122 protein-coding genes, 2 tRNA genes and 2 pseudogenes (1 of these 126 only partly in view) are annotated in these 114977 nt (G+C 38.3%); 58 read left to right on the forward strand and 68 right to left on the reverse strand.

The genetic code is table 11. From position 1 onward, the window contains the following. Positions 1–946: the 5' portion of a dihydrolipoyl dehydrogenase family protein gene (locus tag D1868_RS10055; RefSeq protein WP_156007750.1), read on the reverse strand. Its footprint begins 287 nt before the window's first position; the window shows 946 of its 1233 coding nt (coding positions 1–946); its start codon is at positions 944–946; its stop codon lies beyond the left edge, outside the window. A gap of 40 nt (positions 947–986) precedes the next feature. Between D1868_RS10055 and D1868_RS10060 the strand changes: the two genes are divergently transcribed. The 3 genes from D1868_RS10060 to D1868_RS10070 are packed head-to-tail and all read left to right on the forward strand — an operon-like array spanning position 987 to position 3454. Beyond that, positions 987–1709, forward strand: coding sequence for a lipoate--protein ligase family protein (locus D1868_RS10060; protein ID WP_156007751.1), 723 nt, complete (start codon positions 987–989; stop codon positions 1707–1709). 4 nt (positions 1710–1713) lie between these two features. Beyond that, complete coding sequence (locus tag D1868_RS10065) at positions 1714–1938, forward strand: hypothetical protein (protein WP_156007752.1); 225 nt, start codon at positions 1714–1716, stop codon at positions 1936–1938. 58 nt (positions 1939–1996) lie between these two features. Then, positions 1997–3454, forward strand: a complete 1458-nt coding sequence (locus D1868_RS10070) for an MFS transporter (RefSeq protein WP_156007753.1) — start codon at positions 1997–1999, stop codon at positions 3452–3454. A 28-nt stretch (positions 3455–3482) separates the two neighbouring features. Here the strand turns inward: D1868_RS10070 and thiC are convergent, their stop codons facing one another. From thiC to D1868_RS10125, 11 genes are all read right to left on the reverse strand, one after another. Next, entirely contained in the window at positions 3483–4772 is a 1290-nt protein-coding gene (thiC, locus tag D1868_RS10075; RefSeq protein WP_156007754.1) for a phosphomethylpyrimidine synthase ThiC, read from the reverse strand. Positions 4773–4893: 121 nt separating this feature from the next. Next, positions 4894–5655, reverse strand: coding sequence for a hypothetical protein (locus D1868_RS10080; RefSeq protein WP_156007755.1), 762 nt, complete (start codon positions 5653–5655; stop codon positions 4894–4896). 64 nt (positions 5656–5719) lie between these two features. Then, the gene (locus D1868_RS10085; RefSeq protein ID WP_156007756.1) at positions 5720–8209 is read right to left on the reverse strand and encodes an ABC transporter transmembrane domain-containing protein; all 2490 of its coding nucleotides are present in this window, start codon (positions 8207–8209) and stop codon (positions 5720–5722) included. Positions 8210–8258: 49 nt separating this feature from the next. Then, positions 8259–8882 (reverse strand): CHAD domain-containing protein, encoded by a 624-nt coding sequence (locus tag D1868_RS10090; protein ID WP_156007757.1) that lies wholly within the window; start codon positions 8880–8882, stop codon positions 8259–8261. After that, complete coding sequence (locus tag D1868_RS10095) at positions 8879–9514, reverse strand: dTMP kinase (RefSeq protein WP_156007758.1); 636 nt, start codon at positions 9512–9514, stop codon at positions 8879–8881. The genes D1868_RS10090 and D1868_RS10095 overlap by 4 nt, the downstream gene beginning before the upstream one ends. After that, positions 9496–10140 (reverse strand): dTMP kinase, encoded by a 645-nt coding sequence (gene tmk, locus D1868_RS10100; RefSeq protein WP_156007759.1) that lies wholly within the window; start codon positions 10138–10140, stop codon positions 9496–9498. Before tmk ends, D1868_RS10095 begins: the two co-directional genes overlap by 19 nt. Next, a complete protein-coding gene (locus D1868_RS10105; RefSeq protein WP_156007760.1) occupies positions 10134–11390 on the reverse strand; it encodes a Ppx/GppA phosphatase family protein in 1257 nt (418 codons plus the stop codon). Before D1868_RS10105 ends, tmk begins: the two co-directional genes overlap by 7 nt. Beyond that, positions 11387–11872 carry a phosphohistidine phosphatase SixA gene (sixA, locus tag D1868_RS10110; protein WP_156007761.1) on the reverse strand — a complete coding sequence of 162 codons (486 nt, stop codon included), beginning with the start codon at positions 11870–11872 and terminating at the stop codon, positions 11387–11389. Before sixA ends, D1868_RS10105 begins: the two co-directional genes overlap by 4 nt. Before the next feature lie 170 nt (positions 11873–12042). Beyond that, positions 12043–12204 carry a hypothetical protein gene (locus D1868_RS10115; RefSeq protein WP_156007762.1) on the reverse strand — a complete coding sequence of 54 codons (162 nt, stop codon included), beginning with the start codon at positions 12202–12204 and terminating at the stop codon, positions 12043–12045. Positions 12205–12388: 184 nt separating this feature from the next. Beyond that, the gene (locus tag D1868_RS10120) at positions 12389–12574 is read right to left on the reverse strand and encodes a hypothetical protein (RefSeq protein ID WP_156007763.1); all 186 of its coding nucleotides are present in this window, start codon (positions 12572–12574) and stop codon (positions 12389–12391) included. 56 nt (positions 12575–12630) lie between these two features. Beyond that, on the reverse strand, positions 12631–12831 hold the full coding sequence (locus D1868_RS10125; protein WP_156007764.1) for a sulfurtransferase TusA family protein: 201 nt from the start codon (positions 12829–12831) through the stop codon (positions 12631–12633). Between the two features lie 82 nt (positions 12832–12913). Between D1868_RS10125 and D1868_RS11265 the strand changes: the two genes are divergently transcribed. The 4 genes from D1868_RS11265 (at position 12914) to D1868_RS10140 (ending at position 16785) form a co-directional block, all read left to right on the forward strand. Next, positions 12914–13039: a hypothetical protein gene (locus D1868_RS11265; RefSeq protein ID WP_269194906.1), complete on the forward strand. Its 126-nt coding sequence runs from the start codon at positions 12914–12916 to the stop codon at positions 13037–13039. Positions 13040–13107: 68 nt separating this feature from the next. Beyond that, on the forward strand, positions 13108–13377 hold the full coding sequence (locus tag D1868_RS10130) for a hypothetical protein (protein WP_156007765.1): 270 nt from the start codon (positions 13108–13110) through the stop codon (positions 13375–13377). Next, entirely contained in the window at positions 13370–13723 is a 354-nt protein-coding gene (locus tag D1868_RS10135; RefSeq protein ID WP_156007766.1) for a DsrE family protein, read from the forward strand. Before D1868_RS10130 ends, D1868_RS10135 begins: the two co-directional genes overlap by 8 nt. 74 nt (positions 13724–13797) lie before the next feature. Beyond that, positions 13798–16785 (forward strand): hypothetical protein, encoded by a 2988-nt coding sequence (locus D1868_RS10140; RefSeq protein WP_156007767.1) that lies wholly within the window; start codon positions 13798–13800, stop codon positions 16783–16785. Position 16786: 1 nt separating this feature from the next. Here D1868_RS10140 and D1868_RS10145 read toward each other — a convergent pair whose 3' ends face one another. Continuing rightward, a complete protein-coding gene (locus tag D1868_RS10145) occupies positions 16787–18517 on the reverse strand; it encodes a hypothetical protein (protein WP_156007768.1) in 1731 nt (576 codons plus the stop codon). A gap of 367 nt (positions 18518–18884) precedes the next feature. On the opposite strand from D1868_RS10145, the gene D1868_RS10150 reads away from it, so the two are divergent. The 3 genes from D1868_RS10150 (at position 18885) to D1868_RS10165 (ending at position 21429) form a co-directional block, all read left to right on the forward strand. After that, entirely contained in the window at positions 18885–19064 is a 180-nt protein-coding gene (locus tag D1868_RS10150) for a hypothetical protein (RefSeq protein ID WP_156007769.1), read from the forward strand. A gap of 236 nt (positions 19065–19300) precedes the next feature. Continuing rightward, positions 19301–19498 (forward strand): hypothetical protein, encoded by a 198-nt coding sequence (locus D1868_RS10155; protein WP_156007770.1) that lies wholly within the window; start codon positions 19301–19303, stop codon positions 19496–19498. A 1043-nt stretch (positions 19499–20541) separates the two neighbouring features. Then, a complete protein-coding gene (locus tag D1868_RS10165) occupies positions 20542–21429 on the forward strand; it encodes a spermine/spermidine synthase domain-containing protein (protein WP_156007771.1) in 888 nt (295 codons plus the stop codon). Position 21430: 1 nt separating this feature from the next. On the opposite strand, the gene D1868_RS10170 is transcribed toward D1868_RS10165, so the two are convergent. Further along, positions 21431–21871, reverse strand: a complete 441-nt coding sequence (locus D1868_RS10170; protein WP_156007772.1) for a GNAT family N-acetyltransferase — start codon at positions 21869–21871, stop codon at positions 21431–21433. 149 nt (positions 21872–22020) lie between these two features. Between D1868_RS10170 and D1868_RS10175 the strand changes: the two are divergent. Continuing rightward, a pseudogene (locus D1868_RS10175) lies at positions 22021–23423 on the forward strand (MFS transporter). 2 nt (positions 23424–23425) lie between these two features. Here D1868_RS10175 and D1868_RS10180 read toward each other — a convergent pair. Together D1868_RS10180 and D1868_RS10185 are read right to left on the reverse strand one after the other, a co-directional pair. After that, positions 23426–25111 carry a thermopsin family protease gene (locus D1868_RS10180; protein WP_156007773.1) on the reverse strand — a complete coding sequence of 562 codons (1686 nt, stop codon included), beginning with the start codon at positions 25109–25111 and terminating at the stop codon, positions 23426–23428. Positions 25112–25216: 105 nt separating this feature from the next. Next, on the reverse strand, positions 25217–25411 hold the full coding sequence (locus tag D1868_RS10185; protein ID WP_156007774.1) for a hypothetical protein: 195 nt from the start codon (positions 25409–25411) through the stop codon (positions 25217–25219). A gap of 138 nt (positions 25412–25549) precedes the next feature. Here D1868_RS10185 and D1868_RS10190 point away from each other — a divergent pair, with 138 nt between their 5' ends. After that, positions 25550–26110: a hypothetical protein gene (locus D1868_RS10190; protein WP_156007775.1), complete on the forward strand. Its 561-nt coding sequence runs from the start codon at positions 25550–25552 to the stop codon at positions 26108–26110. On the opposite strand, the gene D1868_RS10195 is transcribed toward D1868_RS10190, so the two are convergent. Together D1868_RS10195 and D1868_RS10200 are read right to left on the reverse strand one after the other, a co-directional pair. After that, complete coding sequence (locus tag D1868_RS10195) at positions 26103–26564, reverse strand: CoA-binding protein (protein WP_156008017.1); 462 nt, start codon at positions 26562–26564, stop codon at positions 26103–26105. The two genes, D1868_RS10190 and D1868_RS10195, sit on opposite strands and share 8 nt — an antisense overlap. A 67-nt stretch (positions 26565–26631) precedes the next feature. After that, complete coding sequence (locus D1868_RS10200) at positions 26632–27090, reverse strand: hypothetical protein (protein WP_156007776.1); 459 nt, start codon at positions 27088–27090, stop codon at positions 26632–26634. A gap of 36 nt (positions 27091–27126) precedes the next feature. On the opposite strand from D1868_RS10200, the gene D1868_RS10205 reads away from it, so the two are divergent. From D1868_RS10205 to D1868_RS10225, 5 genes are all read left to right on the forward strand, one after another. Beyond that, positions 27127–27834, forward strand: a complete 708-nt coding sequence (locus D1868_RS10205) for a MoaD family protein (protein ID WP_156007777.1) — start codon at positions 27127–27129, stop codon at positions 27832–27834. Continuing rightward, complete coding sequence (gene thiD / locus D1868_RS10210; RefSeq protein WP_156007778.1) at positions 27812–29161, forward strand: bifunctional hydroxymethylpyrimidine kinase/phosphomethylpyrimidine kinase; 1350 nt, start codon at positions 27812–27814, stop codon at positions 29159–29161. The genes D1868_RS10205 and thiD overlap by 23 nt, the downstream gene beginning before the upstream one ends. 5 nt (positions 29162–29166) lie before the next feature. Next, positions 29167–29703 carry an HD domain-containing protein gene (locus tag D1868_RS10215; protein ID WP_156008018.1) on the forward strand — a complete coding sequence of 179 codons (537 nt, stop codon included), beginning with the start codon at positions 29167–29169 and terminating at the stop codon, positions 29701–29703. A 26-nt stretch (positions 29704–29729) separates the two neighbouring features. Beyond that, on the forward strand, positions 29730–30248 hold the full coding sequence (gene ppa, locus D1868_RS10220) for an inorganic diphosphatase (RefSeq protein ID WP_156007779.1): 519 nt from the start codon (positions 29730–29732) through the stop codon (positions 30246–30248). 102 nt (positions 30249–30350) lie between these two features. Then, complete coding sequence (locus tag D1868_RS10225) at positions 30351–31532, forward strand: glycosyltransferase family 2 protein (RefSeq protein WP_231112511.1); 1182 nt, start codon at positions 30351–30353, stop codon at positions 31530–31532. Here the strand turns inward: D1868_RS10225 and D1868_RS10230 are convergent. The 7 genes from D1868_RS10230 to D1868_RS10260 all read right to left on the reverse strand — a co-directional run bounded on the left by D1868_RS10230 (position 31513) and on the right by D1868_RS10260 (position 38388). Continuing rightward, the gene (locus tag D1868_RS10230) at positions 31513–33249 is read right to left on the reverse strand and encodes a type II/IV secretion system ATPase subunit (protein WP_156007780.1); all 1737 of its coding nucleotides are present in this window, start codon (positions 33247–33249) and stop codon (positions 31513–31515) included. The genes D1868_RS10225 and D1868_RS10230 overlap by 20 nt on opposite strands. A 34-nt stretch (positions 33250–33283) precedes the next feature. Further along, the gene (locus D1868_RS10235; protein WP_156007781.1) at positions 33284–35179 is read right to left on the reverse strand and encodes a type II secretion system F family protein; all 1896 of its coding nucleotides are present in this window, start codon (positions 35177–35179) and stop codon (positions 33284–33286) included. A 152-nt stretch (positions 35180–35331) separates the two neighbouring features. After that, positions 35332–36408 carry a TGS domain-containing protein gene (locus D1868_RS10240; protein WP_156007782.1) on the reverse strand — a complete coding sequence of 359 codons (1077 nt, stop codon included), beginning with the start codon at positions 36406–36408 and terminating at the stop codon, positions 35332–35334. Next, positions 36398–37030 carry a ribonuclease HII gene (rnhB, locus tag D1868_RS10245; RefSeq protein ID WP_156007783.1) on the reverse strand — a complete coding sequence of 211 codons (633 nt, stop codon included), beginning with the start codon at positions 37028–37030 and terminating at the stop codon, positions 36398–36400. Before rnhB ends, D1868_RS10240 begins: the two co-directional genes overlap by 11 nt. Next, the gene (locus D1868_RS10250; RefSeq protein WP_156007784.1) at positions 37027–37737 is read right to left on the reverse strand and encodes a 60S ribosomal export protein NMD3; all 711 of its coding nucleotides are present in this window, start codon (positions 37735–37737) and stop codon (positions 37027–37029) included. The genes rnhB and D1868_RS10250 overlap by 4 nt, the downstream gene beginning before the upstream one ends. A gap of 1 nt (position 37738) precedes the next feature. Then, positions 37739–38038: a DUF424 domain-containing protein gene (locus D1868_RS10255; protein ID WP_156007785.1), complete on the reverse strand. Its 300-nt coding sequence runs from the start codon at positions 38036–38038 to the stop codon at positions 37739–37741. Further along, on the reverse strand, positions 38035–38388 hold the full coding sequence (locus tag D1868_RS10260) for a translation initiation factor IF-2 subunit beta (RefSeq protein ID WP_231112512.1): 354 nt from the start codon (positions 38386–38388) through the stop codon (positions 38035–38037). Before D1868_RS10260 ends, D1868_RS10255 begins: the two co-directional genes overlap by 4 nt. A 177-nt stretch (positions 38389–38565) precedes the next feature. Between D1868_RS10260 and D1868_RS10265 the strand changes: the two genes are divergently transcribed. The 5 genes from D1868_RS10265 (at position 38566) to D1868_RS10285 (ending at position 42744) form a co-directional block, all read left to right on the forward strand. Beyond that, on the forward strand, positions 38566–39789 hold the full coding sequence (locus D1868_RS10265) for a tRNA (N(6)-L-threonylcarbamoyladenosine(37)-C(2))-methylthiotransferase (RefSeq protein WP_231112513.1): 1224 nt from the start codon (positions 38566–38568) through the stop codon (positions 39787–39789). An 81-nt stretch (positions 39790–39870) separates the two neighbouring features. Beyond that, positions 39871–41058, forward strand: a complete 1188-nt coding sequence (locus tag D1868_RS10270; RefSeq protein ID WP_156007788.1) for a thiolase family protein — start codon at positions 39871–39873, stop codon at positions 41056–41058. Positions 41059–41101: 43 nt separating this feature from the next. Continuing rightward, positions 41102–41428: a translation initiation factor aIF-1A gene (locus D1868_RS10275; protein WP_156007789.1), complete on the forward strand. Its 327-nt coding sequence runs from the start codon at positions 41102–41104 to the stop codon at positions 41426–41428. A gap of 4 nt (positions 41429–41432) precedes the next feature. Beyond that, positions 41433–42224, forward strand: coding sequence for a serine protein kinase RIO (locus D1868_RS10280; protein WP_156007790.1), 792 nt, complete (start codon positions 41433–41435; stop codon positions 42222–42224). Beyond that, positions 42199–42744 (forward strand): RNA-processing protein, encoded by a 546-nt coding sequence (locus D1868_RS10285; RefSeq protein WP_231112382.1) that lies wholly within the window; start codon positions 42199–42201, stop codon positions 42742–42744. Before D1868_RS10280 ends, D1868_RS10285 begins: the two co-directional genes overlap by 26 nt. On the opposite strand, the gene D1868_RS10290 is transcribed toward D1868_RS10285, so the two are convergent. Next, positions 42718–43254, reverse strand: a complete 537-nt coding sequence (locus D1868_RS10290) for a hypothetical protein (protein ID WP_156008021.1) — start codon at positions 43252–43254, stop codon at positions 42718–42720. The two genes, D1868_RS10285 and D1868_RS10290, sit on opposite strands and share 27 nt — an antisense overlap. Before the next feature lie 64 nt (positions 43255–43318). Further along, entirely contained in the window at positions 43319–44311 is a 993-nt protein-coding gene (locus D1868_RS10295; RefSeq protein ID WP_156007791.1) for a DUF1152 domain-containing protein, read from the reverse strand. A gap of 143 nt (positions 44312–44454) precedes the next feature. Here D1868_RS10295 and D1868_RS10300 point away from each other — a divergent pair, with 143 nt between their 5' ends. Beyond that, complete coding sequence (locus D1868_RS10300) at positions 44455–45000, forward strand: hypothetical protein (RefSeq protein WP_156007792.1); 546 nt, start codon at positions 44455–44457, stop codon at positions 44998–45000. Beyond that, entirely contained in the window at positions 44979–45293 is a 315-nt protein-coding gene (locus tag D1868_RS10305) for a hypothetical protein (RefSeq protein ID WP_156007793.1), read from the forward strand. Before D1868_RS10300 ends, D1868_RS10305 begins: the two co-directional genes overlap by 22 nt. Here the strand turns inward: D1868_RS10305 and D1868_RS10310 are convergent. The 5 genes from D1868_RS10310 to D1868_RS10330 are packed head-to-tail and all read right to left on the reverse strand — an operon-like array spanning position 45286 to position 49780. Beyond that, positions 45286–46407 (reverse strand): aminotransferase class I/II-fold pyridoxal phosphate-dependent enzyme, encoded by a 1122-nt coding sequence (locus D1868_RS10310; protein ID WP_156007794.1) that lies wholly within the window; start codon positions 46405–46407, stop codon positions 45286–45288. The two genes, D1868_RS10305 and D1868_RS10310, sit on opposite strands and share 8 nt — an antisense overlap. Continuing rightward, positions 46391–47326, reverse strand: coding sequence for a homoserine kinase (locus tag D1868_RS10315; protein WP_156007795.1), 936 nt, complete (start codon positions 47324–47326; stop codon positions 46391–46393). The genes D1868_RS10310 and D1868_RS10315 overlap by 17 nt, the downstream gene beginning before the upstream one ends. Before the next feature lie 32 nt (positions 47327–47358). Further along, positions 47359–48996, reverse strand: coding sequence for a molybdopterin-binding protein (locus tag D1868_RS10320; RefSeq protein ID WP_156007796.1), 1638 nt, complete (start codon positions 48994–48996; stop codon positions 47359–47361). Positions 48997–49028: 32 nt separating this feature from the next. Next, complete coding sequence (locus tag D1868_RS10325; protein ID WP_156007797.1) at positions 49029–49343, reverse strand: PqqD family protein; 315 nt, start codon at positions 49341–49343, stop codon at positions 49029–49031. After that, the gene (locus tag D1868_RS10330; RefSeq protein ID WP_156007798.1) at positions 49340–49780 is read right to left on the reverse strand and encodes a single stranded DNA-binding domain-containing protein; all 441 of its coding nucleotides are present in this window, start codon (positions 49778–49780) and stop codon (positions 49340–49342) included. Before D1868_RS10330 ends, D1868_RS10325 begins: the two co-directional genes overlap by 4 nt. A 202-nt stretch (positions 49781–49982) precedes the next feature. Here D1868_RS10330 and D1868_RS10335 point away from each other — a divergent pair, with 202 nt between their 5' ends. Then, positions 49983–51137 carry an AAA family ATPase gene (locus D1868_RS10335; protein ID WP_156007799.1) on the forward strand — a complete coding sequence of 385 codons (1155 nt, stop codon included), beginning with the start codon at positions 49983–49985 and terminating at the stop codon, positions 51135–51137. Then, complete coding sequence (locus D1868_RS10340; protein WP_156007800.1) at positions 51128–52489, forward strand: vWA domain-containing protein; 1362 nt, start codon at positions 51128–51130, stop codon at positions 52487–52489. Before D1868_RS10335 ends, D1868_RS10340 begins: the two co-directional genes overlap by 10 nt. A gap of 111 nt (positions 52490–52600) precedes the next feature. Here D1868_RS10340 and D1868_RS10345 read toward each other — a convergent pair whose 3' ends face one another. The 6 genes from D1868_RS10345 to D1868_RS10370 are packed head-to-tail and all read right to left on the reverse strand — an operon-like array spanning position 52601 to position 57614. After that, positions 52601–52963, reverse strand: a complete 363-nt coding sequence (locus D1868_RS10345) for a succinate dehydrogenase (protein ID WP_156007801.1) — start codon at positions 52961–52963, stop codon at positions 52601–52603. Further along, positions 52960–53832, reverse strand: coding sequence for a CoB--CoM heterodisulfide reductase iron-sulfur subunit B family protein (locus D1868_RS10350; RefSeq protein ID WP_156007802.1), 873 nt, complete (start codon positions 53830–53832; stop codon positions 52960–52962). The genes D1868_RS10345 and D1868_RS10350 overlap by 4 nt, the downstream gene beginning before the upstream one ends. Before the next feature lies 1 nt (position 53833). Next, entirely contained in the window at positions 53834–54790 is a 957-nt protein-coding gene (locus D1868_RS10355) for a succinate dehydrogenase/fumarate reductase iron-sulfur subunit (RefSeq protein WP_156007803.1), read from the reverse strand. 16 nt (positions 54791–54806) lie between these two features. Next, positions 54807–56507, reverse strand: a complete 1701-nt coding sequence (locus tag D1868_RS10360; protein WP_156007804.1) for a succinate dehydrogenase flavoprotein subunit — start codon at positions 56505–56507, stop codon at positions 54807–54809. Positions 56508–56542: 35 nt separating this feature from the next. Further along, entirely contained in the window at positions 56543–57337 is a 795-nt protein-coding gene (locus D1868_RS10365; RefSeq protein WP_156007805.1) for an HAD-IIA family hydrolase, read from the reverse strand. Then, complete coding sequence (locus D1868_RS10370; RefSeq protein WP_156007806.1) at positions 57324–57614, reverse strand: hypothetical protein; 291 nt, start codon at positions 57612–57614, stop codon at positions 57324–57326. The genes D1868_RS10365 and D1868_RS10370 overlap by 14 nt, the downstream gene beginning before the upstream one ends. Positions 57615–57641: 27 nt before the next feature. On the opposite strand from D1868_RS10370, the gene D1868_RS10375 reads away from it, so the two are divergent. After that, a complete protein-coding gene (locus D1868_RS10375; protein WP_196770243.1) occupies positions 57642–59249 on the forward strand; it encodes a DUF2070 family protein in 1608 nt (535 codons plus the stop codon). On the opposite strand, the gene D1868_RS10380 is transcribed toward D1868_RS10375, so the two are convergent. Both D1868_RS10380 and D1868_RS10385 read right to left on the reverse strand, forming a co-directional pair. Next, the gene (locus D1868_RS10380) at positions 59220–60581 is read right to left on the reverse strand and encodes a digeranylgeranylglycerophospholipid reductase (RefSeq protein ID WP_156007808.1); all 1362 of its coding nucleotides are present in this window, start codon (positions 60579–60581) and stop codon (positions 59220–59222) included. The genes D1868_RS10375 and D1868_RS10380 overlap by 30 nt on opposite strands. Before the next feature lie 59 nt (positions 60582–60640). Then, positions 60641–61018: a DUF5751 family protein gene (locus D1868_RS10385; protein WP_156007809.1), complete on the reverse strand. Its 378-nt coding sequence runs from the start codon at positions 61016–61018 to the stop codon at positions 60641–60643. Positions 61019–61122: 104 nt separating this feature from the next. Between D1868_RS10385 and D1868_RS10390 the strand changes: the two genes are divergently transcribed. Beyond that, the gene (locus D1868_RS10390; RefSeq protein ID WP_156007810.1) at positions 61123–61353 is read left to right on the forward strand and encodes a hypothetical protein; all 231 of its coding nucleotides are present in this window, start codon (positions 61123–61125) and stop codon (positions 61351–61353) included. Here the strand turns inward: D1868_RS10390 and D1868_RS10395 are convergent. Beyond that, complete coding sequence (locus D1868_RS10395) at positions 61343–61882, reverse strand: phosphoesterase (RefSeq protein ID WP_156007811.1); 540 nt, start codon at positions 61880–61882, stop codon at positions 61343–61345. The two genes, D1868_RS10390 and D1868_RS10395, sit on opposite strands and share 11 nt — an antisense overlap. 107 nt (positions 61883–61989) lie before the next feature. Here D1868_RS10395 and D1868_RS10400 point away from each other — a divergent pair, with 107 nt between their 5' ends. The 3 genes from D1868_RS10400 to D1868_RS10410 are packed head-to-tail and all read left to right on the forward strand — an operon-like array spanning position 61990 to position 63960. Then, on the forward strand, positions 61990–62496 hold the full coding sequence (locus D1868_RS10400; RefSeq protein WP_156007812.1) for a hypothetical protein: 507 nt from the start codon (positions 61990–61992) through the stop codon (positions 62494–62496). A gap of 1 nt (position 62497) precedes the next feature. Beyond that, entirely contained in the window at positions 62498–63508 is a 1011-nt protein-coding gene (locus D1868_RS10405) for an NAD(P)/FAD-dependent oxidoreductase (protein WP_156007813.1), read from the forward strand. Continuing rightward, positions 63505–63960: an Lrp/AsnC family transcriptional regulator gene (locus D1868_RS10410; RefSeq protein WP_156007814.1), complete on the forward strand. Its 456-nt coding sequence runs from the start codon at positions 63505–63507 to the stop codon at positions 63958–63960. The genes D1868_RS10405 and D1868_RS10410 overlap by 4 nt, the downstream gene beginning before the upstream one ends. 46 nt (positions 63961–64006) lie before the next feature. Here D1868_RS10410 and D1868_RS10415 read toward each other — a convergent pair whose 3' ends face one another. The 4 genes from D1868_RS10415 to D1868_RS10430 are packed head-to-tail and all read right to left on the reverse strand — an operon-like array spanning position 64007 to position 67363. Next, positions 64007–64879 carry a RimK family alpha-L-glutamate ligase gene (locus tag D1868_RS10415; protein WP_231112383.1) on the reverse strand — a complete coding sequence of 291 codons (873 nt, stop codon included), beginning with the start codon at positions 64877–64879 and terminating at the stop codon, positions 64007–64009. Positions 64880–64927: 48 nt separating this feature from the next. Then, entirely contained in the window at positions 64928–65779 is an 852-nt protein-coding gene (gene gdS-2 / locus D1868_RS10420; RefSeq protein WP_156007815.1) for a hexaprenyl pyrophosphate synthase, read from the reverse strand. A gap of 1 nt (position 65780) precedes the next feature. Beyond that, positions 65781–66581 carry a hypothetical protein gene (locus tag D1868_RS10425; RefSeq protein ID WP_156007816.1) on the reverse strand — a complete coding sequence of 267 codons (801 nt, stop codon included), beginning with the start codon at positions 66579–66581 and terminating at the stop codon, positions 65781–65783. Next, positions 66551–67363 (reverse strand): S-methyl-5'-thioadenosine phosphorylase, encoded by an 813-nt coding sequence (locus D1868_RS10430; protein ID WP_156007817.1) that lies wholly within the window; start codon positions 67361–67363, stop codon positions 66551–66553. The genes D1868_RS10425 and D1868_RS10430 overlap by 31 nt, the downstream gene beginning before the upstream one ends. Before the next feature lie 85 nt (positions 67364–67448). Here D1868_RS10430 and D1868_RS10435 point away from each other — a divergent pair, with 85 nt between their 5' ends. After that, a complete protein-coding gene (locus tag D1868_RS10435; RefSeq protein WP_156007818.1) occupies positions 67449–68069 on the forward strand; it encodes a phosphoribosyltransferase in 621 nt (206 codons plus the stop codon). Positions 68070–68114: 45 nt separating this feature from the next. Here D1868_RS10435 and prf1 read toward each other — a convergent pair whose 3' ends face one another. From prf1 to D1868_RS10455, 4 genes are all read right to left on the reverse strand, one after another. Beyond that, complete coding sequence (gene prf1, locus D1868_RS10440; RefSeq protein WP_156007819.1) at positions 68115–69185, reverse strand: peptide chain release factor aRF-1; 1071 nt, start codon at positions 69183–69185, stop codon at positions 68115–68117. A gap of 101 nt (positions 69186–69286) precedes the next feature. Continuing rightward, positions 69287–70045 carry a DUF1614 domain-containing protein gene (locus tag D1868_RS10445; RefSeq protein WP_156007820.1) on the reverse strand — a complete coding sequence of 253 codons (759 nt, stop codon included), beginning with the start codon at positions 70043–70045 and terminating at the stop codon, positions 69287–69289. A gap of 6 nt (positions 70046–70051) precedes the next feature. Then, positions 70052–70540, reverse strand: a complete 489-nt coding sequence (locus tag D1868_RS10450) for an NTP transferase domain-containing protein (protein ID WP_156007821.1) — start codon at positions 70538–70540, stop codon at positions 70052–70054. After that, positions 70512–71456: an AIR synthase family protein gene (locus tag D1868_RS10455; RefSeq protein ID WP_156007822.1), complete on the reverse strand. Its 945-nt coding sequence runs from the start codon at positions 71454–71456 to the stop codon at positions 70512–70514. The genes D1868_RS10450 and D1868_RS10455 overlap by 29 nt, the downstream gene beginning before the upstream one ends. Positions 71457–71484: 28 nt before the next feature. Here D1868_RS10455 and D1868_RS10460 point away from each other — a divergent pair, with 28 nt between their 5' ends. After that, positions 71485–72210 carry an ABC transporter ATP-binding protein gene (locus tag D1868_RS10460; RefSeq protein ID WP_156007823.1) on the forward strand — a complete coding sequence of 242 codons (726 nt, stop codon included), beginning with the start codon at positions 71485–71487 and terminating at the stop codon, positions 72208–72210. Next, a complete protein-coding gene (locus tag D1868_RS10465) occupies positions 72207–73196 on the forward strand; it encodes an ABC transporter permease (protein WP_156007824.1) in 990 nt (329 codons plus the stop codon). Before D1868_RS10460 ends, D1868_RS10465 begins: the two co-directional genes overlap by 4 nt. 37 nt (positions 73197–73233) lie before the next feature. Here D1868_RS10465 and D1868_RS10470 read toward each other — a convergent pair whose 3' ends face one another. Then, positions 73234–73992 (reverse strand): enoyl-CoA hydratase/isomerase family protein, encoded by a 759-nt coding sequence (locus D1868_RS10470; RefSeq protein WP_156007825.1) that lies wholly within the window; start codon positions 73990–73992, stop codon positions 73234–73236. A 188-nt stretch (positions 73993–74180) separates the two neighbouring features. Here D1868_RS10470 and D1868_RS10475 point away from each other — a divergent pair, with 188 nt between their 5' ends. Then, the gene (locus D1868_RS10475; protein WP_231112384.1) at positions 74181–75893 is read left to right on the forward strand and encodes a cbb3-type cytochrome c oxidase subunit I; all 1713 of its coding nucleotides are present in this window, start codon (positions 74181–74183) and stop codon (positions 75891–75893) included. A 58-nt stretch (positions 75894–75951) separates the two neighbouring features. Here D1868_RS10475 and D1868_RS10480 read toward each other — a convergent pair whose 3' ends face one another. After that, positions 75952–76200, reverse strand: coding sequence for an Rdx family protein (locus D1868_RS10480; protein ID WP_156007826.1), 249 nt, complete (start codon positions 76198–76200; stop codon positions 75952–75954). Between the two features lie 101 nt (positions 76201–76301). On the opposite strand from D1868_RS10480, the gene D1868_RS10485 reads away from it, so the two are divergent. Next, on the forward strand, positions 76302–76667 hold the full coding sequence (locus D1868_RS10485; protein ID WP_156007827.1) for a hypothetical protein: 366 nt from the start codon (positions 76302–76304) through the stop codon (positions 76665–76667). A 440-nt stretch (positions 76668–77107) separates the two neighbouring features. Here D1868_RS10485 and D1868_RS11270 read toward each other — a convergent pair whose 3' ends face one another. From D1868_RS11270 to D1868_RS10500, 4 genes are read right to left on the reverse strand one after another with little or no spacing between them, the layout of a single operon-like run. Continuing rightward, a complete protein-coding gene (locus D1868_RS11270; RefSeq protein WP_269194907.1) occupies positions 77108–77242 on the reverse strand; it encodes a hypothetical protein in 135 nt (44 codons plus the stop codon). An 8-nt stretch (positions 77243–77250) separates the two neighbouring features. Then, entirely contained in the window at positions 77251–78897 is a 1647-nt protein-coding gene (locus tag D1868_RS10490) for an ABC transporter permease (protein ID WP_156007828.1), read from the reverse strand. Then, positions 78894–79847: an ABC transporter ATP-binding protein gene (locus tag D1868_RS10495; RefSeq protein ID WP_156007829.1), complete on the reverse strand. Its 954-nt coding sequence runs from the start codon at positions 79845–79847 to the stop codon at positions 78894–78896. Before D1868_RS10495 ends, D1868_RS10490 begins: the two co-directional genes overlap by 4 nt. A 3-nt stretch (positions 79848–79850) precedes the next feature. Then, complete coding sequence (locus D1868_RS10500; RefSeq protein WP_156007830.1) at positions 79851–81284, reverse strand: ABC transporter substrate-binding protein; 1434 nt, start codon at positions 81282–81284, stop codon at positions 79851–79853. A 277-nt stretch (positions 81285–81561) separates the two neighbouring features. Between D1868_RS10500 and D1868_RS10505 the strand changes: the two genes are divergently transcribed. Beyond that, positions 81562–81852: a hypothetical protein gene (locus tag D1868_RS10505; protein ID WP_156007831.1), complete on the forward strand. Its 291-nt coding sequence runs from the start codon at positions 81562–81564 to the stop codon at positions 81850–81852. A gap of 133 nt (positions 81853–81985) precedes the next feature. Here the strand turns inward: D1868_RS10505 and D1868_RS10510 are convergent, their stop codons facing one another. Further along, positions 81986–82579: a hypothetical protein gene (locus D1868_RS10510; protein ID WP_156007832.1), complete on the reverse strand. Its 594-nt coding sequence runs from the start codon at positions 82577–82579 to the stop codon at positions 81986–81988. 135 nt (positions 82580–82714) lie between these two features. Here D1868_RS10510 and D1868_RS10515 point away from each other — a divergent pair, with 135 nt between their 5' ends. The 3 genes from D1868_RS10515 (at position 82715) to D1868_RS10525 (ending at position 84880) form a co-directional block, all read left to right on the forward strand. Further along, positions 82715–82915 carry a hypothetical protein gene (locus tag D1868_RS10515; protein ID WP_156007833.1) on the forward strand — a complete coding sequence of 67 codons (201 nt, stop codon included), beginning with the start codon at positions 82715–82717 and terminating at the stop codon, positions 82913–82915. A 10-nt stretch (positions 82916–82925) separates the two neighbouring features. Next, complete coding sequence (locus D1868_RS10520) at positions 82926–84554, forward strand: sodium:solute symporter family protein (RefSeq protein ID WP_156007834.1); 1629 nt, start codon at positions 82926–82928, stop codon at positions 84552–84554. A gap of 235 nt (positions 84555–84789) precedes the next feature. Further along, positions 84790–84880 (forward strand) — tRNA-Tyr (locus D1868_RS10525). Between the two features lie 9 nt (positions 84881–84889). Here the strand turns inward: D1868_RS10525 and D1868_RS10530 are convergent. Continuing rightward, positions 84890–85195 carry an MBL fold metallo-hydrolase gene (locus D1868_RS10530; RefSeq protein ID WP_269194908.1) on the reverse strand — a complete coding sequence of 102 codons (306 nt, stop codon included), beginning with the start codon at positions 85193–85195 and terminating at the stop codon, positions 84890–84892. 37 nt (positions 85196–85232) lie between these two features. Beyond that, positions 85233–85388 (reverse strand): MBL fold metallo-hydrolase, encoded by a 156-nt coding sequence (locus tag D1868_RS11275; RefSeq protein ID WP_338055782.1) that lies wholly within the window; start codon positions 85386–85388, stop codon positions 85233–85235. A gap of 266 nt (positions 85389–85654) precedes the next feature. Here D1868_RS11275 and D1868_RS10535 point away from each other — a divergent pair, with 266 nt between their 5' ends. The 7 genes from D1868_RS10535 (at position 85655) to D1868_RS10560 (ending at position 91526) form a co-directional block, all read left to right on the forward strand. Then, on the forward strand, positions 85655–87298 hold the full coding sequence (locus tag D1868_RS10535) for an alpha/beta hydrolase family protein (RefSeq protein ID WP_156007835.1): 1644 nt from the start codon (positions 85655–85657) through the stop codon (positions 87296–87298). 98 nt (positions 87299–87396) lie between these two features. Next, a complete protein-coding gene (locus D1868_RS10955) occupies positions 87397–87774 on the forward strand; it encodes a hypothetical protein (RefSeq protein ID WP_196770244.1) in 378 nt (125 codons plus the stop codon). Then, positions 87774–88145: a hypothetical protein gene (locus tag D1868_RS10960; protein ID WP_196770245.1), complete on the forward strand. Its 372-nt coding sequence runs from the start codon at positions 87774–87776 to the stop codon at positions 88143–88145. Before D1868_RS10955 ends, D1868_RS10960 begins: the two co-directional genes overlap by 1 nt. A 196-nt stretch (positions 88146–88341) precedes the next feature. Next, a complete protein-coding gene (locus tag D1868_RS10545; protein ID WP_156007836.1) occupies positions 88342–88701 on the forward strand; it encodes a hypothetical protein in 360 nt (119 codons plus the stop codon). A gap of 65 nt (positions 88702–88766) precedes the next feature. Then, positions 88767–88867: transfer RNA gene (locus D1868_RS10550), tRNA-Leu, on the forward strand. 274 nt (positions 88868–89141) lie between these two features. Next, complete coding sequence (locus D1868_RS10555; RefSeq protein ID WP_156007837.1) at positions 89142–90308, forward strand: MFS transporter; 1167 nt, start codon at positions 89142–89144, stop codon at positions 90306–90308. Between the two features lie 42 nt (positions 90309–90350). Beyond that, positions 90351–91526 (forward strand): MFS transporter, encoded by a 1176-nt coding sequence (locus tag D1868_RS10560; protein ID WP_156007838.1) that lies wholly within the window; start codon positions 90351–90353, stop codon positions 91524–91526. Between the two features lie 50 nt (positions 91527–91576). On the opposite strand, the gene D1868_RS10565 is transcribed toward D1868_RS10560, so the two are convergent. The 3 genes and pseudogenes from D1868_RS10565 to D1868_RS10575 form a co-directional block, all read right to left on the reverse strand. Continuing rightward, on the reverse strand, positions 91577–91939 hold the full coding sequence (locus tag D1868_RS10565) for a NifB/NifX family molybdenum-iron cluster-binding protein (RefSeq protein ID WP_156007839.1): 363 nt from the start codon (positions 91937–91939) through the stop codon (positions 91577–91579). 1174 nt (positions 91940–93113) lie between these two features. Next, positions 93114–93892: pseudogene (locus D1868_RS11375) on the reverse strand (FAD-dependent oxidoreductase); the annotation flags it as partial. Between the two features lie 132 nt (positions 93893–94024). Then, complete coding sequence (locus tag D1868_RS10575) at positions 94025–95026, reverse strand: pyridoxal-phosphate dependent enzyme (RefSeq protein WP_156007840.1); 1002 nt, start codon at positions 95024–95026, stop codon at positions 94025–94027. Positions 95027–95372: 346 nt separating this feature from the next. On the opposite strand from D1868_RS10575, the gene D1868_RS10580 reads away from it, so the two are divergent. Then, complete coding sequence (locus tag D1868_RS10580; protein WP_156007841.1) at positions 95373–96221, forward strand: KaiC domain-containing protein; 849 nt, start codon at positions 95373–95375, stop codon at positions 96219–96221. A gap of 379 nt (positions 96222–96600) precedes the next feature. Next, on the forward strand, positions 96601–98562 hold the full coding sequence (locus D1868_RS10585; protein ID WP_231112386.1) for a 4Fe-4S binding protein: 1962 nt from the start codon (positions 96601–96603) through the stop codon (positions 98560–98562). 229 nt (positions 98563–98791) lie between these two features. On the opposite strand, the gene D1868_RS10590 is transcribed toward D1868_RS10585, so the two are convergent. Further along, entirely contained in the window at positions 98792–99460 is a 669-nt protein-coding gene (locus D1868_RS10590) for a DUF72 domain-containing protein (RefSeq protein ID WP_156007842.1), read from the reverse strand. 255 nt (positions 99461–99715) lie between these two features. On the opposite strand from D1868_RS10590, the gene D1868_RS10595 reads away from it, so the two are divergent. Beyond that, positions 99716–100612, forward strand: coding sequence for a hypothetical protein (locus D1868_RS10595; RefSeq protein WP_156007843.1), 897 nt, complete (start codon positions 99716–99718; stop codon positions 100610–100612). A gap of 361 nt (positions 100613–100973) precedes the next feature. Here the strand turns inward: D1868_RS10595 and D1868_RS10600 are convergent, their stop codons facing one another. Further along, the gene (locus tag D1868_RS10600) at positions 100974–101624 is read right to left on the reverse strand and encodes a DUF3834 domain-containing protein (RefSeq protein WP_156007844.1); all 651 of its coding nucleotides are present in this window, start codon (positions 101622–101624) and stop codon (positions 100974–100976) included. A 90-nt stretch (positions 101625–101714) separates the two neighbouring features. Between D1868_RS10600 and D1868_RS10605 the strand changes: the two genes are divergently transcribed. The 5 genes from D1868_RS10605 to D1868_RS10625 all read left to right on the forward strand — a co-directional run bounded on the left by D1868_RS10605 (position 101715) and on the right by D1868_RS10625 (position 106632). Next, positions 101715–102893, forward strand: coding sequence for an MFS transporter (locus D1868_RS10605; protein ID WP_156007845.1), 1179 nt, complete (start codon positions 101715–101717; stop codon positions 102891–102893). A 241-nt stretch (positions 102894–103134) separates the two neighbouring features. Further along, positions 103135–103578 (forward strand): IS200/IS605 family transposase, encoded by a 444-nt coding sequence (gene tnpA / locus D1868_RS10610; RefSeq protein WP_156007846.1) that lies wholly within the window; start codon positions 103135–103137, stop codon positions 103576–103578. Further along, positions 103559–104953, forward strand: a complete 1395-nt coding sequence (locus D1868_RS10615) for an RNA-guided endonuclease InsQ/TnpB family protein (RefSeq protein WP_156007847.1) — start codon at positions 103559–103561, stop codon at positions 104951–104953. Before tnpA ends, D1868_RS10615 begins: the two co-directional genes overlap by 20 nt. A 637-nt stretch (positions 104954–105590) precedes the next feature. Further along, positions 105591–105758, forward strand: a complete 168-nt coding sequence (locus tag D1868_RS10620; protein ID WP_156007848.1) for a hypothetical protein — start codon at positions 105591–105593, stop codon at positions 105756–105758. 325 nt (positions 105759–106083) lie between these two features. After that, positions 106084–106632 (forward strand): hypothetical protein, encoded by a 549-nt coding sequence (locus tag D1868_RS10625; protein ID WP_156007849.1) that lies wholly within the window; start codon positions 106084–106086, stop codon positions 106630–106632. Between the two features lie 194 nt (positions 106633–106826). Here D1868_RS10625 and D1868_RS10630 read toward each other — a convergent pair whose 3' ends face one another. From D1868_RS10630 to D1868_RS10640, 3 genes are all read right to left on the reverse strand, one after another. Next, positions 106827–107246 carry a type II toxin-antitoxin system VapC family toxin gene (locus tag D1868_RS10630; RefSeq protein WP_156007850.1) on the reverse strand — a complete coding sequence of 140 codons (420 nt, stop codon included), beginning with the start codon at positions 107244–107246 and terminating at the stop codon, positions 106827–106829. After that, positions 107215–107466, reverse strand: a complete 252-nt coding sequence (locus D1868_RS10635) for a VapB-type antitoxin (RefSeq protein WP_156007851.1) — start codon at positions 107464–107466, stop codon at positions 107215–107217. Before D1868_RS10635 ends, D1868_RS10630 begins: the two co-directional genes overlap by 32 nt. A gap of 632 nt (positions 107467–108098) precedes the next feature. Further along, entirely contained in the window at positions 108099–108374 is a 276-nt protein-coding gene (locus tag D1868_RS10640; protein WP_156007852.1) for a hypothetical protein, read from the reverse strand. 198 nt (positions 108375–108572) lie between these two features. Between D1868_RS10640 and D1868_RS10645 the strand changes: the two genes are divergently transcribed. From D1868_RS10645 to D1868_RS10655, 3 genes are all read left to right on the forward strand, one after another. Further along, positions 108573–109175 (forward strand): molybdopterin-dependent oxidoreductase, encoded by a 603-nt coding sequence (locus D1868_RS10645; RefSeq protein WP_156008025.1) that lies wholly within the window; start codon positions 108573–108575, stop codon positions 109173–109175. Beyond that, positions 109159–109632, forward strand: coding sequence for a hypothetical protein (locus D1868_RS10650; protein WP_231112388.1), 474 nt, complete (start codon positions 109159–109161; stop codon positions 109630–109632). Before D1868_RS10645 ends, D1868_RS10650 begins: the two co-directional genes overlap by 17 nt. An 83-nt stretch (positions 109633–109715) precedes the next feature. Further along, entirely contained in the window at positions 109716–110351 is a 636-nt protein-coding gene (locus tag D1868_RS10655; RefSeq protein ID WP_156007853.1) for a hypothetical protein, read from the forward strand. 417 nt (positions 110352–110768) lie between these two features. Here the strand turns inward: D1868_RS10655 and D1868_RS10660 are convergent, their stop codons facing one another. Further along, positions 110769–111725 (reverse strand): DNA methyltransferase, encoded by a 957-nt coding sequence (locus D1868_RS10660; RefSeq protein ID WP_156007854.1) that lies wholly within the window; start codon positions 111723–111725, stop codon positions 110769–110771. 94 nt (positions 111726–111819) lie between these two features. Further along, positions 111820–114750, reverse strand: coding sequence for a thermopsin (locus D1868_RS10665; protein WP_156007855.1), 2931 nt, complete (start codon positions 114748–114750; stop codon positions 111820–111822). Between the last annotated feature and the right edge of the window lie 227 nt (positions 114751–114977).

Genomic DNA, 114977 nt, shown 5'->3' on the forward strand with positions numbered 1-114977 from the left:
CTATTTGAGGCATTGTGTATATTACTTTAGGTACAACTGATCCGTCATATGCTTTCCTTTTGCCTAATGCGTTCAGTGCAGCCGTGATCCCCTCGTGAATCGCTTCATGTGCAGTAAACGATCCGGTTACATCTCCAGCAGCGTAAACATTTTTTAGAGAGGTCTCCATGTATTCGTTTACCAAAAGCCATTTATCTCTCCTCAATTCTTCAAATCCCTCTAAATTGGGTTTTCTGCCAAAACTAAGAAGAACGAAGTCTCCTTCTATCTTTTCTCCCTTAGATGTGATCACCGCGTTTCCATCAATTTTAGCCTCTACTCCCATGTGGAGTTTAATCCCCAGCTTCGAGAAGTAATTAGTTACACTTTTCCTTAAGTTTGGGTCATGTTTAGGGAGAAGTAAATCCTCTTTTTCTACTATGTGGACCTCCTTTCCTATCATTCTAAGGAGCCATCCATATTCTACTCCTCCTACTCCTCCTCCTACTATTACAACTTTGTTGAAATCTTTATCGAGATATGGAAGGTCGTCTGCAGCTAACGCCCCAGAGGGCTTTATAGTCCCGGTAGCTATTATTACCTTTTCTGAGTTAAGAGTTTGTCCATTAACTTCGATTTTCCCACCTTTTAGAGACGCCTTTCCATGTATAACGTTAATATCGTGGCTTTCTAATATGTATTCTAAGCCTTTTGAGAGTTGGTTTATTGCGTCCTTAGCAAGTTTAGTGAGTTCTAAGTAGCTGAAGTTCAAAGTTTTCCCTATTCTATCTAGAGAATAAGCTAGAGCCAAAGGATGGAGCATCGCTTTAGACGGAATACAGCCAAATAATACACAAGTCCCACCTAACTTTTCCCTCTCTTCAACCACTGTCACTTTCTCCCCTAAAGAAGCAGCTGTTAATGCTGCGTAGACTCCAGCCGCTCCTGAGCCTACTATCGTTATCATAGATTAATATACTACTTATACCTTAAAAAAAATAACTTGTATGAGATTGGTCATAGAGGGTGGGAATCGTGGAGACAGACAAATGGCTTTGGACGAGACGATGTTAATACTTCTAGATAGAGATATTATTCCAGAGACCCTTAGGCTTTGGAATTTTTCTCCTACAATACTATCCATAGGGAGGTTTTTAGCGGTGAGAGATTGGGTTAACGAAGACCTCCTCAGAAAGTATTCGATACCTTTGGTGAGACGGTTCACCGGAGGAGGTCCTGCACTACATGACGAAAAGGGGGAGATAACGTGGACGGTCGTACTCAAAATGAACGATATAATGAAAGCTTATAAAATAGTTGCTGAGGGTCTCATCTCAGCTATTAAAGAGTTCGGTGTGAAAGGAGAGTTTACGCCGATAAACGACGTGGTGATAGAGGGAAAGAAGGTTGTAGGTATGGCTGGTGCCATGAAGAAGAGGGCTGTAGTTGTTCACGGGACTTTTATGTTTGACACTAACCTCGAGTTAATGGATGTGATAAAAGTCCCTAGAGTGAAAGAAGTTGATAGGGGAAAGCCTAAAACTAGGGTGACTACTATATCTGCTATTTTAGGCGAAAAGATAAGTAGGGAAAAAGCTTTGAACGCCTTGATTAAAGGATTCTCCGAGGTGTTTAAACTAGAGGAAGGGGAACTAACTGAGATTGAATATGAAATATCAAATCAGTTGAAGTGGAAGTATACTAATCCCAACTGGACTTATATTAGGTGAGAAGATGTGTGAGGTCTCTTTTAGGTCTAGGCAAGGTAAAACTGTAATTGTGAGAGTTTACGGTGATAAGGTGGAGATAACTGGGGATTTCTTCGCTTCAGAGGAGGAGTTAGAAAATCTGGAGATATGTTTATCGAGAGGAGAGAAAGGCTGTAAGGCAGTTATCTTAGGCGTTGAAATAAGTGAGTTATATAATGCCGTTGAGGAGTGTAGGAGAACTTCATCTTAATTAGAAGAGCCAGTGTTACATAACTTTTTATAACTCATGGATTTAGATATATCTAAGTATGTCAACGTACGATCTTAAATATGCTTATAGGGCTTTAGTAATTCTGGCACCGCTAGCTGTAGCCGTTATGTATACTGAGGGAATGTTAATTCCAGCATTGCCTTCAATTGCAAGTGAGTTTGGGGTTTCATCAGCTACTGTTAGTTGGGTATTGTCGATATATCTGTTGACTGGTACGGTGATGAATCCTATAGCGGGTAAACTAGGAGATATATTTGGTAAGAAGAGGATATTGGAGATAGTAATATGGATTTACGCGCTTGGAGTGACGCTAACGGGCTTTTCGCCTAATTTTACGGCTCTCTTAATTTTCAGGGCAATTCAAGGTTTAGGTTTAGCTATGTTCCCTTTGGCATTCAGCCTCATCAGGGAGGAATTTCCTCCTAATCTCGTTCCTAGAGCGCAAGGCTTGGTAAGCGCTATGTTCGGCGTAGGAAGTGCCATAGCCCTACCGTTAGGAGGTTACATAGCACAGAACTTTGGTTGGCAGTATACATATCATACGGTTATCCCAGTAGTAATAACATTGGCTCTCTTAATTCATTTCTTCATTAGGGAATCTAAAGTGAGGCTAGAAACTAAGATAGACTATCTAGGAGTAATTCTATTAGGATCAGCTTTGGGAACGTTGATATTTGGACTAACCGAAGGTCCGACTTACGGATGGGCTTCACTAGAGACAATAGGTTCAATAATAACATCTCTACTTCTATTTGTAGTATTCTTTTATGAAGAAAAGATTTCATCATCTCCGTTAATGCCATTAAGTCTAATGAACAGGAGAAACGTTTTAGTTGCTAATATAGCTGCTATAGTAGCTGGTTTTGCATTATTTATGGCTTATCAGACACTCACATATTTACTAGAAGAACCTAAGCCTGTTGGTTTTGACTTAGATATTCTGTCTACTGGATTATGGCTAGTTCCTTTAGCTTTAATTCAGATGGTAGGTAGCGTAGCTGGTGGTCGGTTTATATCTAAGAAAGGCCCGAGACCGATCTTGATATTTGGTTCCTTCTTACTTATTCCTTCTTACTTAATCCTTTCGTTAATTGTAGGGAAGGGTGGATTAGGGACTATAATACTATTTGCTTCAATCTCCAACTTGGCTGCTGCCCTCCTGAACGTGTCCCTGATTAACATTCTTGTCTTCTCAGTTGAAAGGCAATACATGGGTATAGCGACCTCTTTAAACACGGTATTCAGGCTTTTAGGCGGGACTTTAGGACCTGCTGTAGCTGGAGCTATAATGGGGACTTTTGAAACCAGTATAGTTTATCCAGTCGTGATAAATGGTCAGATAAGCTACATACCGGTAATGATTCCGTCTGATTTCAGCTTCTCCCTAAATTATTTAATAGCAATGGGCATAGCTATAGTGATGAGTGCCCTATCTTTAGCATCTAGGAATATACAATTAGGGCAAAGAGTTGCAAAAGAAGTAATAAAAGAGTAAAAAGCTAAAATGGTTTTTTGAAAAATTCTCACTCTTTAACCTTTTTAACTTGTTCCATCGCCCACATCATCGGACAATATCCACCGCACATAGTACAAGCTTTTACCTTAGGTTTTCCAAACTGTGTATATACTCTATAAGCGTTATCTGGATCTATAAGCTGAGATATCATTTTGTCCCATTCTAACCTACCTCTGTACGTACTTACTTTGTCGTCCCACTTTCTAGCTTTTTTACCGAGTTTTACGATATCACCCACATGAGCTGCTATTCTATAGGCTATTGCACCCTCTTCGACTTGTTTGACCGTAGGTAGGCTTAAATGTTCTGCAGGAGTTAAGTAACATAATAGATCAGCGCCAGCAGAGGCGGCAAGACCAGCACCTATAGCTGATGCAATATGATCATAAGGAGCTGCTACATCCGTAGGTAAGGGTCCCAATACATAATACGGTACTCCGCCTGTCAGCTTCTTCATTAGCTTTACGTCCCATATGACTTCGTTAAGGGGCATGTGTCCGGGTCCTTCTACCATGACTTGGACACCTTTACTTATTGCGTCCTTCACTAGTCTGCTAGTTTCTAGCAACTCACTTACTTGAAACTCGTCATGTGCATCTGCTGTAGCTCCAGGTCTTAACGCATCTCCTAACGAAATTGTAGCGTCGTATTCCTTAAACATCTCAAGTATATAATCCCAATTTTTTCTATAAGGATTCTCAGAATCATTATGTATCATCCAACCGGCTATCATATCGCCTCCTCTTGAGACTACCGGTATTATTCTCCTGCTCTTCAGGGCTCTAATAGCGAGATCTTTTGTAATGCCAGCATGTATGGTCATAAATGCTACTCCATCTCTCAGTTGTTTTTCGACGGTATTCAATAGGTCATCTTCAGTGAAATAAGCTCCTCCAGACCTCTTTTTGAACGACTCTATGAATACTTGGTAAATCGGGACGGTTCCTACGGGAATTTCGCTGTTTTGGATAATTTTCCTTCTGATCTCGTCTAAATCTCCGCCAGTCGATAAGTCCATAAGTGTATCCCCTAATTTGTTAGCTACTTTCACCTTTTCTAACTCCATTTCTACGTCAACTACTTCGCTTGAAGTACCTATGTTTATGTTGATCTTTGTCGTAACACCCTTACCTACAGCTACTAACCTTTTGCTCGGTTTTTTCACGTTTCTTATCAATATTATCTTTCCATCTGCGATTCTACTTCTTACCTTTTCTGGAGAGATTAGCTCTAACTTTGATATAGCTTTCATCTCGTCCGTAATATTACCTCTCTTCGCTTCTTCGATTATCGACATAAGTTTGAATTGGAATAAGTAACTTATAAACATTATTATATTCTAAAGTGGACAACTATATAGATTAAATAGACAGTAAATCCATTAGGAAGCCTAAAAATTTTATTAATAGTTATTTTTTCTAACCTAATTCCCATTCTTTCTTATTAAAAATCTCGGTTAGAAATTCTTTAATTTTATCAAATACTAGAGGCATAAGGATTACCAATTTATCGGAGAATAGAGTGTATCTCTTCACCTTTAGTATGACGATATAACCGATTCTCCCCTTCCTCAAGGCAAATACTGAAATATATGCCCTTACTTTCAACTTTCCTATTATGAGTAAGGATTCTAGGTCTGCCCTATAAGGAGAGATTCTTGATATTCCTTTTCTGAGTCTTATAATTGTCGAATCACTGTTGTAATATTCGATATCACTCCAACTGGCCATTAAGTTAGAGGCGTAGGATGACCAACTAAGATAAATCTTCTCATTTAGATTTGCAAAATACCCCCAAGAAAGCAATATTATAGATGCTAGCAAAGTGTATTTTATGATACTATGCCCCATCAGTAAAGAGAGCAATACGTAAACAATTGTGAAGATTATGTACTTTCTCTCATTCAATAGGTACGTCAACAAGACGCCGAGGAAGTAGTTCATAGGGATCAATAATAGAATTGAGTACTCAAATAGCTTCTCGGTTACCACTAAAATGGTAACAAATGGCATAATTAAGAACGTTAATTGATAGAAAATTTTTCCTCTTAGTTTCTTATATTTTTCTACTATTTCTTTAGCGTCTTCATATATTGGTTTTAAGTTCTTTATCGATTCAGTGAATTCACTTTTACTTAAAGATATGTCCTTATCTGAGATTACATTCCACGGGATTTCCATGAATTCAATTTATTTTTTGTTAACACTTATATAAAACATTAAGGCAAATAGGTTATTTGTCTCTTTATAATATCGAAGATATTATTTGTGAACTCTTCCTATCCAATGCACTAAGATCAATCTCGAATGCATCATCGGTAGTATCTATAATGAAAATCTTTCCGTCGACCCTTATCAGGCTCCCCCTTCCTCTCGTCCTAATTTCAGTGTCTCCCCGGTCTGTACTCACTGTCCAAACAAATTCATCTCCAGTAGTGGTTATTTTTTTGATTCTCATAATCTTAGGTATAAAGTATTTCTTTTCTAGATAAGTTCTCACTTTCTCATACCCTTTGCCTCCTACTGTAGTAAATAGTTTCCCTTCTTTCGTCTTAATTAAGAGAAAATCAGGATTTGAAAGCGGAAAAGGCTTATACATTTCGACTTCGTATAAGACCCCGTTTACCCTTACTCTTCTCTCGTCTAGGATCTCTATATCCTTTACAGGCTCTAACGCGTTTACGTAATCTGAAAATGATGGGGAAGAACTTTTTGCCTTTTGAACTCCATGGAAATACTTAAGTTGATTTTCGAATATAGAGTAGAATTCAGCTCTCTTATTTATGAGTGTGTTTAAGTCGCCTTCTTCTACTATCTTGCCGTTCTTCAAAACTATAATTCTATCAGCATATAATAGCGTGGAGGCTCTATGGGCTATAATTATGACTGTGTTGTCTTTAAATTCCCCCATTATCTTCTCCATTATCATTGCTTCTGTTAAGCTGTCAACTGAGGCAGTTGCTTCGTCTAGAATTATTACCTTAGGATGCTTAAGAAAAAGTCTCGCCATTTCGATCATTTGTTTTTGTCCACTAGATATCTTGTTTCCCCTTTCTCCTAAGTGGGTGTCGTAGGCGAAAGGTAACTCCATAACGAAATCATGAGCTCCGCTAGCCATGGCTGCAGCTATAATTTCCCAAGGTTTTGCATCAGTTTTACCGTACTTTATGTTATATGCTACAGTACCGTAAAATATCGTAGGTTCAGCCCTTATAAGTCCTATTTGACGTCTGTAGTTTTTTAACTCCAAGTGTTCTAATGGGACTCCGTCTACTAGGATCTCACCCTCTGTCGGATCATAGAGCCTAAGGAGGAGTTTAATAATCGTTGATTTCCCAGAGCCACTTCTCCCTACTATAGCCACTTTTTCTCCTTTATTTATTGAGAAGGATAAATTTTCTATTACTTTTTTAGTACCCTCGTAGGAGAAGCTAACGTTCCTGAATTCAAAATTTCCTTTTATATCTAAGTTTACGGGGTTTTTAGGCTCCTTAATTTCGCTTTTAGTGTTAAGAACTTCTACTATTCTCTCCATGGAAGTTAGTGATTGTTGTGTAAACGGTATCACAGCCGTTATAAGGTTTTGTACAGGTTGATAGAACATCGAAGTGTAAGTGACAAAGGCTACTAACGTACCTAACTCTAAAGTGTGGTTTAGGACGGACAGACCTCCTAAGTACCATATCATTACCGTTACAAGGGATATTGTAATTGAAATTATAGGGAACCACCTTAAATTTGTCTTTATAACTCTTAACTGAGCGTCTATCACTTCTCTGCTAAGTTTTGATAGTCTCGATATCTCGAATTCCTCTGATGTGTAAGATTTTATTGTGTCTATGTTAGGTATTGTGTCTGTTAATTGAGACGATATATCGGCTGTCCTCCTCCAAAGTTTGTGGTACGCAATTTTAGACGCTTTTCTATAGCCGATAGTCCCGAATATTATTACAGGCAAAGGTATTAAGGCATAAATTCCTAAGGACGGTAATACAAGGAATAGTGCAACTCCAACTCCGATAATAGTGCCTATGTTCGTTACTATAGAAGGAATTCCCCAAGTTACGAACCATAGAGTGTTATTTATATCTGTTGTAAGTCTTGACAGTATTCTTCCTGAATTATACTTGTCTATAAAGCTTGAGGACATTCCTAAAACGTGTTTATAAAGTCTTAATCTCAAGTCGTTTATTATCCTCTGTCCGTTCATATTTAACAAAAGGCTTTGTAATGCAGAAAGGAGAATATTAGCTAAGTTTACTAATGTGAGGAATAAAATAAGTAGAGGGAAAAGCTTCGGGTTGTTCTCCTCAAATACGTTATTTATAAGGAGTTTCAGTAGGTAGGGCGGGATCAAAGTTATTACAACTAGAAATGAAGAAACAGTTACACCTCCTAATATACGCCATTTATAAGGGGCTAACAAGGATCTCAAAAAGTCCCTTACTTTAACGTCTTTATCCCTCTCTGAATTTAGTTTTACTTCCTTACTTTTCAGTATTTCATACAACTTTAGCATCTCATCCTTCTTTCTATTAGTGAACTCGCAGAGTGTTATCCTCTCCCCAGCGTAGTCTATCTCTATATAATTATAACCGAAACCCTCAACTAATTTTACGTCCCTTATCTTATCGAGGCTATAAGTTATGCCGTCTACGGCCACATTTTCCTCATCTATTAATATTTTTACGTTAGAGAACTTTCTATCCTTTAGATCAGCGGTGAACTCTATCAAGTCTAATAGACATAATATTTTTAGCTTATACTATTTTCTTTTTTCTTACTCATTCGAATTTCTTCAAGTGTTGAAATTCATTCCTCATTATTATTTCACGCACTATAGCTCTAGTCTCTTCGACCAGTATTGGGTCAAAACTCAATTTTTTATTAACGGTAGACACGCATACCTCCTTTAAGTATTGGTCTCTTATATCCCCCAATTCCCTACTTATGTCCTTTAGAGGTTTAGGATCTTCCCCAACACTTTCCGTAAGGTAGTATAGAATTCTAACTTTCTTCCTGAACTCGTGGAAGTCTTCTGTTAGGATGTGGTTATATATTTCACGTATCTTTTCAAAAACTACTAGCCTACTACCGTATATTTTAGGCAGGTAACAACTAGAAATTTTAGGTAGTATTTTTGTCACTTTTAATGCTAGTAGTTCTCTGTTTATCGGAATACAACCTGATATATCGGCATCTCTGATTTTTCCTAGAATTCTTACGGCTTCTTTAGAGTAATATATGCACTCCAAGTTACGGTAAAGTCTGCTTAACGTTAAGGATAAGGTCAGGTATTTTCTCAAGTAAACTCTCGTATCGTGAACTGATTCAGGCGAAGGGTCAAATCTCAGTGCTTTTCTCAAATTATCATTAGCGTAAAACTCTGGTCTCTTTTCAGATTTCATTTCAGTACTTCCCTCACGTATTCGATGATTTCTTTATGGGCTTCCTCGTAGTTTCTGTTAGTTTTAACCACTTTCAGTCCGTAAGTTTTTGAGATCTCAAGAAGATATTTTTGGAAAGTCCTAACGTGGATCCGAAAGGATGTGTATAAGTCCTTATTAATGCATAGGTCTATGGAGGAAGCCAAGGGGTCTATCTTACCGTTTTTCATTATAACTCTCCTACTGATAATACTTACCGGGGCCACAAGAGAAATAGCTAGGTCGGGTTTTATTGCAAACGACAATACGTCACTGATCCAATTCCTATCAAGCCCTCTTGTCAAACCCCATGCCATGAGGGTATAAACGTAACCGTCAGCCAGTACAACAAATCCAGAATTAAGGGCTTCCTTAACGGTGTATTCTATCTGGTCTGCAAGGTCAGTAGCATAAGCAAGGAATAAAGTTATCCTCTGAAAAACGAGGTCTCTCTTAACCGTGTTTAACTTATTCCCTAAAAGCTGGCTGGACTGTAGTCCTATAGTGGTTACTCCGTAACCTTCTTCCTCGAGGTACTTTTTAATACCTTGTAGATGTGAACTCCTACCTGAGCCTTCTACACCCTCTACGGCTATTAAGATTCCTCTTTCCATAAGATCTCACTCACTTTTTCTCTTATTTTTATCTGAATAGATTTAGGATCTCTTTCACCGTCGATTACATAGAAATTCTCTATGGTGGCTAATTTATCGTACACTGAGAGAACAGCACCTTGATATTTAAGAAATCCCTCCTCAGGTTTCAAGTCTGGGAAAACATCTGCTCCTGCCTCGTTCGGTTTTATTTTTCTTCTATTCTCTTTTAACCTTCTCAAAGCCTCTTCAGCTGTAACTCTTACGAAAAAGACTATATCTGGTTTGATCGCGAATGAGTAAAGTTTAGCTACCCAATCTATGCTTAGCCCTCTTACGGAGTCCCTAGCATAAGCGGTGTAAATATATCTGTCAGAAATTACTACGTAACCAGCTTTATACATAGGCAAAATGTATTTCTCGTATCTATCCGCGAAGTCTGTAGCGTGTATTAAGCTGTAAGTCAAAGGAGTAAGTAAGTTCTTCTTTTTAGCTTCCTTTATAATCTCGTGCAACCACTCTGAAGAGTTCCATTCTGTGAGGTAGACTGGAACTCCCTTAGCTTCTAGCCAGTCTCTAAGTAGTTTGGCTTGGCTCGACTTACCTGAGCCGTCTATTCCCTCAAATGCTATTATATGCCCTACCATTTTCTCACTCCTAACTCATAAGCTTCATGAAGCTCTTTCACTTTCTTTGCCTTTACGAGTATTGTGTCCTTATCTATTAACTTCTTCACCTTGTTATAGTACTTTTTCTTGAACTTCTTTGCTAAAGCACATAAGGTAGTAATAACGTTAATTTCGTCCGCAGTGTACCCTGGGATAGTGATCTCCCTAAAAACCTTATAACATCCCATGTAGGGATCCAAGAAGTTAGAGGCCTTCATGAGTTGTAAGAGGTAAAAAGCTGTACTCACAGCTACGTCTTTTGTTTCCTTAAGTGCTTCTCTGTATGAGTCTACGAACGGCTCTACGTTGAAGTTGTAAGATACTCCTTCCATCCAAAATTCCCTTAGCTTGTCGACATTTTCTATTTCCGACTCAATTAGAATCCCCTCACGTAGTCCGAAGGCTGAAGTCATCACTTTATCTTTCCCCATTATTTCCATGAGCTCTTTAACGACGATCGCAGCTGAGTGAATAGTTAAAGCTCTTTCTTTATCAATTCCCGGTAGTTGTGATCTCTCGCTTATACTCATTGATGGAAGGATCTTAGCGTATTTCGCAATTCTTTCATAGCTAACAGAGTAACCGTGAATTTGATCCAGTTTTTCGCCTTCAAGTTTTAAATCCATTTTAGCAATAGCCCTCAGATTTCCACCACTACCAACAAGTATCCCCTTTGATGAGGGCAGGGAAGCTAAGGCAATCCTCACTTCTTTTTTTATTTCCTCGGGGTTTTTGTCCATCATTCTCAGTCCTCCCAAGGGGAACTGGTATACGTCCCTTATCTTTCTCTGAGATACATAGGCTATTTCTAAGGATCCGCCCCCTAAATCGAAGATTATTCCATCCTCTATTGGTAAAGTGTTGATTACGGCTAAAGCTGAATACCTACCTTCTTCCTCTCCTGACAGTACAGTTATTGGAAATCCGATAATACTAGATAGTCTGTCTGAGACCTCCGTTCCGTTACTGGCGTAACGAAAGGCACTAGTCCCCAAGATTTCAGCTTCTTTTATACCTTTTCTATCTAGGAATTCCTTGAATTTACGCAAGGTAATTTCAGCTCTCTTTACGTTCTCCTCGGGTATGGGTTTTCCTTCGCTTACACCTAATCCTAACCTTACGTAATCCTTCAGCGAGGCTGTGAGCCTAAAGGAAAGGTTAGGGAATATAGAATAAAGAGAAAGCCTAAAGGAGTTATACCCAGCGTCTATCACTGCCTTATAATTCATAGTCTCTTCATTACTTTCTGTGTTAGGAGTATAGTAAGTTTTCCTTTGAAGCTGGCCGGATCTATCTCTACAACTGCTACTCCACCTTTCTTCAGTTCAACTTCACCGCCCGTAACACTCTTTATAAATGTAGACAAGTGGGGCTCGTGCCCTACTAACATAATTACTTGTTCTGCTTGAGAGGAGTTTGTTTCCTTCAACTTTTCAATGAGTGTGCTTACATCTTGATCTGGTTCTAATTCTTTAATCGTCTCTATTTTTAAGTCCTCGTCAAGTTCCTCAAGAATAACTTCTGCTGATTGATAAGCCCTTATATACGGGCTTGAAAACACTTTATCTATTTTATAACCCATAATATCTATGAAATTAGCGACTCTTCTCATCTGTTTTATTCCCTTTTTAATCAACTTTCTATCCTTATCTGGTAAGTTTTCTATCTTCGGTTCGGCTTCTCCGTGTCTTACAATTATTAGATGTAACATATGCGGTTTACTCCACATGGGTTAATAAGTATTTAGACATCATAAATACACTATATAGGCTATACAGTGATGCATAGATCTAAGAAACGAGAAAATTTAGACTTAACGATATTTACTTAATTCTCCACCTATAAAAATCTTGAAAAACGAGATGATGTGGGTCAAAAAATTCAGTAGAAGTAGGGATACGCTACATCGTACTTTCTTCTTAAGCTATTGTAGACCTCTGGGAACTCGTTTCTCAAGTATTCCTCAGGCAGTTTACTCAGGTCGTATAAAGGTATGTTTACCTGCTCTTCTTTTCTTTTTTGACTCTTTGATATTCCTAACATTTCTAATCAACTTATACTTAGTTTAAAACATTTAAAAAGTAATCCGCAAAGTTCAAGCTGATATTAACACAACATCTAATGTTTAATATTATTCAATTAATTGTAGAAAAGCCGAAAAGTTATTGTAAATAGTAAAAAAGTTATTACAAATAATAAGTGTGAACAATTAGACAAGCAGTTTTAGTCAGATAAAATGGGCTATTTTCTTAAGGCCAAGATAGAAACCTAACCACAGTAATAAGGTAATAACCACACCTATGAGTATCAATTCTCTATTAATCCTGAGGTAACCTTGCTCGTTAAACATTTCACCAACTAAAAGTGAGGAAATAGAGAATGATAAACCCAGTGATAATAGAGATGTCCTCATACAAGTTAGGAATATTACTAGACGGTTTAAAAACAGAGCTATACATTTGTATACTATTACATCAGAGTCAATGTTACCCTAAAAACGTCGTTTTCCTTAACGACATTAATCACAAATTTAAACTCTTTTGCTAACGGTATTATATCCCTTTGAACAACAGTTATATCATCTGTTATTACGGTCAATTCATCCCCTCTATTCATCTTCCTAAGCTTATTATACACTATCAAATGTGGAACTGAACAGCGCAGTCCTATTAAGTTTCACTTCTGATTTCATCTTTATCAGTTGTTTCGAAATATGAAATTAAAAGTTAATTAACCTTAATAATTATAGTTCATGGAGCTGCAGTTTAATCATGCTGACAAATTGCTAGATGTAGAGAAGTTTTCGAGGCTTTATATGCTTAAGAATATCAGGAAATTAGACTGGGGATATGAAGGAGACCAGGTTATGACTGCATAATCTTCATGTTCGGAATGTTGGGAGGAGTTTACTTAGCAGTGAAAGTGCAAGAGAGGTTATGATTCACGTTGGAGTCAAAATATATTAGAAGATTAGTAGCTCCCCTTGTACTTTCTCTCTTTGCAATAGGTTGGTATAAGTTCAGTGAAGCCACTTTAGCCAATGCAAACCAGATAGCTCTGAACACGGCTAACTTTGCAGTATACGTTCAACAAACACAGTTTGATGGGTACTTGACAGCCACAAGATATATATGCTACGTGATTGTATATGTTGGTCTTGCTCTATTCTGGTATAATCTTGTAAAAGTAGTGGAGATGAAGGAGAGAAATGGTTGACGTAGCTAATATGATGGTATCGGGAGACCATGAGAAGATTTACATGGGTATAGTGACGGCGATAGGCTATGCTGCGAGTGGAAATAAGATCTACATGTTCTTCACTATGGACGCATTAAAGGCGCTCACCGAAGAGAACGAGAAAATAACTCTACCTAACGCTAAACCGTTAAAATACTATGTGGAGAATTTAATGGATATGGCTGGAAAAGACTTGGAAATCGCTGCTTGTGAGCTTGGAATGAAGGTTAAGGGAATTGAGAAACTCGCTTATCCTGTGAAAATAAGTGGTGTATCGGAGTTCGCTTTAAAAAGTAGTGAAGCGAAAATTGTCCTCGTTTTTTAAGTCTTTCTCTTTTCCGTATCACGTATTGTTTTTGGCTAACTATTATATACCAACGTCACTTTGTTTATATTGATATGAAAAAAATTACGTCTATCTCGAATTTGGAAAGATTCCTTTCGAAGAGGCTAATATTTATCTCAATGCCCCCGCTTATAGAATCCTTGTTTAAGAAAGTAACTAATGACAGAATAGTAATAGTACCAACCAAATTTAGCAGTAGGGACGAGCTTGAAAATTATTCCAAAGAAATAAGGAGTAAAAAGGAAGGCATAATACTAGGTAGAGGTTACGTAATAGACCTAATAAGAGGTAAAGTTAAACTTGGTGAAGGTTCGACAACTTTAAGCGGTAACGTACTAGTATTTGGTTATAAAAAAGCGTTAAATATCCTAGAAAAACATAAGATTTCTGATAAGGTAAAAGTCTTAGAATATTCATCTCTCCCTTTCGATAATTGTGTAACTTATGTTCCTCCCTTAATCGCAGAGGCAATAAGACTTCAGGAGAGGGGTAAACTTAATGACCAAATTAAAGTGTTAAACAAGTTTAAGCTATTGCTCTACAAAAAACCGACATCAAAGGATCCGATCGATGCTTTAAAGGAGTCTTATAGGGGAACCAACTTAAAAGAGGACTGGGAAAAGTTAACCCCTAAGTGGAAGGAGGTTATACACTATTACTTAGACTCCTCTCTCGGTCTTTTGCCCGGGGAAAGTGAGAAAGCTTTAGAGAATTTATCAGATTATTCTTCTGGCTACGACATAGAGCTTTCAAGTCCTCAATATCCAGAGTTTGTGGATTTGTTAGATCTAAGTTTAAGGAATCTACTGAACGGGAAAAACGTTTATATCTTGGGTAATTTAAGGTCGGGTAAGTCAACGTTCGCATCTCTACTAACAAAAAGGTTAGAGGAACTCGGGTTCAAGGCTAAGGTAGTGGATTATCATGGTATTTCCCAAGGTTACAAGTACATTGGGAAGCTAGCAGAAGAATTAAACGATAAAGAACCGTTGATCGGAGTTTTAACCTATGATCTATACCGTGTAATTCGCCCTAAAAAGGGTTTAATAATAAAGCCTGGCAGTAGAGTGATATTCTCTCTTACTGAAAGAAAAGATCTAGCAGTAAAGATAGATAAGGGAGTATACGATGTTCCTCTTAGTTTCCTATTAACTTCTGAGAACTTAGACTTTGGCGATTACTTTTTCGATTATATGTTTAACGTGATATTTGATGCTGACCCTAACAAAGTCTTGTGGTATTTACCACTACTGAAACTTGCTAAAGACTATGGTCTGCCGATACCTAGGATGTTAGGTAAAATTTCGTTAGAGATTAGTGGAAGGAAACTTGATAATGAAAAAGATCTAGTATTGAAGTGGTTTTCTGTAATAAACAGAGATATAAAGATAAAGATCTCAGAAGAATATGGAACAGATCTAATAGACGTGATAGATGTAAATAAAATAAAAAAAGCCCTCGAAGAAGAAATAACTAAAAGATTAACACCTAAAAACTCTCTGTCTCTGATTGAGTTATATTATTACTCTCTTATGGATTTTGACTTTCTACAAGTACCGAATACTGGAGAACTTAGTGACTATCTCATCTCAGGGAAAAAAGTAAATAGGCTGATCAAGGAAATTCTTGGAGAATTACTACCTACTTTAATAGAAAATTCTTCACAAAAAATAGAAGAAATCTGTATGTCCCTTAGAACTAGAATCTCAACTTTCAAGAGTACCTTACAAATAGAAAAGGAGAAAATAAATAAGATCATAGAAGATACATTGCTAGCTCCTTATAAGCTCGTCTCTGAAATAAAGCTGGTTTTGAGTAGTGAACAATCACCACCGGATTGTGTTGAGACTGCACTACAAATAACGGTTTCAGCGGTAAAAGGCGGTAGAACCGAGTGGGTTAAGAGTGTAATACCCGACCTAATAAAAAGGGCAAAAGAGAACACGCTTTTTGCAAGACTTTTCTCTATCATAGCATACTACTACCTTATGAATGAAGAAGATGAAAGACTGGAAGAAGAAATAGAAAGGTTACAAGATGCATATTCAATATTTCCTAAATCTTTAATTAAATATAAGAGAGGAGAACTAGCACATTTGGAAGTTCAAGATCCCTTGTGGGCCACGATCTTATTTGGAAGTCTAGCGGATTACGCCTTGTCAAGCAAGGATCTAATAAAGTTTGCTTTTCTATATGAAAAATTTAGGCGGTCAATTGCAAAGGTGAAAGAGATATCGCTGAATAAGGATGAAGCTTTACTTCTCTCGGACTTTTTAATGGCTATACCAACAACTAACTCATCGTTAATCTACAAAGAGCTTACTTTATTGAAGAAGAGATTAGATGCAGGAATTGGATATACATTACTACTTACACATCCTAGTACTGAGTCTGTGAGGACTACGATCGAACTAGCGGAAAAACTGAGTAACGACTGGTTTTCTGAAGTCTGGAAAAGAGTAAAGGAAGGTGATTATACGGATGAGGACTGTATGGATATGATTAAAATGTACCAGCTTAAGTTAATGAAAAGTCTGGCTAATGGAGAGAAGTACGAGTATAAGACTATATTACAAGATGTTATGGATTTAAAGAATATGTGTAATCAAGTAAAAAGCACGGATATAAAGGGTGCAATAGATATGATTACCAATCTTTCTGGTGTTATACTTAACAACCGTCAGGAGGAGTTAATCATTTCTGGGACTTCCTTAGATCTCGCGATATATATTGGTAGTCTAATACTTTTAGGCCGTAAGGATAAACAATATTTCTTTAGCATTATAGCAAAGCAAATAGAAGAAAGACATCCTCCAGACTCACTGGAAGTTCTTCTGGTGCAACTAATCGATGCCTTAATTAATGAAGATAAAAAGCGGCTGGAACAGAAAATAGAGAAAATGAAGGATAACTACTACTCTGCCATGTTGGAAGTCCTTGTTAAAGTATTAACAGACAAGAGAAGGGCTGTACTGGGGCTGATCCCGTATATAGGTATGTGGCACATTACGGGTAATAGGCCAAGAGGCTTACTCTATTAATTTACTTTTTTCTCGATGCAAGTAAAACTATAGCTGTCGTGGTAATCACTACTATAATTATTTCGACAGGATACATAGACGGTATTGAAAGTTGATTAGAAGATTTCGCAGATTTGGTGGGTATACTAGTTGATGTATTGGGCGTCGTACTTTCTACGTTCGTCTGAGAATAAGTTGTCGAAGACGTCGTGGAAGAAGTGGTTGTGGGAATAGTAGTAGTTATATTTGATGGAATTACAGTAGTAGTACTGGTGATTGAAGTAGTTGTTTCCTTATATACTAAGACGTGGATTATAATACTCTCGTTAATAGATCCTAGAAAATTTTGAGCCTCCACTGTAATATAAACAGTTTCATTCTTCGTATAGTTAAGGTAATAAATGTTATCCGTAGTAGAGCCCAAAAGCGTACCGTTTACGTAAACTAAATACGTTGAGGGAACGCTTTCCGACCAATATAATGTCACTATAGTGTACCCGTTATAATACTCTTGGTTTGAATGAATTGAGAAAGGCTGAGGTATTCCCCCAACATATACCAAGGACGGGCTAGAGGTTAACTGGTAAGTAGGTGGGAATAACGAGGCCAAGTAACCTTCGACTTTTACCGTGAATAGGTATATAGTGGTGTTTCCTTCTAATGCTTCACCTATGCTGAGAGAAATACTGGGGGCTGTTGTGGAACCACTGTTGAAATAGACTGTGGACCAGTCGGATAGTTTAAAAACATAGTTATAATAAGTATACTGAGTCTGACTATTTCTATACACTGAGCTAACTGAGACCAGACCTTTATAATAACTTATTACTGTTACAGTACCGGGTACTTGCTTTACGTTATAAATACTGTCGTTTAATACGTTATACTCAGCTATGTAAGAATAACTGTTAGAAGAGAAGGCAATTAGGAGTGTGTGGTTGTTAACTCTTTGGAAGGATGTTGGCTCTATATCTTTGTAATTTGGCTCTATATCTTTGTATTTAGGAACGTGAGTTAAAGTCTTAGAAGATAAGTTATATATAAAGAGTTGTTCAGGAGGTAATGATGCTGAGGATATCGAACCACTACTTAGTTGCAGGATGGATAGCTTACTAGTTGAATTAGCAATAACTATTATGTCACTTGAGAGAACGCATATTGAGATTATGTTATTCACAGGGACAGTGTTATTGTAAATTATTTGGTGCGAGGGTGAAATCACGATCAAGTAAGGCGTTGAGGAGGAGATGTTGGGGTACCATATAACGTACAAATACCCTTTGTACATCGAGAAAGCTTCGGTGAAACCGTAACCTATGAACAGATCGAGATTTCCCCAAATCCCATTGTTGTAATCCACTGAGGCTAAATACGCGCATTTAATATCTGGTGACGATGGGCTAATTGAGGTTATATTAGGAGCGAAAATAAAGTACACGGTGTCGTTTAAGACATAGGGTTTAGATACAACCATTCCTTTAGGAGGGGAATATGAAGGGATACCGTAACCACTCAGGTTGGTTGAGATGGAGTTAATAGAATACGAACCTGATAAACTAGCACTTCCGCTTACGTCTACAACTAAGTAAAATATACTATTTCCGCTAACGCTTTGTTGAGACGCGTCTATATAATTGGCTGTAAATGTAGCTGATATCTGGGCTTCTGACTTAATACTCATAGATATTAAGAGCAGTATCAGCAAAACGACAGTAGAAAACACTATTCTATTATTACATAAGTGTGTTCCCATCGGATCCTATAAACCGTTTTTATTTAAAAAAGGTTTATTGAATAATCTGGCTGAAATATTTTTAAGATTAGTAATATCGAGAGTTTAGGATGTTGAAGATAATTTACTTATATTCCGTAATTATATGAAAAATATATAATAAAAAACCTGGTACTAAACCTATTGTCTCTTAATATAATACCTCTCAATGCGATATTATCGAACCTAAAAATAATAAATATTTTATCTTAGTTACAAAGTTAATATCGTAATATCTTTTTATTGTTCAAATATGTATGTAAAGAAGTAAATTTTAGGTAAAAATGTCAATTCATATGTAAAAGTCTTTTTGCATAATCTTTTAATTCAAAAATTAAATTAACTAATCATGATAACTTCAGCAAGTATAAGTGGAATACTCAACAGAAGGTTCGTCAATGAAGACGTGGCAAACCTTATAAATGCCGGGCTTGTAGATAAAGACTTAGTTAACTTGCTTTTGAACTTTCTAGCAACAAAAACACGATTTCAGGATCTATTGATCTTTAATAATATAAAAGGGAAATAATGTTTCATTACTGAATCGAGGTAAAATCAGCTTCCTTTCCGTATCTTTCAAACCTCCGATAAGCGACGAGATTATAGTAGAAATTTATAATGAATTTAAAGATAAATACTTAAAGTTATTTGAGAAGGAAATAATTGGCTATGAGTTCTCTTTTAAAGCAGTTGAGGAGGGAAAAATAAAGCTTCTGGAGCCCTCCCCAAGAAGTTAAAACTGACATATTAAGCTCTCCTAAATTAATGGGAGTCAGACTGATTGACAGTAAATCTGATATCTCTAGTGAGAGCACAAATTATAAGGAAATTGTTATCGAACCTTTAATAGGAGAAAACAAGGTATTGATTAGTTTAACTTATAGAGATAAAACGATTGACGAGAACACTATTAGATGGTTAGTTATAAGCTCGATGGAGTTAACGAAAAAACTTACAGCTTAACTAACAAATGTTTTTAACTCAGATTATACAGAAATTACCTTCTATACTCTATCATTTATTATTCTTTTAAAGGTCCTGATAACCTTATAAAGTTGACTATAATTCTATATCGAAGACTACTTTTGAATACTTTGTCCTCATCTAGCAGATGAGGGTATATAAAACTCTACGAGATTATCAGTTCTAATAATGTCCATGTAATCCTATAATCTCCAATGCAAGTAATGCTTTTTTCTAGAAAAACCTTCCCTTAGTCAAGGCTATTAATGCATCTAAGAACAAACCGTAATTTAAGGCTTTTATATTATAAATAGAGATTGCCTCAGAAACTGTAGCGTAATTGATAGGATTCAATATGTAAAAATAGTCAGAGATATAGCTCCTTTTTTAAATTCTCTAACTGGACCTACTATTATAAAGATATATTATTCTACCCAGAAAACGTTGTGTTTAATTGAAGATTATATTTGAAGGTAAATAATATTCTGATAAAGCTTCCTACTTGAAACTTATTTAAACTCAAAGGTCATAAATCTTAAAAATCTAAAGAACTTTATCAAAAATATTTATAGACTATTAAGAGAGTTTCACGATAGGTTATGCTCGATATAATACCGTATTTTATAGTATTGGTATTGTTTGGCAGGCAACGAAATGTGGAATAATCGTGGAGTTTGTTAATCCTAAAATACCCTTCAGTCTCATGTCCAAAACGCGGTAGAAAGATGGAGGATGTTGGTTATAGGTACTTTCATTGTCCATCGTGTTGTAATGAGAATGTTCGTGACGTAATTACTGTTATTAATCTGAAGGGGTCTCTGACCCTCTTGACTGCCCTTCAGATGAGAGATGTTAGAATTAATCGATGAGGGGAAAACCCTCGCTGGTGGGGGAAAGTCAGAACTAAATCTAATCTAAGTTTATAATAAATATTTTCTTCTATGTAAATCATCTATTGCTTACAGCTTTATATTTTATTATATAGGTTATGTGGTGTATATAGATAGTAGGATATTAAAATTAAAAATTAGGTGATACTAAGTATGAGGTTATTTTGGTACTTTGATGAACAATCTAATTATTCTTATCATGCCCACGCTATAAAGAACTTAATAACTGATGTTGAAGGTCTTCAAAACGTGATTGTAGCGGAATCATATAGTTTTGGTAAAATGCTAATAATAGACCAACTGATACAATCAGCGGAATATGATGAATACATTTACCATGAATCTTTAATTCATCCAGCAATGATATCTTCAGATAATCCTGAGAGAGTACTAATAATGGGGGCTGGGGAAGGTGCCACAATTAGAGAAGTTCTGAAATATAACGTGAAAGAAGTTGTAGCTGTTGATGTGGATAGAAAGGCTGTCGAGATTGCTGAAAAGTATTTAGAGACATGGCATAAGGGCTCATTTAGGGATCCAAGAGTTAGGTTGGTCTTTCAAGATGGTTTCGATTTTGTCAGACAATATAAGGGAGAGCCTTTTGATGTAGTAGTATTAGACCTTACAGATCCTACTGAAACTTCTCGTTCCAAGAACTTATACACTATAGAGTTTTATAAAGAGGTGAAAAAGTTAGTAAAGGACGTTATGGTAACTCAGGGTACTTCTCCGTATCAATCCCCTCATTCGTTTTCAAGGCTTGTAAAGACTTTGAGGGAAATATATAACTACGTGTCTGTGGGTTTATCTTTTGTCCCTTCCTTTGATACTGTGTGGGCTTTTATCTTCTGTTCAGACAAGGTCAATGTCAGTAAGTTAAACGTAAAGAGCAGACTTAACAGAGTAAAGGGTGAATTGAGGTATTACGACGAAATAACTCACAAGAACATGTTTCATTTACCTAAGGACGTTAGAAAACTCATAGATAGTGAAAAAACTATAGCGACTTTATCAAATCCTATTAACATTATGGAAGAGTGACTTATTTTTTCTTTATTTCGTCACAACTGGAATGCCCTAATTCTTTACATAATATCAGGTCATCTTCCGTAGCGTCTAGTAATTCTATAATAAATTTCTGTACCCTTTCTTTCTTTATTATTTTGTAGTTCAGAGAAGAAAACATTTTGACAGCTGCTATATTCCAACTCCTCGTAGAAGCTACAACTAGTGAAAGCCCTTTAGCCTTGAAATATTCCTCAGCTTTTCTTACCAGGTCTTTTCCGATTCCTTTGCCTCTATATTCCGGCAGAACTCCCAAATAAAATATAGCACCTATGTTCTTTCTTCTCTTTAATTCTGCAAACCCTACTTCTTTTCCATTTACTTTAGCAATGAGGACTTTAGAGCAATTTACGTTCTTTAATGCATAGTATTTATCGAAAGTAGAAAGAGACTTACTTATTAATTCCTCTATATCCATATTCCCGAAGCCTTATCTTCAGTTGATAATGTGTGATAATCAGCTAATAAGAATTACCTTTGTAATCTATTCATAAGGCTCAATTATAAGGTCTAACAAAGAAGACACTTTCAAAAATTTTTATATTCGTTCGGCTATGAACTAATCTTATGCGTCAAAATCTCGTTCTTACAATTATAGTTCTAGGTACATTAATGGCTTCTGTAGATAGTACTATAGTTCTTTTAGCCTTGCCTACTATTACGGTCGACTTAAAAACGAACCTTTACACTTCTATATGGGTCTTTTGTCTTATTTGCTAGTCCAAGCGGTCATCTCGACGCAAGCAGGAAGAATAAGAGACATAATCGGAAGGTCGAAAATATATAATTTGGGTTTCGCCCTTTTCACCGTAGCTTCGGCGCTCTGCGGTCTATCCACTAGTATAGACCTTCTTATAGTTTTTAGAGTAATTCAAGCCTTGGGAGGAAGTTTAATAGCATCTAACGGAACTGCCTTGATTGCAGATCTTTTTTCGCCTAGCAGCAGGGGTAGAGCTTATGGTTTAACTGCTTTGGGTTGGAATATTGGTGCTTTGATCGGTATATTGCTCGGAGGGATCTTAACCACAATTTTCGGTTGGCCATATATTTTATATTAATGTTCCCATAGGTATTTTCGCTGTATTTGTAGGGCTTAGTGAGATTAAGGATGTGAATCCGACAAGGAGTAAGCTTGACGTGACCGGTAGCGGTATTCTAGCTCTAATCCTTTTCTTATATCTTACGGACTGGTCACTATAGCAGGCGTAGGTGTAAATCCTACCGATCTGCTCTATGTGATCCTAGGCTTAGCTCTTCTACCTTTATTTATATTTAATGAAATGAGGGTGGAAAAACCAATAATAAACTTAAAGCTACTAAAGATCAGGTTATTAAGCCTCTCATTATATTCCTTGTTCTTCCAAGGGATAGGAGGTCTCTCTCTAACTTTCCTACTCATCATGTACCTTCAAGGGGTTAAGGGTCTTTCACCTTTATACGCCTCTCTTGTTTTAGTCCCGGGGTACATAGTAGCCAGTGTTCTTTCACCTATTGTAGGTAAGAGAACTGAGAGGACTAAACCTGGGTTATTAGCCTCCTTAGGATTACTGGGTACATTAGCCTCGCTTATTTTATACTTTGCATTACTCACTCCTTATTCCTCACCTTACCTAGTATCAGCTATATCTATACTTACGGGGATAGGTTCTTCCCTATTTTGGCCTTCAAATAACACTGCAATTATGTTTAGTGTGCCTAAAGAATATTATGGAGGTGTATCAGGGTTATCAAGGACTTTTTCCAGTATAGGCACTGTACTGAGTTATGTAATAAGTATAACCGTAGCCTCGCTGTCCATCCCCAGATATGTAGCGTTTGAAATATTCCTCGGTACTAGTTCGTTAGAAGATAAAAAAGCTATGGTAGTTTTCACAGATGGCCTTCACTTTGCATTTCTAGTATCATCTCTTTTCATCATTGTATCCCTAGTACTTTCAGCTCTCACAATATTCATTAAAATAAAGAACTAACTTCATAGAATTTTTCTAATTCTATGCAAGAAGAGTAGTATTAACGCTACGAAGGCTAATATCAAAGCCAGTAAGGTGATAAGCGGTATATTTTGGCTTAAGACTAGTCTTTCAATGATGTATTGGTTTACAACTATAGTGCCTCCTACTGGGACATTATAGGTTCCTTCCCATTCTCCTTTGTAGAACAGAGGAATATATGCGTTAAGAGTAACCAGTTGACCGTTCTTTGCCCAATAGGTAATATTAAAGTCTCCATAGTCTAAGGACACTTCATACTCCAGCTGATAAGGAGGCATTATGTTTAATGGAGAGGTTACATTAATGGTGTTTTTTCCTACTAGTTCAAATCTCTCATGAGGGTTTTCGTATATATACAGTGGTAACTGTAAGACAGTACCTCTTTGATACCAATTCGTAACTGTCGTGCCGTTAGGGTAAGTTATCCTGACTAAATATTCAGGGACGTAATAAGTTGAGACATTTATTATTGGCGGTGTTGAGTTAGTCACTAAAATTTGGACGTTTTTTTGTAAAACTAGAATTTCGTTATTGGTGATGTTTATTATCCTCGGTAACGTTATACTAGTATTCACGGGTAGGTTGTAGGTAATTGCTGAATAGTTAGGGTAGACGATCGTAACCATTACTTTCTCATCATAGTACAATAATATATCGAAAATTTGGAATGTAGTGTTGTTAGGGATTATGAGAGTTCGTCCTTTAACTTTTTCCAAATACAAGTACACGTTACTGCCAATTCTCAGAACGTTAGGTATAGTTATATTATAAGGCATGTCGATATAGAAATCTTTACTTTGATATATACCCAGTCTGTTTATTATAAGACTCTCGTTCACAAAAGTTAAGGGTGGTATAGGAGGATTGTAGTTACTGGTTATTAGACCGTAACTCGGACTACCTATAGTTACTTCTACGTTTCCGTCTGGCTCAAGGATTGTAATTAAGTCTTCAGCCGAACCCGTGGCATTCATTCCGAAGTTAAAGACTGAAGGAAAGGGCTTAAGTCCGCTCTGGTTATAAAATAACCCAAGTTCAGCGTTCAAGGAAGCGAAGTTTGTAACACTGTTAAATCCCCCGAAGACGAGTTCAACGTTTTCCTTTGTTGGATAATTTACAGTGAAAAATGCCTTACCGGGTATAGTTGAGACAATAGCAGTTCTAACTTCAGGTGGTAAAAACCTACTTCCGTTTTGTATTATTACGTACTGATATTTAACTATAGTAAAGGTTTGGTTGTAAACCAACGATATGATTAGATACCCTGCTAAGGGTAACGAGAAGTGAAACACACTCGTGTTAAATTTTTGATTACCGTTATAATAACAGCCTATGAAAAAGGTATGATTAAGTGTATTAAATACGAGTTCTTCTTGTAACCAATTTACACTCAGTGAATTATTAACTGTCCCTCCTAGTTGTAACGTAGCGTAATAAGGTTCAGGGGAGTTTGGATTGAAAGAATTAATAGAATATATTTTGAAGTAACCTATTATTTGGTTTGTAGTTATTGTATATGTAGAATTAGTACCTTTAGAGTAGATTCCATAAGAGGCTAAACCTATAGGTTTAGGAGAAATTTGTGCTTGTGGAGTTATTGCAGTTACTGGAACAGCAGTTATAATGGTTAAAACAAGTAACAATAAAAATAAGATAAATCTTCGCATCGCTATATTTTTATAATACCTTTAAATAAAACTTCTCCTAATTTTAGGTTAACTTGAATTAAAAAATTGTTTTGTACTAAAACCATAAACTGAAACTGATTATTTCTATTCATACCCATTCTGGTCAGGGGCTAAGGTCAAAGAACTACTTAGAACACCAAGAATCATTAAGAGCATTCCAAGATAGAGCGGGAATTCAGGTGACGCGATTTTTACTATTCCCATGAGTCCTCCCGCGAATAGGAAAGCACCTATACCTACTATTGCGCTACAACTACAGAACTTTATGCCTTTTCTCATTTTTCCTCATATATTAATTAAGTTTAACTAGTTTATAAATTTATGCTTTTAGTTAAATCAATAAATAAAAGGAAAATTACCAAAGTTTATAATAAAATGCAAGTCAAGTTTAAATCGATAATTAGTCTATATAGCAATGTGAAAATCATAGTTTTTAAATCTCTAACCTCGATAAATGGGGAGTGTAATGTAATACCCAGAGTAAAGGTCTTTGAAAAAGATGCGGAGTTGTTAGCTTATCCTTTGAACGTTCAAGGAGAAATCTACTATATTTTTCCTTTAGTATCCTTAAAACTTCTAAAAGAGAGGTCTGAAAGATTAGGGCTTGATGAATTGGCAATGAGAATTAACGTGCTAACTAGGGATACGATTGAAAGGGGTACATGTATATGTGATAATGAGGTCAATATCACTGTCATGGGTGTAAAGTTACATGAACATATACCTCTCACAGACTCCGAGATATTCTTCTACGGTCCTGAAAGTGCTTTAGAAAAGAAAAAAGAAGAAGTACTGTCTTCGATAAAATACCTAAAAAAGATATTGAAACTTGAGGAATGGGAACACGTGACGATTGTAGGAAATGAGATTTTCTCAGATTGTAAGGAATTGGAACTACCTCCTTTAACTTTATTCCAATTATACGTTAACGATGAGTTCAACTTAGACGACAAGTCCTTTAAGGTTTTACTTAGCTAACAACTTGACTTACAGGTGGAGGATGAGGATTTCCCTCAATCTTTTTCATATACTCCTTGTACATGCATCTATCCTGAATTACTATGAGTCCCGCTTTTCTTGCTTTTTCCGCAGCATCATCGTTCCTTATCCCCTCTTGTAACCATATTACCTTCACGTCACCTTTCCTCTTAACTCTCTCCAAGACTTCATCTACAATTTTGGGCACGTCTTGAGAGGGTCTGAAAACCTCAACTACTTCTATTTTATCTGGGATATCTAGTAGGCTCTTATAACTCTTCTTACCTAAAATTTCATCTACTGTGGGATTAACAGGGATCACGTTATAGCCCTTTGAAATTAAAAACTTTGGTACTTGATGTGAAGGTTTAGAAGGGTCTTTGGAAAAGCCCACTGTGGCAATGTTCTTGTAATTTCTCAACACGCTTTCAATTACCTGCTCCTCTGAACTTATAACAATCACCCTAAGATTATTTGGTTTTAGGTTATTAAACAAGATCATGTAATCTACTTTATTTAATCTATTTTACTAATTCATACCTTCGTGATACGTGATTATAATAAATCAAACCAGACCTACGTAAGAAAGAGAATAAAGGTAAAAGCCTTTTCGGAATATTAGTTTCAACGTTTTCCTCGAACTTTTCAAATAATGCAATAAGCAAGTCTATGGTATCCTTAAAAGTCACTAATACCCTTCCTTCATCTAAGGGCAGAACAAACAACGACGGGTGGAGGTTTTTGTTAATTTCATGTCCCTCAAGGATCACGAATCCCTTTTCGAGGATTCGCTCACATAAAGAGTTTTCCGTTAGTTTTCTGTCATTAGATCCAACGCTTTTAATAACTTGTCTTAACATGATCTCGATATCGTTCAGCCTTCTCAGTATTTCAACGTCACTCTTTGAGTATTTCTCTTCTATAATTTTTCTCCTATTGCTTTCATTACCAAGTAGATAATTTAAAAACTCGTCATCCACAATTAACCTTAAAGATTAAAAAGAGGAAGGAGAGAGATGAAAGTTACGGTTAGATATTTCGCTTTTCTATTAGATTTCACCGGTAAAGAGTACGAAATAGTGGAAACAGATTGCAAGACCGTGGAATGTCTCATATCAGAGTTAGAGGCGAAATACGGTAAGGAATTCGGAAAAATAGTCAGAGAAGGACTAGGAAATATAAAAATCTCAATCTTAGTCAACGGTAAGAAACAAGAAGAAATCAATAACGGTGATGAAGTGGCAATTTTTCCCCCGCCTGCTGGAGGTGAACTGAGGATAGGCGGGAGGTTGGATATACTAGAGGAAATAAGGAAGTTCAGAGAGGAGGCGGGAGAAGAAGTAGGTTCAATGGTAATCTATTTGGGTATTGTTAAAGGGGTTGTAGAAGGGCATAAGGTATACAAGTTAAAGTATCAAGCTTATGAGGATTACACGAAAAAAAGGTTCGAGGAAATAATCACCTCTCTCAAGGAGAAATATAAGGATCTTGTGAAGATTAAGATAATTCACGTAATTGATGAATTAAAGCCTGGTGAGGACGTGTTCTTAGTCATGGCCTTAGGGAGAGGAAGGAAAGAAGCAATTAGAGCTGTAGAGGATGCAGTTGAAATGGTAAAGCACTCGACTGGCATATGGAAACTTGAGGTAAGAGACGACGGAGAGTTCTGGGTAGTTGCTGGTAATACAAGGGTGAAGAGGAATGAGAAAGCCGGTAGCGCTTAGCATTGCTGGATTTGACAGCGGGAACGGTGCTGGAGTAGAGACTGATATTAAGGTTTATGAAATCATGGGTGTTCACGGAGTAGGGGTAACCACAGCGATTACGTCCCAAAACACCCTCGGTATTTCTCACATTTTTCCCATACCTTCTGAAATTGTCAAGAGACAATTAGAGGCATTGATTTCTGACTTCGAAATTAAATCTGCGAAATTAGGGATGATTTACACTAAAGAACAATTTTACGCGGTAGTTGAGTCGTTATCGGATAAAATTCCGTTAGTAACAGATCCCGTAATATACGCAAAAGAGGGTACTCCCTTAATAAAAGACATCGAGGATTATAAAAAGGTCATATTACCGAGAACAACAGTCTTAACTCCTAATGCTCTTGAGGCTTCGATTCTGTCTGGAATTAAGGTTATGGGAATTAATGATGCTGAAAAAGCTTGTAAAGAGCTCTCGAAGCAGTATAACATCCCTTATGTCATAGTGAAGGGTGGCCACATGGAAGGAGAGTATAGTATAGACGTCCTTTACGATGGCGAGAAAGATCAGTACTTCAAAATAGGTTATAAGAGGATAGTTAATAACAAGAACACTCATGGGACAGGTAGTGTTTTCGCTACTGCAATTTCAGCCGGGTTAGCAAAGGGAAAAGACATTGTTTCCTCTTTCAGAACTGCTAGAGAGTTACTCCAAAAGGCTATATATTACGGGCTTGATATCGGAAAGGGTATAGGCCCCGTTGATCCGATTACTCCAACACTTGTAAAGTATATGAAGTTCGAGGTAATTGAAGAGATGCATAAGTTTGCCTATGAAGTTGAACAATGGAAGAACTTTTATAAGTTAATCCCCGAAGTGCAATCTAACTTAGCCCATTCAATAGATCCTGATTTCGTAACTGGTTTAGAGGATATAGCAGTGTTCAGGGATAGGATAGTTAGAAACTGGGACAATAAAGTAAAAGTTGGCTTACCTGTAGTGTTCGGTAAACCTACCCATACGGCAAGGCTTTTATTATCGATCATGAAGTTCAACAAGGACGCCAGAGTTTTAATTAACATCAGGTTCACAGACGAGGCAGTAAGACTTCTCAAGGAAATAGGATATGAGGTTGTTGAAGTGAACAGAGAGTTAGAGCCCAACCCCCAAATAGAGGGTAAAAGCATGGAATGGATGGTTAATTATGTTTACATGACTTACGGAGATGTTCCTAATGTGATATTCGATCGAGGTGTTAAGGGTAAAGAGGCGATGATAAGGCTTTGGACTAGTTCAGTAGAAGAAATATTAAGTGCACTAAAATATTTAAGTGATAGGATATGACGGATATAGATCTAGAAAGAATACTTTCAGGAGGAAAAAATTTAGTGAGGACTGGATGGATGCAGAGGGGAGTTCCACCATCAGTGGGTGAGACCGTAGCACAACACAGTTGGGAGGCAGGAATATTGGCTTACTACATATCTAAAAAGCTGAAAGAGAAAGGAGTCAATGTATTACCAGAGAAAGCAGTAACAATAGCAGTGTTTCACGACATAGGGGAGACGCTTTTAGGCGATTTACCTAAATGGGCTACTGATAGACTTCCTCAAAAGGAGGAAATGGAGAAGGAAGCAATTAAACAGTTAGGTCTTGGAGAAGAGCTTTTCGAGGAGTATAAAAACAAGTCTTTGGAGGGGCAAATAGCTAAGTTCAGCGAGATGTTGGCTACTTATCTTCAAGCTAAGAGGTACTTGAGACAAGGTTATGATGTTAAGGAAATTATGGAGACCTATTTCATTGTATTACAAGAGATGAAGAGAAAAAGTCCTTTCAATTTGATAGAAAATCAAATAGATTTTCTAATAAATGATTTAATTAAGTAGCTCTCCTTTTTTAATAGGGAGAAATTATGAAAATGGGCCCAGGTAAAAAAGCACCTGATGAAGTAAACGTATTAGTAGAAATACCGATGGGTTCAAATATAAAGTATGAATACGACGAAGAGGAAGAAGTAGTAAAAGTGGACAGAGTTCTTTATACGTCTATGATGTACCCGTTCAACTACGGTTTCGTGCCCGGTACTCTAGAGGAGGACGGAGACCCTATAGACGTATTAGTGATAACTTCATATCCAATAATGCCCGGCACTGCTATTGAAGCTAGACCAGTAGGAATTCTTTACATGAGGGATGAGGAGGGAGAAGACGCAAAGATCATTGCTGTTCCAAAGGACAAAATAGACCCGAGCTATTCGAACATAAGAGATATAATAGATTTGCCTGAAGCTGTAAAGAACAAGATCGTACACTTCTTCGAGCACTATAAAGAGCTGGAGCCGGGTAAGTGGGTAAAAGTTTCCGGTTGGGGGTCTGCAAACGAGGCCAAGGCTAGAATAAATGCTGCAATTAAAAGGGCTTCAGGAAAATGAATAATGTGGTTTTTTATCCCTGATTCTTTCCTCATAATTATTATTTTACTCCTATCATTTATCCCAGCTTTATGGAACCTTTTACAAGTCTATTATTACATAGTGGGTTTGAAAGCTACCAATAACACAAAGTCACAAAGTAGAGGAGAAAAATTCTTTTCCATAATAGTTGCGGTAAAGGGAGAAGACAGAGAGACTATAAAAGGACTAGTTGAAAATTTGTCCTCTTTAGATTATCAAAATTATGAAGTGATTATAGTCTCAGATGACGATGAGACTCACTTTAAGCAAATATTTGACGATCTCTCCTTGCCTAAAAACTTCAGAATCTTCAGAAGGGATAACCCTAAGGGGGGAAAGGCTGGAGCGTTAAATTTCGCTTGTAGTAAAGGAATAGGCGATTATTTTGTTTTTCTTGATGCAGATGCGAGAGTAGATAAGGAATTCCTGAAGAGGTTAAACGAAAAGGATTTTAGTGCTGCAGCCTTTAAAATTTCAATTTATGGAGTTGAGACAGAGTTACAAAAGTATTATAAGAACTTCACAGATAAGGTAATGATATCTCTGTTTAGGGGTAGGAGTTCATTAGGATTACCTATTTTTCCCAACGGTTCTGCTTTCTCCATAAGGAGAGATATCTTGTGGAATATGGAATTGTGGAAAGAGGGTGCAATAGCAGAGGATTTAGAACTAGGAATAAGGCTTTTCCTTAAAGGGGTAAAGGTCGACTACTTCCATGATATAACGATCTTATCAAAAGCTCCTTATACTTTACACGATCTCTTTAAACAGATCGAGAGATGGTCTTACGGTTCCTCACAAATACTCTTACTGTCTTTAAAAATGTTAAGGAAAGGATTTAAGGGAGTTGAGGGGTTCATTTACGCTCAGCAGTGGGGAATCTACCCCTTGTTTTTATTAACCTTGCTGTTCTTCAACGGAATGGAATTTCTCTTTAGAATAAACCAATTAGTCCTCTTGTTACCGTTAATTATTTACGGAGTATCTACAATGATTTATGCATTATCTTTAGGTCAAAAAGAAGGAGATTTTAGAATTGTAATGACTATAATAAATGCTTCAACTTCAGGATATTGGAAAGGACTTTTGAAAATCCCGTATAAGTGGAGGGTTACTCCGAAACAGAGAAGAGAAGAAGAAAGTCAAAAATCTTCATTTAAAGAGTTGTCAATTTTCTTGTTCAGTTTCATAAATTCCCTATACGGATATTGGTTGTCTAGCCTGATTCTATTGGGACTGGCAATTATGGAGTCGCTTGCTTAGCACCAGAAATCATTTGTACTTCTCTCATGGCTTCTTCTGGTCTTAGAGAGTATTTAATTATATACTTCTTTAGTAGCTTATAGCTATCCTTACTTTGTATTATCTGCCTTGTGCTTGCCAACATCTTCAAGTAAGTAGCTCTCCTTTCGATTTCAGCTTTAACATCATCAAAGTTCTTTCCACTTTCCTCTACTCTAGCCCTTAATACCATAGCAGCGTTGTAGTCAATTATATGTGTGTCAGTATTGGGATCCCATCTTACGCTTTGCCTTAGGTCGTTGTACGACACTATTTCATTTATTGCGACAGCTCTTCTTCTCAAGAGTATCTTATCGCCAACATATACTGGTAATCTCCTTACAGTTACAATTATGTTCATCATTGGTATCCACTCCGAAGGAATATTTAGTGGTTCGTTCATCAACCTCTTTACTGCGCTTTCAGGGTCGTAGGCATGGAATGTTGTGGCTCCACCGTGTCCAGTGGATAAAGCCTGGAACAATACATATGCTTCCTCGCCTCTGATCTCACCTACTACTATTAAATCAGGCCTATATCTCAGGGATAACTTTAGTAGATCCATTAATGTTATTTCTTTTCCTAAACCTCCATAAGCAAGTCTTGCATATAATTGTACCCAGTTATCTTGTGCTAGTCTGATCTCAGGGATATCCTCTATGGACACTATCTTCATTGATTCTTTGACCAAGTTCAGGATAGCGTTCATTACGGTGGTCTTACCAGCTCCGGTTACTCCTATGACCATGAATGACATCTTCATATCTATAGCATACCATAAGTATGCTGCAGCCTCTGGCGAAAGGACTTTGCTATTTATTAAGTCCAATATTGTGATCGGACTCTCAGAGAACCTCCTTATTACGAGGGAAGAGCCGTTAGCCGATACTTCTCTCTTAAAAGTTGCTGCAATTCTGTCTCCTTTAGGTAATATACCGTCAGCTATAGGTGTTGCTACTGAAATGGTCTTATTAGCTAAAGATATGAATCTTAAGACTAGTTCGTCAATAAGTTGTTCGCCGTCAATTATCCTGCCGAACATGTTCATTTGCTTCGTAATGATTATGTTTGTGGGGGTATACTCGAATTGTCGGTGGTATACGTAAATGGGTAAATTAACTCCACTAGAGGAGATATCCTCAACATTATGGTCTAATAGTAAGGGCGTAAGTATATTGTAACCGAACATGTTTCTAAGCAAATAATAGAGTGCTACCTTAAACGGTGTTGATAATACGTTTAGTTCTCCTACTTTACCTTGGAATACCTTGAGTTCCGGTCTCTTAGCATTAAGGTCTACTAAGATTTTCCCTAAAGGCACGTGATCTGCATCAGCTAGTAAGCTCCTTTCCACTTCATCGATTAGCAAGAGGTATAAATTGAACGTGTTGACGTCCATCAAAGGTTCGATCAAGATGTATTTGTATATTCCCTTTTCCTCGTCATAAGTTATGAAGACGTTTGGTTTTGCTATGGAGAGTTCGATTCTGTGGTCATTAAAGTCGTTTGCTATTTCCTCTGGAATTATATTGGATAAGTCGATGTCGTACTGAGAATAAACCTCTCCCTCAATGCTTTGTACCGGTATAAATAACGGGTAGAGTGAGAAGGGAAGATCTAAGTCTTCTATTTTAGGGGTGATTTTTTTGTTACCGCTGGAAAATTTAGGTAATTTTAACTTTAATTTTTGGGAACTCATTATCATATCTTAACTTCCTCTTCTATATAAGCTTTTATAATGTTGGAGTTTGATGCGGTATAAATGAGAAGTGCAGCAGTAGGGTCATTAAGAGTAGTATCATTGTTATTGTCATGAGAATGATAGAGTGTTTGTAACCGTTGGCTATTCTACCTCTAGCCAATTTTCCAACTAATAGGCCTGCTAGCATAGAGTTAAACACAGAGGACAAAGCAGTCATGTATATTGCTTTCGGAACTAAAGTAGTGGCTACTGCTAGAGGTCCGTATGTGAAAGCATAACCACCAGTACTTATCAAGGATAATATGGCACTTGACAATATTACTGAGGTAATTAAGGCTAGAATTGAACCTATGTAGGGCATGTATAATAATACCTTTATCTTAGAGTAATATTCGTTTCTAATTCTTATTTGTGAATCAAGCTGATCAGCTAATATCTCTACCGATTCTGGTGTTAAACTTCCTATTTCCACCATGTCGGCTAAGGAGTTAAACGCTACCTTGGTAGGGAAGTCTATTATTGTCTGAGATGCCTTTCTGAATGCGTCCTTCACGGGCATACCTAACTTGATATAAGCATAAAGCCTCTTCAAAACGTTCTGTAATTTACCCATCTCTTTATTGTCCTTCAAGTTTTTAATAATGGTCTCTGGGGATAAACCGGCTCTGACTCCTTCACCAATGGCCCTGAGAAGTCTCACTACGTAAATATCATAGCCTGTACCTTCGTTCAGTTCCCTTTGTGCCATTATAGTAGGCGGTATCAGTGCTAATATGAATCCAAGGGTTAATCCTATCACGGTTGCAGGAACGTAGTACGTCGTCCCACTCAGTGTGAACATTCCGATTATCAAATATTGGGAAGCCACGGGTGGATAGTGGAAAATTCTTGACATTAACGGCTCTAGAATTATCATTAAAACAATACCTACGATAAATCCAACGGGTAAGAGTGCTAAGAATAATTTATCTGCTTTCAAAGGTTTCTCTGGGAATTTAAATTGAAGCGAATCAACTGCAAATATGAAAAGTACGTTAACCATTGGGACAAATATTACTACTAAAATACCGATGATAGGTAGTGGTAGTAACTGGAGTAATGTAAATACTGACTCTAGAATTAGAATAAGATATATGGTTATGTAACCTGAAGCTAACCACGTTACATATCCTTCCCCTACACCTGATAATCTATCAGCGGCCACAGAAGCTAGTAACTCTATTCTCTTTATAATATCCTTAACCTTAGTAGACATGGTTTCGTAAACGGGTGCCCCACTAACCTCAGCTGTTATATATGTGGTCATTAGCTCCTCGTAGAGCTTTGAGGGTACAATTTTAATGGAGCTGTCAACAGCTCTTTCCACACTCTCTCCTAGATAGTTCATTCTTTTTACGATGTATTTGGAAACTCCGTTAATGTAAGTAAAAGCTCTGGTCTTGCTAAGGTTTTCAAACAATATCTTTGGTGATAAGCCAGATCTAAGGAATACTAGGAATAATGCTGCAAATGCAGGTGTTTCAGCTTCTATACCTATTCTTCTATTATCGATCTTCTGCGAAATATTGAGGTTAAACAAAAGGTATGTTACCGGCGGAATTATAATGCCGAATATAAAGCTCATTATTCCGAATACTGCGAACTTACGATTACCAGTTAGCACAAAATCTCTAATAGAGATTATGCCTACAGCTAAAAGAACTATCATGAATACTATAGAAATTATTAGAAAGAATACAAATCTCGAAGCTAATATCTGAGGGTCATCGGGGAGCCCAGCTTTTTCAAGCTTCTTTCGTAATGATTTAGCTAAGGATTTGGCTAAAGATGATTTATAAAATAATAAATCGATAGTACTATAATTAGGTTTAGAAGCTGAGTTCGAGTTATTTTTATTTGACTTTTTTCTTCCGATTGAAATTGCCATTAATATAATTTAGACTATCTGTTTAATATAAACCTTTATAGATGGTTTACGACATAGTAGGTGAAGTGATAAATTATGTTATAGAAGTTTAATCCGTTATATTTTACGATATACGTCTTAGTTGTACTTCCTTGGGCTTCAGTGTCTTTCTGTCAAGTATGTATCTCCACTATATCTCCGTCCTCCAATATGTGATCTGCACCTACTTTTTGTCCGGGGAATTTTGCAGATTTTCCCCAAATCTTCGCATATTTGAACTGTTCAGCAAATTCGTTATGGAGCTTTCTTGCAACATCGATAACAGTAGACCCTCTCTTCACTACTAGGGGTTCACCGGATGGCTTAGATCCAGGCTCTTTAGTGTAAACTCTTATAACGTCTAAGGCTCTGAATATACTTTCTTTTAACTTCTCTAAGTCCTGCCATTTCACCACTATTGTATCTGGGTCTGAAAATTCGTCTAAAGTCACTGTCACTGACGGTTTATAAATTGTAGTCTGAAATACTTCTCTTTCTACGTCATCAAGTGTTATTTCACCGAAGATTTTTACTAGAGCATTCTTTATGCCGAAACTCTCCAAGTACCTTCTAATTTCATCCTCTGTGGTATTAACAAGTTTGCCCATTAGCACAATCCTTATTCCAGTATTACCTTGCCTCGCCCTGTCTATTACTATCTTACCTTTAGCTTTACGTAATGTTACACCGTTAGAATCGAGATACGCCTTTATGTTATCGAACATTGTCTTATCTCTGACAACTATTAGTAATTCATCGGCGTTCTTCACTAAACCTAGTATTCTCCCTATCAAGCTTCTTGCCTCGAATATTAATGGAGGCGTGTTAACCAACTGGATCTGAACATCTAAATACTTCATCATACCCGGAACGGGTAATTCTTCAGGATCGTTCTTCACATTAGTCAGTTTTCTCATTAGTTCGTTCTTTAGTTGGTTATCGCCAATCATCACAACTTGTCCAGCTCCCTCTTTTTCGATAAAAAATTGTAGGCCTCTCCCGACAGAGGAGGATTTCCTCCTTTCGAGCTGGGCTTCCTCCTTAAGCTCGGCGAGTCGTCTTTTAGCCCAATAAACTAGGTTTTCAGTACCTTTGTGTTTTGGGACTGCACTTAGGAAATCTTGTAAAGCTTTAATTTTCTCTTCCGTAGTCTTAGCATCCATGTACTTAATCCACTTAGCTTTAGCCTCAGCTGGTAAGTTAGTAACCATGTTTACTAATATAATAATTAGGTGCTATCTCTTGTAAAATTTTCCACGACCTTCTTATGATCGGAGGTGGAGTTGAGGAAACAGAGTAAACTTGTTTAATCCAATCTACCGTTTTATCATCTCCAGGGTAACCGCTGCCAAAATCGCCGTATTTTTGTTTGAGGATATCAACGTATTTATCTCTTATCACTTTGGCTATAATACTTGCTGCACTACATTCCGGGTATAATACGTCAGCGTTATGTATAACATTAGGCTCAGCTCCTATCTCTTTAATGAACCTAATAACTCTTTCCTCTTTTCCTACTTTATCAACCGTAACTCTGCCAGGCCTGAAAGGGAGGGCGGATTGAATTATTTTTATGACGCTGTCATATGTTAATTCGTTCAAGTTCCTCGCATCTATATCCTCGGGAAAGACCTTGACTATCGCTATGCTTAAGCTATAATATAGAATTAACTTAAATAGTTCTTCTCTCTTCTCCCTCTTCAGCTTTTTACTGTCTTTAACTCCTAACTTTGCTAAGAGCTCTGCCTTATCTTCTTCTATCACGACACCGGCTACTATCATCGGTCCTATTATTGAGCCCCTACCAGCCTCGTCTACTCCTAGAAGGATCATATTCTTACTGAAATCACAAGCTTAGCAAACTTTTTACCGTTTCTTATTGTCTCATCTTGATATGTCTCGATCACTTTTACGTCTTTAACACTTGAAGTAAAAGCTGAGACAATTCTCCTCGCTACGCTTTTCTTAATAAAATAATAGTCTACGCCTTCTTTACCTTCAGCTATGTCCGATAGGTTTTCAATTGCCTCACGATCAAAGAATGACTCAAAAACGTTCTTCTTCTCAGGTGATAAACTTCCCTCAGTTTTACTTCTCAATTGAATAATTGCTTCATAATATTTTGACTTCTTCTTTATACAATCAGGGCAAACTACCTTATCCACTTTAAGGCTTATAGTCTTTATTACTCTGAATTCTTTTCCCTTTATTCTTCCCTTAAATTCTATATCTATAAAGGAATGACCGTTAGGGTCTGAATACTGGTTAGTAATACTGTAGTTAAACTCCTCGATATTAGGATCGAGCTTTATTCTTTTGCTCATCTCTCTGTATATTACTGATTCCACTGGAGAAACTGTTAAGTCTCGGTGTTTAATCCACCTACCCTCAGCCCATTCCGAACCGCAGATCTTGCAGATTTTTCCCTTAATCTCTCTCGGCGTATCTACAAGTTCTTTGGTTTCTAGATAACAGTCAATGCAGAGGGGACCGATCAGTTCAACGTTTTCCCTACCGCATTTAACGCAGAACCTTGCCATCTTACATGTTATAGACTTGAGCGAATTTAACTCCTTCTATTTCCAATACTCCTTCCTTGGCAACATACCCTCTCTTTATAGCTTCATCTACGATGTCTTTACCTACCAAACTCACCACGTTAGCTTCATCGAACAATGTAAAAACGTAGTCTAAGCTGACTTCTTCCCCCGCATAAAACTCCTTATTTATCTCTAGCGATATGTCTCCTTTCTTGAATATTTTTCCCAATAGTTCGGGTTCACATACGTTAACAAAAACATAACCTTGTTCCCTTATCACGTTTAAAAGAACTTTCCTCATATGGGTTTCACCGGTGTTTGGGCTCCACATGCGAGACAAGAGATATACCATATTTTCTTATCCATCTTCAACACAGTGTCTAAGCTCTTACAAGTGCTACATTGCACATAACTCCTCAAAAACCTGTCCATCAACGCGTTTATCACCGATGAAGTGAACTTACCCTGAATTACAAGTTGTCCGTTTTCATTGACTGAACCTGGAGCACCTAACTCCTTGAGCAAGTACCTCATACATATCTTATTATCCCTCCTGATCCTATCGCAGTACTCTGCAAAGTTCTTAATAATAGTAGTAGCTCCGATTTGAAGGATCATTAAGCTAGGTAGAGCCTGTCCTCCCACTTTCATATCTTTTTCGGGTAGCTTCTTATACAGTCTGTCTAGTAAAGCCTCATATTGTTTATCCGTTTGTTGTGAGTCCACAAGTAATCTTAAGAATTCGAAGGTTTATATTACTTGTGATTTACAGTGAAGGTTTATATTGAAACCTACGGGTGTGCATTGAATAAAGGAGATAGTTACATAATGATGACTTTACTGAGAGAGAGAGGCCACGAGATAGTGAAAGAACTTGATGAGGCAGACACAATTATCCTAAACACTTGTGCTGTTAGGCTAGAGACTGAGGAGAGAATGAAGCAGAGGATTAAGGAACTTAAAAAGCTGAACAAGAAGCTTATAGTAGCCGGGTGTTTTGCGGGGGCAGAACCAGCAGCTGTGATTTCATTAGCTCCAGAAGCGTCATTAATAGGTCCTCAGTCAGTCGAGAAGGTAGTAGAGGTAGTAGAGTCCGACGAGAAGAAGATAATTTTGGAGGGAGAAAAACCATTAATTACACCCAAGGTTTTCGAGGGTAAGATCGCTATAATTCCTATAGCTGACGGATGCGCTGGAGACTGTAACTTCTGTATAACTAAGTTGGCTAGAAGAAAATTGAGGAGTTACCCTCCACATCTCATAGTTAGTGCAGTAGAAGAGGCTGTAAGGAAAGGAGCAGTAGAGATAGAATTGGCAGCCCAAGATTCTGCTGCTTACGGCCTGGATTTAGGGGGAATTAAGCTCTCGGATTTGGTGAACAAAGTAGTAGACGTAGAAGGTGACTTTATGATAAGGATAGGTATGATGACTCCGGAGCTGGCAATGAGGGACTTAGACGGTTTAATAGAGGTCTTGAAAAACAAGAAGGTCTTTAAGTTCGTTCACTTGCCAGTGCAAAGCGGTGACGATAATGTATTAAAGTTAATGAATAGAAAGTACACAGTAGAAGAATACAAAGAGCTGGTGAGGGAGATTAGGAAGAAAATACCTATGGTTAATATAACTACGGACATTATAATTGGCCATCCTGGGGAAGATGAAGAGGCGTTTAAGAATACGTTAGAACTCATGAAAGAGTTAAAGTTTGAGAGGATTCATTTAGCAATGTACTCAATAAGACCTAATACAAGGAGTGCTTCAATGAAACAAGTCCCTGATCAAATTAAGAAGATCAGAATGCAAATTGCAAACAAACTTTATGAAGAATTAGCTTACGAGATACACAATGAGTACGTGGGGTCGGTATCTAAAGTTATCACTACGGAATTGGGCAGGAAAGGGTCTGTCATAGGTAGAACTTTAAACTATATTCCCGTGGTGATAAGGGATGAAGTTGAATTGGGTAAATGGGTAGAAGTAGAAATTACGGAAGCGTCCTTCTTTGACTTGCGAGGAAGGCTGGTGAGTCTACCTGTTCAAGCAACTCATTAAACGATGTTGGCTAATTATTCTAAACTTCGCAATAAGTTAAGTTTTAAAAAATTTAAACTACTTTAAACATAGTGTTTGTGTATGCCAGACGTTTACATTGTCTCGGCTGTAAGGACTCCTATAGGTAAGTTCGGAGGAGCTTATAAGGACGTTCCTCCGGTTGACTTAGGAGCCGTAGTAATAAAAGAAGCGTTAAAAAGAGCTGGAGTAGAACCAAATAAAGTAGACATAACAATAATGGGCAATATACTGAGAGCAGGTCATGGTCAAGACCTAGCAAGACAAGCTGCAGTAAAGGCTGGTATTCCCATGGAAATAGAAGGGTATTGTGTAGATATGGTATGCTCTTCGGGAATGATAAGCACTATTAACGCTTCACAGATGATCAAGAGTGGAGATGCTGATATTGTTGTGGCAGGAGGAATGGAGAGCATGAGTCAAGCAATGCTAGCAGTTAAGAGTGAGGCTAGGTGGGGTGTAAAAATGCTTCTGGGCAAACAGTTGTCCTTCATCGACACTATGTTAATGGACGGGTTAACAGACCCCTTTAACATGAAATTGATGGGTCAAGAAGCGGATATGGTAGCTAAGGCTCATAACTTCACAAGGAGGGAATTAGACGAAATAGCTTACGAGAGTCACAAAAGGGCTGCAACGGCTACAGACAAAGGCTATTTCAAGGACGAGATAGTAAAGGTGGTAATTGATGGTAAGGAAATTACCCAAGACGAAGGTATAAGGAGAGATACGTCTATAGAAAAGTTATCCCAATTGAAACCGGCATTTACCCCCGACGGAGTTCACACGGCAGGAAATTCCTCTCAAATAAGCGATGGTGCAGCTGCACTCGTTCTTATGAGTGAGAAAGCAGTTAAGGAATATAAGGTAGAGCCGTTAGCTAAGATTATAGGATACAGTTGGGTAGGTATAGAGAGCTGGAGGTTTACTGAGGCACCAGTGTTTGCCGTAAAGAAGCTTTTACAGAAACTTAATATGGATATCTCTCAATTCGATTATTTCGAGAATAACGAGGCTTTTGCCGTAAATAATGCTTTATACAATAGATATCTAGGAGTTCCCTACGATAGGTTGAACGTGTTTGGTGGGGCTATAGCGTTGGGTCATCCTATAGGTGCCAGCGGTGCAAGGATTATTACTACGCTAATTAACGTGTTATCCAAGATGGGTGGTAAAAGAGGTATAGCGAGTATATGCCACGGGACTGGTGGTTCCACAGCAATTGCAATTGAGCTTTTAAGACCTCTATAACTTTAAAGCTTATGCCGTAAATGATATGGTGGTGATTAACTGATTGGCTAAAAAGAAGTCAGCATCGCCACAGCCTACAAGAGAAGTTCCGAAGCCTGAAGAAGGAGAGGTTATATGTGTAGTTAAGAAAATGTTAGGAGCGGAACACATTCAAGTAGTATGCTTGGACGGGAAGGAAAGGTTAGCGAGGATTCCTGGTAAGATGAAGAAAAAAATGTGGATAAGAGAAGGTGATGTAGTTTTAGCAGCTCCTTGGGACTTCCAACCTAGTAAGTGCGATATAGTTTACCGCTATGAGGAGAGCGAAGTGAGGAAGCTGATTGAGGAAAAAGTAGTCAGTGCTGAGATAATTGAGCAATTGAGAGGATAATAGTTTGATTGATGGAAAGAAGAGGAAGGAAGAAAAGAGGATAAAGGATGAGGATCTTTTTAAAGTCGTAGATTCAACGATTGACTCTCGTACTTATCTCTCCCTTATTCAGATCGCAAGGAGATTAAACATAAAGGAGTATTACGGGGCCATATCATCAGGAAAAGAGGCAAAGATTTACCCAGCTTTAACAAGAGACGGTAAGTGGTATGCAGTAAAAATATATTACGTTAGCACCGCTGCAAGTAAGAGGGCTTTGGAGAAGTACACCTTAGGAGATCCCCGCTTTAAGGACGTTAAGATAAAGACCACGTTTCAGCTTATTGAAATCTGGGCTAGGAAGGAATATAAGAACTTAGCAAGGCTAAGCGAAGCTGGAGTGTCAGCTCCTAAGCCTATTTATGTTTTCCGAAATATCTTGGTCATGGAATTCATAGGTGAGGAAGGAGTAAGGGCTCCTCTCCTAAAAGAGGTTCCCGAGGAAGCCATAACTGAAGAACTATATAATGCGATTATTACAGAGGTAGAGAAAATGGTGAATCTTGCCCACCTAGTTCACGGAGACCTCAGTGAGTATAATATTATGGTATGGGATAACAGACCTTATATAATAGATGTTAGCCAATCCGTTGACATTGAGCATCCGAATGCTCTTGAATTATTACAAAGGGATCTGGAAAATATAAACAGATTTTTTGAAGGCCACGGTGTTAACGTGGAGCCAGTGGAGGATATATTAGGTAGACTAGAGATAAGTAATGTGAAAGGCAATGATGTATACAACAGTTCCGGATGATAAGTTACCTTTGATCAAACAGTTAATACCAAAGTTGGAGGAAATAAGTAACTCTACCATAGAACTTGACGAAAAGACTAAATCGATAAAAGTCACGCCTAAGCAGGGAAATGCATATGACGCTATGAAGGTTAGATCAGTGATAAACGCGATAGGTTTAGGGTTTTCTGTTGACGATGCTATGAAACTTATGTCAGATGATTACACGTTAGAAATTATAGAACTTAGAGACTTCTCTAACGGTCCGGACTCCCTCAGAAGGATTAAAGGGAGGATTATAGGAGAAAAGGGAAAGGCTAAAAAGATAATTCAGGAGTATACGGGTGTTCAAATCCTAGTTGGAGATCATATAGTAGCCCTTTTGGGGAATGTGGAACAAATGTCTGTTGCTAAGAGGGCTATTGAAATGTTACTTGAAGGTAAGGAGCATAGTACAGTTTATAAATTTCTAGACGAAGCTGAAAGATCTCTCTCCTTCTCGTCCTCGAGAGGGTTAAAAGAAAGACTTGATAAATTCTAAACTATCTATGCTGTATTTACTGGAGTAACTTTTTATTACTTTATTATAGTTTGAGAGAATAAGTTTTGTCTTCTCACTACTCATTAAGTTCTTCAGTCCCTCCACATCCCCTCTATATGCGTACTGAAAGAAGTGTAAAAGTATTTTTTTGGGTTCACTAAGTATCTCCTCCGTGTTAAACAACTGCGGGGTAGGTTTCATTACTAAGGTGAGGTGAGTTCCCTCGAGCATTGCTATCATAGCCAACTTATAAGCTGAATACTCCCTAGTAGGAGACTTTTTTGACGCCTTCACCTCGATATAATATTTGTTTCCTGATTTCTCAGCCTCGATATCATGAGTTGGCAAATCCACGTATCTGATGTTGGTGAAGCTCATATCTTCTAAGACTTTTATCGCCCTTAACTCCATAGCAAAACCTAGAATTATACCCTTCGCCTTTTCCAAAGCATAGTCTATTTCTTCATCAGTTAAGCCGTATTTTTCCTTTAACTCTTCAATGGTCTTCACAGTATATATAGTGAATTTCATTAAATAAAAGACTTCAAAGAACGTTTTTAGATTTTTTCTAGGATTAACACTTTAATTTTATCCCTCCTAACCTCTTTTTACCCTCAGTCCTAATTTTGATAACATCCTCTCCACTGACCTCACTACTCCTAGTCCCGTAAGTCGAAAATAGGTCTTTTTCTAGATCGTATTCAGTAAATATTCCTACTTGGTTCAACCTTCTGTCAGCATCTTCAAGTGATGTGAATTCACTCAAGACCTTAGCGATAGGTGAAGTTTCTATCACGACTTTAGGGTCTAAGAAGAACATAATCGAGGAAACGGGAGTTACATATACTCTTCGAGTCCCGTCCCTGATCATAACTTCACCAAAGAGTCCCTTAAACGCCTGATAGGGAATTCTAGACGCCTCTGTTCGAACCTCCTTAAGTACTTTTTCGAGTTCCTTTGCAATCTCCTCGTCGATACCTTTACTATCCTTTAATCCACCTAGAGACGCTATTTCAGCGATCCTCTTGAGAATATAGTCATGTTCTAGCTCACCGTCACTACCTGCACCAATTGTTGCTAACAAAGACCTTGTTTTCAATTTACCTAACACGTTTAACATCATGAAGTCTATTAACGGACTGCCTAATGTCTCTTCACACCCCTTAGCTAGGACATCTCCTCCAGCGTCAACTCCTAAAACAAAGTCAATTTTCATAGTTTGCAGGAAATCGTTAATACCTGAGACTATTTCCCTAAGCCCTTCCTTAATACATATCGCATAGCCTTTCTGTATATTAACAGCTCGCATTAGCCTGACGATTTGTGGTGTTACTAATTTACCCAGCCTGATTGCATAAGAGTTTTGGTTTAGTTCCCTTATTATTTCGTTTATCTTTACAGTGTTTTCGAAGTCACATATAGGTCCTGGTACGGGGTCTTCCACATACCTTTCCCAAGTCACTGCTCCTATAATAGTGTCATATCCTTTTGATCTCAAGTAAAGAGCAGCAACATATGCTGATACTACGTCCCCTCCTCCGCCCAGTCCAAAAACGAATGCTCTCATCGAATCATATTTAACCATTATGTCATTTTATACTTGAGGTTAAGTAATAAGAAGTACTCAAAGTAATAGGTTAAGTTAACGCGTATTATCTGATCTGATACTTTAAACAATATCATGGGTAAGAATGTCATTAGTGTTCGTAAATGAGCGATGTAATTGATAACTTAAGCTCATATCTAACTAATAATGAATATTCACAAACAGTCGACGTAAACTTAAAAATAGGAGAAGCCTTATCTCATATACTTGCAGCTGCCTCTATTGTGGAAGAACTAGAAGGTGAAAGTGAAGAAGTAAAAGAGACTGTAAGAAGGTATGTAGACGCTTGGGTGTCCTTTTTAGTCCCTATAGACTATTCCCCTGGAATGGCGGAAGTAATTGGGAGTAAAATAAATAAGAAACTAACTAAAATCTTCCCTGAAATAACGGAGGATGAGTTAGGAGAGACCTTGGACATGGTGATCGAAGCTAAGAGGGAGTTAAGTAACGGAAACCTCCCAGTATTTTACAAGGAAGTAGAAGTAAGGATTGAGAGGGTATTAAGGGTCTTGGGTATTGACCTCAGCGAAATTAAAAAATTCTTGGAAGGAGATATAATTATGCAGCAGCGCAGGTTGATATCAATATTCGCAATAGCTATCGCAATAGCTAGTGTGTGGGATCCTAAATGGATAGCGGACTATCAATAACGGCTGAAAAACTAGTTGAGGTTACGGCAAGATATGCGAGTAAAATAAACGTTAAAGATGAGGAGATAGAAAAGCTTGTAGGTCTTTCTTCAAAAGTCATAGCAAAGAAAGTATCACAGAAAGTAGCATTTTGGCTTGTAGACCAGAAAGAGACTTTGTTATACTGTAAACTGTGCGGTAAAGGTCCCTTTACTAAGAAGGGGTTATACTTGCATCTCACCAGGCTTCACAAAGAAGAGATAAAAGGAATGCTAATGGAAGAACTAAAAAATGAAATTAGAACTCTTATATAGAAGACAAAGCTTTGTCAAGGTCTTCTATTAAGTCATCTACGTCTTCTATTCCTACTGAAAGTCTTAACATTGTGTCAGTTATGCCTACTAGTTTTCTCTCCTCTGGTGACAACGTACGATGTGACATCGTAGCTGGGTGGGAAATAGTAGAATTTACTCCACCTAGTGTCTGGGCAGCTAAAATCACGTTAAACTTATTCATTAACCTGATAGAGTCTTCCATAGTACCCTTAACGTCAAAGCTTACAACACCACCGAATCCCTTTAATACCTTTCTTGCTATCTCATAATCTGGATGTGTTTTTAAACCCGGATAGTATACCGTCCTCACCTTAGGATGTTCCATCAGGAATTCCGCTATCTTAAGTGAGTTTGAGTTAATTACGTCCATTCTTATCTTCAAAGTTTTCATCCCTCTTATTACTAGGTATGCTGCATGTGGGTCTAAAGACGTGCCTAAAGTCCTCCTCATTAAGTCTATTTTAGTCATATAATCTTTCTTACCAGCAGCTAAGCCTGCTATCACATCATTATGACCGGCGATAAACTTAGAGGCACTGTGAAGGACTATATCAGCTCCCTGAACAATAGGTTTTTGGTTTATTGGAGTAGCAAATGTAGAGTCGACTATTAATAAACTATTATTTTCTCTACAAACCTTAGACAACGTTACTACGTCTACTACACGCAAAATCGGGTTGGATATGTTTTCTACGAAAACAATATCATACTTATCGCTAGCTGCAGTTTCAATGATTTTTCCTGGGTTTGCTACATCTACTTTTACTCCCCAGCTCTTAAGGAAATCAGTAAAAAATCTGTAAGTCCTGCCGAACATATCTCTATGAATCAGAACTTTGCTACCTGGTTTAATGAGGGTTAGTAAAGTTGAGGAAATAGCCCCCATGCCTGAAGAAAAAGCTACCCCCATTTCCGCCTCTTCTAAATCTGCGATCATCTCGGCTAACTTAAGGACGGTCGGGTTTACTTCCCTACTGTATCTATACTTTTCACCGATTGGATAAGCGTAAGACGTAGTCTGATAGATGGGTGTAGTTATAGCTCCGGTCTCTTGATCTATTCCCTCTTTAGTGACCTTAGTTCCGTCTCTCAACCCAAGCACCTCTTGCTACTTTTGCATCTTTAAAGTTACATTCATAACCATACGACTCGCAAATTTTAAGTCCTCTCTTTATAATTTCATCCCTTTCAGACTTTTCATCAACGAATACAGCTATTGTCGGTCCAGCTCCGCTAACACATGCACCTATTGCATTATACTTTATCACTTCTTCTTTTAACTTCCAGTAATACGGGAAGAGGGATTCCCTAGACCTTTCTACAATATCGTCGTTAAGACCTAATCTAACCAAATCCCTATCCCCTTTTATGAGTCCCAAAATTAAAGAAGAGAGATACCTAGAGTTCTTAACAAGTTTTTGGAGTTCGATTTGTTTAGGTACCATCTCTCTTGCCTTCTTAGTTTTTGATTCTATCGCCACTTTAGGGATGAAAAGTATTAGACTGAAGTCCAGGTTTATGGGTATTTCAGACACTCTAACGGGCTCGCCAGATATAACAGCTACTACTCCGCCTACCACGCTAGCAGCTACGTTATCTGGGTGAGGTGAGCCCGAAGAAGCGATTTCACCTTGCATCGCGAACTTTACTAGATCATCTTTGCTTAAGCCTAGGTTAAAAAGTTCGTTTCCGCCAACTACAGCTGCTGCAGCGGAAGCCCCGCTACTTCCCATCCCTAATCCTGGTGGTACACCCTTGTTTACCTTCACTTTCACTTTAGCCTTAATGCCGAACTCTTCCAGCATCTTCATGAGAGCAAAACTCGCGGAGTTACGTTCCGGTTCTTTAGGTACCCCGTTGGCTTCTACTTGAACTTGAAGGGAGGACGAGGGTTGTGAGCTTATCTCAACTACATCGTGAAAAGCGTCATGAGCCATAGCCAAAATGTCAAAACCAGCACCCAAATTTGCTGAGGAAGAATAGGCTTTTGCAATTACAATTTTCTCTTGCATAGGCGTAATGCTGACACATTACTAATAAAGAATTATGTTATTAAGTACTTTCTAACTTCAGTATTTCTTAAGAAAATTTTCAATTTCTCTTTGGCAACAACTTTCCCTTGATTTAATATAGTGTTGGGTACGAATATTTTAGCCTTCCCTAAGATGTGGAGGGCTGAAGAGGGATACCTCAGTTTCACAGCAGGATTCTCTACCAGCTTAGACATCCCGACCCAATCCCAATATCCTATCACATCTCCCTCACCGATCTCCATGATATTTCTCTCCAGTACCTGATCACCCTCTCTATTATCGTTATCTAGAAGGTCGCTCACCACAACTATGTCTCCTATACCATACTTCAATGCCTTAAGTGCAGCAAATGTGCCCAAAGGTAAACGTCTAAAAGTAGAAGGTAATTTAGCCATCAATGTAGGTTCTTCTTCGCCTATATAAATAGGACCGAGATCAATCCTCCTCACGTAAACCTTAATCTTTTTACCTTCTTCTACCTCCTCACCTGGGTTTAACCCAACATAACCGTCCGCAAGAGCAAACGTACCGATCATGTAGCTATCAAAAGGTACTGAGAGTGCATAGAAATCATTACCTTTTTTAAATAGGAAAACTGGAATATAAGTGAACCTTTTCTTATCGGCGGTTATTCTGTTCATAGCTACTGCTTCAATGGTAATCTGTGCTTCTGCCTCGCTACCGCTCATAAGTGCTAAGTATTTCTCGACTATCTGTTCGCCAATCATAATAGTTGACACTATGTTTCCCGGTAGGCCGAATACCGGTTTTCCTTTTACCTCAGCTAGGATTGTAGGTTTCCCAGGTTTGAACTTTATCCCGTGAACGATTATGGTACCTAGCTCCTTAATTACTTCATGAACATAGTCTTTTTCTCCAGCACTAGTTCCACCAGTAAGGATCACAGCGTCAGCTTTTTCCAACCCACGTAAGAGCTCTTCACTTATTTTCTCCTTGTTATCAGGGACTACTACTTTTCCTATTACCTCATATCCAAGCATTGTTAGCCTAGAGGCTAAATAGTATGTATTGGACTCGTAGATCTTTCCAGTGGTCAGCTTCTCCCCAGGTTTTACCAACTCGTCACCGGTTGCAATTATGTATATCTTTAGTTTACGGTAAACCCTCACTTTGTTTATGCCTACTGAAGAAAGTAATGCTATTTTCTCTGGGGTAATTCTTTCACCTTTTCTGAGAATTAACATGCCCTTAGGTATGTCACTACCTACCCAGCCTATGTTCTCACCGAACCTTAGTCTCTTAGCAACTTTCACCTTGTTACCATCCCTAATAGTTTCCTCTACTTTAACTACAGCAGTGGCTCCGCTTGGAATAATTGCTCCAGTGTCGACTTCAATAGCCTCCCCGCGATTTAACTTAACTTGCTTGCCTTCGCCTATACTGATTTTATCTACTACTCTAAATTCCCCTGGAGTTTCATCTGATATTACAGCATAACCGTCTACGGTTGAACGTGAGAAAGGAGGTATGTCAAGAGGTGAGTAAACGTCTTCAGCAGATATTCTCCCTAAAGAGGACAATAAATCTACTTCTTCAGTATTGGGTATAGAAGGAGGTAAGGATGAAATAAACTTATTTAAAGCTTCATCCACTGTTAAAAGATTTTCTTCATTTAAGATCGCACGCATATAAAAAGAAATATGAAAAACCGTTTATATCTTTACATGCTTATGAGGGAGGCTTTCTTCAGTTCGTTCAGGACCATTACGATAGGTTCTCTTACTTGTTCAGGAGACAAGTTTGCCTCTTGACTTATCTGATTTACGATTTGAGTTACGGTTCTGTTACCATCACACATCTCCCATACGTAATAAGCTATGGGAGCTAACTCGTAAACTTTATCCTCAGAGACTTTGATTATATAACCTTCTTCATCTTCACTCTTATCTATGAACTCGCCAATCTTTTGGGGTTTTAAGTCCTTTACTTGGTCGAAGCTAAATCCTTCTTTTTCAGGACCTAAATCACTACTCACTCTTCTTCCTCCCCTTCGTCTTCTCTCCTAGGTCTCGGTCTCCTTCCTCCAAACCTTCTTCCTCCCCTCTGAGGAGGTCTTCTGTAGTCTCCAGCTGATGGTATGTTTTCTGGTATTTGGTCTGCCTCTGGAACTCCGTCTTCTTGTGTTTCTGTTATCTGAGATTTACTTCCAGCGTTTAACTGAACTTGTCCTTTGTAAGCGGTGGTCCATGCATTATCTATCTTTACTACCGAGCCAGCCTTAACAGAACCAGCTAAGTTTCCCCATAACGTTAACTTTATCCTACCTGTTTCGTCTCCGACTATCGCTTCGCTTATAGTTCTTGTTCCGTTCTTTGTTTGTATTTGTCTTGGTTCTCCTGCTTCTATTACTCTTACAGTTAGGTTTACGTTTTCCATTCCAGGTTTTAAGTTACCTACTTTTTCTTCTCCCATACGATTCGACTCTCGAAATTTGTTAATAATGATTTTCTCGTCGTAGTATAAAAATTTATGTGAATCGTTAATTAAGAGGAAAAACACGGTTACATGTGTTAAAAAACAAGAGCAACTAAATCATATATTTAAAACAAGAAATGTAATTCATACTAATGTCAACTTTTAAGCTAAGTATCTATAATAATCATGGGATACTACTGTGAGTAATAATCTCAATCAGCTATTAGAATATCCTAAAAAATTTGTAGAAGCGTTATCTGCTCCTTTCGTTGGTAGAGAAGAGGAGGCAAAAGTAATAACTTTGGCTTTGCTCTCAAAAGAGCACGTAATACTTATAGGTGAGCCCGGAACCGCTAAATCAGCATTAGCTAGAAGAGCTGCTGAGCTGCTTAATGCTAAGTTCTTCATGTATCTCCTAACCAAGTATACTGAACCCGCAGAGTTATTCGGTGCACTTGATATAAATGCATTAAAGCAGGGGATTTATAAAAGAATAACAAAAGACAGACTTCCAGAGAGTGAAATCGCGTTTTTAGATGAAATATTCAACGCGAATTCCGCAATTCTGAACGCCTTACTATCATTGCTGAATGAGAGAGTTATTTATGACGGTTACAACGTCATTAAAGTCCCCTTGAGAACTCTAATATCTGCCAGCAATAGAGTACCTGATGAACCAGAGTTAGACGCTCTATATGACAGACTCTTGTTGAGACACTATGCAAGACCAATAAGCGAAGATCTATGGAAAGATTTGATAAACTCCGCTTGGGACTATGAGTTTTCGGGGAAGTGGAAAGTTTCCGAACCACTGATGAGCATTCAACACTTGGACGATCTTTATACTCTAATTCCTCAAGTCGACTTGTCAGCGGTAAAAGGTAAGTTGCTGAAACTTTATGCAATCCTTGAGGAGAAAGGTATACACTTAAGCGACAGAAGAAAGGGTAAGGTTTTGAAGATTGTATCAGCTCACTCAATATTGAATGGAAGGATGAAAGCACTGGAAGAAGACCTAATAGTGTTAAAGTATATAGCACCCAAGGAATTAGACGATTTCGAGAAAGTATCAGCCCTTCTCTCTGAGGAGCTGAAAACTCCTATTAAGTACATGAAGGAGTTGAACGAGATATATTCTAACGTCAAAGAAGCAAGTAAATATGTGGAAGCTGCTAATGAGTCAGACCCTAGGTTGGTTGAATTAATAAGGAGCTTAAGGGCTACTAGAGATAGAGTGTTAGCTCTAGGTAAGGAAAGCGGAGATGACAAAGTAGAGGAGTTTTCAAAAGAGGTTATAAATGAGATTGACAAATTATTAGAAAAAGTAGCTAGAAAGCTGGGGATATATCCTTGAGCGATGGGTTTTTAAGAGGAGTAGATTATGATGACCCTCTAGTGAGATACAGAGGGGAGAGGATTAGTTATACTCTGAAAAAACTTCTAGGTAGAGAAGTTCAATTAGATGAAAACTTCCTCATAGATACATTTTATCTCCACTATTTACCGATGCCGATCCCCAAGACCAAGAGTGAAGTATCAAAAGAAAGGGAGATTATGCTCAATTTTATAGATATGATGCTTAACTCAGACCTTGTCTTAAGAAACAGAGAGTATTCGATAGCTAATTCCGCAGTAAGCATGGCACTATCTGTCAGTTACGTCCAGAATTTGATCGAAGAGCTGGAGAGAATTAAGAGAACCTCTCAGTCCCAAGAGGAAAGGCAGATGGCTGAGCAAATACTAAACGGTCTTATGAAAGGTAGCGGAATGAGAGAAGGTCAAAAGAACACTGAGACACAGCAGAACCAACAGATGGAGAAACTGATGAAACAAGTTCATGAGAAAGCACTAAGTAAGGCTATGGAAGACGCTGAGTCTGTAAGGAGTATGCAGAGAATTGTAGGAGGAAATGGAGCTGGTACCGGTTCAATTCTTAACTTTGAAGGGGAAATACATGAAGTTCTCAGGCTTGCTAGGAACACCGAGATTAAGAAGATTCTAGAATTCTTAAGTGGTATGCCGAGGCTTGGCAGTTACACTAAGAAAAAGACTACTAGATTTTCAAGAGGCGAGCTTTACGGTTACGAGGAGGGTTCAGATCTAGAGAGGCTCGTTCCCTCCGAGCTGGCTTACCCTGAAGAGTTATTTTACATAAAATTGGCGGAATCCCAGTTACTACTGTATCAGAAGAGGATAAAGGAAGTTTTAGGGCCAATTTACTTGCTGCTTGATAAATCAGGCAGTATGGATGGGGAAAAGATAATTTGGGCTAAAGCAGTAGCATTAGCACTGTACAGTAGGGCAAGGAGAGAGAACAGAGACTTTTACATAAGGTTCTTCGACAATATACCTTATCCCTTAATAAAGGTCATAAGGAACGCTAAAAGTAAGGATGTAATAAAGATGATAGAATATATAGGTAAAATAAGAGGAGGCGGAGGGACTGACATAAGCCGGTCTATAATTTCCGCATGTGAGGACATTAAAGAAGGTCATGTTAAAGGTGTTAGTGAGATAATATTACTAACTGACGGAGAAGATAAGATAGCGGAGACGACTGTTAGGAGGTCATTAAAGGAGGCTAATTCCACACTGATAAGTGTAATGATCAGAGGAGACAACGCGGATTTGAGAAGAGTAGCAGATCAGTATTTGGTCGTGTATAAGTTAGATCATGAGGACTTACTAAGAGTTGTAGAAACGTGAAGACGGAGGTCTCAGTATCATTCACCGCTAATGCGGCGTCAACTGAGCATGGCGTCGCCTATATTATGATCTTAGAAAAAGTATAAAAATGTTGAGAGACCCGAACTCTGACTAATGTGATGAGGAAGCTTTTACTGAAGAAAGATATGACTGCAAATATTTCAAGTCTTCTTCTAAGTTTTTTTCATTTTCTTCTTTTATCCACATCATACCGCCTGCAGCGTCTACAATTTCTCCTTTTAACTTTAGATCCTTAACTCTGTCCTTCCAATTAAATACGTCCTTAGAAATAATATAAACGTATAAGTCTCCTTCGTTTCTCAAGTGAACTTTCCCCCAGAAATTACCGAAAGAGTACTCAAATTCCTTGGCAAACGGTGGTTTACCAGGTCTTTCACTCACAGCATACCAGCCTTTCGTAATCTTTCCTCCTAGTTTAGTGAAAATATCAGCAATAACTTCCTCGTCCATCATATAACACCCTTACTCTTTAGTACCTCGGTAGCATATTTACCTATCCCTAATTCTTCGGGTGAAAATCCGAAGGCTAGTCCCAGTAATTGTGTGATATAAATCGCAGGCATTGTCCAATTTACGTTAAATTCACTCATTATTCTAGTTTGTAGCGAGTCTAATTGTAAGTGGCAGAGACTACAAGGGTGAACCATTATGTCCGCTTGTTGATCCTTGGCACTTTTGAGTACATTAAAAGCGAGCTTAATCCCGACTTTAGGGTTGCTACCCATTAAGGGGAATCCACAACAAGCCTTGTTCATAGGGAAAGGAACTGGAGTAGCACCAGTAGCAGCTATCAGGTCTTCCATACTATGAGGTTTATATGCTGATTCAAAACCCATAATCTCCTCTGGTCTTAACATTTGGCAACCGTAGTAAGATGCTACCCTTAATCCAGTTAAAGGTCTCTTTACCCTTTCCTTGATCTTCTCAACTCCTACATCTCTCACTAATACCCACACTATGTGTTCTGCTGTCGCTTTACCCTGATAACTAATTGATGTTCCCTTCATTCTCTTTTCTGCTTCTTTTCTCAGGTCCTTATTCTCTTTATACTTGAACGTAGCTAATCTGTGGCTGTGTAAGCATACACTACACGGTGTGACCATTTTAGTATATCCCATCTTCTCGACTATAGATAAGTTCCTGAGGTTTAATGCAATATGACCTATTTCGTCATATTCGTCTAAGAACCCTCCCCCGCAGCAGTTCCAGTCTTTGACTTCCTCTAACTTGAGACCGAGAGTCTCAAAGACCTTTCTGGTGGCTATATCTACATCTTTCGAAAGTCCGTGAGATGCACAACCGGGATAGTAGGCATAGGACATTTTACTCACCTCTTAATATCTTTCTCACTTCAGTTATATTCTCTACGGGTTTCTCTTTAATGAGAGCATAATTCAGTTTACCGCTTTTTAGCAAGAATATCATATCCCTTAAGGATCCGATGAGGCCGTAAGTACTTAGGTAAACTTTTGCTTCCTCAATTTTTCCACTTTCGAAGATTGAATTAAACACTGCTTCTGTGTGCTTTTCTCCGGTCTCTATAACCGGAGTTTTCACCTTAGCTATCTTCGTATAAGCCCTAGTCTTCTTTATTGCAGTAACAGGCTCGACATCTCTCGGACACACGTTATAACACATATAACAATAAGTGCATCTCCATGCACTGTCTAGTAATATTTTCTCTCTTTCTTCAGTAATTGTATCCCTCGGATCTGCTAAAAATCTGAACCCCTTTGCATGAGCTGCAGGGCCCAAGAATTCTGGGTCGTTTCTAACACTCGGGCAAGAAGATACGCATAGCCCACACCATATGCACTGTGCAAACTTCCACAACATCCTCTGGTCTTCGGGCTTCAACCTGTGCTCAGCTTCTCCTTTTAAAACTTGTTCGCTTGGATAAAGTCTCGGCTTTACTTTATACATTCTCTGGTAAAAGTCATCTAAATCTACTATTAGATCCTTGATCGGTTTGAAGTAGTCCATTGGCTCTATAGTGATTACGTTACTTTCATACTTCTTTACCATATCTAAGACTAGGGTCTTACACGCTAGCCTCGGCTCCCCGTTTATTTTCATCCCGCAGCTACCGCATACAGTCATGTGGCATGACGCTCTGTAAGCTAGGGTCGGGTCTTGTTCAGTTTTTATCCTTCTCAAGGCTTCAGTAAACTGTGTAAACCTATCTACTCTCAACTTATACTCCTGCCACCAGTTACCTTTTTCTGGGGAAAACCTCTTTACTTTTATGATTACTTCCACTTCTTCGTTCTGTAAGGACATGACCATCACCTTTTGTTTAGTATACTCTTTCCTCAGGTTTCCACTTGGTAATTTTAACGGGCTTATAGGTTATCTCTACTGTGTTACCCCTCAGATATGCAATTGTGTGTTTTAGCCAGTTCTCATCGTCCCTCTTCGGATAGTCTAATCTATAATGAGCACCTCTAGACTCCTTTCTGTTAAGTGCTGTTGAGGCTATAACTAACGCTAAGTCCAGCATGTTCTTCATCTCTAACGCGTTATAGAACTCAGTGTTGTAAACTTTCGACTTATCCAATACGTAAGTGTCCTTTGCCATTTCTCTTAGCTTTAGTATTTCAGATATTGCATTTTTCATCCCATCCTCATTTCTGAACACACCTACATCCTCCCACATGACCTCCCTTAATTTATTGACTACTTCTCCAAAATGGACTCCACTCTCTCTCTTGACAACGTCGTAAGCTAACTGTTCCGCTTTTTCCGACTCTTTATCTATATCTGATGATGGCTCAGTATAGGACTTAAGGAATTCGACTACCGCTCTTCCAGTTTCCCTACCGAAAACCAAAGTTTCCAGCAGGGAGTTGGAACCTAGTCTATTAGCACCATGGACAGAAACACAAGCGGCTTCTCCAGCAGCAAATAGACCTATTATGTCGGGGTTTCTACCTTCAATGTTTACGTCTATGCCTCCCATATAGTAGTGCTGAGCTGGTCTTACCGGAATCATCTCTTTGGTAGCGTCAATTCCAGCGAAGGCTTTTGCAGCTTCATATGCCAAGGCAAGTCTTTCCTTAATGTACTCCTCACCTAAGTGAGTTAAGTCAAGGCCTACATATCCACCAGGGAAGCCCCTCCCTTCCTTAACTTCGGTAAGGATAGCCCTAGAGGCTATATCCCTAGGGGCTAGATCGAGTTTCTTAGGGGCGTATCTAGCCATGAACCTCTCTCCTTTGTTGTTTCTGAGAATTCCTCCCTCGCCTCTAGCTGCTTCGCTTATGAGAATGTCTGATGGGTAGAGAGCTGTGGGGTGAAACTGGACGAATTCAGGGTCTTTTAACGCTACACCTGCTCTCAGAGCCATTGCATATCCGTCGCCAGTATTGATATAACTATTAGTGGTGTGTTTATACAGCATACCCATGCCTCCTGAAGCAATTACTATAGCCTTAGCTTTGAAGAATACCGGAATCATGTTCCTCATGTCGAAGGCAACTACTCCCCTGACCCTGCTTTCGTCCCTAACTAACTCCCACGCAAACCACTCGAAATAAAAGTCTACTTTTTCAAGACCTGATGTCCTCTCGTAAACAGTATGAAGGAGTGCCATTCCAGTTTTATCACCAACAAACCTAGTTCTAGGATACGTCTGCCCTCCGAAATACCTTACAGCAATTCTACCATCGGGTTGCCTATTGAATAATGTACCCCAACTTTCTAGGATCCTGACGATCTCACCTGATTTGTAAGCTAAAAGTTCTGCCGCATCTTGATCTACCAGATAGTCTCCTCCTTTAATCGTGTCGTAAGCCATGTAATCGGGGTTGTCATTAGGGTCAGAATTTCCATCTATGTAAGCTGCTATTCCTCCTTCAGCAGCTGAAGAGTGGGATCGTGTGGGGAAAACTTTTGAAATTACAGCAACACTATATCCAGCAGAAGCTATTTCATGAGAAGCCATTAATCCAGCTAAACCAGCCCCGATAACCACTACGTCATAATTAACTTTCTCCATAAGATGATTGACGTAAATTCATTTAAAAACCTTGTTCATATTAATTCTTGCAAGGTACGCACAACAAATTTAGGTTTAACATCACTATTCTCCACGTCCTTAGTGGTAGAAATACCTGTCAAAACTAGAACAGTATCTATACCAGCATTTATCCCCATTTTTATGTCAGTCTCGAGTTGATCTCCTATCATGACGGCCTTGTTAAACCCTCTGTCTAATTTTGTTATCATGAAAGCTACCTCGATCATCCAAGGGTTAGGTTTACCTGCGATAAAGTCTGGTGTTCTTTTCAACGCATAGGAGATGGCATTGGCCAACGCTCCAGCACCCAGTTTAAGACCATCCCTAGAAGGCCATAGTCTATCCATGTTAGTCACAATGAATTTAGCTCCGTTATATACTGCCCTCATCGCGGCAGAGAGTTTTTCGTATGTGCAAAGCCTATCTAAGCCTATAACTACAGCGTCAGGTGTCTCCTCTTCTAAGTCTCTCGTGTTAAGGAGCCTAAAGCCGTGGTTTTTAAGTTCCTCTACAAGCCCTTCCTCTCCTACTACAAATACGGTCTTTATATCAGTTTTTTCTTTCATGTAGATCGCAGCAGCGGTACCACTAGTTATAATATGGTCTGGAGAAATTTTTAGACCTAAGGAATTGAGTTGCCTAGAAAGGAGAACTCTACTAAAACCTGAATTATTCGTCAGGAGTAATACTTTATGGCCGGAATCGATCAAACTTCTTATCACGTATATGTTAGGCCATATTGGCTCTCCTTCTCTCATTAACACTCCGTCAACGTCACTAATTATTAACTCGTAGTCATTTAAGGACATTTGTCTCAAGCTCTTTAACTTTTTCGCTGACCTTAATTTTTAATTCACTTTCATTATCGCTAAAGCCGAAATACCCGAAGGGGTAGTATAATAATTCCTCACAATTCCATCTTCCGGTAAAAGCTGGGGTGATTTTAAAGTAGTATTTGCTGTATCGCCCGCTATAAACCCCTATTAGAAACACTTTTCCTCCCTTCTCGGCTATGTAAATTTCACATTCGTCGCTACTTTTCCTTAGCAATTTATCTACTCCTAAGTCGTCCTTAGACAACAACATTTTAACCCCCATATCACTGTTAAAAATGTGAATTCTGAAGCTATTACGAGAAAATATTACTCGAAGATTAAAAGTTTACCAAATATTAAGGTGATTTCCGGCATATCGGTTCTCGAGAGCGCTCTAGTTTACTTACGAAGCTTAACGCTAGGAATAGAATATTTCATCTCATTAATCTTATACTTCTCAGTCCTGTTAATTCTTCTGAGGGAACTGAAAGTCACGTTGTTTTTCTTGGACTTAACTGCGTTTATTTACCTCATTTTTCCCTTTTTTTCGAGAGACTTCCTCTTGTCATTCGGCATTATTTCCCCTCTAGTAGGGTACGGAAGCTTAGCCAGTAAGTCGGAAGCAAAAGCTACTTTAATAATGTTTTTGTCCACTTTTATACCATCTATAGCTTTTGGCTTTAGGTTAGACATATTAATTTATTCCATTACTATCACGGGTATTTTCTACATTTACATTTATTTATTGAACAGAAAGGGAGAAAAGCTTACGGGTCTCAAGTCGTTACAGATTGTAAGACCTTTCATAGAAGGGATAGTTAAAAAGGACTACGAGGCATTAGAGAAATTCCTTGACGGGCTAGGGATTAAAACTAACTTAAGGATCGGTATGTTTAGGTTTACAGATCACTTCTTTGTCCTACCGAAAATACATTTCGGGCTAAGCGGCGAAATAGGTAGCTCTAAGTTCCTTTACCACTTGGAAGAGTTGAATCCAAACAACATAGTTTTTCACGGTCCTGGTAGTCATGAGATAGATATTACAAGTAATAAGCAAACCAAAGAGGTAGCTAAGTTAGTCTTTTCCGAAGAGATTAACGAGGCAAACTGGAAGGATCAAACCTTTTATGGGATATACCCTTGGAGCTCTCGTTGTAATTTCAGGGGTGTTACACTATTGTTTTCAAACTCATCCCTCACATTCGTTGAGAGACCTGACAAGGGGATAGATGACCTGCCCTTGAAACTGTGGGATTATGTGACGAAGGGTGCAGACTATATTGTTGACTGTCATAACGAGTATTTAAGCGAGGAATTACCACGTCACTCGGATAAATGTATAATAGAAAACGTGGAGAACGTGAAAAAGATCAGGAGATCGGCTACGTTAAAACCACTACTTGTAGCTATAAAGGAAGGTACGGTGAAAAGTTGTGAAGGATTATGTAAGAATGTGGTGAGGGTGATAGTAATTTCAGATGGGGAAAAGAAAGTAGGGATAATTTACCTATACGCCAATAACTCCGATCCTTCTCTCACTAAAGCGGTTAGAGAAAGAATAGGTAAACTTGTGGATTTCCCTCTTTTAGTTACACCTGATGATCACACGTGTACGGCGTCTTCTATAAGAGAACTTTATTTACCAGCACAATATTGCAAAGAACTATTAGATCTGGCCGAAAACCTTACGAGAGAGGCAATCTCGGACTTGAAGGAGGTAAATGTTAGCGTTAAGGAGATAGATGTAAAAGGTGTAAAAGTTTTAGGAAAAATGCTTTCGAACTTTGTAACTGCTTTGGAAGAGGTGGGAAACTACACAATAAGGACTTTTTGGATACCGCTAGTTTCCCCGTTGATGTTGTCTTTGTTGCTTATACTAATTACTAATGGCGTTATTAAACTCTAGTATTGTACTATCTACGCTTTCTTTCCACTGGTTTAACATTTTAGGAGATTGAGGGTAGTTGAGGTATAGTTGTTTTATCCTCTTCATGTAGTCAGCAACAGTCTTTAACTTGAACAGTAGAGAAGGTCTACCTAAAGCTGATATAACTCTCATAGCTTTATCCGCAGCTGACAAGTGCAAGTCCCCTTTCTCGCTTGCCTCAAGTAGGTCTTCCTCCTTTATGACTTTCCTCTTCATCCCGTAATCTATGTCCTCATCGGTGAGTTTTTGTAGGAACCTTCTGAATATATCTAAGCTGGCTTGTTTAGCTCCGTATTCGTTTATGTAGCATAAGTTCATGTTCCATAGACCGTTTGTAGTAAAGTCACCAGTCTCATATGCTGATAAGATAGTCCTTGCTGCACAGTACCCTGAGATCATTGCTGATCCCTTACCACCGCCGTGAACTGGGTTGACTGTATAAGCTGAATCGCCGACTACTATAATTCCATTCCAGACCATTGAATAGAGGGGTCTTCTCGTCGGAACGAGTGCCCCTCCTTTTACTAACAACTTATTTTTGTCCACATCAGGTGCGTAAGTGTCCAAGTACTTCTTATAATACTCGTGGATACTTCCGTATCCCATACCTCCTTGAATTCCGAGTCCCACATTCACCTTATTCTTACCCTTAGGGAAGTACCACCAATAACCTCCTGGGGAGGCTTTTTGAGTCACGTATATCCTCAAATACTCATTATCTTCTATATCATCTTTAGTTAATAAGACCTCTCTGTACGCAATATCTGTATCCCTTTCGTCTAAGTCCTCAGCTACTGGAAGAACTGGAGGTAATTTACTTCTGAAACTTCTGGAGTAACCAGTAGCCTCAACTACCACTTTAGTGTACACCGTAACTTCTTCATTAGTTCTTCTATTGTTCAATACAGCACCTACGACAGTATCATGGTCAATAATGGGTTTCACTGCTGTCGTTTGATCCCAGATCTCTACTCCTTTAGCTTCTGCTTCTCTGAGTATCCTTTGGTTATAAGCCGGTGCGTTAAGCTCGAATCCTTCCCCTTTAACAGTCCAAACGGTCTCCATATCGGGGCTGTACAATTTTATACCGCTTATTTTGTTCTCCAACTCATCCCCTCTCGGATAAGGCATACCGAGCCTATCGAAGTGGGCTTTACTTACAGCATCCCCGCAGGGTTTATCTCCTATTCTATTCCAAGGTTTACTGTCTATTAGAAGGACTTTCAGCCCGTGTCCTGCTAGGTGGTAAGCAGTACTTGCACCTGCAAAACCGCCTCCAATGATTAACACATCATACTTTAATTCCTTCAAATTATTCACGCTATTTCTCTTACTCAATTAGTAGGCTTTAAAACTATTTTCTACTTATCCTATACACTAGGATTTCTGCAGTTATCCTTAAGTAAGTTTGCACGAATGTTATTAGGCAATTGAGAAAATAATTTCTCTATTAAAACTCTGTTTTCGCTATCGCAGTAAAGGAGGACTCCATCAAACTCTTTTTTACTATTTTCCTCCACGACTTTAGCAATGTCGTCCCTTTTCCATAAGAAAAGTTCGTATCCTATGTCTATATTGTCTAACATTGGCTCCCTTATGTAATCTACGACCTTATGGAAAGGCTGTTCTGATATTACGTTAATAAACGCTTTTTTACTCCCACTTGATCTTACGTCTGCAAAGACCTTCCTGAAGGTTTTCTCTAAGTTCTCATCTTTCATTGCTACAAGGACTAATAATGCTTTCATCTATTTTTGCTCTTGTTGTAAAGTATTAGTGTTTTTCGCTGGTTTGAGGAAATACCGAGTATTTTCTAATATCTCATTTATTGTAAACGCTATAATATTATACTGTGATAGCTCAAGTAATATACCGAAAATTCGACGAGAAAATTGAGGAGATTACTAAGAAACTAAGGAAGTTAGGGGCTGAAATAATATTCACAAAGGGGGAAAAAGATGCTGTCTGGATAAACTCCTATAACGTTTGGAGTGAGGGGGATGAGTATGACGTAGAGGAAGGCTATTACGACGTTAAGATTTACGAAATGATAAAAAGAACGAGGTTCGGGGTCAGCTCTTAATTTGGCGTAAGAAGTGAGAAGAATCAGTAATGACTAAGTATCCTCTAGCTTCCGGCGGGTACTCCCTAGTGATACCACCTACGTATATAACTCTTGCCAGCTTATCTATCTCAAGCCTTTTCTGTTGTGCAATTATTATCCAATCCCAAGGACCTGCTCCTACGTTCCTCCTGAGCTGATCTACGTCACCTTGGTGACCATGTAGTATGTAGTATTTAACCGAGGAGACCTCCGCTATGTACATTGTAGTACCTATGATTTCCTCCCTATATCTAGGTTCTGCCATTATACATTTAAGTGCATGAGGATCCATATCTCCTTGAATATAGACTATCTGAGCCCAAGGGGCTATACTCCTTATAACATACAAGACGTCAATAACTCTTGGACACTCGTAGTCCCAATAACACTGAGTAGTATCCCCGTCAAGTACAATAGTCTCTGGTTCTTCTTTTTTGATTATCGAAGATAATGTACTTTCAACGTGCGGTTCTGGAAACCTTATGTTACCCATTACTAGGATCTTCAATCCTAAACCCGTTATTACTATTATGTATTTTAACTATTTTTTATTTTCTCAGAAAGGGTTAGCATTAGAATTTTATAACTCGTATTCATTATTCTTTTTGAACCAAATTGGAGACGAGGACTACGGTATTACTTTCGGTAATATTGCTTATACTTCCTATAGTACCAGCATATGTGTTAAATTATCCAGCGTTCTTGGTAGCTTCAGCAATAGGTCTCATTATAGTTCTTTATATTATGTACTCTAACCGTACTTGGAAAACACTTAAGGGAAAGGTAGTAGGGACGTACTTCTCCGGTGTATTCGCCGTAGGTGTAACGTTAGGGATATTCTTCTCAGCCTATTCAAAACCGAAACTTTTTGCGGAGACTGGTCTAATATTCATAATACCATTCATAGTCCAATTCCTCCTTTTGCTGAAAGACATATTACCATCTATGATTAGTAAGGAGTTACTTTACTTCAGCAACGGTTACGTACCTTTTCTTCTGGTACTGATAATAGGTTCGGTGATCGGAAGATTTTTGAGTTCATTTTACTCACTAATAATTTTATATTCAGGAACTTTAGTGGTAGCTATTCTAGTATTTTTATACTTTAGGAGAAGTGGGTGAAATGGAAGTAGCAATAGTAGGTGCAGGGCCTGCCGGATTATCTTTAGCTTGGTTTTTGAAAGGTACGAAATATAACGCTACTGTTTATGAAGCGTTAGACGATGTCGGAAAAAAGCCTTGTGCTTGGGGTCTTATGAGCGGGGTTGAGTCCTTACTCCCGATCACGAAAGATAGTATAATTAGCGAGATTAAAGGCTTCAGGATTTATTTGAACGATAAGCTCATACACGACGTAAGGGGAAAACAAACTCTCGGTTATATTATAAATAAACCCTTGTTTCTGAATCATCTTGCAGAAAGGCTCAACGTTAAGTTTAATTCGAAAGTCATTAGGAAGAGAGAAGGGGGTAAAGAGGAGTACTATTTGGTCAACGGTGAGAAGATTAACGCGGATATGGTAGTAATTTCTAATGGTCATTATGAACTACCTAAGGATCATACAATACCGGCAATTCAATATATTACGGACTACAAGATAGACCCAGAGATAGTTGAGTTTTACTTCTATAGCGATTTGTTAGGATATGCATGGATATTCCCCGATGATAAAGGTAGTAAGATAGGGATAGGGGGCTATGCTGATATTAATTTTCTAAAGGAGAGATTATCTAAATTAGTAAAGGGTAAAGTGTTCACTTTTCACGGGGCAAGGGTCTCAGATTATGGTATTGAAGAGCAGAGGCTTAAGGAGAAGAAGTACGTCGGAGAAGCTTTAGGTACTGTATACCCTCTCACTGGAGAGGGCATAAGACCTTCAATACTGAGCTCCAAAATCTACGCTGATTCGCTTTTAGAGGATAAAGATTTCGTTAAGGAGTTCAAATCCTCAAAGCTATACTTCACGATTCAAGCCCAGGCTAAAATAATAGATGGTGTGAAGAAGAAAATCATGAGTATTAGTTTACTTTCTAAGCTATTAACTAAAAGCGACCCCGACATTGTATACAAAATAGCTATAGGAGACTTTGGCATGTCCGATTTAATTAAGTTGTTTGGGAGGTCACTATTATGACCTATATTCTCGACGATATAGATAAAAAGATAATAAAGATACTTCAGGAAGATGCGAGGACTCCGTTTTCTAAGATAGCTAAAATGTTGAATTTAAGTGAATCTACAATACACATGAGGATGAAGAGACTGAGAGAGAACGGGGTCATAAAGGGGTTTTACGTAGATATAGACCCTGAAGTGATAGGTTATAACGTGGTAGCTTTCGTTATGATTAAAGCTGATCCCAAAAAATATGAGGGAATCTTGAAGAAGATCTCCGAGTTCAAAGAGATTTTGGAAGTTTACGACGTTACCGGTGAATATTACGCCTTATTAAAGGTGAGAGTTAAAACGAGGGAGGAGTTAGCTAAGGTTCTCGATATGATAGGAAATATGGACGGAGTAACTTCAACATATACAATGTTCGTCTTGAGGACTATTAAGGAATTGAAAAGTATAATTTTAGACTGATCGGTGCGAGAGCTCGTCATCACATTTTCAGCCGGTTTTTTAGTCCTCATTTCTTAAGTTTCTGAATTAGGTGCTGGATAATATATTTTGCAGGGTTTACGTTAGTCGCTTGATAAAATCCCTTCCAGAGCGGAGCCGCGTTTACCTCAAGCACTTTATAACCACCGTCTAAATCCTCGACTATGTCGAGACCAGCGTAATCCAGTCCCATGATGGCTGTAGACTTCAGTGCTATCTCCTCAAGGTATTTGTCTGGTAAGATAACTTGTGTTAAAGCTCCTTGAGCAACATTGGTCTTCCAAGAGGTTTTGTTTATCCTATATATACTGCCTATTACTCTATCTCCAACCACGAAGACTCTTATGTCTCTTTCCGGCTTTCTCACGTATTTCTGTATGTACACGGGTTGATTTACGGACAAAATCGATTTAGCTATCCTGAACGCTATATCTGGGTCTGTAACTCTTACTGCTCCGAGACCAAGGCTTCCCACCAAGGGTTTTATTACCACCTCTTTCCATCGCTCTGCAAGTCTCATAGCTTCAAAGGGACTTTCCACTAATGCGGTCTCAGGTATAGGGATCCCTGCACTTTTTAGCTTTACTAAGCTGCTAAACTTATCTCTAGCGTTGAACATGGATTCAGGCTTATTAATTAACGTTACACCGTTGATTTCCATAGCTTTCAGTGTGTCGAATCTTTTGATAAGTTGTTCAGTGGAGGATATGAAACCTAAGTTCCTTACGACCCCTCCGTCTATCATTAATGTCTTTCCTCCATATGTAAATTCAACACCATTAGTTGTAATGACCGGATTTATCTGTGAAATCCTTAAATATATTGCAGTATGACCACTATTCTTTATTTCTAGAAGTAATTGCTTAGAAGCCTCAGTAACCTTTTGAGACTCGTGGATCACTGCAATTTTAATAAGTTATCACCGATCTTTTCCTCATACGAGTCGTTTTTATAGTTTATTAATACCCACCTCGTTAAGTAAACCTGCTGTAAGGAAGTCGGGAATAGATATTAAAGCTTCCCTAAACTCTTGTCTTACGTCTATTTTTCTCACCAATGATAAATAGTTAGATACAGCACTATTATATTCGGCCTTAACATATTCCTTGTAATCTGCACCTTTCAAGTCATAAAGCTGTTTTGCACTCCCTACTAATGCCTTTAACTCTCCTTTTTCGTATTTATATATGTCTATGTAATCGTCTATGAGCTGGTAAGCTATTCCTAATTCTTTTCCCAATTCTATCGTAATATCCACCACGTCTTCTCTTTTCGCTGCAAAAGCAGCTAGCATTGTAGACAGTTTAAAGAGGCTCGCGGTCTTATATTCTATAGTCTTCATATAATCTATAGGAGTACCAAAAATGTCCTTTAATGCACCTATAGCAGTATCCCTCCAAAGGTCAATACTTAACTTTAATGCCCTTTCCCCGTAACTCGAGATAATGTTCAGTGCGGAAGGAATAAGAAAGTTGGTAATGAATATCACCCTTCTGTTTGTGTAAACTGCCCAAGCCGCCTCTACTCCTCTCCTTGTAAGGTCGTAATCAACAATGTCATCTAAGGCTAGGGAAGATGAGTGAAGGATTTCAGTGGCTAAAGCAGCTTTATATGAATTCGACTGTTCCCCTCCTAAAGCTTCAGTGAAGAACATGGTAAGCGTTGCCCTGAACCTCTTACCGTCCTTCAGAATGTATTTACTTACTTCCAATAACTCCCAGTCTTTTATATCTGATAAGTAATCTTCAATCAGCTTATCAACGATCTCTTTAGTACGTCGCCAATAAGTTAGAAAATCCACTTCATAACACTCTCGCAGGTTGCTTAAATAAATATGTTAAAATTGATAAATAAATTGGTGCAAGTAAAGGATCAACGTCGAAGATAATCTCCCTCACGTTCTTTCCTTTAGCCCTAAGTTCGAATTCCATACGCCTGACCGTTAAAACATCGGCTCCAGTAGTTATAAATGTATATGTATTGCTAGAACCAAGAAAATCCTCGTGGCTCTTTATTTCAGTATTAAGGTATTTCTGCATTAAATTGCGTGCGGGTAAAAGAAGCGGGGAGAGAACAATTAAACCGTTGAATTCTACTTCCTTAACTTTTTCTTTCAACCATTCCTCTAATGTGTTAAGGGAGTTAAGCTCCTTTAAGATTTCCTCACTCCTCTTGTTTTTGTTTATGGATGAGATTTCCTTGAGGAGAGATAAAGACGTCTCTATTTCACATAACTCTCCTTCTTTACTCAAGATTTCCACATCACCCTTACCTTTCTCCTTCTTCATGTCTACGTTACATGTTATCAGATATCCTTTTCCCCCCAGAGACCACATGGAGTCCAAAAAAGGGATGACGTCGTTTTTGTCGTGTAGAAACGCAATTACGTTATTAACATCAGCGTAAGGCTTCTCAGAGAATAAGAAGTCGTATAAATTAACGAGCCTCACAACTTTTTCCGACAGTTGTGAAAGGGATCTGTAGAGAGTGAACGCTTCCAATTCACTCTTTCTGTTGTACACTATAGTGAAATCCGAGCCAATTGAGGATAAAAAAGGAATCGAGAAGAGGTTCAGACTAAAGCGGTCTTTAGGGAATTGCAACAACTACACTCTCCGTCATTAGGTTTCTCTGGTAACCTCTTGATAACTTCATATAGGAGCTTTCTGGCCTTTTCAGTGTTCTCAGACATGACTTTAGTAACCTCCTCAGCCGTAACTGGTATATCCGCGAAAACGTCATAGTCCGTAACCATTGCTATGGTTGTGTAACACATCTGTGCCTCGCAGGCTAAGTTAACTTCGGGAACCAAAGTCATCCCTATTATATCAGCCTTAAAGACTTCCTTCCAAACCTTACTTTCGGCTCTTGTCGAGAACCTAGGACCCTCTATACATATGTAGGTGCCGGAAGGGTGAGTAGTTATCCCTAAATCCCTCGCTGACTCTATTATTATCCTTCTGAGGTGGTTACAAAATGGGTCTGCCATCGATACGTGAGCAACTACGGGACCATCAAAGAATGTATATTCTCTACCTTTTGTCATGTCAATGAACTGGTCAGGGATTACGAAGTCGCCAGGCTTATAATCGAGCCTTAAGCTCCCAACAGCTGAGACAGAAATTACCCACTTAACCCCCAACTCTTTTAACGCCCATATGTTAGCTCTGTAATTTATCTTATGAGGAGGGATTTTATGTCCTCTTCCGTGTCTGGGTAAAAAGGCTACTTTCTTCCCCTCTAACTCACCGAGAATTATGTTGTCGCTGGGTTGACCGTAAGGTGTATAGATCTTTATCTCCTTCACGTTTGTGAGTATTTTCGGATCGTATACTCCAGAACCCCCTATTATCCCAATTGTTGCCTTATCTTTCAGTTCAATCATCAAAGAGTTTTTTACGTTCAAATATAAAAAGTATAAACCATAAACTTGATAAAGGTTTAGATATAGATGTCATGGGAGTGTTAAATTGCCTAAGATACCCGTTAAGGTAGTAACATGGGACGAAGTTGTAGAGTTGTCAACAAGACTCGCGGAAATTATTAAAGAGGATAAATACCAACCTGACGTAATAATAGCAATAGCGAGAGGAGGTTTAGTACCAGCAAGAATAATTGCCGATGTATTAGGAGTTATAGATGTGTTGTCTATAAAGGTAGAACATTGGGTGGAAACCGCTTCACACACTCCTCAGGCTAAGGTTAAGTACCCGTATAAGCTGGACTTAAGTGGTAAGAAGACTTTGATTGTGGACGATATAACTGATACCGGTGACAGTGTTGAGTTAGCGAAGAAATACGTATCTGAGAATTTCTCTCCAGCAGTGATTAAGACAGCTACAATGCAATATATTAAGCCAGTAGCTAAGGTCAAACCAGATTATGTAGCTTCAATAGTAGAGGATTGGACGTGGTTTATGTATCCTTGGAACTACTGGGAGGATGAAATAAACCTTGTAAGAAAATTAATGAATGAGGGGGTTAAAACTGAGGAGCTAGAGAAGAAGTTTGTAGAAAGTTATGGTGTAAAACCACCTATTTCATTACAGAAAATACTTCAAGAAATGAAAAGAAGAGATCTTTTACCTTAGCATATGATAAAATGTAATTTGCTAGAAAGTAAATTAATTATTATCCTAGTATATCTTATACCTTAACTTACCTATGGCTCCTCCGAAAGTCTTCTTTACCCATTCCCCGTCAGGAAGTTCATCTCCTATCACGTACACTTTTGCACCGTAGTTCTCCGCCTCTTGTGCAAGTTTTTCCAGCTCCGAGCCAGGCTCATCATACACAACTAGAGAGTCTATCGCACCCATCTGTAACGCTTTTCTTATATCACTAATTCCGTAAATTACAAGCCCATCATCCTTGGCAAGGTGGTATTTTATCTCTTCAAGTAAGTTCTCCACTTGAATGTACTTCTGGTTCTTCAGCAAATCCTGTGCTTTCATTACTAACTCCTTAAGCCCTGCATCACCTTGATCTGGTACGTCAAACAATGGTTGTAATACTAGCTTCTTCAGCCTGTAATCCATATAGTCTCCTTCGTAAAAGTCCTTCTTAGCGTACCCGGGACCCCCTATTAGTATCCCTTTCATCTTTTTGTTTTCGACGAACGGTATGAAGAACGCATTTACTTTTTCTCCTACCTCTTTAAGGAAGTTAGCGTACATTTCCTCAATGATTCTGTCAATTCTTCGCTGTGACTGACCACCCATCATGTGTTTGCCTGGGACGAAACCCTCAAACTCCTCTAAGACTTGAATTCTGGTACCTTTCAGTATACCTATCGTCGCATAGTCTCTCTCAACTATTATTAACCCATATACGTCTGACTCCTCTATCATGTCCTCCAAGAATTCCGTATGGAAAGACTTATCAGTGCGGTAGAAGAATATGGGTACTTTTTCTGGTGGCGAGAACATGAAGCATTTAAACTCATTTGTGTCGAAGTTTTCACCGCAGAATAATACTAAACCGTTATCTGGGACTTTATTGATTTGGGTTAACCTATCAATAGCGGATTGTATAGCTGAAGTTACAGCATCTCTCGTTCGCTTTAACTTAATGTTCTGTGCTATAGACGCTTCTTGTCTCAATAGGTTAAGAACATCTGGTATAGGTCTGCCCGGAGGTATGTATAAGGAGAGTAGAACTGTTGCTGGCGCACTCCATTTCTTTAATTCTCTAATTAGAACCTTCAATTCTTGTCTACTTATTAAGTACTTGTCAAAGACTCATCCCTAATCGAGGTATATTTACGTGATAACACCTTATAAAATTAAAGTCATGAAAGAAAAAATTGTCACCTGACTAGAGCCAGAAGGAATTCCCCAATCATTATCGAAAATACACCTGACAAAAAAATGCCATCAAACGTCCCCATACCTCCAATGCTCACTATCTGCGGACTTGCCTTAATGATCTTACGCATGTTAAGTAAGTCTGCTCCGATGAGTGTTCCTAAAACACTACTTATGTAGGCGGAAATAGGAACGAAAAGTGGCGTGTTAAAGAAGAGGATCAAGCTCACGAATGATGAAGTGACCGGTGCAATCAAAGGATTCATTACGACTCCTACACCAGGCATTACCTTCGAAAAGTGATGAGAAACTATAACTACTATTATTGTATTAACCACGATCAGAAGAGGGATATAATAGGAAAGTTCAGCAGTGAAAAACAATAAGATTGAGGATATTATTACCGGTACGATTGCTCCTCCAACGTTTATCGCAACTAAAGTTTTTCTTATTTCGTATGAAAGTCTTGGTACGTACAAAGGAATGCCGAAAACATAAATTACGTCAACACTGGGCATCAATGCCTCCCTATTTATCTCTTTTAAGACTATATTAACCGGGCTGAAGGCAAAACTGAGAAATGAGAAACTAAAAGCTAAGAGAAAGCTATACACGTCGTTTAAACCAATACTCTTAAAGAGGAATGCGAAATAACCAATAGTGACTATCAGCATTAAAAAGGCGAAAAAGAAGTAGATGACAGCGAGTATCCCTCTTACATGATATATAATTAAAATTCTAGGCGGTTTCTCGTAACTCATTAAACATTATACTCCTAACCTGCATAAATAATTCACTCTAACGTAATCCTCATACGTGTTCATATTGTAAATCTTTGAAGAGAAGTACTCTACGTCTTGATAATTACTCATGTTAAACCCCCTCCACAAGCTTATCCCTACGTATTCCCCTTGGTTTTCCAAGGAGCAAATATCCGCTTCGCATGAACTGATGAGGATCTCAACAGCGTCAATAGGTATAATAGGAGTATCAGCTGGAAAGACTAAAGTCGGGATACCTACCTTCTTAACAGCTTCATATACATCCATTTCATAACCTCGTCCCTCTGTTATTATTTTGGGTAATGCAGAGAAAATTAAAGGAGAAGAATTGGTAATTGCTAAGAAGACTTCTTCTGCAAACATCCTAGCCACTTGATAAACGCGATAATAAGAAGGTAAGCCACAAACCTCCACTAGCGGTTTCAAAGGGGTGAACCTAGTTCCTTTACCTCCCGCCATTATAATAGCTTTCAATTCTAACCAACTCCTCTTCGAAGTCTTCAGTATAACTTTTACCGTTAATAATGAGCTTCGGTTCTCCTTTTTTAAGTACACCTACTACCTTACCTCCCATATTCTCCAGTTTTTTAACATCGGGACTCTTAGCAATCGCAATGAAGCAGCCTGAAGAAATAAGTTGATACGGGTTAACATTTAACGCTCTTGCTATTTCTGCAGTTTCTTCCGACACCGGAATTTCAGACTTTACCTCGAGAGTTAGGTTTGAGGCTTTGGCTACCTCAAGCAAGGCTTGATAAACACCGCCTTCCGTAGCATCATGCATCGCTACAACGTAGTCCTTGACCTTTAATGCAATGTCTTGTACTGGGATCTTGTACTTGTATTCTTTAGATCTTTTTATGACCTCCGCTCTAACTCCCTTTTTCAAAAGCTCGTCTTCGAATTCGTTAGCGAGAATCCAAGTCCCCTCTATTCCCGCCGTTCCGAAAACCAATACGTAATCCCCCTCTTTAGCGTCGGATAGCTTCATTATCTTATCTGAGAAAGAGAAGGCAGTAGTTACCACAATATCTCTGTTCAAACCTTGAGTTACTTCCGTATGACCGCCTACTACACTACACCCGAGTAGTTTACAAGCTTCGTTTATCCCCTCAATTGCGTTGTCAAGCGAGTCCTCACTTTTCAGCAATAGAACCGTGGTTACCCACCTACAACGTACTCCCTTCATATTAACATCGTTACATGCAATAACTACTGATAAAAAACCGGCATTCTTTCCTGCCTCAGTTATAGGGTCAGAATGGATTACTAAATATTTGCCTTCTGCATTAATGTAAGCGTCGTCTTCACCTATACCCGGACAAACTACGCAATCATCGTGAGGGATTTTGTTTAAAAATATGTTAATTGGAATTTTTCCGAAACGCATAATAGTAAATAAAACGGCAATGATATTTATGGATATCATAGTCATTGAGGACTTATGGAAGGTTTATAAGAACGGAATAGAGGCATTGAGAGGGATATCACTAAGAGTGAGAGAAGGCGAGGTTTTCTCCTTTCTAGGACCCAATGGTGCAGGGAAGACAACAACTATAAAAATCTTGTCCTGCATCCTTAAACCGACTAAGGGAAAAGTTACTGTAGCAGGTTATGAAGTTCCGAAGGACTGTAAGAAGATAAGAGAGATCGTAAGTGTAGTACCTCAGGAGTTCCAAGGTTTCTCAGACTTGACTGTAAGAGAGAATATCCAGTATTTCGCAAAACTTTACAAAGTTAACAACGTGGACGACGTGATTGAGGAGTTGGGGTTAAAAGAACATCAGAATAAAAAGTTTGGGGAGCTGTCTGGAGGACTTAAGAGAAGGGTGGCGATAGCTTGTGGAATAATCGGTAATCCAAAGTTGATTTATTTAGACGAGCCTACAGTTGGTCTAGACCCCAAGTCTAGGAGGAGTATCTGGGAGATTGTGAAGTCTTTGAAGGACAAGGGGATCACAGTTTTTTTGGCAACACATTACCTAGACGAGGCAGAAAAGCTCTCAGACCGTGTAGCTGTAATCTATAAGGGTAAGATCGTTAAGTTGTCAACACCAAGCGAACTCGTAGATGAGTTCAAAAAGGAGAATTTAGAGGAAGCTTACTTAGAGCTTATGAGACAACTAGAGGCTGATGATCAATGAGGAATGTAATCCCTACTGCTGTTGCAATCATTAAAGACAACTTGAGAAGTAGAATTACCTTGGGATTTGTGATAATATTTCCATTAGTATTAGCCTTTATTTTCTCCTTACTCGGTCAAGCTTTTCAACCTCATATAACTGTTTATGTTGCAGGAAATAATAGTAGTGAAATAGCCTCATACCTTAACCAGAGTAAACTATTTATTGCTTATGTTGGAGGGAACCCAAGTTACGTCACGTTGTATAACGCAATTTTTGTCAACTCTACTTCTAAAGTAATATATTATAGCCAACTTACAAGTAACTACATTCCCCTATTACAGTCATATCTGTCTTTATATTACTTTCATGAGCAAACACCATTTACACCTCAAGAAACTATTACGAGGGCTACTCCAGTAGCTTATGAGATTTCAGGCGTAGTTGGAGTAATAACACTATCTAATGGTCTGTTCGGAGTAACCGGTGTGGGTAGTGGATATTATAGAGATAAGCTTGTAGAGAGGTTAGCCTCATCGCCAATAAGGGATTATGAATGGGTCTTGGCTTTGATGATCTATGAGGTTGTAATCACGATTCTCTCTTCTATCGCTATCTTAGTAGTAGGTGCGTTAATGGGCTTTTTGCCAGATCTGGGACTTTCGTTTTTAGCAGGTCTAGTATTAGGAACTCTTATGTTTTCAGGTTTAGGTGCAGCGATTCTTGGTTTAACACCTAAGGAGAAAGTGTTCTTATCTAACATAGTTGCAAATTTCCTAGTTTTACCTTTAATGTTCATCAGTAACGCTTTCTTCTCTCCCTCTTTATTTCCATCATTTCTAAAGGCGTTTGCCGAGTATCAGCCAGTATCGTTGCTAAACGATGTAGTCAGAGAGACACTAGTCTTTGGTGAGCTTCCTAACCCGGTGTATTTAGTAGTGATATTCGTCCTTACCGTAATATTCTTGGGAATCGGTTCTAGGTTGTTAAGGCTTAGAGAAGTATAAGAATAACTGCTGACGAAAAACTAAAAAACTTTTAATCTTATTGTGAAACCCAAGGAGCCTTCGTTTTTGCCAAGAACGCTAAGATCCCATTAGTTGCGTCTTTAGTTAGAACTTGATCTGTAAGAAGTTTGAAAGCAGACTCTAACTCACTTTCATACTTTTTGAAAATAAGTCTTCTCATATTCATCAGAGACGAAGGAGCCATAAGTTTCAGTTTATCCATAACTTTCTGAGTTTCACCTTCCAAGTTATCACTTACGAAGTGGACTAGCCCTATTTGTTTTGCTTCTTCAGCACTTAATTCTTCTCCTAAAAAGGCTAGCCTGATCACGTTGTCAATTCCTATAACATCTTTACCTATAGTCACGAGTACAGGCGGGAATACTCCTATCTTTGCACCGGGTGCTGCAAATCTAGCATAAGGAGAGGCAATTACAATATCTGAAACGAGGAGTATTTCCATTGACGCACCATAAGCTATTCCTTCTACAATCGAGATCACGGGTTTGCTGAGGTTTATAATGGTTCTATACATTTCAAACATTGTAGAGAAAAAACTTGATGCGTACTCTCTGTTCTCATTCGCCGACTTTAGCTCCTTTATATCAGCTCCAGCTCCAAAGTTCTTATTTGCTCCAGTTAGGACTATAAACCTCACGTCTTTATTACTGTCCAACTTCTTTAATGTATCGATTATGTCGTACATAAATTCCTTATTCACAACATTGTATTTTCCACCAGTGTTGAAGGTTATCTTAGCATAATTTATTAATACCTCAGTTGTTAAGGTACTCATCCCTTATTATACCTATGCGAGAGAAATAAATATTTTCTCTAATGTATTTTGTCAGAAAAAAATACTTTATTTAATTGTTAATTTTTCACTATATTTAAGTATTATTTCAAAAAGATTTGAAATGCATATATATGTTTTATAAAACTATGTTTATATCAGATTAAGTAAAAATTGTGAGGTGGATTAAAATGAGCGCAGGAGACTTCTTGAGGGGGCTTATTAGAGGAGCTGTAATTGGAGGATATTTGGGATTTAACTTCGTTATGGGGAAACTAGCTGACTTAGTAAAGGCGATATTCCAATTAGATAAGGACTGGATTACGAGAGCTACAATGGGAATGATAGTATTAAGTATAATATGGGGTATTCTAGGGATTATAGACGCCTTTATGGTTAGAGTTCAAGAGTTTGCTTGGGGAGTAGCCCAGTTCTTACCCTTAACTCCTCAAGAATGGTACGCGTCTGTAACACTTCATGGAATCAGGGATTTGTTCGGGTTTGCTCAACAACTAATTCTTGCAGTATTCATTTACTTCACCTTTAGGATGTTGTCAATCCAGCCCAGAGCTAAGTGGGTGTTTAACTTAGGCTTCGTGTTATTCAACATCTCTTTCATGTTCTTCGAAGGCCCTATTATTGTAACTCAACAACAAGGTTTTGACAACTATTTTAGTGCCACTGGTTGGTACTACCTCGCACCCATAGGAATCCCTGGATACTCCCTATACGTAGTATCTCCCTTCTGGTACATAGCATGGCTTTTATTGGATGCTGGAATATATTTAATGACCGGTTGGTACGTATATCACTTCTACCTAGCGTCAAAGGGTAGGAATGAAAAATTACCTATATTCCTAGTGTTTGGTTTAGTAGTAGCAATTCTAATGTTAGAGAGCTACTCTGGTGAAGTAGTAACTACATTATGGGACTTATTAGCATTTTACAAATTAGTAGGTTATAACGTAATTGCCGACCAGATATCCTTTGTGACATTATGGCATGGAATAGTGTATATTGCATGGTTCCCAGCTGTAGCTGCCATGTACTTACTAATACCGACCCTTGCGGGTAAACCACTATACAGTGAAAAGTTGGCTAGGGTATCTGCAGTACTGTACTTAATATTCTCCACCGGTCCGCTAGGGATACACCACCTATACATGGTTAACTTACCTCCAGAAGTAAAAGTGTTGGTAGAGGTGTTGACAGAGGGTATTGTAGTGCCTTCAATGATGACATTCTTTAACTTATTTGCGACTGTAAAAGGAGCTAATATTAAGTGGAACCTGCTAGCAGCCTGGACAGTGTTGTCTTTCGCTGGTTCAATATACGGAGGTGTTATGGGAATATCCAATTCAGTAATTTCATTTGATTCACTATCCCATGAGGGCTATTACATAGTATCTCATTTCCACGCGATGATATTGTTCTCAATAGTTCCTGCTGGATTTGCTACTCTATACTTAATGTTACCGATGATGACACAGAGATCTTGGTACTCAGCCAAGATGGCGTGGGCACACTTCTGGGGCTACTTAATAGGTACAATAATGGTTATAGTTGGATTCTCTGAACTTGGTGTATCAGGGCTAATAAGGAAAGAAGAAATTTATCCTCTTTCTCCAGCGTTCGTAGATGGGCAAGTATTAGCTACAATAGGTGCTGCAATTGCTGACATAGCAACTATTGTGTGGTTAGTAAATGTAGTGTTAACTTTAGTAAAAGGTAGGGTAAGTTATGGTGAGAGTGTTAGTTTGGGTGAGGTTACTAATTCGTTAGTCATGGCGTTTAGTGGAGATTATGACATAGTATCCAATGGTGTAATTAAAGGATTTAACCTAGTGAAGAGTGAACTAGAGAAGATAGGTATTGCTCACAGAGTATCGAGACCAGCCTCCTAAAAATTTTTTACTTTTTTCTCCTTATTTCTTCCCTTCATCTGTACTTTTTTGTCTTAGTTTATGTCGTCATCTTAAGCTTTCCTATCTCCTTAAGGATTTCCTCGTTTTGTGGGAATCTTCTTTCCTTATAACGGGAGAAGATCAGATTTCCGTTCAGATAGACATCGAATATACCGTTACTACCCTGCTCTAGCTCAACGATTGTATTTTCAAAATAGCTTAGAATATCTCTTGCTAGATCTAATGCTCTATCCAGATAACCACATGGTCTACAATACACTATCTTAACATGGGTCTTGCCTTCCATGAGAACTATTTTATTTCTTGCTTAAAATAGTTTGATAACGAATAATTATAAACCTTTATTTAATGCGAATTTATTATCCCCATAATTGGATAGTAAGTGAAATGAAAATAGCTGTAACATATGATAAAGACTATAATTTAAAACCCTTAGATGAAGCAGAAATAATAGGAATTATAGACGAGGAGAAGAAGGAAGTAGAACAGTACGAGAACCCTGGTGTTGGAAGTAAAGAGATGACAATGGACGCTATTCTGAGCCTTGAGCCGGATGCAATAGTAGTTGGTAAACAGTTCTTATGCCCCGGTTCATATATGATGTCTTATGGTAGAATAAAGTACATTCCTACGGAGTATAAGACTTTAAATGAAGTGTTAGATCATCTAGAAGAATTGAAAAAGAACATGAAAGACGAATTAGAAGAAGATATGTATGCCGAACCCTTCCATCATCATCACGGCCATTTCTGAGATGCAAAATAATGAAAATTATTTAACTTTTTTTTAAGACTAGACTAAGAGAAAGAGATTTAGAAAGAAAAGACTAGAGAGATGTATAATTAAATAAGAGTTTTACCCTGAGCCTTTAAGGCAGGGAATTTAAAAAGCACATCGTCATGGGTTAGTTGAATCTTTCTTTATGTAAGATAGTAGAAGACAGAGTGGATTTTACGTTTACTATTTCGTGATAGTTCATGTGTAATAGATTATGGAGAAATCAAACTGAGGGTTAGAACTATCTAGTGATTTCGAACTAGAATTAATTGTTTTAACTTAGACGTTTTTACGAATTTGACTATAATTCAGGCTCTTTCACTTTCTAATGGCGAAGTGGTTTTACTTTTAAAGGCTTCTTTATTTGTGTCCAAGAGACTTTTTTCATAAAAGGTTAGAGTAACTCAATTAAAAATCTAATAAAATGGAAGGGGACTTTCATTCATAACGTCTAGTCCCTTGAAGGAAGGAGATACTAGAAGCTTCTCCAACAGTCCCATTAATCCCTCAATCCAGCCTGGGAGGAAGTCATTTTTAATTAATCCGTCCATTTTTCCACTTACACGAATTTTAGACCGCTCTTACTATCGCTTTTGATTACCCTGTCGATCGTGAAGAAACTTATAACCATAACTGGTAAAGCTGCAATCAGTGCGGAAGAAGCTAGAGCTGCCCAATTTACCGTTTCGTCTCCTATAGCTTGCAGTGCGAAGATGGTTATCGTTTCGGCACCTTTGGGTGGAAACCCCATGTTATACGGAGTGTCGCTCAGCAACAGTGGATAAAACAGCAAGTGCCAATTAAATATGAAAGAAAGTAGAAACGTTGAAAGAATAGCAGTTCTAGAGAGTGGTGCAATTATCTTGATAATTTTTCTCTTAATTCCGAAAACTTCAGCAGCTTCATCATAAGCCCTAGGAAAAGAAGTAAAGAAATTAAACATTATCCATACGGCAAAGGTTGCTGTAAAAACTGGAGTTGATAATATGAGAGCCCACCACGTGTTTAACAGTCCTATCTTAGAGAAAAATAGGTAAAGAGGTATTATGTAAGAAGTTGAAGGTAAAGAATATAGAAATATTGAAATTAAGAGAAGCCATAATACCCTTTTTCTCTCGATTTCATATGAAGATGGTAAGGCTAGAAATATTGTCAGCAAAGATGCAAATAAGGCTACTACTACACTACTTATTAAATACGGTACAGATGAAGAGAAGCACGTAGAAAGGTATTTCAGGTCTATTGAAGTGGGTAAAAGAACCGGTGGAGATCTGAAGTCATATACGTTAGGTCTCAATGCTATAAGGAACATCCAATATACTGGAAAATCTAAAAGGAAAATTATAAAAATAGATATAACATATACTGTATTTTTAAAGACACTATTAGGAATCTTAAAGTTGGGTGAAGGAAACGGTGTCCTTCTGCTCTTTATCAGTAGTAAGATAAGAATTGCGGGTATCACTGAGATAGCACCTAAAAGTGCTGCTGCTAATTCGCCTCCTGAAAAATTAACAAAAAGGAAGATCTCATCATATACTAAAAGAGGTAAAGTAGTTGAGGCAAATCCCGGACCTCCTTGAGTAAGAACATAAGGAGTATCAAAATTGCCCAGTGCTAAAATAAATTGCAACAGAAAGGATAGCAAAAAGGCTTTGCTAGTCATAGGTAAGGCAATCCTAAAGTAGAATTGAGATAAGGTTAATCCATCTACTTCCGATGACTCTCTAACTTCTTGAGGTATGGATCTAAACGCCGAGAGCATGATCAAGAAGGACATAGGGATCATAGACCATACGTTTACTCCAGTTACAGCCCATATTGCTGTAGACGCTAAATAAAGCGGATCAAAAGGGATGTGAAACAAGTAGGAAAACCATCCGTAATTACCATATAGACTTATACTCCATATCAATGCGGAAGATGTAAAAGGAATAGAATAAGGTAGCATTACGAGGATTGCCAGTAACCTCTTTCCTTTTCTCACCATATCCACAAATATAGCAAGAATTGTTCCTACTACAGTAGTTATAATTGCCGATACTAAAGAAAATACAAGAGTATTATAGATTACTGTATCTAAAGGAACTAGCTTGAACACCGCTTCAGCTTCTTTTAAATTTATTCCTACAAGGACGAACGTGAATACAAAGGGCAGTGTACCAAAAGCCGTGATGTAAGCCAAATAGGGTAAATAATATCTCATAAGAACCTCTTATACCGTTTAAATTTAACCTTTACCTCAGAACCTACTTTAGGTTTATAACTAACAAAAGCCGGAACTATATCACCGTTTAAGTTTACGTATGCTAAATATCTGTCTCCCCAGAACTCAACGTCTGTAACTTTTCCTATTAGGTCTCCATCCCCTAATTCTACGTCCTCAGCTCTTATACCTATCTTTCCTTCAAAACCTAGAATTTCCCCTGATACGATCTTCATGGGTGGGTTCCCAAAGAACGTGGCTACAAATTCATCAACGGGATCATTATAAACTTCTTCTGGTGTTCCTACCTGAATTATTCTTCCGTTATTCATAATTGCAACTCTATCAGCAATTGCCATTGCCTCTACGTGGTCGTGAGTGACATAAATAGTAGTTATCCCGTTTTCCCTTTGGACGTCTTTTATCAATTTTCTTGCTGAAACTCTCAAAGGTGCGTCTAAGTTTGATAAAGGTTCGTCCATAAGGAAAAGTTTAGGTTTCCTTAGGATGGCCCTAGCTAATGCTACTCTTTGTTGTTGTCCCCCTGATAACTCTGTAGGATATCTGCTAAGAAGTTCATGAATACCGAGTTTCTTACTTATTTCTTCAGCCCATGTAATCGCTTCCTTCTTAGTCATTAGGCCTTCTAAAGGTATTATGAGGTTTTCCAAAACTGTCTTATGGGGGTATAATGCGTAGTTCTGAAATACCATTCCCACATTTCTCTGAGAAGGAGGAAGTTCGTTTACCTCTTGTCCGTCTATGATAATTTTCCCGTCGTTCGGTTTTTCCAAACCAGAAATGATCCTAAGAAGAGTTGTCTTTCCAGATCCAGATGGACCGAGAATAACAAAAAACTCCCCCTTTTCAACCTTTAGGCTTACGTTATCTACCGCTGGTGTCTTACTCCCTCTATACACTTTTTTCACGTTTCTGAGCTCTAGGGACAAAGTCTAACCACCGTAGTAGGACTCTACGGCACTTATCCACTCACTTGCTGCTGTCTGCAGAGCTGTATTAGGATCGGTTACCTGACCGGTTAAGTATGCGTATATCTGATTGTTAAAGTCTGGGATAAGCGATGAATAGGTAGGTGGTATGTTAGGAGGATTGGCCCACGCCTCTAAAGCTGCCTGATATGTTGCATTTAGCCATTCCCTCTCAAAAGAAGGTATAGAAGCATTCATCAGTAGTTGTGTGAACGCCTCTTTTGATATCGGGAACTTATCGAACTTTAGGAATGCGAGCATTTGCACCTTGGGAGAAACTAAGAATTGTAAGAACTCTAGCGCTAATTGCTTGTGAAGAGAATACTTGCTTATTCCCAAGAAGTCCGTTCCGGTCTCCGCATATCCTCCAGGCAGTGGAGCTAGTAATGTTTCGTTTACTTGTGTATTCGGTAATTCTGAAATCTGAGTCGTAAATAAGAACGCTCCCGAGGCGTTAGCATATAATTCTCCTATATTTCCATAACATACTTGTAGTGAAGAGGGATTAGGTTCATAACTCACTAGCTGTTTATAGGTCTCTAACGCTTCTATACCTGCGGTCGAATTGAAAGAAGGTAAGGGATATTCGAAACCTGGAAGTATATAGTTCTCGAACATTATATTGAAACCCGGAATACCGTATCCGTTATGAGACAAGTTATAGTCCCTAATGTAATACCAACCGTATACTGCAGGATATGCGTCAATAATACCATGGGACACGTGATCGTCTATCAGGAATCCATATTCGGTTATATGGTGAGAAGTCAGGAATTGATCTGCATCTATAACATCAGTCCAATTATCCCACATTACTGGATTAAAGGGAACATGGTACTCTTCGTAGAATTCATTTGCTAAGGTCTGATTTTCAAATATACTACTCTTATAAGCCATTAGGTAAACTGCGGTTTCGTAAGCTATACCTATCATAACATTCTGGTGAGACGTAACATTGTAAATAATTCCTCCGAACTCCTCCTGAGGTAGTATTATGTCACTCATGTTGAAGTCAGATGAGTTAAGAGGGACTAAGTATGGTGCTACTTTCTGAGCTGAGGTGGAAGTATAGCCTATTATATCGTATTGTGAAGAACCTGCCTCTAGCACAGTTAACTCTTTAGTAATATACTCGCTGAACGGATAAGCATATACCTTCACCGTCACACCTGGATGTTCTTGCGAGAAGAGCTCTCCAGCATACTGTATGAAGTTAGCTGACTCTCCACTGAAAGTAACAACAGTCAACGTAATGTTAGATGTCGATGTTACTGGTGGAGCAGTTGAGGGAGTAACCGTCGATGTGAAGTGGTTCGTAACTAAATACAATCCTAATGTAACAACTATTATTAGAACGACAACTACTAGTCCTATTATTTTACCGCTTAAACCTTTCATACGTTTTAGTATTAAGTCGGTTATAATAAATTTTACCTATGTATGATATAAATACCTATGTTGATATAAATTATATTTTTCGAGGTTGAGTAGGAATCCAAAATGCGTCCATCAATAAAATTTGTCTAAAGGTTAAAATACGATAGGGCTAATAATACTTACACTCATTGAGAAATCTCGAACAAATGTCCTTATGAACTATTCTATCAATAGGATATATAATTTTCTTGTCGCAAAGATTATATAGGATTACTTACAAGACTAGTGGTGAACACTAATGAAAGCTCGGTATGTGGTAGTACTAGGGATATTGAGCGGATTAGTCAGCTTCTTCCTATTTACTTTTCTGGATTTTTACGCTTTCCTACAAGGACCTTCCTGGTGGTTCAACCCTATAGACGAGTACGTCCTACCGATCGTAGTAGGGATAGCAGTTGCTAACTTAGTTTCCGGAAAATTCAATACAATACTCAGGATTTATATAAACTTGATATCAGGAGTGGTATCTTACGTAGGATCTTACGTGATTATATTAACACTAATATCTATTCATCAACTTTTAATTTAACAAGGTTCCAAATTTTTTACATACTGAATTATTTATGAGGAACGGTGTAGGGACTGAATTGTGATGATCCCTAGGAAAATGATGAGTTTGCCGAGTACGGAGTAATGAAGAAGTTAAAGTGGCTGATATTATTTTATCTCTTTTCACAGATTGTTGTACAATCGCGTTCTTCAATCCTATTACATTCTATTCTAGTTACACCAACTATTCTTTCCAACTCCTTCCTAATTGCATTATCAATATATATCACTTTATAGCCGGTTATGGATATCCATAGGTCACGTAACTCACTTATGACCAAATGGGGTTTTAGTCTTAACATTTCTTCGAGCTTTTGATCATAATCCTTCTTTGTTGTGATTACCTTATATTCTTTATATACAACATCTCCACTGACCCCGCAAAAATCTAAGCCGTCAACGTAAATTGTGATAAAGCCGTTCGATGAAAGAAGGAATGAAGTGTCTGTTCCTTCCAATTGGATATGATAGCTGTTGAGGTAGTGGCTCCACCTTCGAAATTTTCTCCCTCTGGCTTTTAGTGAGACTATTGAGGATAAGCTAAAAGAGTACAGAACGTCTTGAGGTTGTATAGTAATAAAATCTGGATCACGAAAAATCATTGACCCCTTACACTCGGTACTAACTATTTCGCCGTTACACACGTAAGAGTACTCAGGCAGAGGTGGAACTATTATTTCTTCCACTCTCTTTGTTTTTAACTTCACAATAATATGATATTAAATTACCAAATTAAAGTAGTTTTCTACTTTTGATATTATAATATTAATAGGATAGGAAAAACCCTTGTTTTAAGGATATAATCTTTTTAAATTAGTTGATACAGTGTTTATTGAATAGGTATGGCTACAAACGATAAAAAATTTTACGTGGCAACCCTAATTGTTCTCCTAATAGATATAATATTATATTCTATCTATCCAGTATTTAATAGTGCAACAGAGACAGTAGGTGGTCTAACTATCTTCTATTTTTACCAAATAATACTACTAATAGTCTCATCTATAATGTTCGTAACCGTAAGTCTACTCTTCAAAAAGTAGGTGATGGAAAATGGCAATGGGCTTGAACGTTGATGGTATAACCCTAGCCACTTTCATCATACTTTTTGCAATTTTCACATTTCTAGGTTTTTATGGTGCTAAGTGGAGGAAGGGAGATTTATCAAGACTAGATGAATGGGGATTAGGAGGAAGAAGGCTAGGCTGGTTAATAGTGTGGTTCCTGCTAGGAGCTGATTTATATACAGCTTATACGTTTATAGCTGTACCATCGGCGTTCTTAGCAAAAGGAGCGATATATTGGTTCGCTATACCATACGTAGCTTGGACATTCGGAGTAGCACTGCTCACAATGCCGAGACTTTGGACTGTTGCTAAAAATAAGGGTTATGTCACAGCGGTAGATTTCGTGAAGGATAGGTTTAATAGTAAGTCCGTAGCAATAGCAGTAGCATTAACTGGAGTAGTAGCTGAGTTACCATATATTGCGTTACAGATAGTAGGAATGGAGGCTGTTCTAGCCGTATTGTTAATAGGGTTAGGAATATCACCTCACACAACTATTGCTGGCTTAACTGTATCAGAACTAGCTTTAATTATAGCATTCGTAGTCTTGGCCGCGTTTACAATAACTAGTGGACTAAGGGGAGCTGCTTTATCTGGTATATTCAAGGACATCTTAATTTGGATTACTGTAATTACAGTAGCTGTATATATACCACTCATACACGGAGGTTACGGAGCAGCTCTAAGTGCTGCACAGTCTTACCTATCTAATCCTAAGAGTGGTATACACAGTGTTGTGGCGTTAAAGTCGGCCCTCGGTTATACAGTGCTTCCCTCTCAACTTTACGCTGCCTACTTTTCCTTAGCTTTAGGAAGTACTCTAGCATTATACTTATATCCTCACGCTATAAATGGTTCCTTATCATCTGAGAGTAGGGAAAAGCTGAAGTTGAGTACATCGTTATTGCCTATTTACGGAATCGGCCTAGCTCTACTTATTCTATTTGGCATATTAATATATTTAGTACCGAGCGCGTTAAACCTTGTAATAACTACTAAGAATGGTTCGTTAACAGTTCCCGCTTTAATAGCTGCTTCAATGCCTGATTGGTTTGTAGGTTTAGCTTTCTTAGCTATATTCATCGGTGGGTTAGTGCCAGCAGCAATCATGGCTATAGGTGTGGCTAACTTGTTAACGAGAAACGTAGTAGGTGAGTTTACAAAGCTATCTCCCTCAAGTGAGGCTAGGTTAGCAAAGATCTTGTCTACAGTGTTCAAGTTTATTGCTTTAGCTTTCGTATTTGTAGTTCCTCCTACCTATGCAATTCAGCTTCAACTTTTAGGCGGGATAATTATTACTCAAACATTACCGGCTGTATTCATTGCCCTATTTACTGACAAGTTGGAAGCTAAGTCAACACTGGCAGGTTGGGCAGTAGGGATGGCTACCGGAATTTATTTAACCCTCTATGTAAACCACTTCGGGCCACTAGTGAGCTCGTTCTTTAACACCCCCATGGGTCCGATTTATATAGCTTTGATAGCGTTATCGCTTAACTTGATAGTTACAGTTATTGGTTCATTAATAGCCAGACTAGCAGGCTGGAAACCTACCTCAGTGATAACAGCACAAGATTTCGAGGTAGAAGTTCCAAGTCCTTCAAAGCAGAAATGAGTTTTTAAGTAATAATATGATTTTTCCCTTCTTTTTTTAAACCTTGCATATATATGTTGTTTACACTGATGTAAGGACAAGTTTTCTAGGTCACGTAACTTCCTAAACTTTTTGTTGGAACTATGCTGGGATGGGGATCCTCACTGTCTGTTACCGACTAAAACGTCGTTAATTGTAAAAAAACTTATAAATCGTTCTCACACTATAATTATAATGTCGAGACACATGTAAAAGACCCGCCGTAGCTCAGCCCGGTTCTAGAGCGCCCGGCTGTAGGTGGATTAGCTGGTACCGGGTGGTCCGGGGTTCAAGTCCCCGCGGCGGGACTTTCCCCTTTATACTAAAATATTATTTCCATTCTCTCCGTGAGAGACATAAACAACTCTTGGTTTAAGCTTTTTTATCCTCTGTATACTCTTCAAAAGCTCCTCTATTACGGGTATTCTAAGCCCGTTCTTAGTCCCTTGTAACATATCCCCAACAATTATTGAGTTATCAGATGGTATGTAAATAGAGATTGAGTCCGATGTACGACCTGGCGTGTATAAAATCTGGAGACCGTCTAATTCCCCTTCAGTTAACTCGCAGTCCGGTTCAATTCCCCTAAATTTTTTCTGGGTAAAGGACGAAAAAGCTCCCATTAGGAGTTTGTAAGTGAAGGAGTGTACTACTGGTTTCCTAATCTCCTCTCAGATTCTTTACTCCTTCTTTGTGAATGCAGAACTGTGCGTTCCGTAATGCGTTCTTAAGTTCATAGGCACTGCCTATATGGTCTATGTGAGAATGGGTAAATATTACATATTTAACACGATCCTTATTTACTTCCGCAAGTATCTTCTGATAGGTAAACCGCTGTCCACTATTACCTGGTCACCGTTATCTAAATTGATTATGAAAGAGTTTACGAATCTTAATTTGATTTCTTTAACATTCATGGGATATTTTTCTTATAGTTTTTTAGTTTTAACTAATTAACATAGCGTGTGAAGTTACGTGAAGTTTTGTGGCGGCATTAATCAGGACCGTTAAACCTAACGTTCAATCTGACGATTTATTTTAATGAAATAGTTAAATACGATTTTTACATAACTCACAAACCCGTGGAATACGAGGATTTAATTAAGATAAAACCAGTTCTAGATTATGATGTAGATGAAAAAGACAGTCAGATTGCATTAATTATTAGGGAGAATAAGCCAGAAGTATATATCTATGGTGAGAATAAAGTAAACACCTTCGGATTCCCAGAAGAAGTAGTGTGGGCTGATAGCGACAGACTACTGATAACTATAGATCCAGAGGGGGGAGAGAGAAGGGGAATTTATGAGTGGGAAAAGGGATGGGAAAAGCCCAAACCGCTCTTGGTCGACAAATACGACAACTTCTCTCCTATGGTCACCAGTCACGGAATCCTCTTCATTTCTAATAGGGACGGGAAGACTTTACACCTCTACCTATACGACGGTAATAATATCGAAAATATAAGCAAGGGAGAAGAGCCTGTAGGTAGATATTGTACTAACGGAGAGCTGATAGTCTACTCTCAAGGAATATACGATGATAACATTTACGTCTCTGACTTCGGTGGAAATACAATAAAGGAGTTATCCTTCAACGAGAGCGAGCAAATAGTCCCGTCGGAAAACTGCTTCCTGAACAAGGACAAGTTCATATTCCTCTCAAATCATAACGACACTTTTGGGTTGTATTCCTATGATATGAAAAAGGACGAGATTTCCAGTATAATTAACGTCTCGGATTATGACATTCAGGAGGCTGTAGTTTACAATGAAGAAAAAATACTATACACTTTAATAAAGGACGGAAAGAGTGAGTTGTTACAAGTCCCTAATATACGCCTCGAAAAAGGTGGTTATATCCACGACTTGAAGGTTGTAAAGAATTCCGTGTATTACTTGATGTCAAAACACTCTAGGGCTACGGACCTGTACGTAATTGAAGGTAAATTGAGTCAGAGACTTACCGACTCAATGAACGGAGTCAAGGACGAATTCGTGAGTCCCTCATCGATAACTTATGACTCTGATGGTATTAAAATCCACGCGTTATTATACAGCAGGGGAAATGAAGACAAGGGAGTAGTTTACATACACGGGGGCCCGGACTTCCAATGTGTTGACAACTTTAACCCTGAAATACAATTCCTAGTGAAGAAGGGGTTCAAGGTGATCTGTCCTGATTATAGGGGTAGTACTGGTTATGGTAGGAAGTTCAATCACTTAAACGACAAGGATTTAGGAGGAGGAGACTTACATGACGTTATCAATGCTGTTAAAGTCCTAAAGGTGAAGAAGGTAGCAGTTACTGGTGCTAGTTATGGTGGATATTTAACAATGATGGCCGTGACTAAATATCCTGACTTATGGTGTTCTGCAGTGGCCGTAGTACCGTTCGTTAACTGGTTCACTGAGAAACAGTTTGAGAGGGAGGTATTGAAACAATATGATGAAATAAAGATCGGTAATGACGAGGCTTTACTTAGGGATAGGTCACCGATCTTTTTCGTGGATAGAATAAGGGCGCCATTAATGCTGTTGGCTGGTCAAAACGATCCCAGATGTCCTGCTGAAGAAACAATCCAGGTTGTTGAGGAGCTGAAGAAGTTGGGTAGGCAAGTTGAGTACAAGATATATGAAGGAGAAGGTCACGGGTTTATTAAGATAGAAAACTACATTGACTCAATAAAGAGGACCGTTGAGTTCATTGCAAACCACTGTAGATAACGTTTTTACACCTAATATAAATAATATATTTTTCATGAAAACTTGAGTAATTATTTAAAAATGTGCAAGGCTTATATTAATTTCAATTAATAATTCTAATGACAAAAAAGTTTGATAAGAGAATCTTCTTGATATTTCTAATACTAAGTCTATTTTTGAGCTTAGTAGCTGCAGTAGCAATACTAAACGGACAGTTACAAATACCCTCCTCCCCGATAGTTATAACTAGGGAGTACACGTGCTATAACGGGACTTATTTCCCTTACACCGTCAAAGTAGTTTACTATCCGGAAAACGATTTTGACGCTAATATGGGTCTACCCTCGACGTGGCCTGTAACTAACTCACAGCAAGACCACAACGCTGTTGTCCCTACGACATGTACCGCACTAATAACCGGAGTCTCTTGGGAATTACCTGCTGCTCAATTAACAGGAGGTGTTTCAATACCTCTAAACTACCGGCAGCGAATGTGATGGGAGTTAAGACAGCCCTAGTGATGTTAACACAAATGGTTGGACAACCTTTAGGGGTAACACTAGCAGATAACGAATTATTTGTAGAGATGGACAGTGTCCCAGGAAGCATATTTGCAATAAACCCTGTTACCGGAATATGGTATGCTACCGGGTTAGCGAGTTATGCTATGAATAACCCTATAGTGTGGAATGGTATAGTATTCCTTGCCACAAGGCTGGGTATTATCATAGTCCTTCTAGTATCTTCCTTCATGTTTTATCTCTTAGCTTTTCACTACGTGAGAATAGGTGGTATACTATCAGCTATAACGTTCTGGTCAGCAGTTTGGCTTATGATACCTAAGAGGTTTGGTGTGGAGAGAGATTAAAAAAGGTAGGACCTATTGGATTTCTGCATCCATTTATATGGCATTTCATGTACTTCTTTACGGAACATTTTACGAAGCATTATTTGGCGGATTTGCCATATGTGGCTGTTTATTTCGGAGCAGCTGTTCCCCCATTTTGTCGAGTATGAGACTGAGGCTATAGGCTTCACTTTTTACCTTTACGGTTTCGTATCTGATGCTATTCTTATACGATCTTTTAGGTTTAATCCTCTCCTTACTACTAGGAGCCAATGTTGAAAGAGTATTGGAGTTATGGAAAACTGTAAAGGCCATGAAGAAAAGTATAACACTTGTAGTCTTACCTACAGTTGGAATAATTTCTGGCACATCTTGTTGTCTCTCCTTACCTACTTTGATAATTGCTGCTGGAATAGGGGCCGTATTTTCAGTTTTACCGATTCTTGCTTCCCCGGTCTATTATATCCTACCGTTAGGCTCCGTAGCTCTCCTTACGGTTAACTTGAGGGATCTGAATAGAGTGTTGAAGTGTAGATTGAATAGAAACTGGGAAATAAAAAGTGAGACCAAGAGATAGTTTAAGGTAAAGAGCTTTGGGACTTGTTAAAACTTTATTTACCATAAGCATATAATATGTGGTGTGCGGGGGTGCCCGAGCAAGGTCAAAGGGGTCGGGCTCAGGACCCCATAAGTGAGATCCCCGATGGCGTAGGCCTGCGTGGGTTCAAGTCCCACCCCCCGCATTATTAAAAGTATGGCATATATTGCACATTTTATTTTATCTCTTCTCTGTCTCTTATTCACTGGAAATTTAACTTAGGCTGTCATTAGGTTACTCATACCCTTTATTTTTCCGAATAGCTCACTACTCACGCTTTATATTAAGGGCAGAGGACTAAAACAATAACGGAGCATTGTGATTAGTTAATACTCTTCTCTCATAAACCTTCAGTTACACTCCTACACGTAAATTTGTTCTAAATTAAACTTTTTAGTCCCGAAAAGACTCGATAAAGCATGGTTGAGAGATCTTTTTTATTTCTCTTCATATCGAGGGTCGCTAGGAGTATTGCACTGGTGTACGTCAGTCTTTCTATTCCTCTTTACCTTTCATTACTCGGGCTTTCCGTAATCAACGTCGGATTAATAGTGTTTGGAGTGATCGCTTTCTATTCTCTTCTCTCGCTGGGTTTAGGCTTATTAGGGGACAGATACGGGTATAAAAAGTCGCTAATAATAGGTGACATACTCCCCTTATTCGGCATAACCGCACTTAGCTTTACCTCCAACATAAACCTCATCATACCACTCTTGATCATCACCGGTATAGGCGGAGGGGCTAGTGGTGGTCTAAGAGGTGTCTGGTCCCCCGGGCTATCCGCATTAGTAGCTTCAAATTGGAGGGACGAAAAAGAAAGGGTCAAAAAACTAGGTTACTTAAGTTCTGGTGCGAGTAGTGCGAGTGTCATAGGTAGTTTATTGCTGTCTCTCCAATCCCTTATTCACAAACCTCCATTAGAAGAGTACAGAATGCTCTTCGCTATAGCTGCAATACTAATGGCGATTTCAGTAATAAGTATTCTCTTTGTTGAGGAAGCCAAAAGACCCAAAAAGACCACCAAGATCATGGGAAAGAAGAGCTTCTCTTACATTTTACGGGTTATAGCGTCAAACACGGTAAACGGAGCAGGGATAGGGTTAGCCATCCCCTTGCTTCCTCTATGGTTCAAGTTGGCTTATCATGTTACGGAATCTCAGATCGGTCTGGTTTTTACAATCTCGTATCTACTAACCTCCTTAGGCTCTGCCCTAGCCTCAAAAGTGAGGGGAAACACACTATTTATAGCCTCAATAACGAGGTTACTGAACGGCGTATTCCTCATAGCAATGGCTCTATCACCTTCTTTCACCATGGCGGCTGCATTTTACTCTTTGAGGGGGTTTAACGCAGGGATAGGTGCACCAAATAGGACTGCGGTAAACGTTAGGGGGATATCAGCTGAGGATTACGGTGCAGCAACTAGCATTCAAGGCATTTCAACACGTGTAGCTCAGTTGAGTAGCGGTGCAAGTGGTTATTTGATGGATGTTTGGTTACCTCTACCAGAGATAGCAGGAGGGATCTTGCAGGTGGCTGGTGGTTATATTTATTACAGTCTGTTAAGTAGGGTTAAAAGCGAGTGATATTGTAGATACACTTAAATTGTTTGAATCCGAACTATTTTTATGAAATCTAACGATTTTAGGGCACTTACTATAACTTCATTAGCTCACTTTATGAACGACGGTACTCTCCTGATCTTCCCTTTGTTAATAGTCTACTACTCTACGCAAGAACATATTAGTCTAGTGTTCCTCGGGGCTCTATCGATAGTTTACACTCTACTTTCCGGTTTACTATCTCCTCTAATAGGTGACTTTGCAGATAAACATGATCTGGACGTTCCGCTGATAAGCCTAGGGATCTTCATTGAGAGTATGGCAATACTCCTTTTCGCCTTAGGCTTTTTCACACCCTTGTTGATAGTTATAGGAACAGTACTCCTAGGTATAGGACAAGCTTTCTATCACCCAATCGGTGGTGCAATACTTTCTAGGGTTTTCGGTAGGAGTAGCGGAAGAGCATTAGGTATTAACGGAGCCTTCGGAAGCATAGGTAGGGCGTTGATGCCATCGATTATTACGTTTTTAATTTTGGCAATAGGAGAAATAGGAGGTCTATTATCCCTGACAGCAGTGTTTGTCTTAGCAACAGTTGTAATCTACCTAGGCCTAAGAGAGTATAAAAAGGGATCCATTGAAGAAATAAGAAAAAGGACTGAAAAACTAGATAAAGTATTTTATAAATTCCTTATCATCCTTGGTGTGTTGGTATTTATTAGGAGCATGTTCATAACTGGGACTACTACGTTCACAGGAGAATTCATTTATGATATATATCATTCAAAGGCCTTACCGGGGATCTTCTTGACGGTGGGATTTCTAGGATCTGTTCTTGGTCAACCAGTTTTCGGTTGGGTCACTGAGAAAAAAGGAGGGAGGTTTGCATTTCTGATAACAAGTATACTGTCAGTGTTGTCCTTCCTCGGCTTTTTGTTACTCTCTGATAATTTGATAGTTTCAGTGTTGATGTACACCATCTTTACGTTTGCCGCTTATAGTTCTTTCCCCGTGCTCTTGGGGTATGTATCTCAGACTTTTCCCAAGTCATTTTTCACGGTTGCTAACTCATACATCTGGGGGATAGGCGTTACTGTGGGAGGTGCTGCGGGTAATGCGTTAATTACAGCGTTGTTAGGTGTTAATTTCTCGTTAATATCGACGTTTTATGTTGCTCTTATCTTGGCTGTTATATCAACCGTGATGATCCCTTTAATACCTTCAAAAGTAAAGGTTAATTAGCCGAGTGAGGAAAACAAGTGAAAGGAAGAGTTTCAATTCGATATTTTTATCTAATGTCCTTTTATCCTCTCCATCATTGCCAGAAAGCTTGAATACATTACTTCTTTCCAGTTAACGTCCCAATAATTAGTAGTTTTAAGTTCACTACCGTCATCAGTTATCAGCATTTTTATCCCAGCTTTTTTAAGCATTCTATAAGATGGAAAACAGAGGGAACCATGAGCTGCTAGGACTTTGTCAGCACCCAGGTTGATGCACTCTTTAGCCACCATAGGTCTTTTCATTGATGAATCGAGAGCTGGGTTTTTCTTCTTTAACACTATCTCGCCTTTAGTCTCATCATAAAGTACTAGTAAATCTCCCCTTGAGAATATTCTCACACGAAAGTCAGAGTCTGTTACTGTACAAATCATATTATTGAGTTCGTAGATTAAGCTTATAAATATGTGCCAGTTTTTTGTGTTAATTATCTCTATTGAAAAATTTTAAAAATAACATGATGAGAAATAAATTATAAATAATATACTCACTATAATATACGACAATCATTCATTTATTTAAGTAAAAGAAACGTGAGCATATAAAAATTTTTAGAACAGTTGAATGTTCCTCATGAGTTTATATATACTGTAAACTAACACTACCAAAAACATTGCTATTCCATTGTAAAAATGTGTAGTCTACATTGGAATACTGGGGATACCTAAACTAATTAAATTTTTCCTAAAAATTCAATTCATCAACGAACAATTAAAGAAAATTAACATAACTATTAAACTTATTAAAAAATATTGATTATATCAAGTATGTATCGTCTTAATGTTACTGTTCATGGAATAGAGCAATTAAAAGTTACACTGAAGACAATTTTTAGTTTTTCCCTTGAAGTGGCTGGCGACATTTGTAAGTTTGTTCATTAATGAACGGGAGATTTTGATATAGTTTTTCGTGTATAACAATAATTCTACATTATTCAGTTAATATATAAAATATAGTAATAAAGGCTACAAGTTCTAATTTTTTACAATAAAGGGGATTAAAAGAGGCGGAAAGCCTCGCCAAGGTGATGGATTACCTTGTATTTAAATATCCTCCTATTAACGCTAATGAGACTCCTCTCAAGCTCGATTGAGGGGTTAATGGGACTTTGGAAGGAGCACCCATAAACCCTATTCTCTCCTAAGGACCAGACGTTAATGGATGAAAATCCCATTTCAAATGGGAGATCTCTGAGCCATACTACTGCCCACCAGATGTAGTCCCGAATTGATGGTGGGAATAATGAGCACCTTGGAAGGGAACCCTCGCCCTTCCAGGGAGAATAGGAAGTCAGTTTCTAGGGACTTATTACTGTCTCTAAGGTTAGGTACTGTTTGGCATACTATGAAATCTCTATTTAAGTAAGTATAAGTATAAATTTTTTCTAATAAGTGAAGTGATTTCTTTAACGACGGTAATGACTTTTGCTTTAGCTCTCCACTCCATGACTTTATTCCCCAGGTGAAGGAAAAGGTGGTTAGAGCAAATCTAAGCTGATATTGAGACACCATTGACAGATTAACACATGATATTACCACCAGTGGTAATCTAACGTATTTTTAATCGACTTTTACTGAGCTTACTCACATCTTTGTAAAAGGACAGAGCGACAAGCCTTAAGGACTCAGACATGGTGGGAAAAGCGTGAACAGTGTCAATTATATCGTCAACCGTTAAATCGAACTTCACTGCTAGAGCAGCTTCATTAATTACCTCTCCTGCGTTTTCTCCTAAAATTTGCACTTCGAGAATCCTCTTTTCAACTGTCATCTCTTTCCTCCCCTTCGAAACCTGCTAAGGACTCTAACATAACCCCACCTATCACATCTCCGGCTGCGTATGTGTCGGGATTAGTAGTTTGAAGTTCATCGTTTACTTTTACTCCTCTAGCAACCTCTAGGTTTTGGTCTCCTACCAGTAGCTATTAAGATCTCATCTACCTCAACATCACCTTTGTCAGTAATTACTCTCTTCACTCCTTCCCCTCTTTCAACTAGCTTTATCTTAACGTTAGTAACTACATATACTCCGTCATTTTCAAGGACTTTTGTGCTTCAAGAGAGATCTCCGGCTCCCAATCAGGTAGTACTCCTCTGAAGTACCACTACGTCTACTCCTAATAAATCTGAGAGAACTCTAAAGCTTGTACTCTTCCACAGCTAATGAGTTGATCTTTCTGTCAGATTCAGGGCTTCCACATTAGTCCAGAACCCCACCTCTTTAGGAGAAGAACCTGTTGCAATTAGAAACTTCTTACCTTCTATTATCTTGCCGTTAACTTTGACGCTATGAGGAGAAGTAAAATAGACTTTACCCTCAACTAATTCTTAGAGATTAAGTTTTCGTATTTTTTCCTTTTGAATCAGGAAATGCTGAGTCGTAGTCTGATCTTACAAACTGGTGCAATCTAACAGCAGTTAACCATGCAATTCAATACGGTAAGTCCATAATGTCTTGTGTCAGAGAGTCTTGAGACCACTACCAGTAAGGACTAAGACAGGGTCTTCAAGAGAGATTTTTTCCGCTGCAGCCAATACAGTAGCAGAGCTATATTCTACCAATAGTCCCATACCGGCTAATTTCTTCCATGCAGATATAATCTCCTCTTCATCGACTGTAATGCATTGATCTGTAGCCTTGACCATCTCTTCCAATAATACAGGCTGTGTGGAAACTAAAGCATCGGCAACGCTTGTCACTCTCTCAGGTGGAGTATAAGGCTCCTTGTTGATGACTGAACAGAGAGGCATAACTTGTCTTGTCTGGACAGCTATTATCTTGGGTTTTTCCTCAATTACACCGCTCCTCAGTAAATGGTTCAACCCTTCATGCAGGCCTAAAAGAAGTGTACCAGCAGAGACCGGGATTAAGATCTCTTTCACAGACCTATGTTGTTTCACTATTTCGTAAGCTAAAGTCCTTATCCCGTCTCTGAAAAAGGGTTGCAGGATATGGGAAGCGTAGTATTTACCAGAGTTCATAGCTGCCCTCATAACATCATTTCTGTTACCCTTCACCTTTACAACCTCAGCTCCGTAACTCTCTATTTGTTTCAGTTTTGTACCTTTAGCGTTCTCTGGAACGAATATAGTTGCTTTAATCCCCGCAGCCGCTGCGTAGGCTGAAATTGATGCACCGGCATTTCCTGAGGAGTCTTCTGATATTTCTTTTATACCATTCTGTCTCAAGAACGATATAAGGGTTACAGAACCTCGATCCTTGTAAGATCCCGTAGGGTTGAGGAAATCTAGTTTAAAATGAAATTTTCCTATCTTGATAAGAGGTGTATTTCCTTCGCCTAGTGAAATCCATTCTTTAATATAAGGGAAGTTTTTTCTTATCTCTGTCTCATAATCTCCAAGAATCTCTACCTTGAAAGGACCTCCACATCTTGAGCACGTTATCTCATATATGCTTTCCCTTTCCTTACCACATCTTGTGCATTTAATTACGAATTCCATGAATGAACTATTAGTGTTAAACCTAAAATTTGTATTTTAAAGAGGAGTCAAGGAATGTATAGCCAATTTCTCACTCGGCTCGACTGAGAAAGGACTAGACGTTACGGATAATAATCCCGGGGGTCCTAACTTATAATCACGAACTAATGAGGAAAACGATGAGAAAGGATCCTATTTCTTTCTAAGTTATTACACCAACGGAGTTATTTTTCCCGCTTACATAGACTAACTAATTATATCTTTATATGATAATTGCTCATTATCTTTATAGTATTTTTATTATTTCTATTAGTATTTCTATGAAAGCTACAATTAACAATAAAATCCTTAAGTAAATATGGAAATTATGGAAGTAAGGAGAGTCAGGACATACATACCCGGTCTAGATGAAATCCTTTATGGTGGAATACCGGAAAGGAATATTGTATTACTCTCTGGAGGCCCTGGTACTGGAAAGTCCATAATGGCGAAGCAGTTCATATATAACGGTCTAACAAAAGGTGAAAATGGTATATACGTTACTTTAGAAGAGCATCCAGTTTCAGTCATAAGGAGTTTTCACCACTTCGGTTGGGATATTACTAAGTATGAAAAAGAGGGAAAGTTTGCTGTAGTTGACGCTTTTACTGGAGGTTACGGTGCAACCGCTCAAAAGGAGAAATACGTTGTTAAAAATATAGATGATGTAAAGGAATTCTCCGAAGTTTTGAGGACTGCAATTAAAGAGATTGGGGCTAACAGGGTAGCTATTGATTCTGTAAGTACATTATACCTAACTAAACCCGCAATGGCGAGGGGAATAGTAATGACGCTAAAGAGGGTAATTTCCGGTCTAGGTTGTACAGCGTTCTTCGTTAGCCAAGTTTCAGTTGGTGAAAGAGGTTTCGGTGGACCAGGTGTAGAACACGCTGTTGACGGTATAATAAGGTTAGACCTAGACGAGTTCGAGGGGAAGATGTATAGGTCGATAATAGTGTGGAAAATGAGGGACACGAAGATATCAATGGTAAGGCACCCGATGGAAATCACTGATGAAGGCATTGTAATACAATGGGACAAATACTTGAGGATTACGAACTTTAAGGCAGAGATAGAGCCTTTACCGCAGAAGGAAGTGGAGGAGATGAAAAAGGCTGTTGAAGAAGCAAAGACTTATCAGAAAATTGAAGAGGAAGAAGAAGAGGAAGAGGAATAAAGGGTCTTCACTAATATACTCTAATAATTCTTTACTCCTTACTCGATTTTCCTCAATTAAATATAACACATTAGGTTTCTTCGAACCATTTCCACCCTAACTTGGTCGCATTAGTCCAAGAATCTTGGAGTGGGAAGTCTTTTGTTATAAAGGGAGTTATCGTGTATAAAGATACTACCAGGTTTTATCAATAAACATGGAGAATGACCATCATTAACATGATTTGATCAATTCAGCATAACTAATTATCCCTCCTTAGTAAGATTTTTTTAACTTTCTTACTATTCTTAATACACATATTTCATTACTCCTAATGATTTAATATTTTATAATGATTTATTTAAAGTGAGTTTATATACACAAACTAAATAAACAACATATGCAAATGAGTTCTGTAATTACAGTTCAACAGATTGCCGCTCTTGTCTACATAATCGGCATGATGGCTGTAAATTTCGGAATTTTAGGCTATGTGCTAAGGAAGGAATATGTGAATAAAAGGGCAATATTCTTCCTAGCTTCAATAATCCTTTATATGGGTGTTGAGAGCATAGCCTTCGGTTATGTAGTATTCTACGGCGGTACGTTGTTCTTAGAGCCTCTGCTTTTACTGATCGCATCTATTCCTCTACTACTCTCAGCTACTGTAAAGAGCGAAGTTATAAGAGTTAAGGCTGATAACGTGTCCTCTTTACTCCTAGCACTATCAGTAATCTTTGACGAGTTCAGTATGGGCTACTTATATTCCTCAGCTTTTGGCCCACGAATGTTTAACCCCATTATTGACGCGGTTAGTAACATAGCCTTCGGAATAATGATGTTTGCAGACGGGGTGTTCTTCCTAGTTATAAGCAGAGTGAGGGACATCTTCGAGTTCTCTTTTGCGACTTTCGCTATTTCCATGGCGTTTTTACCATCGATATTTATTGAATTCTCGAAGGAGATCCAGTTAATAGCATCTTTAATCTCCACGACGATTATGATAATAAACGTGATCACCCTTTACTTAATCGCGATAAGGAGGATCAACTTCAAAGGAGTCTTAGTTAGCCTATCGTTAGCCGGATTTGACCTATTTATGATGATAGGATTAAGTACTTTTGCCACTATTTACGATATGTGGACTATCTCGCTCTCTATCTTGATCTCAATGGTCTGGTATTTCATTTTAGTAATCAGAGATATCCCGGCGAAGAAAATAGATTATAAGTTGAGGTATCCCTTCCTACTTCTTGTCCTTATAAACCTGGCTGAAATAACCATGGGTTTCGGTGAAAGCGTTTTGGGCTTTAACATTACTAATTCCCTTTTTGTCAACACGATGCATTCAATGTCTTCTATGGGTCATTCTATGTCTTCTGGGACGATGATGAGGAGCCCATTCACGAATCCCTTCTGGTGGTTATTCCCGCTAAATCCTTATGCTATGGGTATGATGTTTTTACATGCAACCAGTAACTTACTCTTAAACGCCTTTATGACCTCTTACATGTTCGTTATGGCTACTACCATGACTCCATTTTATGTAATAATGATGGGGGCCGAAATGGCTTTTCTGGTATATGAGAGGTTCAAATTGATTAAGAACTCGCAAGTTAAGAAATGGGCTTTAGTAATCCTAGTGGGGATACCTCTCTTCGTGGTCTTAATCCCCTACTATACTAACTACTACGTGTTCGGCATGAGCGGCATGATATTCCCAGTGACACTATTACCCTTCGTGATCTCGCTTATAGCAGTAGCAATAGCTTCATCACTCTTCGGCAGGAGAGCTTACTGTAATGCCGCATGTATGGCAGCCCATATGTGGACTAATGTATTTTACGACCAGTTCAAGCCTAAGAAGACAAGTAAGGTTTGGGAATATTTGCGGTGGGTATTCCTTGTACCAATGGTTATAGCCTTTACACTGTATGTACTAATGGAACTCAAAATGTGGACTCCACCTAAAATAGGCATGGCAAAATTAGACCCTCTGAACTTCTATGGAATGTTTGTACTCAACTACGTGTGGTGGTTCTTCTACTTCCTCACTCCAGTCTTCGGTGCTTATAGTTGTGCAAGACAAGGTTGGTGCGGTTTCGGGACATTTGCAGGTATATTCAACAAGGTTATGTTTAAGATAAGAGCTAAAGACGTAGAGACTTGTAAGACTTGTCAGACGAAGAGTTGCGAAGGTGCTTGTCCAGTAAAGATACCGATCTCTGTTGACATACTCCAGAAGGGCTATAGTAATAGAATATCCTGCGTAGGTTGTGGAGACTGTGTTGAAGCTTGCACTTATAACAACCTAGTGATTGAGGACATAACTACTAGGTTTAGGCATGGAGTAAAAGTGTAGAAAGAAGAATTTCTCTTTTTTCCTTTCTTTTTTCCTTTCTTTTTTCCTTTCTTTTTTCCTTTCTTTTTTCCTTTCTTTTTTCCTTTCTTTTTTCCTTTCTTTTTTCCTTTCTTTTTTCCTTTCTTTTTTCCTTTCTTTTTTCCTTTCTTTTTTCCTTTCTTTTTTCCTTTCTTTCTTTTTAACTCCTCTCCTTATCTCAGTTGTTTAAGGTTAATTGTGAAACCTCACTTCACTCTCTTATCATTTTTCTCTCTAAGATCTCTTTCAATTTCCTCCCATTATCTAACATCCATAAGTCGTTGTTAAAGAACACGAATACATCATTAGCCTGAAGTTGTATCAGTTTATCTGCCACCTCTTCTAGCTCTGTGTCAGAATATTCATAGAAGTACCAGTTGTCCCTACCGTGCATTCGCAAATAAACTACGTCATGAGACTTAAAGTAGTAATTTCCAATTGGAGAGTCTATAGATACAATTACGCATTCAGTTTGTGGAATGTCTTTAAACCAGTCTAAACTCCTGAACTCTATTGCTCCCCTATCCCCCAACTCTGCACATATATCTTTAACCCTCTTTATATTTTCGTCACTTTTGCGAAAGTTAGGCGGTAGCTGAAATAGGTAGAAGCGGGGTCTTAATGGTTCGAATAACTCAACAAATTTTTTAACCTCGTCATTTACATCTTTCAACCTCTTTACGTGGGTAATCCTCCTGTTAACCTTGATGGCCCAAGTAATGTTATACTTCCTCCACTTTTCAACTTGCTGGGGCGTAGGGATTCTGTAAAAGGATGCGTTAAGCTCAACAGCATTAAAACCTGAATATTTAACGTACCAATCCAGATTTTTCTTGGGGTTCCAAGGGTATAACCATCCAGACGTACCTATGAATATCATTTATTATTACACTTCACATGTATAAACCCGCGATGTATTAATTCTTAACTAACAGTCTCTTGGTCAGGCAATCCGTTCAGCCACTTTTCTTACTGCCACTGTCTTAACACCTAAAATCAAGTAATCGTTTCTCCTCAAGAAAACTCTGGTCTCTCCAAACCCCTCTTGAGACTCAAGACTAGGAATTAAAGCTCTTTGCAGTCGCCATGATCTATGTGAAGAAAAAGTTTTCAGACTGAAAGTCAATCACTACCTATGAACAAGAGAACATTAACTGTGTTATCGCTAATCCTCGTTTTACTGATCGTGACAGAGGTAATTCTCGTAGCATATTACCACTATAAAGTTTATATAAACCCCTCAATCTTCTCTTCACCTACCACTCCTCCGAGCCTTACCATACCTCCTACACATTTCCCTATACAACTCTCCAACTTAACCCCTCCAATATCCTTGGAGCTTGTAATGAATTACTACAACGTGACGTACAACTCTTCCTTGAAGCTCTTCTCAGAATGTCCTTATGTTAATAAGTACTTTGTAGAGAACGACAACTTGCTGGCAGTGATCGCGTTAAAGGACTTAAATGATTCCTTGTGGGAAACAGTATGGGATAACATCAAGAGTAACATCACTTTATCACCTTACCTTGTATTGGTAGGGATACACAACTTCACGTGGGAGTTTAAAGATCCCGTGATTGAGAAAATTTGGGGACCAATCTATACTATAAGTTTTAACGATTCTCCTAACTATCTCGCATGGTACGAATACGCTAACACTTCTCTCTTATTCTCTATTTACGAACTTGAAAACGGTAACATATCCCTCGCAGAGAAAGTGTTTGAAACCACAATCAATGACTTCTGGAACGGTTACGGATTTCAGGATGAAAGCACTACAAGTAACGTCTACGCTTCCTGTAATTTAGCCTTAGCTATAATAGCGTGGAAATACATAGGCAATTATAACCAAACGTTCGCGAGGGATTACTTACCTTTAATTCTTCAAATGTACAGCATCGCAAAACATTTACAGTCCCCCATTGGAGGTTATTTCAGTAATTATAAGGTTGTTAACGGAACCGTGATCCCCTTAGGTAACGTGAACACGGAAACGACTTCATTATTTGTTATAGCATTTTCCACGTAGTAAGACATGACGAGTTTTCCCCAAAGTAACACTGTATGCATTTCAATCTCCGTCATCAAAACTACAATCCCCTTGGGCATGGATTGCAACTATGAGAATTACAGAGTGGTCACGTTCACAGTCAATCAGATGAATATACTCAGCCAAAAACGTTAAGTAAACCTTGTTAATAATCGAAAATATTTCCGTTTAAAGAACTGAATACAAATTGATAATTAATAAATAGCCTAGTTCAAATAATGCAACTAAAAACTTTACCATAATCATGATTTTTATTTAAATTGCTTTTCCCTCACTCATATCTGAAACCATTCTAGTTAGAAAATAAATTGGGAAAAAACTCGCTTACTTATTTAGTTAGTTAGTTTGCGTATTTTCTAACTAGCTTGACAAACTCTTCATCATCAGGCAATTCCTCAACTTTAAAAGTCGAGTTCTTCATTACGTTAATAACGAACTCCTTGGTTATGTTTACCTTTGCCAGTTCTCTCACTGTATTAACAACTTTTGTAGCAAATCCCTCAGGGTCTTGCTTAAACATGTCTACTCCTTCATTATAGAGAGAGACAAACTGGTCTCTAAACTGAGGCTTTATATGGGCTCCACAACTTCCCGGAATTCCAAGAAGTTCTTCAAATGTAATCCCTTTAGCCACTCCCGAAGGGACTACCGCACTGTCTATTTCACTTTTCTTAAGGGACTCCATGATCTTCTGTATGTCATCAATCACAATAACCTCAGCGTTCAATTTCTTAATGTCAACCAACGCCCTGGCCAGAACATTTGCAGCTGTAAGCATCTTAGGTACTCCTATTTTCCTCCCCACTGTGGGATATACTGTCATTAGCCCTTTTACTGTAACGTAGTGTATCTTAAGTCCTCTCTTAGCTAATGACACTGTAGAATCTAACACCACGTCTGCATTGCCTTCCTTTGCAAAAGACAATTCTATTCCTTTATTATTCACTATTACGGGATATGATACGGGTCCGGGTGCAGCTAATACTTTCATAATAGTTTGTTTCCAAACAAACTATTTAAAGTTTCCTCTAAAGTTTCCTCAAGGATAAATTAAAAAGGTTCGGGAGCGAATTGTGATAGCATGGACAAGAAAGCTTACCTTCAGATGCTTCTAGTAATCGTCTCAATGACATTTGCAATTAGGGCTTCCAACAATATGATCTCTACTACCATACCACTTCTGGTTAAGTATGACTTCCACTTCACACAAACTGAAGTAGGTATAATCAGTGCTGTCCTATCCTTAGGTACTTTCATAACTAGTGGACTTGTGAATTCCAGGCTTAAGACCTCTGCGAGAAGGAAGTTCTTTATTACATCCTCAGTGCTATATGCATTAGTTCTACCTCTATTTTACTTCTCCACTCCTATCACGATTTGGGTAATCAGCGCCTTAGCCGGGTTATCGTTAGGTGCAATAATGCCAAACATTATTACTTACGCTGGGTTATTGGAGGACAGAAAGGCTAGGGAAAGATTACTCTCGATCTACACTCTGGCCCTTAGCATAAGTCTGGTAGCTGGTCCTGCATTAGAGTCTGAAATACTCACGAAGTTCACACTGAGGGACGTTTTTGTGTTTTTCGAACCTATGGCAATAGCAGCAGCTATCCTATCACTTTTCATAAAGTTTCCTCAGGAGGAAAAGAAAAACGTAAAGTTGAATGTATTAAGCAATCCAGGATTCAAAACGGCAGTGATAAATATACTAACCTACAACATACCTTTCTCTGCAATACTGGCGTTTGGTGGTATATACGCTGTTACATACCTTCACGTAACTTATTCAACCGTAACAGCCCTCTTCTCCTTATTCTTTACCACGTCATTATTGGCCAGGATTTACCTCTCTGTGAGACCTCCACAAAGCGTTGCTCATCATGCTTACGCCGCAATCTCAATGACAGTTATAGGCCTCATTATGATACTTACTTCAATTAATCTCTTTGAGTTCGCTTTAGCCCTCTTGATTCTAGGATTCCCGCACGGTTTGACTTATCCACTCTCCGTGATTTCCATCAGCAGGACATTTAAGCCTGAGGAGAGAAATGCTGCAAACAGTTCCTTCTTTGCTGTAATGATGATTATAGGTATAATAGTTCCTTCTGTTGCGGGTTATATAGCAGAACTCGTGGGAATAAAGTATATGTTTGGTCTTTTAATTCCCGTGATTTTGGTGTTATCTGCCCTCTTGAGAAGGTATGTTAAATATGTAGATGAAGTAGTAAAGACTGAAGTTAAAGCAGTACCAAAAAGTTAGGAGATTCAAATTTAGTAGTTTTTCACACCTCACGGTATCACAAGAGTATCCAGTTTGTACTAGCTCGTAACTTTTAGTTTAGAAGAAAACAGAAAATTTCACCATTAAGATATGCCCGGAGGCCTCGCTTTTAAAAGCGGGGAGGAAGGGTATAAAAACTTATCATGAGTCCCCCCGTTAAGGGAGGAAGGACATAAAACACTTATAAGTTTGAACTCCCTAGACTGTACGGGGGGCGAGGTTGGAGAGGGCTTCAGACGAATACTACAGCACGAGGTATGCAAAGTACTACTGCGGGTACCACTTCGTATGGATTCCCAGGTATCGAAAGAATATCTTAGTAGGTTCAGTCGCTGAGAGACTAAAGGAGCTAATAGTCCAAATAGCAGAACTGGACTTAGGTTGCTCAGTTAAAGCACTACAAGTTACGTCTGATCATGTTCATCTGTTTGTTGTTTGCCCTCCCCGCCTCGCCCCCGCAGAGATAATTAAGCACATTAAGGGTAAATCAGCGAGACTACTAATGCAAGAGTTTCCGGAGCTGAGGAGTAGAGTTGGTGATGGCAAGCTATGGACTAGGGAGTACTTCGTCTCAACGGTTGGACATGTAAGCAAGGAGATGATACAGAGATACATAGAACAGCAGAGAAAGAGAGGTGACGACAATGCCGAGGAAGAGAACTAACAAGAAGGGTTTGAAGAGGACTGTAATAGTTGAGATTATTGTAGATAAACGGATTCATGACGTTCTGCTCTCTATCGCAAACATACTCGCAATGGCTTATAATGAGATAAACTACATGCGGAGGAGGCTGTTCTTCGACAAGAAATTGACGCCAGAGGCGATGAGGCAAACATATAACGAGGTATATAGGAAATATGCAGATGAGTACAAGACCGCCGATGGGCATTGCCTCCTCGGTTCGGACACTTTGCAGGCAGTGCTTAACTTGAGCGATGATAACTGGAGAGCGTTTTTTATGCTGCTTAAGGAAAAAGAGGTGTTACCGAGTTGGTTTGAGGTCAACCCGCCAGGCTATAGTAAGAGTGGCAAAAGGAGAATACCATTCATAAGGCTGAAGTCTAGACAGTGGGAGTTGAGCGGCGATACGATCATCATCAAGGGTGTGCCGGCGTTTGGGCTGAGAGCAGTATTGAAAATTAAGGGAGGGGTTCACTGGAGTGGCGAGAGAGGAGAGCTGATGTTGAGGTATGATATCGATGGAAAGAAGTGGTATGCGTATATGCAGTTCTACGGCACAGAAAAGCTATATAGCGATGGCTGGAGAACAGTTCCTCTGCCTCTCCCAGGCTCTGGTATCGCTGGCATTGATCTTGGAGTTAACAACCTCTTCGCAGTCTATAGCATAACCTCTGATGGGAGGCATGTTAGTGCTCTTTTCAACGGCAGACCTCTCAAGTCGATCTGGTTCTACTGGAAGCACAAGATATCCATGCTCCAATCCTTGCTGAGCGGACTCAGAACAAGCAGAAGATTTAGATTGATGCATAGAAAGGCGAAGATGCAGATGAAAAACTACATAGACCGCCAGATCAGGAAACTGTATAGATGGTTGAGAGAACACGGAATAGGCACTGTTTTAGTTGGGCTTCCGCATGATATTGTCCACAGAGAAGGTAATGAGTTCACTGAGAGGATATGGATGTATGGATACACCCTGAAGAGGCTCAAAGAAGTTGCCGAAGAGGAGGGCATAGAAATACGATTCATACCCGAGTCATATACCTCCTCAACATGTCCTCTACATGGCAGAGACTGTGGAAAAAGGATTTTGAGAGGACTATTCAAGTGCACAAAACTGGGCAAAGTGTTCAATGCCGACTTGACAGCAGCATACAATATACTCGCGAGGGGAATCTCCATAACCCCGAGTCCCCGCAAAAGGGATAGGGGTAATGGGTTGAAGACCCAGCCCGAGGCTGAATCAAAAAAATGTGGCTCCAAACCTCCCCGCTCTGGCGGGAACTCCCGCCCTTTAAGGCGGGGAGGAGGTCAGTTTGTAGAATCAATTTATCATCACAAGCAACTCCGCTTCTGAGAAGATATACACTGAGCTATTATATTTTCTCTTCTTATGAATTTGAGATTATCCAGTTACCTTAACTTAGTAGAACCTTTAATCAGTTTTACGTTTTTGTATCTGGTAGGCGAGAAAAATAATATAGAGTCAAAAATAACTTAAAGACAAATAATATCAGAATTTTTTAAACTTTCCTTTTTAAATGATTTTTGAGACAAATAATCAATAAGAGGTAATGGCTATCGGAAAGAAAATTTAAGGGAAAATCGTAAAACATCATTCAATGGAGTAAGGAAAAATATAGCTAATTCAAATTGAAGATAGGGTTAGCCTCTACATTATTAACGCAATTTCATAGACGAAGTCATACGCAAGGTGATCTTACTTGAGAATTTATACTCAGTACCTTTGTAGTTTTAGAATCTAGAAACAAAAAATAAATTTGTACTCTAAATCTATAAAACTAACGTTTGATATATAAGACTCTTTTTAATTAATGACCTTTAACCTAATGTGATACAAAGATGATTTGAAACTAAATTATTTAATTTTATTACGCCGTTATTATAGATATTATTTAACACACCTTATTTTTTTAAGCATCTTAAATTCTGGTAAATGCTTATTTTTTATAATCACTTGTAAAAACATGATAATGGAGAGGGATAAGATTAAAAGATTTGCACTGTTCACCTTCATAGGTTCTACCACGGCACCAGGTATATTAGCCACACTTAATTTATCTATCTCGCTGGCCCTATTTTCACTAGTAATAGCTTCTTCAGTAGTGCTAATGACTTATTTCTCAGTTAAGGAGGAATGAACAGAACAAGGGCTTTACTCTTATACTAAAAGACTGGGTGTGGCTCCTTCAAGATTATTTTTGATCACGTGGTTTATCAGCTACTATCTATATGTTCTGTATACAATCCTATATATACCTTATTACGTGTTAAATTTAGATGGATTAACCCCATTAGTTCTATCTATCTTAATGTATCAATCTTTTTACTCGAGGTGTTCATTAACCCGTTGTACGCTTTTCCATTTATTTACTTTGCCCAAATAGCATTCTCTTTGCCCTTTAGTTTAAAGATAAGGATTGAACATTTGTCACCTACAATTCCATCCTTTCTTCCTCTTTGTTATTGGTGTGCATAACTCTATCTACGTTTGTTAGAGGTGATAAGTCCAAGGATTCCTCCTTTATTTTACTGGCCTTCTTGATTTCTTCTATAATCATAATATATGGTACCTACTTAGTCGCTCCTTCTTACGTAGTGTTAGCCAGTGTATTCGGTAACTACGGCTTAATCTTAGCTGAATTAACTGCAATAAACAACTTAGTCAGACCGTTTATAAGTAGAAAATCATTTTTCCTACTCAACTTTGCAATAATTCCTTTATCTCTAATAGGTAACGTTAATTATTCAGTCTTTTATAACACTCTTATCATCCCCTCTGTCGTGTTTTTGTACTTTAGCTTGTTTATTTATGCAATTTCTACACTCGTCATCTTAAAGGGAGTAAAGAAAATAGTGTCGATATTATCAGCGTTCTTATTTGCTTTTGGTGAATATTACGTTATTACTGGGGCATCAGGATATTTATTCTATGAGGCTATTGCGACGTTTATTAGCGGTATTATCATTTTCCTAATGATATTTCTTGTCCCGCCGAAGTATGTAGGAGACTAGATGAGTAGTTTTCTTAATATTGGGAAAACATTCAAGTAATGGCAATAAAGTGCTGAATAACTACTAGAATATTTATTTGGCGTTAATTGATTATCTATCCACCAAAAACCTATCGAGGAGCTAGATAACATTTGAAGAACTACTTTGAGTCATCCAATGCTACCGCTCGTCAAACCCATTGAACTGTTACCTTCTTATCTAATTATTTCATCAATAAAAATTACATTTAGTTCTGCCTTAAAGGGTTCAATCTCTTTCTCCCTTCTAAATAAGGCTGATAAACCGAGTACTTTAGCTGTCGCAATACTGCTTGCATCAGCCAAAGAGATAGAATATTTGCACTTTATTTTATAAACTTCTCCTCTTACTCTGGAGAACGGAAATATTGTAAAATAACCAGAATTTTTGAGCATATTTTCAACTTCTTCAGCTTTCTTTTCGTCGCTTTTCCTACAGATTACGTATTTTATCTCCTCAACGTTTAATTCGTTTATTATTACTTCGTCTAAGTTGTCCTCAATATATTTTTCCAATTTTTTGCCTTTATCGCTTCCTGACAGTATATCAATGATTACTCCGGAATCAAATACCATACTTCTCTTTCTCAAGCTCAATTTCCTTTCTCCTCTCTTCTTCAAGCTCTTCCGCAGAAAGGCTAGGTAAGATTCCTACTAAACTCCTTAAAACCTCTGGGTTCTTCTTTCTATAAAGAGAAAGTAAGAATTCTATTACGTCATTAAAGTCAACTTTTTCTCCTCTCTCTATTTGTAATTCGCCCATGATTTTGATTAACTCTCTTTTTACCTCTTTAGAAACTCTAATTGTTTCAGACATCACTTTGTTACTTTGTTACAAAGTATATAAGATTTACCAGTTCGTCCAATCGGTAATAAAGAGGTCAAATCATATATGAGCGGGAAAATCGAAAGCTAAAGAGCGTTAGGGTGAAAGATATAATTATCACGATGAACATATAAGACTATTTTACTTCTCAATTTCATTAACTATTCTAAGTAATACAACCTCTATTAGTTCTCTGATAATTACGTCAGCCCCGTGATCTAATGGAGTTTCATCTTCATTAATTCTGAGGAATTAAGTTTGCAGTATAAACAGTAAGGGAAGAACTTGTAACTAATGCGAGGTTTGCCTTGTAAGGAGCATTTGGGAGGAAGATTTCCCTTATCAGTCATTTTGAGCATTTCCCTAGAACCGTATTATCTAAAACATGAATCCCTGTTTCCCTTTCTGGCGTAGCAATGCTTTTAGTTGCATTAATGTATCCTAGGTTTATGCTTTTAAGAGGTGAGGGAGGAAGCCCACTAGTGCTAAGTGTCAAGTGGAGCGACTAAAGTCAAAAGAAGTTCTAAAGGTGATACGTAAATAAAAATATTATATATTGTATAACTAATTGGTATTAATTAAAAAATTGATATTTATCTTAGCATCGATAAACAATATCCATATCAACCTCCCCACATATTACCGCCTGAGGACGAGGAAGAGGATGATGTTGAGGAACTAGATGACATCCCTGAATAACTACTAGTTGAGCTACTCATTCCATTGCCTCCCATACTACCACTCATTGAACTGGTATTTGACATACTATTCATCATCGTATTGCTATTCATCGATCCACTACTAGCACTTGGATGAACCAATGCAAAAATAACTACGGCAATTATTGCTACTGCTATTACGCCTCCTATAGCTCCTAGTATTGGTTTACTTAGTTTCATATGACTCAATCTTCTCAAATCTAAAAATAATTTATATTAATTTTCCCAAATTTTCTAACTATATAGATCTTTCAAATTATTAATTCTCTCATTAAGCCCTACGTTTGGTTTACATCATAAATTTTGGTAAAAGCTTTTTGGGATTATGAGATCTAATGACTTGTGCCTTCGATATCGAGTAGAAGAACTTTCCTTAAAATGATGTTAGCTGCTACTTCGTTAATAGCTATATGGAAATTAGGGACAAGTGATATTTTAATTTCTCATACGAACAAATCCTTAACTCCATTCTCAGCGTGGTATGTGGTGCAGTATAGTTACTACACTCCTAAATTATCCATATCTAATTATGTTCTAACCGTAGACGGACAAGTTGAAAATCCTTTACAATTAACATATGAGGATCTAATTAATATGCCATCAATTTCCATAAAAGATACTATACAATGTGTTTCTGACTCTTATTTCTTAAAAGCTAATGTGGAATGGACTGGAGTTCCACTAAAGTATATTCTAAATAAAGCTGGTGTTAAGCCTAATGCAATTAAAGTAGTAACTTTCGGAGCTGACGGGTATACAGCAGACTTACCTTTATACAAGGCAATGGAAGATGATACCATTGTAGCATACATGGTAGACGGGAAACCACTGCCGGAACTTCACGGCTACCCGGTAAGAATGGTTGTACCACGTTGGTGGGGATACTGCTACACCAAATGGTTAGTGAGAATTCATGTTACAGATAAGGACTACCTTGGTTATTGGGAGTCAAGGGGGTATCCAGATGTTGCGAGGAAGTAAATTAACGCTATTATTGGGAACGCTGATAACGTCTGCAGCACCTTATTTCCTCCCCTTAGCTCTACCCGGACTCGTGATGATAGCGGCATCAAGAAAGGCTTTTAATCCTAACCTCAAAGACTCTATCTACACCCCGTCATTTCAGAGGTTAACAGCTTGGTTCCTGCTAGTGCTAGCACTTCTGGAGGGTATAACAGGTTTCGGGGCCGGTCCTCAGACCTCTACTTTGGTCTCTGATTTGACTTTCGGTCTGCTAAATAGGGGTAACAGTTTGCAGTTCCACATACTCCTTATAGGACCTTTGACGTTCTTCTTTATCCTTCATTCCGCCTCTGGCTTAGGCTCAATGTTATTGAGGAGAGGAGTAAAAAATGTATTAATTTTCGAACTCGTAATACCGGCGATAATGATCACGTTATATGCTTTAGCAATCTACATGTATGCACTACTTTTATAGCGCTACTTTTATAGTATAGTTTGGATTTATATTCCACTACTTTCACTCCTAATACTTATTAATATTCTTGAGAATTAATGCTTATGATATTCAATTTCTCTTTTGGTGAGCTTACCTTCAAAGGTTTTAATATTAGTGTCACTAAGAGTGAGTTCAGACAGAGGATAACTGATCTTGAAGTTACTCTAAATATATCGAGGAATCATTCTAACTTACTCAGGAAAATGGTAGAGAATTATTGGAGCTTCCTAATTAAGTTAGATAAGAGTAATTTTAATGATTACGCGTTCAGGCTAAAGGTAGTAAGTTCTTTTGAAAAGGTGAAGATGAAACTAAATGATTCGATTGTGAGTATCATGAATATGAAATTGGAGGAAATGAAGAGATCAGAAAAGGATAAAAATAATCCATATTTAATGGCACTTATAGATGCTTACAGTGACTTGATTATGAACCTCAAAATGTTAAGAGCTAAAATGTCAAACGTTGACGATAAAAACATCTCAGGTAATATTCTGAGAGAAATAGTAGAGACATTCCTATCTATTATAATATTCACTGTAAGAAAATTTTATGAAAAAATATTAGAGATGAAAAACAACACCCCAAGACCATATTTAGTTAAGCACGTGTGGGTGGTTAAAATGAAAAATAAGCTTGACAGTATTTTAAGCATGTTAATAAAGGTCTACGATAACTTGACTAGTATTTTAGTCTAGTTAATTAATATACTTTATTTTAATTTTAATAGATTAATTGCTCCTAATGAAGAGGACAAATTCCTATTCCTCGCTCTGATAATCGTTATGTTCACCTTATCCTATAGGGGCTTCAAACAATATATGGCAACACCAAACAACCATTAACCAAACATTACATTGAGATTTTCAGCTTGGAAATACGAATAAACCTTTGTCACTAATATCGATCTTTAGATGTTTTACAGAAGAGGAGCATAGCGAATAATTAGTTTCAGCCATAATGACCTAGCTAAATTTTTTCCTAACATTGTTAATATCTAATTTCTTATACTAGAAATTCTTTCAACGTGTCAGAACCCATAAGCCTTGATTTATCCATATGTAGCATGTATCTTAGAGATTCTTCAGAATTCAGAAGATCAACTAAACAATGTCTTATTGCTTTTCCATCTGGTAAAGTGCTCTTACCATCTCGCCCGAACTGTACTTATATTTCCTTACTTCTTCAGTCTTATCGAAGATATATAATTTCTCGTGATATATCAACAGAAAGTCCCTTTTACCTTTACTCCATACTTCTCTTGTTGTCTTCATATTATGCTGTATTTTAATCACTTCCTCCCTTAATACGAAGCCTACTTGAAGGAGAGTTATTAAGGCATAAGACGTTATCGGCACGTAATGTTTCTTAATCCTAGTGTCTCCCAAAAGTATGGCAAACTGTTTTTCCCTTTTCAACACTCTATATACCTCCTTTCCTATCTCTTTTAGAGCTAAAAGGTAGTCCTCGAGGCTTGTATATGAAGACAAGTCCCCTTCATTCCCGCTAGTGTAATCTATTATGTTAAAGTAAGGGGGGTGAGTAACTACTAACTCAACACTCTCGTCACGCAGTTCAGTTAGTTTTCTAGCATCTCCTATATAGACGTCAACCTTAGCCTTCCTTATGTCCTCACAACTAACTCCTTCCAGAGAGTCCTTGCATTCCTCCAAGTACTTTTCGAGCCAGTAAAGCCTATGTAACGTTAACATTACTGCGTTTATATTTACGTCTACAGAGATACAGTTCCTACCCAAGAGCTTAGCCTCTATACACGTAGTACCACTACCTGCCATTGAATCCAGGACTGTATCGCCAACGTCGGTATACTTCAAAATTACTGCTCTAGGTATTTGGGGAGCGAAATTCCCTCGATAGTCACCTTTATGAGTAGCCCAACTACCCCTTTTCGGGAAACTCCAGACTGTAGTAGAGATGTTTGTGAGTTCATCTTCTTCAGGCTTTAGCCTATCCACCTTAATAGGGTCTAAATGTATGGCATTTTCTCCAAACTTGACTTTGTCATGTGAATTAAGGAATTTGAGGTAGTCGTCGAATGTGACTTTTTTCACAAGAAGATGTGTAGAGGGGAGATTTTTATATTAGTCGTCTGAAAACCGAGGAGAAACTATACGTAAGGTATTTCCTTGTTCAAGCAAAGCAGCTCTACAACCTCCTTTTCTTCGCCAAGATTACTATTAAGATCGGAAATATTACCAATCCGACCAGTCTACCGAACAGTGCGAAATTAACCTTTGTGATAAGTTTCTCAGTTATAGACCCATTGACTGTTATCTCAACATTAGCAGGGACAGTGTAATTACCCGTAAATTCTCCGATCTCATAAAACGGTAAAGTAGCATTAAGTTTTAATTTATAACCCTCAGGCAACCACTCGGTAAAGTTGTTGATCCTCACTAGGTACTCCTTAATAACGTTTACATTCACATCCGTTGAAGTATTGACGGTAAAATTCTCTGGACTTGCGTGTACTACTACGAACCTCTCTGTAGGTGAGTAATAGAATGTGGAGCTAACTACCTCGACTCTGGAACCGGCGTTTAACCAGACCCCTCCTAGTGCATATATTTTACTACCGTTGACTGATAATGTGACTGGAACCGGTGAATTCAATAGAACGAAGTACTGGGTCACCGTAACTACGGTAACAACTTTCGAAGAGTTTATTACTAAATTACTGGGTAATATCGTTACGGGTACTTCTCTTTCAAGATAGTTTAAGTAGTAAGTTAAGTTCTCTATGTGAACAACATCACCATAATTGTACCACCCTGAGGTGAAACTCACGTTGCTACCGTTGACTAAAGCAAATAATGGTATTGGGCTAACAACTTTTACATAAAACTGCGTAACGTATTTTATAGTGACATTTAGAGGAGAGTTAACTGTGAAGTTCGATGAAGGATATACGGAGAGTATTAAGTATCTTTCTCCAGAGTTTGCATAATAAGACAAGTTTTCAACAGTGACTGTGGTAGAGTAATTTAGCCATGTCGAACTCAGGCTAACATTCTTACCGTCTATTAAGGCTATTGGTGAGAAAGGTAAGGGGCTAACATTGATGTAAAATTGCTGATAATAAATGACTAGAATGACCCCTGGAGAACTCACTATGCCCGAGTAATTGTATGCTAACCACCTCTCCTCCTTTTCTGAGCCGGGCAGGAGTTGAGAATATGAATAGTGAGAGAAAGAGTCTACCCACCTTACTCCCGGGGTTGATTGGTTTAAATGACCAGCGTAATAGTAAGTTATGTTAGGCTCACCACCACCTTGGTTCCCCTTTACCATGTACGAGAAGTTCACGAGAAATTGCTGATAATATACTAAAGTCAAATACGTGGTGAAGTTAACAATGCCTCGGGTTGAATTTAAGGTAATCCACCTTACATCTCCGTATGTGACTACTCCCTGAACTTCGTACTCAGTCCCCTTAGGGACAAGTAGTTTAATAGGTAATGTTAAGTTCTCATAGTTATTGTTAGGAAAGTATAGGACAACGTGGATGGTAGTATTACTACCTAAAGTTTTGTAGGTTATGAAGAGCGGGTATATGTTAGACAACACTATTACCTTAATCGTATGTACTTTATACACACCGGGAAGGATAGAAGCGTTAATGATTATCGCGTATATACCAGGGGTAAAATTATAGGCCGAGAATGTGATGGTTAGGAGTGTAGAACCGTTGACGAAGATGGACTGCATCTTGGGAGATAGAAAACTCACGTTCCCTCCAAAACTGACGTTAACGTAACCATCTGCTGTAATCTTAAATTGAACCTCATCCGCTACAAGGTAGTTACTGGTAGTCACCTCATTTTCACTGATCATGTTAAAGGGAATTGTAACTACATAAACGTTTGTGTCGTTTACCTTAACATTGGCTTCTCCCACTAAATCATCCGAAGAGTTATAGACCAGAACTCCATAAAAGCCTTTTACTAAGGTTAATACTACTTCTCCGCCTACAAATGGTATCGATTGTTTGTAGGAATCGAGGCTTTGATTAGACAGTAGATAGACCGTAATATTGCCCGAAGTAACGTCAGTCCTGATTGACAACGTGGATACTTGGTTTTCATCCCAAATCTGGGAAAGGACTTGTTGACCGGAAACTAACAGAACGGCTGGTTGACCAGAGAAAGTATAGTAAAACTTAGTCGACGCACCCCATGCAGTTTCCCCTGTATCACTACCAAAGTTAAATGTGTTCCTCACTTCTTGAAAATTATGACCGTTCCAATACTCCAATTGTAATATGACGTAAGAGTTGAGTATATACGCACAAGATCCGTCCCCTGGACCTCCGATTATTAGTTCTGCATCGTAATAAGTCCTTGCTCCAGTGAAGTTAAACCCGTTGACTAGGAAGTATACGTCTGATGAGTTAGGTGAGTTTGTAATCGTCACTTCATCGTATTTCTGCCATCCGAAACCATCATTGTACCAGAAACAGATAACGGGCTCTCCCTTTGAATTGGTAGTAACGTTGGTGAGTAACATTATCTTTATTGGAAGTGTAACGGTCGTGTTAGAACCGGTCGTGTTAGCGTAGTCATAATAAAAGCGAATGTAATTATCGTGAATTTTTGCTACACTCGTGTTTCCGTCTCCCTTAACTGATGTAATGTTAGCGTGTAATGAAGTGAAATTCCACAAGTTATCTACGAACAATATGTTATGTGTTAAAGTATTATAGACAATAACGTTCTGAGTCCAGATAGCGTAATGTCTACCATTAGAAATGTAACTGAGAACAGTATTCAGCTGAAAGCTAACAGAGTTGGGCGCAAAGGAAGCCGTGGAGTTAGCAGTCAGGTTATAAATCGTCACTATGCCGAGAAACTGTGTAGTATTCCTTATAAAAGGACCGTTAGGTGATATACCGTAGTCTGCTATACCTATGGGAGCTCTCACTGACTGCCCTAATTTATTGAGTAGATCTGACATAGGCGTGCCGTTAAACAACTGGTTGTAAGGCAAGAATGAAGGAGGATTATTATATGAAGGAGGATTAAAGTATAAAAGCAAAGACGTTAGAAACAACGAGATAATCACTAACTCCCTTAGCACACCATATTTTGAGATACTTTGCTAATAAGAATTTTCAAAATCCTAATAACGTGTAACATGAAGATATAATTAAATAGAAAAATATTCACTAAAGATAAGAAAATTATTATAAATAAAATACTGAAGGTTTAAGAAAATTCTGAAATCAAATGGAAGAACTTACAGCTAAGACTAGCATTTAAAAATATGTTTGCCCCATACCTACAATTACCTTTAACTTATTACTG

The organism is Stygiolobus azoricus (assembly GCF_009729035.1).
Taxonomy (GTDB): Archaea; Thermoproteota; Thermoprotei_A; order Sulfolobales; family Sulfolobaceae; genus Stygiolobus; species Stygiolobus azoricus.

Excerpts from the sequence above, each read along its gene's own strand:
- D1868_RS10065 (WP_156007752.1), top strand. The coding sequence starts at position 1,714 with ATGTGTGAGGTCTCTTTTAGGTCTAGGCAAGGTAAAACTGTAATTGTG.
- D1868_RS10575 (WP_156007840.1), bottom strand. The coding sequence starts at position 95,026 with ATGGAATTCGTAATTAAATGCACAAGATGTGGTAAGGAAAGGGAAAGC.
- D1868_RS10405 (WP_156007813.1), top strand. The coding sequence starts at position 62,498 with ATGGAAGTAGCAATAGTAGGTGCAGGGCCTGCCGGATTATCTTTAGCT.
- D1868_RS10655 (WP_156007853.1), top strand. The coding sequence starts at position 109,716 with ATGATATTCAATTTCTCTTTTGGTGAGCTTACCTTCAAAGGTTTTAAT.
- ppa (WP_156007779.1), top strand. The coding sequence starts at position 29,730 with ATGAAAATGGGCCCAGGTAAAAAAGCACCTGATGAAGTAAACGTATTA.
- D1868_RS10515 (WP_156007833.1), top strand. The coding sequence starts at position 82,715 with ATGGCTACAAACGATAAAAAATTTTACGTGGCAACCCTAATTGTTCTC.
- D1868_RS10345 (WP_156007801.1), bottom strand. The coding sequence starts at position 52,963 with ATGATGGACGAGGAAGTTATTGCTGATATTTTCACTAAACTAGGAGGA.
- D1868_RS10235 (WP_156007781.1), bottom strand. The coding sequence starts at position 35,179 with ATGGCAATTTCAATCGGAAGAAAAAAGTCAAATAAAAATAACTCGAAC.
- D1868_RS10475 (WP_231112384.1), top strand. The coding sequence starts at position 74,181 with ATGAGCGCAGGAGACTTCTTGAGGGGGCTTATTAGAGGAGCTGTAATT.
- D1868_RS10270 (WP_156007788.1), top strand. The coding sequence starts at position 39,871 with ATGCCAGACGTTTACATTGTCTCGGCTGTAAGGACTCCTATAGGTAAG.
- D1868_RS10585 (WP_231112386.1), top strand. The coding sequence starts at position 96,601 with ATGCAAATGAGTTCTGTAATTACAGTTCAACAGATTGCCGCTCTTGTC.
- D1868_RS10470 (WP_156007825.1), bottom strand. The coding sequence starts at position 73,992 with ATGAGTACCTTAACAACTGAGGTATTAATAAATTATGCTAAGATAACC.
- D1868_RS10955 (WP_196770244.1), top strand. The coding sequence starts at position 87,397 with ATGACAAAAAAGTTTGATAAGAGAATCTTCTTGATATTTCTAATACTA.
- D1868_RS10530 (WP_269194908.1), bottom strand. The coding sequence starts at position 85,195 with ATGGGAGCTTTTTCGTCCTTTACCCAGAAAAAATTTAGGGGAATTGAA.
- D1868_RS10490 (WP_156007828.1), bottom strand. The coding sequence starts at position 78,897 with ATGAGATATTATTTACCCTATTTGGCTTACATCACGGCTTTTGGTACA.
- D1868_RS10485 (WP_156007827.1), top strand. The coding sequence starts at position 76,302 with ATGAAAATAGCTGTAACATATGATAAAGACTATAATTTAAAACCCTTA.
- D1868_RS10480 (WP_156007826.1), bottom strand. The coding sequence starts at position 76,200 with ATGGAAGGCAAGACCCATGTTAAGATAGTGTATTGTAGACCATGTGGT.
- D1868_RS10520 (WP_156007834.1), top strand. The coding sequence starts at position 82,926 with ATGGCAATGGGCTTGAACGTTGATGGTATAACCCTAGCCACTTTCATC.
- D1868_RS10305 (WP_156007793.1), top strand. The coding sequence starts at position 44,979 with ATGGATAGCGGACTATCAATAACGGCTGAAAAACTAGTTGAGGTTACG.
- D1868_RS10650 (WP_231112388.1), top strand. The coding sequence starts at position 109,159 with ATGTTGCGAGGAAGTAAATTAACGCTATTATTGGGAACGCTGATAACG.
- D1868_RS10460 (WP_156007823.1), top strand. The coding sequence starts at position 71,485 with ATGGATATCATAGTCATTGAGGACTTATGGAAGGTTTATAAGAACGGA.
- D1868_RS10115 (WP_156007762.1), bottom strand. The coding sequence starts at position 12,204 with ATGTTAGGAATATCAAAGAGTCAAAAAAGAAAAGAAGAGCAGGTAAAC.
- D1868_RS10560 (WP_156007838.1), top strand. The coding sequence starts at position 90,351 with ATGAAATCTAACGATTTTAGGGCACTTACTATAACTTCATTAGCTCAC.
- D1868_RS10640 (WP_156007852.1), bottom strand. The coding sequence starts at position 108,374 with ATGAAACTAAGTAAACCAATACTAGGAGCTATAGGAGGCGTAATAGCA.
- D1868_RS10360 (WP_156007804.1), bottom strand. The coding sequence starts at position 56,507 with ATGGAGAAAGTTAATTATGACGTAGTGGTTATCGGGGCTGGTTTAGCT.
- D1868_RS11265 (WP_269194906.1), top strand. The coding sequence starts at position 12,914 with ATGGAGCTGCAGTTTAATCATGCTGACAAATTGCTAGATGTAGAGAAG.
- D1868_RS10635 (WP_156007851.1), bottom strand. The coding sequence starts at position 107,466 with ATGTCTGAAACAATTAGAGTTTCTAAAGAGGTAAAAAGAGAGTTAATC.
- D1868_RS10145 (WP_156007768.1), bottom strand. The coding sequence starts at position 18,517 with ATGGGAACACACTTATGTAATAATAGAATAGTGTTTTCTACTGTCGTT.
- D1868_RS10300 (WP_156007792.1), top strand. The coding sequence starts at position 44,455 with ATGAGCGATGTAATTGATAACTTAAGCTCATATCTAACTAATAATGAA.
- D1868_RS10165 (WP_156007771.1), top strand. The coding sequence starts at position 20,542 with ATGAGGTTATTTTGGTACTTTGATGAACAATCTAATTATTCTTATCAT.
- D1868_RS10295 (WP_156007791.1), bottom strand. The coding sequence starts at position 44,311 with ATGAGAGCATTCGTTTTTGGACTGGGCGGAGGAGGGGACGTAGTATCA.
- D1868_RS10260 (WP_231112512.1), bottom strand. The coding sequence starts at position 38,388 with ATGAAAGTGGGAGGACAGGCTCTACCTAGCTTAATGATCCTTCAAATC.
- D1868_RS10455 (WP_156007822.1), bottom strand. The coding sequence starts at position 71,456 with ATGCGTTTCGGAAAAATTCCAATTAACATATTTTTAAACAAAATCCCT.
- D1868_RS10170 (WP_156007772.1), bottom strand. The coding sequence starts at position 21,871 with ATGGATATAGAGGAATTAATAAGTAAGTCTCTTTCTACTTTCGATAAA.
- thiD (WP_156007778.1), top strand. The coding sequence starts at position 27,812 with ATGAGAAAGCCGGTAGCGCTTAGCATTGCTGGATTTGACAGCGGGAAC.
- D1868_RS10120 (WP_156007763.1), bottom strand. The coding sequence starts at position 12,574 with ATGAGGACATCTCTATTATCACTGGGTTTATCATTCTCTATTTCCTCA.
- D1868_RS10960 (WP_196770245.1), top strand. The coding sequence starts at position 87,774 with ATGGGAGTTAAGACAGCCCTAGTGATGTTAACACAAATGGTTGGACAA.
- D1868_RS10370 (WP_156007806.1), bottom strand. The coding sequence starts at position 57,614 with ATGTTGTTGTCTAAGGACGACTTAGGAGTAGATAAATTGCTAAGGAAA.
- D1868_RS10505 (WP_156007831.1), top strand. The coding sequence starts at position 81,562 with ATGAAAGCTCGGTATGTGGTAGTACTAGGGATATTGAGCGGATTAGTC.
- D1868_RS10250 (WP_156007784.1), bottom strand. The coding sequence starts at position 37,737 with ATGGCAAGGTTCTGCGTTAAATGCGGTAGGGAAAACGTTGAACTGATC.
- sixA (WP_156007761.1), bottom strand. The coding sequence starts at position 11,872 with ATGTTACATCTAATAATTGTAAGACACGGAGAAGCCGAACCGAAGATA.
- D1868_RS10105 (WP_156007760.1), bottom strand. The coding sequence starts at position 11,390 with ATGAATTATAAGGCAGTGATAGACGCTGGGTATAACTCCTTTAGGCTT.
- D1868_RS10240 (WP_156007782.1), bottom strand. The coding sequence starts at position 36,408 with ATGGTTACTAACTTACCAGCTGAGGCTAAAGCTAAGTGGATTAAGTAC.
- D1868_RS10095 (WP_156007758.1), bottom strand. The coding sequence starts at position 9,514 with ATGGAAAGAGGAATCTTAATAGCCGTAGAGGGTGTAGAAGGCTCAGGT.
- D1868_RS10070 (WP_156007753.1), top strand. The coding sequence starts at position 1,997 with ATGTCAACGTACGATCTTAAATATGCTTATAGGGCTTTAGTAATTCTG.
- D1868_RS10180 (WP_156007773.1), bottom strand. The coding sequence starts at position 25,111 with ATGCGAAGATTTATCTTATTTTTATTGTTACTTGTTTTAACCATTATA.
- D1868_RS10590 (WP_156007842.1), bottom strand. The coding sequence starts at position 99,460 with ATGATATTCATAGGTACGTCTGGATGGTTATACCCTTGGAACCCCAAG.
- D1868_RS10645 (WP_156008025.1), top strand. The coding sequence starts at position 108,573 with ATGATGTTAGCTGCTACTTCGTTAATAGCTATATGGAAATTAGGGACA.
- D1868_RS10080 (WP_156007755.1), bottom strand. The coding sequence starts at position 5,655 with ATGGAAATCCCGTGGAATGTAATCTCAGATAAGGACATATCTTTAAGT.
- D1868_RS11270 (WP_269194907.1), bottom strand. The coding sequence starts at position 77,242 with ATGGACGGATTAATTAAAAATGACTTCCTCCCAGGCTGGATTGAGGGA.
- D1868_RS10090 (WP_156007757.1), bottom strand. The coding sequence starts at position 8,882 with ATGAAATCTGAAAAGAGACCAGAGTTTTACGCTAATGATAATTTGAGA.
- tmk (WP_156007759.1), bottom strand. The coding sequence starts at position 10,140 with ATGGTAGGGCATATAATAGCATTTGAGGGAATAGACGGCTCAGGTAAG.
- D1868_RS10265 (WP_231112513.1), top strand. The coding sequence starts at position 38,566 with ATGATGACTTTACTGAGAGAGAGAGGCCACGAGATAGTGAAAGAACTT.
- D1868_RS10580 (WP_156007841.1), top strand. The coding sequence starts at position 95,373 with ATGGAAGTAAGGAGAGTCAGGACATACATACCCGGTCTAGATGAAATC.
- D1868_RS10565 (WP_156007839.1), bottom strand. The coding sequence starts at position 91,939 with ATGATTTGTACAGTAACAGACTCTGACTTTCGTGTGAGAATATTCTCA.
- D1868_RS10150 (WP_156007769.1), top strand. The coding sequence starts at position 18,885 with ATGATAACTTCAGCAAGTATAAGTGGAATACTCAACAGAAGGTTCGTC.
- D1868_RS10330 (WP_156007798.1), bottom strand. The coding sequence starts at position 49,780 with ATGGGAGAAGAAAAAGTAGGTAACTTAAAACCTGGAATGGAAAACGTA.
- rnhB (WP_156007783.1), bottom strand. The coding sequence starts at position 37,030 with ATGATCCTTCTAGGAGTAGACGAGGCTGGTAGGGGCTCAATAATAGGA.
- thiC (WP_156007754.1), bottom strand. The coding sequence starts at position 4,772 with ATGTCGATAATCGAAGAAGCGAAGAGAGGTAATATTACGGACGAGATG.
- D1868_RS10060 (WP_156007751.1), top strand. The coding sequence starts at position 987 with ATGAGATTGGTCATAGAGGGTGGGAATCGTGGAGACAGACAAATGGCT.
- D1868_RS10545 (WP_156007836.1), top strand. The coding sequence starts at position 88,342 with ATGCTATTCTTATACGATCTTTTAGGTTTAATCCTCTCCTTACTACTA.
- D1868_RS10465 (WP_156007824.1), top strand. The coding sequence starts at position 72,207 with ATGAGGAATGTAATCCCTACTGCTGTTGCAATCATTAAAGACAACTTG.
- D1868_RS10595 (WP_156007843.1), top strand. The coding sequence starts at position 99,716 with ATGAACAAGAGAACATTAACTGTGTTATCGCTAATCCTCGTTTTACTG.
- D1868_RS10620 (WP_156007848.1), top strand. The coding sequence starts at position 105,591 with ATGGAGAGGGATAAGATTAAAAGATTTGCACTGTTCACCTTCATAGGT.
- D1868_RS10430 (WP_156007817.1), bottom strand. The coding sequence starts at position 67,363 with ATGATTGAACTGAAAGATAAGGCAACAATTGGGATAATAGGGGGTTCT.
- D1868_RS10605 (WP_156007845.1), top strand. The coding sequence starts at position 101,715 with ATGGACAAGAAAGCTTACCTTCAGATGCTTCTAGTAATCGTCTCAATG.
- D1868_RS10500 (WP_156007830.1), bottom strand. The coding sequence starts at position 81,284 with ATGAAAGGTTTAAGCGGTAAAATAATAGGACTAGTAGTTGTCGTTCTA.
- D1868_RS10140 (WP_156007767.1), top strand. The coding sequence starts at position 13,798 with ATGAAAAAAATTACGTCTATCTCGAATTTGGAAAGATTCCTTTCGAAG.
- D1868_RS10365 (WP_156007805.1), bottom strand. The coding sequence starts at position 57,337 with ATGTCCTTAAATGACTACGAGTTAATAATTAGTGACGTTGACGGAGTG.
- D1868_RS10205 (WP_156007777.1), top strand. The coding sequence starts at position 27,127 with ATGAAAGTTACGGTTAGATATTTCGCTTTTCTATTAGATTTCACCGGT.
- D1868_RS10355 (WP_156007803.1), bottom strand. The coding sequence starts at position 54,790 with ATGTCCTTACAGAACGAAGAAGTGGAAGTAATCATAAAAGTAAAGAGG.
- D1868_RS10615 (WP_156007847.1), top strand. The coding sequence starts at position 103,559 with ATGCCGAGGAAGAGAACTAACAAGAAGGGTTTGAAGAGGACTGTAATA.
- D1868_RS10135 (WP_156007766.1), top strand. The coding sequence starts at position 13,370 with ATGGTTGACGTAGCTAATATGATGGTATCGGGAGACCATGAGAAGATT.
- D1868_RS10255 (WP_156007785.1), bottom strand. The coding sequence starts at position 38,038 with ATGAGGAAAGTTCTTTTAAACGTGATAAGGGAACAAGGTTATGTTTTT.
- D1868_RS10155 (WP_156007770.1), top strand. The coding sequence starts at position 19,301 with ATGGGAGTCAGACTGATTGACAGTAAATCTGATATCTCTAGTGAGAGC.
- D1868_RS10600 (WP_156007844.1), bottom strand. The coding sequence starts at position 101,624 with ATGAAAGTATTAGCTGCACCCGGACCCGTATCATATCCCGTAATAGTG.
- D1868_RS10320 (WP_156007796.1), bottom strand. The coding sequence starts at position 48,996 with ATGCGTGCGATCTTAAATGAAGAAAATCTTTTAACAGTGGATGAAGCT.
- D1868_RS10555 (WP_156007837.1), top strand. The coding sequence starts at position 89,142 with ATGGTTGAGAGATCTTTTTTATTTCTCTTCATATCGAGGGTCGCTAGG.
- D1868_RS10230 (WP_156007780.1), bottom strand. The coding sequence starts at position 33,249 with ATGAGTTCCCAAAAATTAAAGTTAAAATTACCTAAATTTTCCAGCGGT.
- D1868_RS10410 (WP_156007814.1), top strand. The coding sequence starts at position 63,505 with ATGACCTATATTCTCGACGATATAGATAAAAAGATAATAAAGATACTT.
- D1868_RS10445 (WP_156007820.1), bottom strand. The coding sequence starts at position 70,045 with ATGAGTTACGAGAAACCGCCTAGAATTTTAATTATATATCATGTAAGA.
- D1868_RS10285 (WP_231112382.1), top strand. The coding sequence starts at position 42,199 with ATGATGTATACAACAGTTCCGGATGATAAGTTACCTTTGATCAAACAG.
- D1868_RS10350 (WP_156007802.1), bottom strand. The coding sequence starts at position 53,832 with ATGTCCTATGCCTACTATCCCGGTTGTGCATCTCACGGACTTTCGAAA.
- D1868_RS10315 (WP_156007795.1), bottom strand. The coding sequence starts at position 47,326 with ATGCAAGAGAAAATTGTAATTGCAAAAGCCTATTCTTCCTCAGCAAAT.
- D1868_RS10185 (WP_156007774.1), bottom strand. The coding sequence starts at position 25,411 with ATGAGAAAAGGCATAAAGTTCTGTAGTTGTAGCGCAATAGTAGGTATA.
- D1868_RS10385 (WP_156007809.1), bottom strand. The coding sequence starts at position 61,018 with ATGAAAGCATTATTAGTCCTTGTAGCAATGAAAGATGAGAACTTAGAG.